Annotated in this window: 102 protein-coding genes (2 of these 102 running past the window's edge); 64 read left to right on the top strand and 38 right to left on the bottom strand. The window is 68.5% G+C overall.

Translation table 11 applies throughout. The features are described 5' to 3' along the window. Positions 1 to 39, top strand: the 3' portion of a protein-coding gene (locus OHA40_RS11295) for a WXG100 family type VII secretion target (protein WP_330233004.1). 249 nt of this gene lie to the left of the window's left edge; the window shows 39 of its 288 coding nt (coding positions 250–288); its start codon lies beyond the left edge, outside the window; the stop codon is at positions 37 to 39. Positions 40 to 122: 83 nt separating this feature from the next. On the opposite strand, the gene eccE (OHA40_RS11290) is transcribed toward OHA40_RS11295, so the two are convergent. Next, complete coding sequence (gene eccE / locus OHA40_RS11290; protein ID WP_330233003.1) at positions 123 to 1847, bottom strand: type VII secretion protein EccE; 1725 nt, start codon at positions 1845 to 1847, stop codon at positions 123 to 125. Between the two features lie 93 nt (positions 1848 to 1940). Between eccE (OHA40_RS11290) and eccB (OHA40_RS11285) the strand changes: the two genes are divergently transcribed. Then, a complete protein-coding gene (gene eccB / locus OHA40_RS11285) occupies positions 1941 to 3392 on the top strand; it encodes a type VII secretion protein EccB (protein WP_330233002.1) in 1452 nt (483 codons plus the stop codon). Between the two features lie 564 nt (positions 3393 to 3956). On the opposite strand, the gene eccA is transcribed toward eccB (OHA40_RS11285), so the two are convergent. Continuing rightward, positions 3957 to 5780 (bottom strand): type VII secretion AAA-ATPase EccA, encoded by a 1824-nt coding sequence (eccA, locus tag OHA40_RS11280; RefSeq protein ID WP_330233001.1) that lies wholly within the window; start codon positions 5778 to 5780, stop codon positions 3957 to 3959. 121 nt (positions 5781 to 5901) lie between these two features. Here eccA and eccD (OHA40_RS11275) point away from each other — a divergent pair, with 121 nt between their 5' ends. From eccD (OHA40_RS11275) to eccCa (OHA40_RS11265), 3 genes are read left to right on the top strand one after another with little or no spacing between them, the layout of a single operon-like run. Further along, positions 5902 to 7374 (top strand): type VII secretion integral membrane protein EccD, encoded by a 1473-nt coding sequence (eccD, locus tag OHA40_RS11275; RefSeq protein ID WP_330233000.1) that lies wholly within the window; start codon positions 5902 to 5904, stop codon positions 7372 to 7374. 19 nt (positions 7375 to 7393) lie between these two features. Further along, a complete protein-coding gene (gene mycP, locus OHA40_RS11270; RefSeq protein WP_330232999.1) occupies positions 7394 to 8797 on the top strand; it encodes a type VII secretion-associated serine protease mycosin in 1404 nt (467 codons plus the stop codon). A 3-nt stretch (positions 8798 to 8800) separates the two neighbouring features. Next, positions 8801 to 12892, top strand: coding sequence for a type VII secretion protein EccCa (gene eccCa / locus OHA40_RS11265; RefSeq protein ID WP_330232998.1), 4092 nt, complete (start codon positions 8801 to 8803; stop codon positions 12890 to 12892). 9 nt (positions 12893 to 12901) lie between these two features. Here eccCa (OHA40_RS11265) and OHA40_RS11260 read toward each other — a convergent pair whose 3' ends face one another. Both OHA40_RS11260 and OHA40_RS11255 read right to left on the bottom strand, forming a co-directional pair. Further along, positions 12902 to 13507, bottom strand: coding sequence for a GNAT family N-acetyltransferase (locus tag OHA40_RS11260; RefSeq protein ID WP_330232997.1), 606 nt, complete (start codon positions 13505 to 13507; stop codon positions 12902 to 12904). Continuing rightward, on the bottom strand, positions 13504 to 14313 hold the full coding sequence (locus OHA40_RS11255) for a GntR family transcriptional regulator (protein ID WP_330232996.1): 810 nt from the start codon (positions 14311 to 14313) through the stop codon (positions 13504 to 13506). Before OHA40_RS11255 ends, OHA40_RS11260 begins: the two co-directional genes overlap by 4 nt. 239 nt (positions 14314 to 14552) lie before the next feature. Here OHA40_RS11255 and OHA40_RS11250 point away from each other — a divergent pair, with 239 nt between their 5' ends. Next, entirely contained in the window at positions 14553 to 14984 is a 432-nt protein-coding gene (locus OHA40_RS11250; RefSeq protein ID WP_330232995.1) for a DUF4254 domain-containing protein, read from the top strand. Between the two features lie 40 nt (positions 14985 to 15024). Here the strand turns inward: OHA40_RS11250 and OHA40_RS11245 are convergent, their stop codons facing one another. Then, the gene (locus OHA40_RS11245) at positions 15025 to 18693 is read right to left on the bottom strand and encodes a MinD/ParA family ATP-binding protein (RefSeq protein WP_330232994.1); all 3669 of its coding nucleotides are present in this window, start codon (positions 18691 to 18693) and stop codon (positions 15025 to 15027) included. Between the two features lie 463 nt (positions 18694 to 19156). Here OHA40_RS11245 and infA point away from each other — a divergent pair, with 463 nt between their 5' ends. The 8 genes from infA to truA all read left to right on the top strand — a co-directional run bounded on the left by infA (position 19157) and on the right by truA (position 24124). After that, a complete protein-coding gene (gene infA / locus OHA40_RS11240) occupies positions 19157 to 19378 on the top strand; it encodes a translation initiation factor IF-1 (RefSeq protein WP_003418601.1) in 222 nt (73 codons plus the stop codon). A gap of 148 nt (positions 19379 to 19526) precedes the next feature. Then, positions 19527 to 19640, top strand: a complete 114-nt coding sequence (gene rpmJ / locus OHA40_RS11235; protein WP_011207363.1) for a 50S ribosomal protein L36 — start codon at positions 19527 to 19529, stop codon at positions 19638 to 19640. A 246-nt stretch (positions 19641 to 19886) separates the two neighbouring features. Then, on the top strand, positions 19887 to 20258 hold the full coding sequence (rpsM, locus tag OHA40_RS11230; RefSeq protein ID WP_330232993.1) for a 30S ribosomal protein S13: 372 nt from the start codon (positions 19887 to 19889) through the stop codon (positions 20256 to 20258). A 9-nt stretch (positions 20259 to 20267) separates the two neighbouring features. Then, the gene (rpsK, locus tag OHA40_RS11225) at positions 20268 to 20681 is read left to right on the top strand and encodes a 30S ribosomal protein S11 (RefSeq protein ID WP_040704448.1); all 414 of its coding nucleotides are present in this window, start codon (positions 20268 to 20270) and stop codon (positions 20679 to 20681) included. 20 nt (positions 20682 to 20701) lie between these two features. Beyond that, a complete protein-coding gene (rpsD, locus tag OHA40_RS11220; RefSeq protein WP_040864912.1) occupies positions 20702 to 21307 on the top strand; it encodes a 30S ribosomal protein S4 in 606 nt (201 codons plus the stop codon). Positions 21308 to 21441: 134 nt separating this feature from the next. Further along, complete coding sequence (locus tag OHA40_RS11215; RefSeq protein WP_039796155.1) at positions 21442 to 22500, top strand: DNA-directed RNA polymerase subunit alpha; 1059 nt, start codon at positions 21442 to 21444, stop codon at positions 22498 to 22500. Positions 22501 to 22549: 49 nt separating this feature from the next. After that, positions 22550 to 23071 carry a 50S ribosomal protein L17 gene (gene rplQ, locus OHA40_RS11210; RefSeq protein ID WP_330232992.1) on the top strand — a complete coding sequence of 174 codons (522 nt, stop codon included), beginning with the start codon at positions 22550 to 22552 and terminating at the stop codon, positions 23069 to 23071. Positions 23072 to 23266: 195 nt separating this feature from the next. Further along, positions 23267 to 24124, top strand: a complete 858-nt coding sequence (gene truA, locus OHA40_RS11205; protein ID WP_330232991.1) for a tRNA pseudouridine(38-40) synthase TruA — start codon at positions 23267 to 23269, stop codon at positions 24122 to 24124. Between the two features lie 45 nt (positions 24125 to 24169). Here truA and OHA40_RS11200 read toward each other — a convergent pair whose 3' ends face one another. Continuing rightward, on the bottom strand, positions 24170 to 24640 hold the full coding sequence (locus OHA40_RS11200; protein ID WP_330234131.1) for an Hsp20/alpha crystallin family protein: 471 nt from the start codon (positions 24638 to 24640) through the stop codon (positions 24170 to 24172). Positions 24641 to 24813: 173 nt separating this feature from the next. On the opposite strand from OHA40_RS11200, the gene OHA40_RS11195 reads away from it, so the two are divergent. The 6 genes from OHA40_RS11195 (at position 24814) to OHA40_RS11170 (ending at position 31160) form a co-directional block, all read left to right on the top strand. Continuing rightward, complete coding sequence (locus tag OHA40_RS11195; protein ID WP_330232990.1) at positions 24814 to 25647, top strand: LLM class F420-dependent oxidoreductase; 834 nt, start codon at positions 24814 to 24816, stop codon at positions 25645 to 25647. 273 nt (positions 25648 to 25920) lie between these two features. Beyond that, positions 25921 to 27342 carry an MFS transporter gene (locus OHA40_RS11190; RefSeq protein WP_330232989.1) on the top strand — a complete coding sequence of 474 codons (1422 nt, stop codon included), beginning with the start codon at positions 25921 to 25923 and terminating at the stop codon, positions 27340 to 27342. A 46-nt stretch (positions 27343 to 27388) separates the two neighbouring features. Continuing rightward, entirely contained in the window at positions 27389 to 28048 is a 660-nt protein-coding gene (locus OHA40_RS11185) for a response regulator transcription factor (RefSeq protein WP_330232988.1), read from the top strand. 37 nt (positions 28049 to 28085) lie between these two features. Beyond that, positions 28086 to 29507, top strand: a complete 1422-nt coding sequence (locus OHA40_RS11180; RefSeq protein ID WP_330232987.1) for a sensor histidine kinase — start codon at positions 28086 to 28088, stop codon at positions 29505 to 29507. Then, positions 29504 to 30439 (top strand): TAXI family TRAP transporter solute-binding subunit, encoded by a 936-nt coding sequence (locus OHA40_RS11175; protein ID WP_330232986.1) that lies wholly within the window; start codon positions 29504 to 29506, stop codon positions 30437 to 30439. The genes OHA40_RS11180 and OHA40_RS11175 overlap by 4 nt, the downstream gene beginning before the upstream one ends. A 121-nt stretch (positions 30440 to 30560) precedes the next feature. After that, on the top strand, positions 30561 to 31160 hold the full coding sequence (locus OHA40_RS11170) for a Uma2 family endonuclease (protein ID WP_330232985.1): 600 nt from the start codon (positions 30561 to 30563) through the stop codon (positions 31158 to 31160). A gap of 116 nt (positions 31161 to 31276) precedes the next feature. Here OHA40_RS11170 and OHA40_RS11165 read toward each other — a convergent pair whose 3' ends face one another. Further along, positions 31277 to 31600: a metal-sensitive transcriptional regulator gene (locus tag OHA40_RS11165; RefSeq protein ID WP_330232984.1), complete on the bottom strand. Its 324-nt coding sequence runs from the start codon at positions 31598 to 31600 to the stop codon at positions 31277 to 31279. 221 nt (positions 31601 to 31821) lie between these two features. Between OHA40_RS11165 and OHA40_RS11160 the strand changes: the two genes are divergently transcribed. Together OHA40_RS11160 and OHA40_RS11155 are read left to right on the top strand one after the other, a co-directional pair. Continuing rightward, the gene (locus OHA40_RS11160; protein ID WP_330232983.1) at positions 31822 to 32631 is read left to right on the top strand and encodes an S-methyl-5'-thioadenosine phosphorylase; all 810 of its coding nucleotides are present in this window, start codon (positions 31822 to 31824) and stop codon (positions 32629 to 32631) included. A 5-nt stretch (positions 32632 to 32636) separates the two neighbouring features. Continuing rightward, on the top strand, positions 32637 to 33635 hold the full coding sequence (locus OHA40_RS11155; RefSeq protein ID WP_330232982.1) for an NAD-dependent epimerase/dehydratase family protein: 999 nt from the start codon (positions 32637 to 32639) through the stop codon (positions 33633 to 33635). Between the two features lie 102 nt (positions 33636 to 33737). On the opposite strand, the gene OHA40_RS11150 is transcribed toward OHA40_RS11155, so the two are convergent. Beyond that, positions 33738 to 34766, bottom strand: a complete 1029-nt coding sequence (locus OHA40_RS11150; protein WP_330232981.1) for a GAF domain-containing protein — start codon at positions 34764 to 34766, stop codon at positions 33738 to 33740. Positions 34767 to 34965: 199 nt separating this feature from the next. Here OHA40_RS11150 and OHA40_RS11145 point away from each other — a divergent pair, with 199 nt between their 5' ends. Then, positions 34966 to 35526, top strand: coding sequence for an NADPH-dependent FMN reductase (locus tag OHA40_RS11145; RefSeq protein ID WP_330232980.1), 561 nt, complete (start codon positions 34966 to 34968; stop codon positions 35524 to 35526). 4 nt (positions 35527 to 35530) lie between these two features. Here the strand turns inward: OHA40_RS11145 and eccE (OHA40_RS11140) are convergent, their stop codons facing one another. Further along, the gene (eccE, locus tag OHA40_RS11140) at positions 35531 to 37177 is read right to left on the bottom strand and encodes a type VII secretion protein EccE (protein WP_330232979.1); all 1647 of its coding nucleotides are present in this window, start codon (positions 37175 to 37177) and stop codon (positions 35531 to 35533) included. 113 nt (positions 37178 to 37290) lie between these two features. Here eccE (OHA40_RS11140) and eccB (OHA40_RS11135) point away from each other — a divergent pair, with 113 nt between their 5' ends. Next, positions 37291 to 38781, top strand: coding sequence for a type VII secretion protein EccB (gene eccB / locus OHA40_RS11135; protein WP_330232978.1), 1491 nt, complete (start codon positions 37291 to 37293; stop codon positions 38779 to 38781). A gap of 83 nt (positions 38782 to 38864) precedes the next feature. Here the strand turns inward: eccB (OHA40_RS11135) and OHA40_RS11130 are convergent, their stop codons facing one another. Together OHA40_RS11130 and OHA40_RS11125 are read right to left on the bottom strand one after the other, a co-directional pair. Then, complete coding sequence (locus OHA40_RS11130) at positions 38865 to 39143, bottom strand: hypothetical protein (protein ID WP_330232977.1); 279 nt, start codon at positions 39141 to 39143, stop codon at positions 38865 to 38867. 23 nt (positions 39144 to 39166) lie between these two features. Further along, positions 39167 to 39529, bottom strand: coding sequence for a hypothetical protein (locus OHA40_RS11125; protein ID WP_330232976.1), 363 nt, complete (start codon positions 39527 to 39529; stop codon positions 39167 to 39169). 317 nt (positions 39530 to 39846) lie between these two features. Between OHA40_RS11125 and OHA40_RS11120 the strand changes: the two genes are divergently transcribed. After that, complete coding sequence (locus OHA40_RS11120) at positions 39847 to 41133, top strand: helix-turn-helix domain-containing protein (RefSeq protein WP_330232975.1); 1287 nt, start codon at positions 39847 to 39849, stop codon at positions 41131 to 41133. 329 nt (positions 41134 to 41462) lie between these two features. Here the strand turns inward: OHA40_RS11120 and OHA40_RS11115 are convergent, their stop codons facing one another. The 4 genes from OHA40_RS11115 to eccD (OHA40_RS11100) form a co-directional block, all read right to left on the bottom strand. After that, on the bottom strand, positions 41463 to 41741 hold the full coding sequence (locus tag OHA40_RS11115) for a hypothetical protein (RefSeq protein ID WP_330232974.1): 279 nt from the start codon (positions 41739 to 41741) through the stop codon (positions 41463 to 41465). Positions 41742 to 42123: 382 nt separating this feature from the next. Further along, positions 42124 to 42960: a potassium channel family protein gene (locus tag OHA40_RS11110; RefSeq protein ID WP_330232973.1), complete on the bottom strand. Its 837-nt coding sequence runs from the start codon at positions 42958 to 42960 to the stop codon at positions 42124 to 42126. A 138-nt stretch (positions 42961 to 43098) separates the two neighbouring features. After that, positions 43099 to 44508, bottom strand: coding sequence for a type VII secretion-associated serine protease mycosin (mycP, locus tag OHA40_RS11105; protein WP_330232972.1), 1410 nt, complete (start codon positions 44506 to 44508; stop codon positions 43099 to 43101). Continuing rightward, positions 44505 to 45971 (bottom strand): type VII secretion integral membrane protein EccD, encoded by a 1467-nt coding sequence (eccD, locus tag OHA40_RS11100; protein ID WP_330232971.1) that lies wholly within the window; start codon positions 45969 to 45971, stop codon positions 44505 to 44507. Before eccD (OHA40_RS11100) ends, mycP (OHA40_RS11105) begins: the two co-directional genes overlap by 4 nt. Before the next feature lie 170 nt (positions 45972 to 46141). On the opposite strand from eccD (OHA40_RS11100), the gene eccCa (OHA40_RS11095) reads away from it, so the two are divergent. Together eccCa (OHA40_RS11095) and OHA40_RS11090 are read left to right on the top strand one after the other, a co-directional pair. Next, positions 46142 to 50176 carry a type VII secretion protein EccCa gene (gene eccCa / locus OHA40_RS11095; protein ID WP_330232970.1) on the top strand — a complete coding sequence of 1345 codons (4035 nt, stop codon included), beginning with the start codon at positions 46142 to 46144 and terminating at the stop codon, positions 50174 to 50176. Next, a complete protein-coding gene (locus OHA40_RS11090; RefSeq protein WP_330232969.1) occupies positions 50176 to 51615 on the top strand; it encodes a type VII secretion-associated protein in 1440 nt (479 codons plus the stop codon). The genes eccCa (OHA40_RS11095) and OHA40_RS11090 overlap by 1 nt, the downstream gene beginning before the upstream one ends. Positions 51616 to 51690: 75 nt before the next feature. Here the strand turns inward: OHA40_RS11090 and OHA40_RS11085 are convergent, their stop codons facing one another. The 7 genes from OHA40_RS11085 to OHA40_RS11060 form a co-directional block, all read right to left on the bottom strand. Further along, positions 51691 to 51993, bottom strand: coding sequence for a WXG100 family type VII secretion target (locus OHA40_RS11085; protein WP_330232968.1), 303 nt, complete (start codon positions 51991 to 51993; stop codon positions 51691 to 51693). Between the two features lie 36 nt (positions 51994 to 52029). After that, a complete protein-coding gene (locus OHA40_RS11080; protein WP_330232967.1) occupies positions 52030 to 52347 on the bottom strand; it encodes a WXG100 family type VII secretion target in 318 nt (105 codons plus the stop codon). A gap of 384 nt (positions 52348 to 52731) precedes the next feature. Next, complete coding sequence (locus OHA40_RS34705) at positions 52732 to 52971, bottom strand: DUF7373 family lipoprotein (protein WP_442944037.1); 240 nt, start codon at positions 52969 to 52971, stop codon at positions 52732 to 52734. Between the two features lie 115 nt (positions 52972 to 53086). Continuing rightward, positions 53087 to 54619, bottom strand: a complete 1533-nt coding sequence (locus tag OHA40_RS11075) for a serine/threonine-protein kinase (RefSeq protein ID WP_442943982.1) — start codon at positions 54617 to 54619, stop codon at positions 53087 to 53089. A gap of 88 nt (positions 54620 to 54707) precedes the next feature. Next, the gene (locus OHA40_RS11070) at positions 54708 to 55937 is read right to left on the bottom strand and encodes a DUF7373 family lipoprotein (protein ID WP_330232965.1); all 1230 of its coding nucleotides are present in this window, start codon (positions 55935 to 55937) and stop codon (positions 54708 to 54710) included. Then, complete coding sequence (locus OHA40_RS11065) at positions 55934 to 57133, bottom strand: DUF7373 family lipoprotein (RefSeq protein ID WP_330232964.1); 1200 nt, start codon at positions 57131 to 57133, stop codon at positions 55934 to 55936. Before OHA40_RS11065 ends, OHA40_RS11070 begins: the two co-directional genes overlap by 4 nt. A gap of 114 nt (positions 57134 to 57247) precedes the next feature. Next, entirely contained in the window at positions 57248 to 58453 is a 1206-nt protein-coding gene (locus OHA40_RS11060) for a DUF7373 family lipoprotein (RefSeq protein ID WP_330232963.1), read from the bottom strand. A gap of 145 nt (positions 58454 to 58598) precedes the next feature. Between OHA40_RS11060 and OHA40_RS11055 the strand changes: the two genes are divergently transcribed. Beyond that, complete coding sequence (locus OHA40_RS11055; RefSeq protein WP_330234130.1) at positions 58599 to 59936, top strand: FHA domain-containing protein; 1338 nt, start codon at positions 58599 to 58601, stop codon at positions 59934 to 59936. A 90-nt stretch (positions 59937 to 60026) separates the two neighbouring features. On the opposite strand, the gene OHA40_RS11050 is transcribed toward OHA40_RS11055, so the two are convergent. Continuing rightward, complete coding sequence (locus tag OHA40_RS11050) at positions 60027 to 61472, bottom strand: metallopeptidase (RefSeq protein WP_330232962.1); 1446 nt, start codon at positions 61470 to 61472, stop codon at positions 60027 to 60029. A 106-nt stretch (positions 61473 to 61578) separates the two neighbouring features. On the opposite strand from OHA40_RS11050, the gene OHA40_RS11045 reads away from it, so the two are divergent. The 5 genes from OHA40_RS11045 to glmM all read left to right on the top strand — a co-directional run bounded on the left by OHA40_RS11045 (position 61579) and on the right by glmM (position 68830). Further along, positions 61579 to 64077, top strand: a complete 2499-nt coding sequence (locus OHA40_RS11045; RefSeq protein WP_330232961.1) for an FHA domain-containing protein — start codon at positions 61579 to 61581, stop codon at positions 64075 to 64077. A 106-nt stretch (positions 64078 to 64183) separates the two neighbouring features. Beyond that, the gene (locus OHA40_RS11040; protein WP_442943981.1) at positions 64184 to 65968 is read left to right on the top strand and encodes a hypothetical protein; all 1785 of its coding nucleotides are present in this window, start codon (positions 64184 to 64186) and stop codon (positions 65966 to 65968) included. Between the two features lie 178 nt (positions 65969 to 66146). Next, a complete protein-coding gene (gene rplM / locus OHA40_RS11035; protein ID WP_040864934.1) occupies positions 66147 to 66590 on the top strand; it encodes a 50S ribosomal protein L13 in 444 nt (147 codons plus the stop codon). Beyond that, on the top strand, positions 66587 to 67096 hold the full coding sequence (rpsI, locus tag OHA40_RS11030) for a 30S ribosomal protein S9 (protein WP_330232959.1): 510 nt from the start codon (positions 66587 to 66589) through the stop codon (positions 67094 to 67096). The genes rplM and rpsI overlap by 4 nt, the downstream gene beginning before the upstream one ends. 357 nt (positions 67097 to 67453) lie before the next feature. Then, positions 67454 to 68830 (top strand): phosphoglucosamine mutase, encoded by a 1377-nt coding sequence (gene glmM, locus OHA40_RS11025; protein WP_330232958.1) that lies wholly within the window; start codon positions 67454 to 67456, stop codon positions 68828 to 68830. A 103-nt stretch (positions 68831 to 68933) separates the two neighbouring features. Here the strand turns inward: glmM and OHA40_RS11020 are convergent, their stop codons facing one another. Beyond that, on the bottom strand, positions 68934 to 70589 hold the full coding sequence (locus OHA40_RS11020) for an ABC-F family ATP-binding cassette domain-containing protein (protein ID WP_330232957.1): 1656 nt from the start codon (positions 70587 to 70589) through the stop codon (positions 68934 to 68936). A gap of 147 nt (positions 70590 to 70736) precedes the next feature. On the opposite strand from OHA40_RS11020, the gene OHA40_RS11015 reads away from it, so the two are divergent. The 5 genes from OHA40_RS11015 (at position 70737) to OHA40_RS10995 (ending at position 74137) form a co-directional block, all read left to right on the top strand. Beyond that, positions 70737 to 70928 (top strand): PspC domain-containing protein, encoded by a 192-nt coding sequence (locus OHA40_RS11015; RefSeq protein WP_330232956.1) that lies wholly within the window; start codon positions 70737 to 70739, stop codon positions 70926 to 70928. Positions 70929 to 71025: 97 nt separating this feature from the next. Further along, complete coding sequence (locus tag OHA40_RS11010) at positions 71026 to 71331, top strand: DUF6802 family protein (protein ID WP_330232955.1); 306 nt, start codon at positions 71026 to 71028, stop codon at positions 71329 to 71331. Positions 71332 to 71725: 394 nt separating this feature from the next. Beyond that, complete coding sequence (locus OHA40_RS11005; protein WP_330232954.1) at positions 71726 to 72037, top strand: hypothetical protein; 312 nt, start codon at positions 71726 to 71728, stop codon at positions 72035 to 72037. Positions 72038 to 72096: 59 nt separating this feature from the next. Continuing rightward, positions 72097 to 73737: a hypothetical protein gene (locus OHA40_RS11000; protein ID WP_330232953.1), complete on the top strand. Its 1641-nt coding sequence runs from the start codon at positions 72097 to 72099 to the stop codon at positions 73735 to 73737. A 49-nt stretch (positions 73738 to 73786) separates the two neighbouring features. Then, positions 73787 to 74137 (top strand): hypothetical protein, encoded by a 351-nt coding sequence (locus OHA40_RS10995; RefSeq protein ID WP_330232952.1) that lies wholly within the window; start codon positions 73787 to 73789, stop codon positions 74135 to 74137. A gap of 27 nt (positions 74138 to 74164) precedes the next feature. On the opposite strand, the gene OHA40_RS10990 is transcribed toward OHA40_RS10995, so the two are convergent. Then, positions 74165 to 75022 (bottom strand): poly(ethylene terephthalate) hydrolase family protein, encoded by an 858-nt coding sequence (locus OHA40_RS10990; RefSeq protein WP_330232951.1) that lies wholly within the window; start codon positions 75020 to 75022, stop codon positions 74165 to 74167. Between the two features lie 36 nt (positions 75023 to 75058). On the opposite strand from OHA40_RS10990, the gene glmS reads away from it, so the two are divergent. Further along, positions 75059 to 76942 carry a glutamine--fructose-6-phosphate transaminase (isomerizing) gene (glmS, locus tag OHA40_RS10985; RefSeq protein ID WP_330232950.1) on the top strand — a complete coding sequence of 628 codons (1884 nt, stop codon included), beginning with the start codon at positions 75059 to 75061 and terminating at the stop codon, positions 76940 to 76942. Positions 76943 to 77145: 203 nt separating this feature from the next. Then, a complete protein-coding gene (locus OHA40_RS10980) occupies positions 77146 to 77628 on the top strand; it encodes a MarR family winged helix-turn-helix transcriptional regulator (RefSeq protein ID WP_330232949.1) in 483 nt (160 codons plus the stop codon). Between the two features lie 169 nt (positions 77629 to 77797). Here the strand turns inward: OHA40_RS10980 and OHA40_RS10975 are convergent, their stop codons facing one another. Beyond that, positions 77798 to 78226 (bottom strand): cupredoxin domain-containing protein, encoded by a 429-nt coding sequence (locus OHA40_RS10975; RefSeq protein ID WP_330232948.1) that lies wholly within the window; start codon positions 78224 to 78226, stop codon positions 77798 to 77800. Between the two features lie 42 nt (positions 78227 to 78268). On the opposite strand from OHA40_RS10975, the gene OHA40_RS10970 reads away from it, so the two are divergent. From OHA40_RS10970 to tsaD, 7 genes are all read left to right on the top strand, one after another. Beyond that, complete coding sequence (locus OHA40_RS10970) at positions 78269 to 79714, top strand: NAD(P)H-hydrate dehydratase (protein WP_330232947.1); 1446 nt, start codon at positions 78269 to 78271, stop codon at positions 79712 to 79714. Positions 79715 to 79975: 261 nt separating this feature from the next. Continuing rightward, a complete protein-coding gene (gene alr / locus OHA40_RS10965) occupies positions 79976 to 81121 on the top strand; it encodes an alanine racemase (protein ID WP_442944036.1) in 1146 nt (381 codons plus the stop codon). Beyond that, positions 81118 to 82206, top strand: coding sequence for an alpha/beta fold hydrolase (locus OHA40_RS10960; RefSeq protein WP_330232945.1), 1089 nt, complete (start codon positions 81118 to 81120; stop codon positions 82204 to 82206). The genes alr and OHA40_RS10960 overlap by 4 nt, the downstream gene beginning before the upstream one ends. Further along, entirely contained in the window at positions 82199 to 82651 is a 453-nt protein-coding gene (gene tsaE, locus OHA40_RS10955; protein WP_330232944.1) for a tRNA (adenosine(37)-N6)-threonylcarbamoyltransferase complex ATPase subunit type 1 TsaE, read from the top strand. Before OHA40_RS10960 ends, tsaE begins: the two co-directional genes overlap by 8 nt. A gap of 54 nt (positions 82652 to 82705) precedes the next feature. After that, positions 82706 to 83398, top strand: a complete 693-nt coding sequence (gene tsaB, locus OHA40_RS10950) for a tRNA (adenosine(37)-N6)-threonylcarbamoyltransferase complex dimerization subunit type 1 TsaB (RefSeq protein WP_330232943.1) — start codon at positions 82706 to 82708, stop codon at positions 83396 to 83398. A gap of 26 nt (positions 83399 to 83424) precedes the next feature. Beyond that, complete coding sequence (gene rimI / locus OHA40_RS10945; protein ID WP_330232942.1) at positions 83425 to 83910, top strand: ribosomal protein S18-alanine N-acetyltransferase; 486 nt, start codon at positions 83425 to 83427, stop codon at positions 83908 to 83910. Then, positions 83907 to 84968 (top strand): tRNA (adenosine(37)-N6)-threonylcarbamoyltransferase complex transferase subunit TsaD, encoded by a 1062-nt coding sequence (gene tsaD / locus OHA40_RS10940; RefSeq protein WP_330232941.1) that lies wholly within the window; start codon positions 83907 to 83909, stop codon positions 84966 to 84968. The genes rimI and tsaD overlap by 4 nt, the downstream gene beginning before the upstream one ends. Positions 84969 to 85139: 171 nt before the next feature. Here the strand turns inward: tsaD and OHA40_RS10935 are convergent, their stop codons facing one another. Next, entirely contained in the window at positions 85140 to 86660 is a 1521-nt protein-coding gene (locus OHA40_RS10935; protein WP_330232940.1) for an Hsp70 family protein, read from the bottom strand. A 593-nt stretch (positions 86661 to 87253) separates the two neighbouring features. On the opposite strand from OHA40_RS10935, the gene groES reads away from it, so the two are divergent. Next, entirely contained in the window at positions 87254 to 87553 is a 300-nt protein-coding gene (groES, locus tag OHA40_RS10930; protein WP_330232939.1) for a co-chaperone GroES, read from the top strand. Between the two features lie 141 nt (positions 87554 to 87694). Next, positions 87695 to 89305, top strand: a complete 1611-nt coding sequence (gene groL, locus OHA40_RS10925; protein WP_330232938.1) for a chaperonin GroEL — start codon at positions 87695 to 87697, stop codon at positions 89303 to 89305. 215 nt (positions 89306 to 89520) lie between these two features. Here the strand turns inward: groL and OHA40_RS10920 are convergent, their stop codons facing one another. From OHA40_RS10920 to OHA40_RS10910, 3 genes are all read right to left on the bottom strand, one after another. Continuing rightward, on the bottom strand, positions 89521 to 89772 hold the full coding sequence (locus OHA40_RS10920) for an RskA family anti-sigma factor (protein ID WP_330232937.1): 252 nt from the start codon (positions 89770 to 89772) through the stop codon (positions 89521 to 89523). A 1-nt stretch (position 89773) separates the two neighbouring features. Next, complete coding sequence (locus OHA40_RS10915) at positions 89774 to 90349, bottom strand: sigma-70 family RNA polymerase sigma factor (protein ID WP_330232936.1); 576 nt, start codon at positions 90347 to 90349, stop codon at positions 89774 to 89776. 511 nt (positions 90350 to 90860) lie between these two features. Continuing rightward, on the bottom strand, positions 90861 to 91154 hold the full coding sequence (locus OHA40_RS10910; protein ID WP_039796164.1) for a WhiB family transcriptional regulator: 294 nt from the start codon (positions 91152 to 91154) through the stop codon (positions 90861 to 90863). 625 nt (positions 91155 to 91779) lie between these two features. Between OHA40_RS10910 and OHA40_RS10905 the strand changes: the two genes are divergently transcribed. From OHA40_RS10905 to OHA40_RS10895, 3 genes are all read left to right on the top strand, one after another. Beyond that, positions 91780 to 92664, top strand: coding sequence for a hypothetical protein (locus tag OHA40_RS10905; protein ID WP_330232935.1), 885 nt, complete (start codon positions 91780 to 91782; stop codon positions 92662 to 92664). A gap of 134 nt (positions 92665 to 92798) precedes the next feature. After that, the gene (locus tag OHA40_RS10900; protein WP_330232934.1) at positions 92799 to 93377 is read left to right on the top strand and encodes a sigma-70 family RNA polymerase sigma factor; all 579 of its coding nucleotides are present in this window, start codon (positions 92799 to 92801) and stop codon (positions 93375 to 93377) included. After that, positions 93370 to 94503 carry an anti-sigma-D factor RsdA gene (locus OHA40_RS10895; protein WP_330232933.1) on the top strand — a complete coding sequence of 378 codons (1134 nt, stop codon included), beginning with the start codon at positions 93370 to 93372 and terminating at the stop codon, positions 94501 to 94503. The genes OHA40_RS10900 and OHA40_RS10895 overlap by 8 nt, the downstream gene beginning before the upstream one ends. Positions 94504 to 94688: 185 nt before the next feature. Here OHA40_RS10895 and OHA40_RS10890 read toward each other — a convergent pair whose 3' ends face one another. Continuing rightward, positions 94689 to 95102 (bottom strand): DUF5319 domain-containing protein, encoded by a 414-nt coding sequence (locus OHA40_RS10890; RefSeq protein ID WP_011207424.1) that lies wholly within the window; start codon positions 95100 to 95102, stop codon positions 94689 to 94691. Between the two features lie 227 nt (positions 95103 to 95329). Between OHA40_RS10890 and guaB the strand changes: the two genes are divergently transcribed. Together guaB and OHA40_RS10880 are read left to right on the top strand one after the other, a co-directional pair. Next, positions 95330 to 96874, top strand: coding sequence for an IMP dehydrogenase (gene guaB / locus OHA40_RS10885; RefSeq protein ID WP_330232932.1), 1545 nt, complete (start codon positions 95330 to 95332; stop codon positions 96872 to 96874). Between the two features lie 294 nt (positions 96875 to 97168). Beyond that, positions 97169 to 98332 carry a GuaB3 family IMP dehydrogenase-related protein gene (locus OHA40_RS10880; RefSeq protein WP_330232931.1) on the top strand — a complete coding sequence of 388 codons (1164 nt, stop codon included), beginning with the start codon at positions 97169 to 97171 and terminating at the stop codon, positions 98330 to 98332. 20 nt (positions 98333 to 98352) lie between these two features. Here the strand turns inward: OHA40_RS10880 and OHA40_RS10875 are convergent, their stop codons facing one another. Continuing rightward, complete coding sequence (locus OHA40_RS10875; RefSeq protein ID WP_330232930.1) at positions 98353 to 99171, bottom strand: alpha/beta fold hydrolase; 819 nt, start codon at positions 99169 to 99171, stop codon at positions 98353 to 98355. 118 nt (positions 99172 to 99289) lie between these two features. Between OHA40_RS10875 and guaA the strand changes: the two genes are divergently transcribed. After that, complete coding sequence (gene guaA, locus OHA40_RS10870) at positions 99290 to 100864, top strand: glutamine-hydrolyzing GMP synthase (RefSeq protein ID WP_330232929.1); 1575 nt, start codon at positions 99290 to 99292, stop codon at positions 100862 to 100864. Between the two features lie 49 nt (positions 100865 to 100913). Here guaA and OHA40_RS10865 read toward each other — a convergent pair whose 3' ends face one another. After that, positions 100914 to 101048 carry a hypothetical protein gene (locus OHA40_RS10865; RefSeq protein ID WP_330232928.1) on the bottom strand — a complete coding sequence of 45 codons (135 nt, stop codon included), beginning with the start codon at positions 101046 to 101048 and terminating at the stop codon, positions 100914 to 100916. A 25-nt stretch (positions 101049 to 101073) separates the two neighbouring features. Between OHA40_RS10865 and OHA40_RS10860 the strand changes: the two genes are divergently transcribed. Beyond that, on the top strand, positions 101074 to 101223 hold the full coding sequence (locus OHA40_RS10860; RefSeq protein WP_330232927.1) for a hypothetical protein: 150 nt from the start codon (positions 101074 to 101076) through the stop codon (positions 101221 to 101223). A 55-nt stretch (positions 101224 to 101278) separates the two neighbouring features. Here the strand turns inward: OHA40_RS10860 and OHA40_RS10855 are convergent, their stop codons facing one another. Together OHA40_RS10855 and OHA40_RS10850 are read right to left on the bottom strand one after the other, a co-directional pair. Continuing rightward, positions 101279 to 101497, bottom strand: coding sequence for a hypothetical protein (locus OHA40_RS10855; RefSeq protein WP_330232926.1), 219 nt, complete (start codon positions 101495 to 101497; stop codon positions 101279 to 101281). Next, positions 101490 to 103139: a PspC domain-containing protein gene (locus tag OHA40_RS10850; protein WP_330232925.1), complete on the bottom strand. Its 1650-nt coding sequence runs from the start codon at positions 103137 to 103139 to the stop codon at positions 101490 to 101492. The genes OHA40_RS10855 and OHA40_RS10850 overlap by 8 nt, the downstream gene beginning before the upstream one ends. Positions 103140 to 103496: 357 nt before the next feature. Here OHA40_RS10850 and OHA40_RS10845 point away from each other — a divergent pair, with 357 nt between their 5' ends. Both OHA40_RS10845 and OHA40_RS10840 read left to right on the top strand, forming a co-directional pair. Further along, positions 103497 to 104876, top strand: a complete 1380-nt coding sequence (locus OHA40_RS10845; RefSeq protein ID WP_442943980.1) for an ATP-binding protein — start codon at positions 103497 to 103499, stop codon at positions 104874 to 104876. A gap of 135 nt (positions 104877 to 105011) precedes the next feature. Further along, positions 105012 to 105647, top strand: coding sequence for a response regulator transcription factor (locus tag OHA40_RS10840; RefSeq protein WP_330234128.1), 636 nt, complete (start codon positions 105012 to 105014; stop codon positions 105645 to 105647). 55 nt (positions 105648 to 105702) lie between these two features. On the opposite strand, the gene OHA40_RS10835 is transcribed toward OHA40_RS10840, so the two are convergent. After that, positions 105703 to 106824: a serine/threonine-protein kinase gene (locus OHA40_RS10835; protein ID WP_330232924.1), complete on the bottom strand. Its 1122-nt coding sequence runs from the start codon at positions 106822 to 106824 to the stop codon at positions 105703 to 105705. A gap of 262 nt (positions 106825 to 107086) precedes the next feature. Between OHA40_RS10835 and OHA40_RS10830 the strand changes: the two genes are divergently transcribed. Both OHA40_RS10830 and OHA40_RS10825 read left to right on the top strand, forming a co-directional pair. Next, complete coding sequence (locus tag OHA40_RS10830; protein ID WP_330232923.1) at positions 107087 to 107878, top strand: hypothetical protein; 792 nt, start codon at positions 107087 to 107089, stop codon at positions 107876 to 107878. A 73-nt stretch (positions 107879 to 107951) separates the two neighbouring features. Beyond that, positions 107952 to 109562, top strand: a complete 1611-nt coding sequence (locus OHA40_RS10825) for a DNA polymerase Y family protein (protein ID WP_330232922.1) — start codon at positions 107952 to 107954, stop codon at positions 109560 to 109562. A 154-nt stretch (positions 109563 to 109716) separates the two neighbouring features. Here the strand turns inward: OHA40_RS10825 and OHA40_RS10820 are convergent, their stop codons facing one another. Further along, positions 109717 to 110415 carry a class I SAM-dependent DNA methyltransferase gene (locus OHA40_RS10820; RefSeq protein WP_330232921.1) on the bottom strand — a complete coding sequence of 233 codons (699 nt, stop codon included), beginning with the start codon at positions 110413 to 110415 and terminating at the stop codon, positions 109717 to 109719. A 127-nt stretch (positions 110416 to 110542) separates the two neighbouring features. On the opposite strand from OHA40_RS10820, the gene OHA40_RS10815 reads away from it, so the two are divergent. Next, positions 110543 to 111298: an alpha/beta fold hydrolase gene (locus OHA40_RS10815; RefSeq protein WP_330232920.1), complete on the top strand. Its 756-nt coding sequence runs from the start codon at positions 110543 to 110545 to the stop codon at positions 111296 to 111298. Between the two features lie 204 nt (positions 111299 to 111502). After that, the gene (locus OHA40_RS10810) at positions 111503 to 112405 is read left to right on the top strand and encodes a sucrase ferredoxin (protein ID WP_330232919.1); all 903 of its coding nucleotides are present in this window, start codon (positions 111503 to 111505) and stop codon (positions 112403 to 112405) included. A gap of 11 nt (positions 112406 to 112416) precedes the next feature. Here OHA40_RS10810 and OHA40_RS10805 read toward each other — a convergent pair whose 3' ends face one another. Then, positions 112417 to 113394, bottom strand: coding sequence for an SDR family NAD(P)-dependent oxidoreductase (locus tag OHA40_RS10805; RefSeq protein WP_330232918.1), 978 nt, complete (start codon positions 113392 to 113394; stop codon positions 112417 to 112419). 210 nt (positions 113395 to 113604) lie between these two features. Between OHA40_RS10805 and OHA40_RS10800 the strand changes: the two genes are divergently transcribed. Both OHA40_RS10800 and OHA40_RS10795 read left to right on the top strand, forming a co-directional pair. Next, on the top strand, positions 113605 to 114060 hold the full coding sequence (locus tag OHA40_RS10800; RefSeq protein WP_330232917.1) for a hypothetical protein: 456 nt from the start codon (positions 113605 to 113607) through the stop codon (positions 114058 to 114060). A gap of 54 nt (positions 114061 to 114114) precedes the next feature. Further along, positions 114115 to 115343: the beginning of an error-prone DNA polymerase gene (locus OHA40_RS10795; protein ID WP_330232916.1), read on the top strand. Its footprint extends 2131 nt past the window's final position; 1229 of the gene's 3360 nt are visible here — the first part of the coding sequence; it begins with the start codon at positions 114115 to 114117; its stop codon lies off the right edge, out of view.

Genomic DNA, 115343 nt, shown 5'->3' with positions numbered 1-115343 from the left:
CACGCCGACCAGAAGGTGTACAACAGCTTCTCCGGCTGAGCCGCACCCGCAGAGACCACGAACGGCCCGTTCTCGGTAAGGGCGGACGGGCCGTTCGACGGTTCGCGGTTCAGGAGAGGTAATCAGTACGACAGCGCGATCGGCGTGCCGAGGTAGTTCATCTCTGCCGGGGTGGCGACCATATAGACGGTGGCGGTTCCGGTCGCGGTTCGTACGGTGACGAGGTTCGCCGTCTCGGGATCCTCGATCAGGGTGACGTCGGCGTCGAATGGTTCGGCGCCGTCCGTCTCCGAACGCAGCGCGACGACCGTCGCGTCGGAATGGTGCGTGGACGGCGGAATGCCGTCGTAGACGAATACCGTTGCCGACCGATGTAGGCTCGCCTGCTGCGACCCGGCCGACCACGATGCGAGCGACAGCGAGTGCGGCGCGTCGACGTACGCCACCATCGAGCGCCACGCGTCGTGCCGATTGGTGTGCACGACCACGGTGGCGCCCAACGCGATCGCCCGCAGGATCACCTGTTTGGCGATGAGCAGCGCCCCGATGATCTCGACCCGGCGCACGTACTGCCCGACCAGCGGCAGCGCCACACCCTGGCCGGAGGAGTCGGCGCCGATCACCTGGCCGCATCCGGTGATCGGGGTGAACAGATCGGCCAGGGATTCCGGCGTGCCCAGGTAGCTGTCGATCGGCAGCTGCGGACCCTGGGTGTCGACCGGCAGGTATTGCAACAACGCCCGGCGGTGTTTGCCCGACATGGGCAGCAGCCCAGGGATATGCACGTCGAGTGGCCGGACACGCGAATCGAAGCGAACGGTCGCGGTCACCGCGATGGTGGCGGGCCCGGCGTCGTGCGGCCGCGTGGTCGTCCCGGTCGCCTGCCGCAAGCGCAAAGTCACGGTGGTCGCCAGACTCGGTGTCGCCCAGACCTCGGCGAGCCCGCGTGGACCGAGGGCCTCCGGCGCCATCCGATAGACGGCCGAGTGGATGCCGTCGTGCTCGACGCCGTGCTGGGTCTCGGTGAGCCGGTCGAGAGCAGCGCCACGGGTCAATTCGTGCACCGCGGAGGTGATTTCGGCGGCCGACAAAACCGACACGGTGAGGTCGCGGGCGGCCAGCCGGTTGGCCACCCGGCGGGTGGCCACGATCGCCGAGCGCAGGGTTCCGGTGGAGCCGCCGCCGCGCCGGTCCACCGCGGGAGCGTTGGCCAGCGGATCCAAGCGGAGCACGACCCACACCGTGCGGTGCGCGACCGCGGGCAGCGGCCCGAGGATCTGCTCGTAGAGCCGGGCCACCTGGCCCGCGTCGGAGGTGCGGGATCCGGTGCTGATCACGTCGATCGAGGCCAGCCCGATATCGAATTGGTGCAGGCAGCGGGCGATTTCGGGCAGCGGAACCATCTCGCCGGTGTTCAGCCCGCTCGGACTGAGCAGGGTGACGCCGCGCGGCTGCGCGTCGATCCGCAGTACGGTGATCAGCCGGGTGCCGTCCCAGCGCATGCCGTAGCTGCCGCCGTCGGGCAGCGGCACGTCGAACGGCGCGTGGTTGACCGCGGCCGAACGGTGGCGAAACGCGTGCCACCGGAAAGTGAATTCTTCGGCGAGAAACGCGGCCAGGCAGGTTCCGCGCCGGCGCACCAGCCCGAGCAGCACGATCAGCGCGCCGCCCGCGACCGCGGCATAGGTCGGCGCGTCGAACGCCACCGCGATCAGCGCAACGACGATGGCCAGCAGCAATACTGGGAGTACCAGGCGAAGCGGGAGAGTCCGGAACAACCAGAATTGTCGGGAGTGCAGCGGCGGAGCTGAAACCTGTGTGGCCCGGTCGGCCGTCGTTGACGCCATGGCTCATCATGGACCGAACTTCCGCGGCTTCGCTACTGTAGAGCCGCGCGACCATGTCGCCCCCGATCCACCCGCGTCCCGTTCGGAGGATTCGTGCCGGCCCAGTTGACCACGCGTGCTCAAGTCAACGGCTACCGATTCCTGCTACGCCGTTACGAGCACGCGCTCGTGCGCAGGGACGTGCGGATGCTGCACGACCCGATGCGCTCGCAGTCCCGGTCCCTCGTCGTCGGTGCGGTGCTCGGCCTGCTGGTGGTGGCGGGCGCCGCGATTCTGGCGTTCCTGCGACCGCAGGGCTCGGTCGACGACGCGAAGATCGTGATGGCCAAGGAGAGCGGCGCGCTCTATGCCGTCGTCGGCGACACCCTGCATCCGGTGCTGAATCTGGCCTCGGCGCGGCTGATCACCCAGAGCAGCGAATCACCCACCTCGGTCAAAGAATCCAAGCTCGCCGCGCTGTCCCGCGGTGCGCTGCTCGGCATCCCCGGCGCACCCGCCTCGCTGCCCGGCTCGTCGGCGGGGAAGCGGTCGATCTGGACCCTGTGCGACGCGGTGCAGTTGTCCTCCGCGGGGAGCGCGGCGCGGTCGCCCGGCGTGAACACCACGGTGATCGCGGGTGGTCTGGCGACCGACGCGGACGGCGGCGCCCTGCCGCTCGGCGCCGACGCGGCGCTGTTGGTGGTCCGGGAGGGCAAGACCTTCCTGCTGTTCGACGGCAAGCGCGCGGAGGTCGATCCGAAGGACTCCGTGATGGCCCAGTCGCTGAACCTGCGCACCTACCAGCCGCGGCCGATCAGCACCGGGTTGTTGAACGCCGCGACCCAGGTCGCCGCCTTGGCGCCGCCCCAGATCGAGCGGGTCGGCGAGCCAGGACCCGGCAAGCTGTCCGGCGTGCCGGTCGGCGGCGTGGTGCGGGTGCGCGGCGTGGTCGCCGACGACCTCTACGTGGTGCTCGCCGATGGTGTGCAGCGGGTGTCGCCGTTCGCCGCGCAGGTCATCCGGAACGCGAATTCCCAAGGTATGAGCGAGATCACCACGGTGCCCCCGGACCGCCTCACCGGCGTCCCGGTACTCGACCGGCTCCCGCTCGACCACTTCCCGCGGGAGACGCCGAAAATCATGGCCGCCGAGGACGCGCCGGTCGGCTGCACATCCTGGTCGAGGGAAGCGGACGATCCGGCGGCGACGGTGACCATCCTGGCCGGTCGCAAAGTGCCGCTGCCCTCCTCGTCCACGCCGGTCGAGCTGGCCACCGCCGACGGTACGGGCGAGCGTGTGGACAGGGCCTACATTCCGCCGGGCACCGGCGAATACGTTCAGGTCACCGGCATCGATCCGGACAGCGCTCGGCGCGGCACATTGTTCTACGTGGGCGACAACGGCATTCGCTACGGCATCCCCGACGCGGAGACCGCGGCGGTGCTAGGCCTGGAATCGAAGCCACGGCTGGCTCCGTGGCCGATCGTCGGCCAATTGGTGCCCGGCCCGACTCTCACGCCCCGCGACGCGCTCGTCAGCCACGACACACTGCCGTCCGGACGGTAGACCCAAACCAACACCGCGTTCGCCGCAGGCACGGTCTGACAACCACCTCGCCACCCAACCACACTGGCCCAGCTCCCGTTTTCGAGCGCAGCGAAACCGAGCATTGCCTGTTCGCGGCCGGGCTCGCGTCCGAGTGGCTGCCGTGTCCGCGACGAATTGCCAGCGGCGGTCGCTAGCCCACACGGGTGTCGGCGAACATAGGAGCTGTGGCTTCCGCACTACGTGACCACTGGGCCCGACTCCCGCTTTCGAGCGCAGCGAGGCCGAGCGTTGTCCGTTCGCGGCCGGGCTCGCGTCCGAGTGGCTGCCGCGAACCACGACGAGTTGCCAGCGGCGGGCCACTAGCCCACGCGGGTGTCGGCGATCATAGGTGCTGTGGTTTCCGCATTGCGTGACCACTGGGCCCGACTCCCGTTTTCGAGCGCAGCGAGACCGAGCATTCCCCGTTCGCGGCCCGGCTCGCGTCCGAGCGGCCGCCGCGTCCGCGACGAGGTCGCCAGCGGCGGTCGCTCGGACGCGAGCCATAAGGGGGCCGCGAACACGCAGCGCCGCAGGCGCTGCAAATCAAACACCGCTCAGCGTGGCGAGGACATTCGTGAGGGCATTGCGCATGTCGTCGGCCTCGATGCGCATGAGCACCGCCTCGTCCAGGTCGGCCAGGTCCAGGGTTTCGTCATTGGCCAGCCGGAATTCGCGTTCCTCCTCGGCGGCCTCGATCACGTTCCTGATGAAGCGGCCGTTGCCCGCGAGGTCGATGGCGCGGCGCGGCTGACCACTCTGGTCGGTGCTCTCCTTCTCGTACAGCCCGGTGCAGGCGGCGACGAGCAGCGCCAGCGCCTCGTCGGAGACCTCCGAATCCCGCTTCCCCGCGATGAACTGGCCGATCTCGCCGAGTTCCTGCGGGGTGTAGGAGTCGAATTTCACCCGCTTGGCGAAGCGGGAGGCCAGGCCGTCGTTGGCAGCGAGCAGGCGATCGATCTCGCCGTCGTAACCCGCGATGATCACCACGAGCCGGTCGCGATCGTCTTCCATCCTGGCCAGCAGCGTGTCCACCGCTTCGCGGCCGAACGCGTCGCCACCCTGCAGGCCGGTCTGGATGAGCGTGTACGCCTCATCGATGAACAGCACGCCGTCCATGGCGCTGTCGATCAGCTTGGAGGTCTTGATCGCGGTGCTGCCCAGGTGCTGTCCGACGAAATCCGCGCGCTTGGCCTCGACGAGACTGTCCGTCTTCAACAGTCCGAGCCCGCAATAGATCTTGGCGACCACCCTGGCGATGGTGGTCTTGCCGGTGCCGGGCGGCCCGGTGAAGGCCAGGTGCTGGCCGCGCGGCACGCTGGCCATGCCCTTCTTGGCCCGGATCTTGGCCAGTTGCGCGGTGGCTTGCAGCTTGGCTACCTGGGTCTTCACCGCGGCCAAGCCGATCTGCGCGTCGAGTTCGGCGCGCGCCGCCTCGAGGATCTGCTTGGCCTTGTCGTCGCGTTCCTCGCGTCCGATCTGTTCCGCCGAGGGCGCCGAGGCCGGATCCCAGCGGTTGGTGCGCGCGTCGATCTGTTCTTTCGTGGTCACGGTGATGCGGTATTTGCGGTCTCGCATCGCCTGGGTGTTGGCCTCGAAATCCGGCGCCTCGGAGAACACTTTCTCGAACAGTGCCTGCGCCTCGACCTCGTTGCCGGTTTCCCGCAGACACAGCCCGCGGCAGAAACGGGCGGTGGTCGCCGCCGCGGGTATCGGTCCCTGCTCGGCCTGTTCCATCCGGCGGATCGCTTCGCCGAAGAGCCCGAGCTGGGCGCACGCGGTGCCGACCATGACGTGCGCGGCGGCGGCCATGTACGGGTCTTCCCACTCCGCGGAACCGGCCAGTACGGTCATCACGTCGGGCCAGCGCTGGGTCTGGTAATGGAGCACCGCGCGCACATAGGCGCAGATGCGGTCGTCGATCTCCTTATCGGGCTGGGAAAGCTGGGTTTTGCGATGCGCGGCCAGCTCGTCGAGTACCCGTTCGGCCTCGTCGTGGTCGGCGTCGCCGATCAGCTGCGCGGCCTGGGCGAGCCAGATCTCGGTGTAGCTGGCCAGCGGGTAGTCGATGTACTGGGCGACGACGAATCGGCCCGCGAGTTCCCTCGGCCGGAGGCCGAGCCTGCGCTGTTCCCGAAAGAGCGTGGTCGAGCTGGTCTTATAGAGATTGAACAGAACTTCCCGGGTGACCTCGCCAGCGGCGGCGCGGCCGAGCCACGCGTCGCACATACCGGGATCCCATTCGGTCGCCCTGGTGAACGCAAGCTTCGCGTAATCCAGATCACGGGTGGATTCCTGCCCGTCGATACTGAGGCCCAATGACAAGACGCCGGCGTCGAAGGCGCGTTGTGCTTGGCGGTTGCCGGTCATGTGGGTAAGCCCCCAAAGCTTACGGTATTTGCGATTTCTCGCTCAGCATACCGGGAGACAGCGGTATAGATTGAGTGCGTTGCCAAGCAGGACAGAGTCAACGTAGGGAGTCTGCAAACCCGTGACCGAGTCGTCGACCAGCGGCTTGGGAGCCGCTGATCCGGAACTGTGCCGAGTCTCGGTGATCGGCGGCAACACCCAGCTGGATCTGGGGCTGCCCGCGACGATTCCGATCGCCGCGTTCATCACCGAGATCGTGGAACTGATCGAGTCCCGTACTCCCGACCTCACCGAGCACGACGACGGCGCTCCGCTGCGCACCGAGCACTGGACCCTGGCCAGGATCGGGCGCGACCCGATTCCGCCCAACCAGACGCTGACCGACGCCGAGGTGTTCGACGGCGAGCTGCTGGTCTTGCGGTCGGTGACGGCGAAGGAATCCCCCGCCCTGTTCGACGACGTGATCGACGCGGTGTCGAGGCTGGCGGGCGAGTCGTTCCACAGCTGGTCACCGGTCGCGGCCCGCTGGATGGGCTTGATCACGGCGCTGGTCGGCGTGCTCGCCGGGATGGGTTTGCTGGCCGTGGCCAAGGACGGCGGCGCGAGCCTCGCGATCGGCTTCCTGCCCGCGGGGGCCGGGCTCGCCGCGGTGACCGCCGCGGTGATCGGCGTGCGGAAGTACCAGGCCACGCCGGCCGCGACGCTGCTGTCGCTGTACGCGATCGTGCTGTTCTTCGCGGCCGCCGCGTTTTTCGTGCCCAACACGCTCGGCAGTCCGCATCTGCTGCTCGCCTCGGTCACGGCGCTGGTCGTGGCCGTGGTCGTCTACAGCGTCACGGGAGTCGGCGCGTTGCTGTGCGCGGCGGCCGTCACCACCGCCGTGTTCGCGGGCTTCGCCGCGCTGGTGCGCATGGTATGGGAGGTCGAAACGACCAAGATCGCGGCCGGCGTACTGGTCGCCGCGCTGATCATGGTCACGACGGCGCCGCGGCTCGCGGTCGCGGCCGCGCGCTTGCCCGTCCCGCCGGTGCCCACCGCGGGCGGCGCGATCGACCCGGCCGATCACGAACCGCGTCCTACCATCGAGGACATCGGCGCGATCGGCGCCACCGCGCTGCCCTCGGCGGCGGGTCTCGAACTGCGTGCGAAAGCCGCCAACCAGTACCAATCCGGCATCCTGCTGGGCAGCACGCTCGCAGGCACGATCGGCGCGGTGCTGGCCGCGGACCCGCTGGGCGCGGCGCGATGGCATGGCATCGCACTGGCCGTGGTCATCGGCCTGATCCTGTGCCTGCGCGGGCGGGCGTTCGCGGACCTGATCCAAGCGGGCACGCTGATCGCCGGTGGCGCGACCACGCTGGTCGCGGTCGGCGCCGCCGTCGCGGTCGGGCATCCGTCGTGGTTGGTGCCGATCGCGGGCATCCTGCTCGCGGTCGCGACGGCGATGGTCGGCTTCGGCGTCATCGCCCCGCACACCGAGACGTCGCCGGTGACAAAGCGAGCCGGTGAGATCTTCGAATATCTGCTGATCGTCACCGTCGTCCCGCTGGTGCTGTGGATCATGGAGTTGTACTCGGCGGCAAGAAACCTGTGATCGTGGAGTGGTTGTGGCGATGAGCGTTCCGCTGCGGCTCACCGGGGTCGCGCTGGTGCTCGGCCTCAGCTGTCTCGCACCGCCCGCTCCGGCTTCCGCCCTCGGGCCGCCCGGCATCGATGACGGCGCGCTCGGCGCCGCGATCGCGGTCAATGCCAGGGGCGGTCCGCCGGACGAGACCGAACAGCGCTCGGTGTGCGCCGAGCCGATGCTCGGCGGTGGCCCGCCGCGCGACGCGCCACTGCCGCAACGGATTCTGGACCTGCCCGCGGCCTGGGAGTTCAGCCGTGGCGGCGGACAGAAGGTCGCGGTGATCGACACCGGCGTGAACCGGCATCCGCGGCTGCCCGCGCTGCAACCCGGCGGCGACTTCGTGTCCAACTCCGACGGCACCAGCGACTGCGACGGCCACGGCACACTCGTCGCGGGCCTGATCGCCGCCCGGCCCAGCCCCGACGACGCGTTCTCCGGCGTCGCTCCCGATGCGGAGATCCTCGCCATTCGGCAGCTGAGCCTGGCGTACGAGCCGAAAGACCGGGCGCGTTCGGAGGTTCCGGGAAAGATCGCCAGCGCCGGGTACGGCAACGTGCTGACGCTGGCCGCGGCGGTCGTGCGCGCGGTGGACATGGGCGCGGGCGTGATCAATATCTCCGAGGTCGCCTGCACGCCGCTGGGCGGGGACCCGGCCGACGGCGCACTCGGCGCGGCCGTGAAATACGCCTACGATCGAAATGTGGTCGTGGTGGCCGCGGCCGGGAACATACAGCAGGGTGGGGCTTGTGATGGCCAGAACGAGGGAACAGGATGGGGCGCGGTGCGTACCGCGGTGAGCCCGGCCTGGTTCGCGCCGTATGTGCTCTCGGTCGCCTCGGTGGAGGCGGACGGGACGCCCTCGCCGTTCTCCATCCACGGTCCGTGGGTGGGGGTCGCGGCGCCGGGCCGCAATATCGTCTCGCTGGACAGCAAACCGGGCGCTACCGGTCTGGTCGATTCGGTGCAGACTGCCGAGGGCGTCGGAACGATTGATGGGACGAGCTTTTCCAGCGCCTACGTGTCCGGGCTGGCCGCGCTGGTGCGCGCCAGGTTCCCCCAGCTGTCGGCGCAGCAGGTCATCGACCGGATCACCCGCACTGCACAGCAACCTGGCTCCGGACGCGACGACCGGATCGGACACGGCCTGGTCGACCCGCTCGCCGCGCTGACCGCGCAACTACCCGAGCGTCCGGTGAACGCGGGAGCCGATGTGGCGCGGCCGATTCCACCGCCCCCACCGCCGCCCCATGTCGATCCGATGCCGCGTCGCGTCGCCACCATCGGCGCCATCGTGCTGCTGGCCTTGCTCGGCATCGGTTTCGCGCTATCGGTCCCGTTCCGGCGGGGCCGCGGCGTCGTCGACCCGGCGGAGACCGGAGAAGGACTGTAGGACATGGCTACCGAAGGATTCGTGCGCCGACCTCGCATCGCGCCGCCGCGGGCGCCCGGCGGCGAGGTGGCGCTGACCGCCCCGCCCGAGATTCCCCGTCCGGTACCGACCGGCCTGCTGATGAAGCTCATGCCGGTCGTGATGGTGGTCGCCGTGGTCGGCATGATCGCGATGATGGTCATGATGGGCCGCAGCCTGCTGGCCAATCCGTTCATGATGATGTTCCCGATGATGATGATCATGTCGATGGTGGGCATGATGGCGGGATTCCGGGGCGGCGGCGGACCGAAGAAGGCCGCCGAGCTCAACGAGGAACGCAAGGACTACTTCCGGTACCTGGACCAGGTGCGCAAGGACGTCCGCAAGACCGGTCGCGCGCAGCTCGACGCGTTGCTGTGGAGCCACCCGGACCCGGCCGATCTCCAGTCGATGGTCGGTACCCGGCGCATGTGGGAGCGCCGCCCCAACGACCCGGATTTCGGGCACGTGCGCGTCGGCGTCGGCAGCCACCGGTTGGCGACCAAGCTGGCCAGGCCCGAGACAGGTCCGCTGGAGGATCTGGAACCGGTGTCGACGGTGGCGCTGCGCCGTTTCGTGCGCACCCATTCGGTGGTGCACAGCCTGCCGACCGCGATCTCGTTGCGCGCGTTTCCGGCGATCAACCTCGAGGGCGACCAGGCACAGACCCGCATGCTCGCGCGGTCGGTGCTGATGGAGTTCACCGCGTTCCACGGACCCGACCACACCGCGGTCGCGATCATCTGCGCCGACCCCGATGACGAGGCGTGGTCGTGGGCCAAATGGCTCCCGCACCTGCAGCACCCGGTCGATCGCGACGGCATCGGATCGGCGCGCATGATGTACCGGTCGCTGGGCGAACTCGAAACCGCCATGGCCGCCGAGTTGCTCGAACGCGGTCGGTTCATGCGCAACGCGCAGCCGACCGCGGGCCGGATCCACTTGCTCGTCATCATCGACGACGGTTTCGTCAGCGGAACCGAGCGGATCGTCAGCGACGCGGGCCTCGACTCGGTCACCGTGCTCGATCTGACCGCGCCGCAGACCGGCCTCGCGGTGCGCCGCGGCCTGCAACTGGTCGTCTCGGACGGGTGGGTGGCCGCGAAATCCGCCGCAGGCACCGAGCGTTTCGCGACCGCCGACTCGGTGAGCCTGGCCGAAGCCACCGCGCTCGCGCGCGACTTGGCCCGATACCGGGTCGCGACCGCGGCGCAGATCGTCAGCCTCGGTGACGAGACCCGCGTCGTTCCCGGTCTGATGGCGCTGCTGAAGGTCCCCGACGCGGCCCAGATCGACCCGGCCGTGGTGTGGCGCCCACGCAGCGACCGCGAGCGACTACGCGTGCCGATCGGCGTCACCCCGGACGGCACGCCGGTGGAGATCGACATCAAGGAGTCCGCCGAGAACGGCATGGGCCCGCACGGGTTGTGCATCGGCGCAACGGGTTCGGGTAAATCGGAGTTCTTGCGCACGCTGGTGCTCTCGCTGGTCACCACCCATTCGCCGGACCTGCTCAATCTAGTGCTGGTCGACTTCAAGGGTGGCGCGACCTTCCTCGGCCTGGAATCGCTGCCGCACGTCGCCGCGGTGATCACCAACCTCGAGGAAGAACTCTCGATGGTCGACCGTATGAAGGACGCGCTGTCGGGCGAGATGAACCGGCGTCAGGAACTACTCCGCTCGGCGGGCAATTTCGCCAACGTCACCGAGTACGAGAAGGCGCGCGCGGCGGGCGCCCAGCTCGATCCGCTGCCCGCGCTGTTCGTCGTGGTCGACGAGTTCTCCGAATTGCTCTCGCAGAAACCGGATTTCGCCGACCTGTTCGTGATGATCGGCCGCCTCGGCCGCTCGCTACGGGTGCACCTGCTGCTGGCATCGCAGCGCTTGGAGGAGAACAAGCTGCGCGGCCTGGACAGCCACCTGTCTTATCGCATCGGTCTGCGCACCTTCTCCGCCAACGAATCCCGCGCGGTCCTCGGCATCACCGACGCCTACCACCTGCCCAGCGTGCCGGGTTCGGCCTACCTCAAGAGCGACGCGGACGACCCGCTCCGGTTCAACGCGGCTTATGTGTCCGGACCATATGTGTCGCCGCGGGGCAGCCAGCAGGTGGACGGCCGCGCGGTCGGCGGCCAGTCACTCGTGGTGTTCTCCGCGAGCACGGTGGCGGAGAGGGAGCCGGCTCGCGACGAAAGCCCGGCACCCTCTGGGCTTCCCGAACTGCCACCGTCGCCCAATGGGCTCGAACTGCCGCCTCCACCGGGTGCGGCCGACCTTGTGGAAGAGCCGGTCGTGCGGCTGGCCGAGGCGGTGCCGGCGACCTTGCTCCAAGTGGTGGTCGGACGCCTGACCGGTCACGGCAGGCCCGCGCACGAGGTCTGGCTGCCGCCGCTGGACGAATCGCCCTCGGTGGACATGCTGCTGCCCGACCCGGACTGGAAGTCACCGGTGAACCGGCACGGTCAGCTGTGGATGCCGATCGGCGTGATCGACAAGCCCTACGAGCAGCGCCGCGACGTGCTGGTCATCGATCTGTCCGGTGGACAGGGCAATCTGGCCGTGGTCGGCGGTCCGCAGTCGGGCAAGTCGACCACCCTGCGTACGGTGATCATGGCGGCTGCGGGCACGCACACCCCGGAGCAGGTGCAGTTCTTTTGCCTGGACTTCGGCGGCGGCACCTTGGCGGGCCTGGCCGACCTGCCCCACGTCGGTTCGGTCGCAGGTCGGCTCGAGGTCGACCGGGTGCGGCGCACCATCGCCGAGATGACCACGCTGCTGCATCAGCGCGAGGAACGGTTCCGCGAGCTGGGCATCGAGTCGATCCACGAGTTCCGCAGGCGCAAGGCGAAACTGGCCATGCTCACCGAGGCCGAGCGCGCCGCCGACCCGCTGTCGGAGGATTTGTTCGGCGATGTGTTCCTGGTCGTGGACGGCTGGCCGACCGTTCGCGCCGAATTCGACATGCTGGAACCGGCGTTCAACGCGCTGGCCGCACAGGGCCTGTCCTACGGCATCCATCTCATGGTCTCGGCCAATCGCTGGGCCGAGATCCGGCCCGCCGTCAAGGACCTGATCGGCACTCGGCTGGAACTGCGCCTGGGCGACCCGGCGGACTCCGAGATGGACCGGCGCACCGCGGTTCTCGTCCCGATGGGTCGTCCCGGCCGTGGCCTGACCCCCGATCGGCTGCACATGCTGATCGCGTTGCCGCGGCTGGATTCCGACTCCGATCCGCAGACCATGCCCGAGGGCGTCGGCGCCGCCAAACAGCAGCTCAACGATCTCTACGGCGGCAGGCGCGCGCCCGAGGTGCGCATGCTGCCCATGGAGATCCCGCGCGAGCAGGTCCTCGCGGCGGCGCGCGCCCGCGGTGTCGAACAAGGTCCGACTCGTGTGGTGGTGGGGCTCGGCGAGTCCGAATTGCAGCCGCTCGTCCTGGATTTCGGCACTCAGCCGCACTTCATGGCCTTCGCCGACGTGGAATGCGGCAAGACCACGCTGCTGCGCAATATCGTGCTCGGCATCGCGGAGAACTCGACCGCGGACCAGGCCAGGGTGATCCTCGTCGACTACCGGCGCACCATGCTCGGTGTGCTCGAAGGCGACCAGCTGGCCGGCTATTCGACGTCGTCGCAGACCTCGGCCGGCATGATCAAAGAGGTCGCCGGATATCTCGCCAAACGCATTCCGGGTTCGGACATCACGCCGCAGCAGTTGCGGGAGCGCAGCTGGTGGAGCGGGCCGGAGATCTACATCGTCGTCGACGACTACGATATGGTCGCGGTCGGCCAGAACCCGCTGGAGCCGTTGCTGGAATTCCTGCCCCAGGCGCGCGATATCGGCATGCACCTCATCGTCACCCGGCGCTCCGGCGGTGCGTCGCGGGCGCTGTACGACAAGGTGCTCGGCCGGATGAAGGAGATCTCGGTGGACGCGCTGCTGATGAGCGCGCCCAAGGACGAGGGCAAGTTCCTCGGCGACATCCGTTCGACCAAGCTTCCGCCGGGCCGGGGCACCCTCATCTCGCGCAGCAGAGAACCGGAGATGATCCAGATCGCCTATCTGCCTCCGCTGTAGCGGGCGGGATCAGTTGTTCGGTCGCGGCGGTCCCAGGATCACCGAACGGTCCAGTCGGCCGACGGTGGAAACCGGCACGGGCAGCTGACGGTCCCAGCTATCGGACCTGCGCTCGAACAGCGCGCACGAGGGACCCTGCGCCTTCGGCCCCGCGATGCGGACCAATCGGAATCCCGCCGAACGGTAATAGTCGTGCAGGCCGGTGTTGGTGGTCCACGCGTCCAGCCGGACCCACTCGCGTCGCAGTTGGCGGGCAAGCGTTCCCGCGTGGGCGAGCATATGGTGCCCCACGTGCTGACCCGCGAACCGCAGGTCGACGATCATGAAATGGACGATCACCGCGTCGTCGAGTTCCCACCGTGACCACAGACCGGTATCGGCGCGGTCGTTGACCGTGATGGTGCCCGCCGGTTCGCCCGCGACCTCGGCGATCCAGGTCTCGCCCGCGTCCAGCGACCGGCCGACCGCGCGGGCGAAGATCTCGATGGGCAGGCCGCGTCCAGCGGCAGTCCACTGATCGGACCCGCGCGCGGTCAGCCACGCCGTGCGCTGGACGCGCAGGCGGCAGATCATGCCGAGATCGCCGAGTGTTGCTTGGCGGAGCACGATGGTCATGTAAACGCGCGGCCGGTCCCGTGTGATCTCGCGAGCGTGGCCTGGATGACGGCCGTACCCTCGGCGTCGCCGAGCTCGTAGGCCAGGCGGTTGCCGGTGGCGAGCGAGCGATGACGGGTGGCGCGGGTGACTCTTTCGTGGGTGGCGCCGATGCGCAGGTGGTCGAGCAGGACGGTGCCCGCGGCTACGCCGAGCACCGACGCTTCCTCCGCGGTGGCGGGCCGTGCGACGAGAGTGTCGCGGTGCGCGGTCTCCGCGTGGCCCCGATCGGCGAGCCGGCGGGTGGTGCCTTCCGGAATGTCGTGCGGGGAGTCGATTCCGGTGGCCTCGGCCAGATCTCGGGGATAGAAGCTGACCTCCCAGGACCACGGCTCGTGGTCAAGATACTGCACCACCGTCCTGGCCAATACCCAGGAGTCCGGCGGCACGCCGAGCCAGGACGCGACTTCACGGCTGGCCGGCTCCATTTTCGCGCTGAACTGCTTCGACGGCTCTCGGTGCGCGGCCCGCGCGATCTCCTCGAAGATGTCGTGCTCGGTCGTCGGCCGATCCGGGCGGATATGGTCGGTGACAACGGATTCCAGCACTTCCTGGTTTCGGACGATGGTCCCGCGGGAAGTAGCTGTGTAGACGAGGTTTTCGGTCACCAGTACCTGGATGGCATTGCGGGCGGTGGTAATCGAGACCTGCATCTGATCGGCAAGTTCGGAATGACTGGGCAGTCGATCGCCCGGCTTCCACTTGGCTGCGCGGATCTCCTCACGGAGGAGGTCTGCGATCCGGTGATACGTCGGACCGTCCGCCATCTTGCTCCTCGGTTGGTCATGCAGGTAACGAAGTGTACTCTTCGTGACTTCCTACGGCCGGGTAACGCTTGACAGGCGACTTCAGAGGTTTATTGTAATGAACGTCCTGATCCGGTGTTGTGCGGCGACGACGGCGAGGCAACGTGGCAGGTTCGGATACAACGGTCGTAATGGCCCTCACCGGCACACCGAGGTGTGCTGACCCTTCGGTGCGTTCTTCGGCACCCGGACTAATTCCCATGTCCGACCTACTAGTTCGGGCGTGTCGCGGCCACCGGGTGGTCGGCGGTCCGCTGCTGTGGTTCGCCCGGGACCTGGCGGTGCTCCATGAACGCCGGCTGGTCGGACGGGGTGGTTCGGTGGACACCTCGGTGGCGGTGATCCGCGAAATCGAGCGTCGCAGAGTCGAGTTGGTGATGGCGATCGACGACTGGGTGATGCGCAGCGTGCCGCAGCACCGACTCGGCGCCACCTTGCACACCGAGACCGTAGGCGCGGTGATCGACCGCATCGCCGAGTCGTCGGTGCGGGCGCATCACGCGTTGATGACCCTGGATGCGCACGACGATTTGCTGCACAATGCGTGGCACCATCTCGCCGAACTCGCGGACGCCTACGACGATCTGGTGCGCGACGTGCTGGCGGGCAGGCGGCGTCTACCCGAGTGGTGAGCGGTCTCCTCGACACCGCCGGGGCACGCTCCGGCTGGTGTCAAGGATGGTAGCGGCGGTGATCGGTCGCGAAATCGTCTGCGACGGTAGCGGCCAGCTCGACATAGGCCCGCTTGGTCTGCTTGTGCAGTCGGTGCAGATCGATCTCGGCGCCCTCGGACAGGTGCTGGTCATACGGGATGATGTGCACAGCGCGGCAGCGCGACAGGAAGTATTCCCGCAGCTGCTGGATGCCGACATTCGGTGATCCCTCGCGCGGCAGGTTGATCACCACCACCGCGTTGCGGACCAGGTGATCGTGGCCGTGCAGCGACAACCAGTCCAGTGTCGCCGCGGCGCTGCGGGCGCCATCGATCGCCGCCGAGGAGATCAGCACCAGCGAATGCGCCAGGTCGAGCACCCCGGTCATGGCCGAATGCATCAGCCCGGTGCCGCAGTCGGTGAGGATGATGTTGTAGAACCGCTGCAGGATGCCGGCAACCGCGCGGTATTCCTCGTCGCTGAACGCCTCCGAAGCGGCCGGATCCCGTTCGCTGGCAAGCACTTCCAATCGGCTGGTGCCTTGCGAGGTGTGCCTGCGCACGTCCGAGTACCGCTGGATGGCGGTGTCGAGCAGCAGATCGCGCACGGTGGAGCGGGTCTGCAGCGGCACCCGCTGCGACAGCGTGCCGAAGTCGGGGTTGGCGTCCACCGCGATCACCCGGTCGCCACGGATGGATGCGAAGATCGATCCGAGTCCCATCGTGGTGGTGGTCTTTCCGACACCACCTTTCAGCGACAGCACCGCGATGCGGTAATCGCCGCGGACCGGCTGCCTGATGCGCGCGACAAGTTCCTGGAGTCTGCGCTCCTCGGCGGACATGCCGGGGTTGATCGCGCCGCCGGACACGTGGTGCACGGCCTTGCGCCACCCGGATCCCGGTGCCCGCTTGACCCGTCGCAACGGGACGTCGTCCAGCGAAGGCTGCTGGAATGGCGTCCCGGGCTGTGGGTTCGGGTGCTGGGCAGGGGGCTGCGCGTAGCCTGCCGGGTTGCCCCACTGCTGGCCACCCGCCTGCGTGGCGGCTTGTCCATAGTTCTGCGGTTCGGGACGCTGCTGCGGGGAAGGCGCGGAGTATGGCGCCGCCTGGTGGGATTCCTGAGCGGAATTCTGCTCGGCGACATGGCGCCACTGGCCGGGAGGCTGCTCGCCGACCGGAGCCTGTCCGCCCACGAACGAGGCAGGGCCTCCGGTGGAGTCGGCCGGTCCGGTGCTCGGGTGCTGGGGGGTATCGCGCCAGTGGTCGGTGGGGCCGGGTTGCCCCGCGACCGGTGCCCGACCACCCTCGAACTGCGGTGGGTAACCGGAATACTCGCCGGTGCGGTCGGCCGGAGCGTGCGGACCCGGCGCGAGGTTGCCCGCCTCACGGTAGGGCGGTGCGGTCTGCTGCTGGGCCACCGGCTGCTGGTCGAAGTTCGGCGCCTGCTCGACCGGCAGCTCGCTCGTCCCGGTGGGCAGCCGGTGTCGTCCGGCGATCGGCCGTGCCGAAGCGGCGCCGACTTCCGCCGCGCTCGTCCAGCCCGATGCCGCGGCGCCCAGATCCCGTTGTGTATGCGGCGGATTCGCCGCTGCTCCATGCCGTTCGGTCGCCTCATTCGGCGGCGGGGTGCCTTCGGGCGCGATGGTCGACGGGCTGCCGGTCGCGGAGGCGCTTTCGGGCGCGGGTGGCGCGGAACCGACGCCGCCGTGCGCGGTCTGCGGACCGGTCGCGGACGGTGTGGCAGCCGAAGCAGCTTCGGTCCCGGTGTCATCCGCGGGCGGCCGGGTCGAGGCAGGTCGGCGATCGGCGCGCACCTGGGGTTCCGATGCGGCGTCCGAATGCGTGCTGTCGGCGGACGTCCGGGCGCCGGTTACTCGATCAGCCTGTGCCGCAGTCTCATTCGGCGCGGGGGGAGGACCTGATCGGCTCGGCTGCTCGGCCTGGTCGGGCGCGATGTGACCGAGCCACGGCGGCGGGCCGTCGCCCTCGCGTGCAGGCAGCCGTCGCTCGTCGTGTGGTGGTGGGGCCGTCGGCACCCCGGGTGCACCGCTGTGTGGGCGCTCGTGCGGCGCGGGAGGGTCGGGCAGCAGTGGCAGCCGTCGCGGCGCGGCCGTCGTCGGCGTAGCCGCCTGCTGGGGCGGGGGCGCGGCGAGCCAGGGCGGTGGACCACCGGAACCCGCCGCGGTGGGACCACCGGTAGATACGGACGAAGACGGGGCGGCCTCAGCGTTCGGTGTCGCGGGACGCTCACCGACCGGCGGCACCGCGGACTGATCATCCTGCGGACGTGTCCGTTCATCGGCGGCGGGCCGATCACCCGGCGCTGCGGATGATCCGCTCGAATCGGTGTCCGATACCGCGGGCTGGTTCCCGGTCGCGACCGGCCGGACATCGGCAGTTGGCGCGACACGCTCCGAGCCCGTTGGCGGCGTCTGCCCGCCGACCGGAGGCATGGTTTCGTTCGTACGCGATCCGACCCGATCAGCGGCCTGCTCGGCACCCGCCGAAGCTCCGAGGTGCTCGCCCACATGCGACGCGCCGAGGCTCTCGGTAGTCGCCGGAGTCGAAGGGCGCTCGCCATACGACTGCGCGGCCGGACTTCCGCCGGTGGGCGGCACTGCCATGTTGGTGCCGGTGGATCCCGAGGGGCGTTCGCCGGTCGGCGTCGCCGGGTGAGTTCCGGCCTGGGGCGCGTGGTCGGCACCGGCCTGTGGTGTGCCGGGATATCTGCGGTGCGGCGGCACGGCCGACCGATCACCTGGAGGCGCTGCCGAGTGGTCGCTGGTCGGCCACGTCTGGTTCGGGCCGGTCGGCGGGATCGCCGGAGGCTCGTTATCCGGCCTGGTGCGGGGATCCGCGCCCGTCTGGCCCGCGCCGGTGGCCGGTGCGACTGGACGGCCATCGATCGGTGGCGGCGACATCTGGTTGGTCGGCCAGTGGCTCGGCCGCACGGCGGAAAGGGCGGCGTCGAGCCGGGGATTACCGGTGGACGGCCATTCGCCGGATTGCGGTCGGAGCGGAGGCCGATCCGGTCCGGTGGTCCGTCCGCCGACGTCCTCGCCGGTCGACGGCCCGGTGTACTCGCGGTTCGGCGCGGGGTCGGGCCGTTCGTCGTTCGGTTGCCGCGGTGGGTCCGGCAGCGGCGGTGGCGGCGGCAGATCCGGCCGGCCGGCCTGCTGCGCCGCCGACCGGTCATTCGACACCTGCATTTCGGCGGGCCTGCGGCCCAACGGTTGGAACCCGGGCGAGGGCTGTGCAGGATTGCGGGTGGGCAGAGCGTTCTGGGGAGCATCGGCGGGCTGGGGCCGAGCCCCCCACGAGTTGTCCGTCTGTGGCGGTGCCTGGTCGTAGGTGGGTTGTTGCCACGAGTCGTGTGGAATCGGACCCGGCGCGGGCCCGTCCGGCCCAGGTGCGGGCATGGGGCGCGACGCGCTCTGCTGCCCTCCCTCCTCGGAGGGTTCGTGCTTGTCGCGGCGCCAGCCCTTGCGGCGCTTGTCCGGGCGCGCGGCTTCGGGGCGTTCCGCTTCTGGAGCCCGGTTCTTGAACCGTCCGCGTCTGCGGCTGGGTGCTTCCTCGATGAGTTCGTCGTGCGGGAGATTCTGTACCGGTGCCTCGTAGCCGGACTGTGTGACGTCACTCTCGGACAGCCACGGCGGCAGCATGGGCAGGTCGTTGTTGTTCCGGCTCACGACTTCGCCTCGCTAGCGTTCGGCTCGGCCGGGATCGTGGGTGCGGTGTTACTGGCTCGCTCGCTACGCTCACTCACAGCCGCGCCTCGCCAGCGCTCGGCGGCCGAAGGACGCTGTGCTTATGGCTTGCTCGCCGCGCGCTGTGTCTGTTGTTCGCTCGGCGCGCTGGCTCATGCGTCCTCCTCGATCTGCTCGACCCAAATACCTGGACAGCGGCCAGTTTACGCGACAACACACCGCCGTCGCGGCGCAGGACCCAGCGCTCGCCATGGGTGGGAAGGTGGCTGCGAAACCCCTGGCGACGGAGGTATACAGGGAGGCATTTTTGCCCGATCCGGAACTGATCGGTAAGCTGGAGCGGCGGTGCACCTAGGCGCCGCCTGTTTGTGTGCGAGCGGTCGGTCCATACAATCAGAGGTCAGGCAGACAAACCAGGTTGAGCGTAACCGGGATCGCGGAGGATATGGCGAAGAAGGACGGGGCCATCGAGGTCGAGGGTCGAGTTGTCGAGCCGCTGCCCAATGCGATGTTCCGGATCGAGCTCGAGAACGGGCACAAGGTTCTCGCGCACATCAGCGGGAAGATGCGGCAGCACTACATTCGCATCCTCCCCGAGGACCGTGTGGTCGTCGAGCTCTCGCCCTACGACCTGTCACGTGGCCGGATCGTATACCGCTACAAGTGATCGCGCCCGGCGCGATCGGGTCGGCGCGAGCCGGCCGTCCCGGCGCAGGCCGGGGCCGAGTCGAATGACTCACCACAGAGCTTCCCCAGTCGCCGACTGGGGAAAAACTGTGTTCACACCAGTGTGAACCACAACAGATTGGACGGACGTGAAGGTTCAGCCGAGCGTCAAGAAGATCTGCGAGAAGTGCAAGGTGATCCGCCGTCACGGCCGGGTCATGGTGATCTGCGACAACCTGCGCCACAAGCAGCGCCAGGGCTGAGCGGAGGCGGGGGAGACCTCGCTCCACAGCGCCCGAGGCTCGCCGAAGGCGTCGCTCGACGCAGCACCAGCCAAGCACCGAACCGCAGTTCGGATTGGCAAAGAAGAACTCCCAGCTCCAGCCGCACGCTGCGGAAATCCGGGTTCGCCCGGGGCGTGCGCGCCTACCACCGGTCCGGAGGCCGGTGCCCCATAAGACGAGGGGATGGACAGGGAGCAGACCTCCGCAACATTAAGGAACTGCCACATGGCACGTCTCATGGGCGTTGATCTCCCGCGCGAAAAGCGCATGGAGATCGCGCTGACCTATATCTACGGCATCGGCCGTACCCGCTCCAAGGAGATCCTCGAGGCGACCGGCGTCAGCCCGGACCTGCGCTCGAAGGACCTCAGCGACGAGCAGGTCACGCAGCTGCGTGATTATATCGAGGGTTCGTCCCTCAAGGTCGAGGGTGACCTGCGCCGTGAGGTGCAGGCCGACATCCGTCGCAAGATCGAGATCGGCTGCTACCAGGGCCTGCGCCACCGTCGTGGCCTGCCCGTGCGTGGCCAGCGCACCAAGACCAACGCGCGCACCCGCAAGGGTCCGAAGCGCACCGTCGCCGGCAAGAAGAAGTAGGGATAACCGATGCCTCCGAAGAGTCGGGCCGCGGGCCCGAAGAAGACCCAGAAGTCGCGTCGCCGGGAAAAGAAGAACGTCCCGCACGGCCACGCGCACATCAAGAGCACGTTCAACAACACGATCGTGTCGATCACCGACCCGAACGGCAACGTCATCTCCTGGGCGTCGTCGGGTCACGTCGGCTTCAAGGGCTCGCGCAAGTCGACCCCGTTCGCCGCGCAGCTCGCCGCCGAGAACGCCGCCCGCAAGGCGCAGGAGAACGGCGTCAAGAAGGTCGACGTCTTCGTGAAGGGCCCGGGTTCGGGCCGCGAGACCGCGATCCGCTCGCTGCAGGCCGCCGGCCTCGAGGTGGGCACGATCTCCGATGTCACCCCGCAGCCGCACAACGGCTGCCGTCCGCCCAAGCGGCGTCGCGTCTAGCGGGAAAGGAATAGCGAACAATGGCTCGTTACACAGGCCCTATCACCCGCAAGTCGCGTCGTCTGCGCGTCGACCTCGTCGGAGGCGACCAGGCGTTCGAGCGTCGCCCCTACCCGCCGGGCCAGCACGGCCGCGCGCGGATCAAGGAGAGCGAGTACCTGCTCCAGCTGCAGGAGAAGCAGAAGGCCCGCTTCTCCTACGGCGTCATGGAGAAGCAGTTCCGCCGGTACTACGAGGAGGCCAACCGCCTCAAGGGCAAGACCGGTGACAACCTGCTGCGCCTGCTGGAGACCCGCCTGGACAACGTCGTGTACCGCGCCGGTCTGGCCCGGACCCGTCGGCAGGCGCGTCAGCTGGTCAGCCACGGCCACTTCCTGGTGAACAACAAGAAGGTCGACGTTCCCAGCTTCCAGGTGACCCAGTACGACATCATCGATGTCAAGGAGAAGTCGCTGGGCACGCTGCCGTTCCAGGTGGCGCGGGAGACGGTCGGCGACCGCCCGGTTCCGGGCTGGCTGCAGGTGATCCCGGGCCGGCTGCGGATTCTGGTCCACCAGGTGCCGGAGCGCGCCCAGATCGATGTGCCGCTGCAAGAACAGCTGATCGTCGAGTACTACTCGAAGTAGCACTCGGCGAGCCGTCCTGGGCATACCTTGGGCGGCACAGCGCATGGTGCGTGGTCGTCCGGAAGCGGACGATCACGCACAACCCCTGAGACGAGGCGTCAAATAGCGGGCGCCCAACAAGGAGGATGATCCAAATGCTGATTTCACAGCGTCCGACGCTGACCGAAGAGGTCGTCGCCGAGAACCGCTCGAAGTTCACCATCGAACCGCTCGAGCCCGGCTTCGGTTACACCCTCGGCAATTCGCTGCGGCGTACCCTGCTGTCCTCGATTCCGGGGGCCGCGGTCACGAGCATCCGCATCGACGGCGTCCTGCACGAGTTCACCACTGTTCCCGGGGTCAAGGAGGATGTCACCGACATCATCCTGAACCTCAAGGGCCTGGTCGTTTCCTCGGAGGAGGACGAGCCGGTCACGATGTACGTGCGCAAGCAGGGCCCCGGCACTGTCACCGCCGGCGACATCGTCCCGCCCAGCGGCGTCGTGGTGCACAACCCGGACATGCACATCGCGACCCTGAACGACAAGGGCAAGCTGGAGATCGAGCTCGTCGTCGAGCGCGGTCGCGGCTATGTCCCCGCCGTGCAGAACAAGGCGTCCGGCGCGGAAATCGGCCGGATCCCGGTGGATTCGATCTACTCGCCGGTGCTCAAGGTGACCTACAAGGTCGAGGCCACTCGTGTCGAGCAGCGCACCGACTTCGACCGGCTCATCCTGGACGTGGAGACCAAGAACTCCATCAGCGCACGGGACGCGCTCGCCTCGGCGGGCAAGACCCTGGTCGAGCTCTTCGGCCTGGCCCGCGAGCTGAACGTCGAAGCCGAGGGCATCGAGATCGGCCCCTCGCCGGCCGAGGCGGATCACATCGCCTCGTTCGGTCTGCCGATCGAGGACCTGGACCTCACCGTCCGGTCCTACAACTGCCTCAAGCGCGAGGGTGTGCACACGGTGGGCGAGCTGGTCGCCCGTACCGAGTCGGACCTGCTGGACATTCGCAACTTCGGCCAGAAGTCCATCGACGAGGTCAAGGTCAAGCTGCACGCGCTCGGCCTCTCGCTGAAGGACAGCCCGGCGTCGTTCGACCCGTCCAGCGTGGTCGGCTACGACGCGAGCACCGGCACGTGGAGCGACAGCGGCACGTTCAGTGACACCGATGGCGGCGAGCAGGACTACGCCGAAACCGAACAGCTCTAGGCCGTCGGGGTAGGCGCCCCGGACCGGCCTCTCATAAGGAGAACCAACAATGCCCAAGCCCAAGAAGGGTGCCCGCTTCGGCGGGTCGGCGACGCACCAGAAGGCGATCTTCGCCAACCTGGCCACGGCGCTCTTCGAGCACGGCCGGATCACCACCACCGAGGCCAAGGCCAAGGCTGTGCGCCCCTACGCGGAGAAGCTGATCACCAAGGCGAAGGGCGGCACGCTCGCCGACCGTCGCGAGGTGCTCAAGGTGATCCGCAACAAGGACATCGTGCACGAACTCTTCGAGCAGATCGGCCCGTCGTTCGAGGGGCGCGAGGGTGGCTACACCCGCATCACCAAGACGCTGCCGCGCAAGGGTGACAACGCGCCGATGGCGATCATCGAGCTGGTCCGGGAGAAGACCGTGACCAACGAGGCCGATCGCGCTCGCCGCGTTGCCGCGTCGAAGAAGGCCGAGGAGGCTCCGGCCGCCGAGGTCGTCGAGGAGCAGGCCGAAGAGGCCGCCGCCGAGACCGCCGAGGCTCCGGCTGCCGACGAGGCCGCTGAGGACAAGAAGGACGCCTGAGATCGTGCTCCCCGTACCTGCGGGGACGATCTCCGACGTCATGCCGGAGTTCACGAACGAGCCCGCCACCCGTTTCCGGGTCGGCGGGCTTGTTCGTGTCGACCAGGAGATCGTCGTGAGGGAGCGTCAGCGAGTGAACCGAAGGCGCAGCGCGCACACGCGCTCGACGGAGCCGAGCGCCAACGAGGCGCGGTCGTGAGGGACGGGTCGGCGCCGGACGCCGTGCGCCCGACGGCTCGGGTCCGGCTGGACATCTCCTACGACGGCACCGATTTCAGCGGGTGGGCGCGCCAGCCGGGTCTGCGCACCGTGCAGGGAGTGTTGGAGGACTCGCTGAGCAAGGTGTTCCGTGAGCCGATCCAGCTGACCGTCGCGGGGCGCACCGACGCGGGCGTGCACGCCGAGGGGCAGGTCGCGCATTTCGACACCTCCGGCGAACTTGATCCGGACAAACTCGTGCACCGGATGGCGCGATTCCTGCCCAGGGACGTGCGGCTCGAGCAGGCGCGGCTCGCCCCGTCCGAGTTCGATGCCCGGTTCTCCGCCGTCCGCCGCCACTACGTCTACCGATTGACCACCGCACCGTATGGCGCCGCGCCGTTGCAGGCCCGCAGCGTGGTCGCTTGCCGGTCCGGGGTCGACATCGAGGCCATGCGGGCGGCCTCGGGAAAGCTGTTGGGGCTGCACGATTTCGCCGCGTTCTGCCGACGCAAGGAGGGCGCGACGACGGTACGCGAGCTTCAGCGCTTCGAGTGGGTGCGCCACGGTGACCTGCTGGTCGCCTACGTCAGCGCCGACGCGTTCTGCTGGTCGATGGTCCGCAGCCTGGTCGGCGCGGTCCTCGCGGTCGGCGAAGGACGCCGCAGTCCGGAATGGGTGGGCGAGCTGCTGCGCGAGACGGAGCGGTCCAGCGCGGTCACCGTCGCCCCTGCCCACGGCCTGAGTCTGATCGGGGTCGACTATCCAGCGGACGACGAACTCGCCGCCCGCAACGCGCAGACGCGCGAGATGCGGTCCGTCCCGGTCCCGGACGGTGCTTGCTGCGGCGACTGACAAAGGGCTACCCGCACCCACGCGTGGGTGCGGGTAGCGGGACGGTCACTTCGAGGATTGCCTCCGCTGTTCGGGCTGCGGCGACGCTTCGATCGTCCTCGGTTCCTGGGACGCCCCGGAGATCGCGATACGGCGCGGCTTGGCGCGCTCGGCGATGGGGATCGTCACCGACAGCACACCGTTGTTGTAGGTCGCGCTGATCCGATCGGCATCGACGTTCTCACCGAGGGACAGTTGCCGCATGAAGGTGCCCGCGAAGCGCTCCGAGGCGATCCACTGGACGCCTTCCTCACTGGGAACGGTGCGTTGCGCGCGGAGGGTGAGCGTGCCGCTGTCGACACTGACGTCGATCGAGCCGGGGTCGACACCGGGCAGGTCCGCGTTCAGCACGTAGTGATCTCCCGCCTTGAACAGATCCATCGGCATGAATCGCGGTACGCGAGCGGTTCCGGCGGTTTCGCCGAGCAGTTGGCGGGCTACGGTGTCGATGTCATGGAATGGATCGAATCTGAGCACAGCGATCACCTCCATCTCCTAGTGGTGACGCCTGCCACGGCGGCGGGCGCCGATAGCTGTGCAATTTTCACAGTAGCTCGCTCGGGTCCTGATTGCTTCGACCTGACGGGACGAAGTAGCGCGTCGCCCGCCGACACGGAATAGCCGTCTGTGGACCTGTGTTGGCTCGGGACATGGCATTCGAGAGTCTCGGACGGTTCGGAGTGTGGCGGGCGTACACCGGGTTCAGCCCCGAGGATGCGCGGGAATTGGAGCAGCTGGGCTACGGCGCGCTGTGGTTGGGGGCCTCCCCGCCGGCGGATCTGGCGGTCGTCGAACCGCTGCTGGAGGCGACCGAAACGATCACCGTGGCGACCAGCATCGTGAATATCTGGGCGGCGCCTGCGAAGGAAGTGGCCGATTCGTTCCAGCGGATCGAGGCGCGCTTCCCCGGCCGGTTCCTGCTCGGCATCGGTGCGGGCCACCCGGAACATACCGGGGAGTACCGCAAGCCCTACGACGCGCTGGTGGAGTACCTCGACGAACTCGACGCGGCGGGCGTGCCCGCCGAGCGGCGTGCGGTGGCGGCACTCGGACCGCGGGTGCTGAAACTGGCCGCCGAGCGGTCCGCGGGCGCGCTGCCCTACTTCGTGCCGTCGGCGCACACCGCGAAGGCGCGTGAGATCACCGGCCCGGACGCATTGCTGGCGACCGAGCACATGGTGGTGCTGACCGACGACGCTCGAGCGGCGCACGCCGTCGCAGACGGGACCGCCGGGTTCTACCTCGGCCTGACCAACTACGTGTCGAACCTGCGCCGGTTCGGTTTCACCGACGCCGATCTCACCACCCCGCCCAGTGATCGGCTGTTCGACGCGATCATCGCGCACGGCACGCCGGAACACATCGTCGCTCGGTTGTCGGAACATCTGGATGCGGGCGCCGACCACGTCGCCGTGCAGATTCTCGGCGACAACTACCTCGCGGCGTTGCGCACCCTCGCGCCGCTGCTCACCGCGCGATCCTGAACATCTCGATTCGAGTCTCGTCCGGCCCTCGGCGTCCGCCGTCCACCGCGGCGCCGTCCGTCCACCGCGGCGCCGTCCGTCCACCGTGGCGCCGTCCGTCCACCGTGGCGCCGTCCGTCCACCGTGGCGCCGTCCGGGGCCGAACCTGTTTTCGCGCCCTGCGGCGATCGTCCTAAGGGACTGTTAGGAAGGGTCGAGAGCCGTTCCGCGAGCTTGTGACTGTCGACACACTGATCTGCGACGACGCGATGAGGCGTCGAAGAAGGAGATCTTGTGACTACGACACAGCCCGTGGGCGAGCGCCGGGTGGTCGCGAATGTTTTGCGCGGTTCCATCGGCAATCTCGTCGAATGGTACGACTGGTACGTCTACGCCGCGTTCAGCGTGTATTTCGCGAAGACGTTCTTCCCCAAAGACGATCCGACGGCGCAGCTGCTGTCCACCGCCGCCGTGTTCGCGGTCGGCTTCCTGATGCGCCCGATCGGCGGCTGGGCGCTGGGCCGGTACGCGGACCGGTTCGGTCGCCGCTCGGCGCTGACCCTCTCGGTGACCGTGATGGCGGCCGGTTCGCTGATGATCGCGGTGACGCCCGGCTACCAGACCATCGGCCTCGCCGCTCCGGCGCTGCTACTGGCGGCGCGGTTGCTGCAGGGGCTTTCGGTGGGCGGTGAGTACGCCACCAGCGCGACGTACCTGTCCGAGGTGGCTTCGGCGGGCAGGCGAGGGTTCTACTCGAGCTTCCAGTACGTGACGCTGGTTGCCGGCCAGCTCGTCGCGCTCGGCGTGCAGATCGTGCTGCAGCAGTTCCTCGACGCGGCCCAGATGAACGCGTGGGGCTGGCGGATTCCATTCGTGATCGGCGCTGCCGGTGCGCTGATCGTGATGTGGTTGCGGCGCGGCATGGACGAGTCCGAGCAGTTCCGCGCCGAATCCGAACGGACGCCGCTGGTGAACAGCGTGAGCGACGCGGCGACGGTCGTGTCCGCCGGTACGCGGAAGTCGCGCGGTTCGCTGCGGATCCTGTTGCAGTACCCCCGGGAATGCCTGCTGGTGATCGGGTTGACGCTGGGCGGAACCGTCGCGTTCTACACCTACACGACCTACATGCAGAAGTTCATGATCAACACTTCCGGCATCTCCAAGTCGACCGTCGCGTGGATCAACTTCATCGCGTTGCTGGTCTTCGTGGTGCTGCAACCGCTGGCAGGCGCGCTGTCGGACCGGGTGGGGCGACGCAAGCTGCTGATCTTCTTCGGCGTGTCGGGCACCGTGCTGACCGTGCCGATCATGACCGTGCTCGCGCAGACCACGAATCCGGTCGCCGCGTGGGGCCTGATGATGGTGGCTCTGCTGATCATCACGGGGTACACCTCGATCAACGCGATCGTGAAGGCCGAGTTGTTCCCGACCAAGATCCGCGCGCTCGGCGTCGGGCTGCCCTACGCGCTGACCGTCGCGATCTTCGGCGGCACCGCGGAGACGATCGCGCTGGCGCTGAAGAAGGCGGGCCACGAATCGCTGTACTTCTGGTACGTCGCGGGATGCATCGCCATCTCGTTGGTCACCTACTACTTCATGCGGGAGACCTCGGCCTCGTCGACGATCGACGCGGGCGAGCCCACCGCGGATGCCGGCACCGGGGCCGGCGCCGCGGTGGCCGAGCCGGGACGACCGTTGGTCACCGTGCGTGACTGACCGCCCGGCACACGCGCCGATTCGCCCGTTGTGGGAGGATCGGCGCGTGCGGCTTGCGGTGGTCGAGGACGACGACGGCGTGGGAGACGCGCTGGTCGAAGCGCTGGTCGCCCGCGGTTACCGCGCCGAACGCAAGCGCCGCGGCGCGGATCTGCTGATCGCGCATCGCGACTACGACGCGGTCATCCTCGATCTCGGACTGCCCGACGGCGACGGTCTGCAGGTGCTGCGCAGGCTGCGTGAGGTCAGCTCGGTGCCGGTGCTGATCCTGACCGCGCGCAGCGACGAACGCTCGATCGTCCGCGGCCTGCGTGGCGGCGCCGACGACTACCTGGTGAAGCCGCCGCGGATCGCCGAGCTGGTCGCGCGCCTGGAGACGGTGACCCGGCGGGCGGCGGGCGCGGCGCGGCAGGCGCAATCGGTGGTGGTCACCGGTGACGTGCGGGTCGATCTCGGCGCCCGCGTGGTCGAGGTGGCCGGTGCGCCGGTGCCGTTGACCCAGAAGGAATTCGAATTGGTCGAAGCGCTGGTGGAACGGCCGGGCGCCGCGGTGAGCCGCCAGCAGCTCATGGATCGCATCTGGGGTGACGCCTTCGTCGCGGTGTCGCGCTCGCTGGACGTGCACATGACCGGTTTGCGGGCGAAGTTGAATCGGCCGGGGCTGATCACCACGATCCGGGGCTACGGATATCGGTGGGGGCAGTGAGCGCGATGTCCGCGACCCGGCGGGCCGGAGGTAGGTCATGCGGCGTCGCCTGCTCGTCGCGCTGACGGTCTTTGCGGCCATCGCGGTGCTGGCGTTCGCGGTGCCGCTGTCGCTGACCATCGCGACCAGTCGCACCCAGCAGCTGCTGCTCGCCCGCTCCGGGGACGCCGACCGCTTCGCCACCCTCGCCGATGACGCCGTCACCGCCGGGGATACCCGCGCGCTGGCCGACGAAGTACTGCGCTATCACGAGCTGTACGGCGAGAACGTGCTCGTCGTCGACGCCAGGGGCGCCACGACGGTCAACGCCGGAGCGGACGTGACCCGTCCCGGCATCGTCGCGGCGGTCGCGGCCGCGCGCCGCAATCAGCGTCCGCACGCGGTGGACAAGCTGACGCCGTGGGGCGCGCCGACCATGCTCGTCGCGCGGCCGGTCGGCACCGGAGTGCAAGTGAACGGCGCCGTGGTGATCGAGGCGTCGACCGCGCGCGCTCGCGGCGACATCGCGTGGGCCTGGGCGGTCATCGTGCTGGGCGGCGTGGTCGCGATGACACTGTTCATGCTGCTCGCGGTGACGCTGAGCCGCTGGGTGCTGCGGCCGTTGTCGGCACTGTCGCGGGCGGTCGCGGAGTTGACCGCGACGCTGCCGAAACCGCGCGCGGACACCGTCGCCCCGGTATCGATCGCGGGTAGGTACGGCGGACCGCCGGAGATGCGGGCGGTCGCCGAATCCTTCGACTCCATGGCCCTGGCCGTCGCGGATTCGGCGGACGCGCAGCGTCAGCTCGTCGCCGACACCGCGCACGCGATGCGCAATCCGCTGGCCGCCTTGACCATCCGGCTCGATTCCTTGGCACCCGCGATTCCCGCGAGCGCCGCGGGCACCTTCCGCGGCGCCGGCGCCGAAGTCGATCGCCTGACCGCGCTGCTCGACGGCCTGCTCAGCCTCGCCGTCGCGGAAACGCCCGCGGCGTTCGACGTCACGCGGGCCGCCGAGGCCGACAACCAGTGCGACGCCGTGCAGGTGGTCGCCGACCGCTTCGACGCCTGGTGCTCGGCGTTCGACGCGGCCGGGCAGCAACTGCGTGTCGGGTCCGCGCCCGAGCATGCGGAGGTCGCGGTACCGGCCGACGTGCTCGCCCAGATCCTCGACGTGCCGCTGAGCAATGCGACGCGCTACGCGGGACCGGGCGGGCACACCGAGCTGATCGTCGTCGCGGAGCGTGGCTGGGTCACGGTGTGCGTCCGTGACGACGGCGCCGGTGTACGGCCTGACGAGCTCGACAAGCTCACCACCCGTTTCTTCCGCGGTTCGTCGGCCGGGGCCGGTGGCTCCGGGCTCGGCCTGCCGATCGCCGCGGCGCTCGCACAGGCGCGCGGCGGCACGCTCACCGTCGAGGCGGTGCATCCGCACGGTCTCGCGGTGGTGGTCCGATTACCCGCGGCGGAGGTGCGATGATCAGCCGAGAACCAAGTGCGCGGCGCGGCCTCGGCCGGCGCGGGTTTCTCGCGCTGGCCGTCGCGGCGGGCGTCGCGGGCTGCGGGCCGAGTGGTGGCGGCGCCACTGTTCGGCTGGCATCCGGTGAGGTCGGCGGCTTCTATTACGCCTTCGCGGGGTTGCTCGGCGCCGCAGCCGCGGAGGCCGGAGACGTGCGCATCGAGCGGGTCACCACATCGGGTTCGCAAGAGAATCTGGCGCTGCTCGCCCGGGGCGAGGTGGATGCCGCGCTCGCGCTCGCGGACTCGGCGCGCGACACCACCGATCGGCTCTCCGCTCTGGGGCGGGTGTACGAGAACTACCTGCAGCTGGTGGTGCGCTCCGACAGCGCGATCGGCTCGGTCGCGGATCTGCGTGGGACGCGGGTGAGTCTGGGCGCGGAAGGATCGGGCGCTGCGCTGACCGGCGAACGGATCCTGCGTGTCGCGGGCCTGGATCCCGCCGTCGACGTGGCGATCTCGCATCGCCCGCTGGCCGAGGCGGTGGCCGCTCTGGCGGGCGGTGCGGCGGACGCACTGCTCTGGGCGGGCGGGGTGCCGACCACGCTGCTCGCGGTGCCGAGCCGGATGCGGCTGGTGGACATGGGCGAACTCTCCGCGCCGATGCGGGAGCGGTTCGGTCCGGTCTACGACCGCGTCGCGATCCCCGCCGACGCCTATCCCGGTAGCGTCGCGGTGCACACCATCGGCGTGGCGAACCTGCTGCTTGCCGCCACCACCATGCCCGAGGAGGTGGCCGCATCGATCGTGGAACTGCTGGTGTGGCACGCGGACGCGCTGGTGCCCACGGTGGCGGCGGGCACCCAGTTCCTCGACGGACGATCGCTGATCAGCACCGGCTCGACCCCGCTGCATCCGGGCGCGGCCGCCGTCTACCGCCGCTGGCACGGGTGAACCGCGCCTTCCGGGTTTCGCCCTCGAGAACTCTGCTCATGCTGTCTTCGCACAGGACTCTGCCTGTGGCTTGGTCGCCGCTCGGTGGCTCGGTGCGGCCGTGCCTGCAATGATGTCCGGCATGAGCGCTCCCGACGGGCAACACGAACTGCGTCTGACCGCCGAGGAGTTCGCCGATGGGGCGGCGGCTCGGCTCGGTGACATCGAGATCGTCGAAGGGCGCGTTGTGCGGCTGATGGCCCAGAGCCCTTTGCACAGTCGGGTGGTGCGGCGTTTGGCTGGGTTGTTGGAGGCTGCGCGACGTGACGGTGGGCCGTGCATGGTCGTGGATTCCGACATTGCCGCACGATTCCCTGATACGGAGTCTTCTGCGGCCGATCGGCGGTTGAACATCCGCTATCCCGATGTCTGGATTCGGGACTGCGAGCCATACGACGTCAACACGGTGCGGGAGCACATTCTGCTCGTCGTCGAGGTGACGTCCGAATCAACCATCGACGTCGATATCACCGACAAGCGAATCCAGTACGCGACTGCGGGTATTCCTCGTTACTTGATCGTCCGCCTGGATCAGAAGGAGGAACGGATCGACGAAATCGAGGAATACCGTCTCGACTGGTCCGGTCGCCGGTACCTGGTGCACACCGTCCATCGGCGTGTGCTGTTGCTCGATGACCCGGTCGAGGCGACCATCCCGTTCGACGTACTGGAGCAGGCCTAGCCAGTGCGGTGACCACGGACGTTCACCGCGGCCGGGCGGGGTGACGATGGCCGCTGTCTACCAGCAGTCGGTACCGGCGGGTGCAAGGAGTGCGCGGTGCGCGCGATTACCGCTGGTCAGGAACGGACGAGCCGGGCGATGGCGTCGGTGGCTTCCTTGATCTTGGCTTCCGCCTCCGGGCCGCCCGCGACCGCGGCGTCCACCACGCAGTGGCTGATGTGATCCTCCAGCAGGCCCATCGCCACCGCCTGGAGGGCCTTGGTCATGGCGGACACCTGGGTGAGGATGTCGATGCAGTACTTTTCCTCCTCGACCATCCGCTGCAGACCGCGCGCCTGACCCTCGATGCGGCGCAGCCGCTTGAGGTAGTCGTCCTTGGCGGTGATGTAGCCGTGCGCCGCGGCTTCCGGCGCCGCGTGGTCGTGGGGGGTAGCTGCCACCGGTGTCTCCTCGCTGTCTGCCGGTCCGAGAACCGGATCAATACCCCCCTAGGGTACAGTTAACGGTTCGGCTTGTCAGGTCGGGGCGCGTGTGTGCGCCCTGTCGGGCCGGACCGCCGATCCCTGGTGCGGACCTCGGCGACCTGGCCGATGCTGCCATGTTCGGGGGCCAACGCCGATCCCCCTGGGCGGGAGCAGCGCCGAGACGAGACAATTGCGGTATGAGTTCGCACCCCCGGGCCGCGCTCGCCGTCATCGGCGGCAGCGGCTTCTACGATTTCTTCGACGCCGAGGCGAGCACCGTCGAGGTGGAGACGCCCTACGGCGCGCCGAGTGCGCCCATCTCGGTCGGAGAGGTGGAAGGCAGACCGCTGGCCTTCCTCCCGCGGCACGGCAAGAACCACGAATTCGCTCCGCACACCCTGCCGTACCGGGCGAACCTGTGGGCGCTGCGCTCGCTGGGCGTGCGCCGGATCCTCGCGCCCTGCGCGGTCGGCAGCCTGCGCGCGGACTGGGGGCCGGGCACGGTCGCGGTGCCGGACCAGTTGGTCGACCGGACCTCTGCTCGCCCGCAGACCTACTTCGATGGCGGCGGCATCCATGTGTCCTTCGCCGACCCGTACTGCGAGGAACTACGCGCCGCCGCCATCAAGGCCGAGTCCGACGCGCTGCACATGATGCACGCGGCCACCATGGTGGTGGTGGAGGGGCCGCGGTTCTCCACGCGCGCGGAGAGCCGGTGGTTCGCCGCGCAGGGCTGGGATCTGGTGAACATGACCGGCCACCCGGAGGCCGTGCTCGCCCGCGAACTCGAAATGTGCTACGCCGCCGTCGCGCTGGTGACCGATCTGGACGCGGGCCTGGAAGAGGGCGACGGCGTGCACGCGGTGGACGTGTTCGCCGAGTTCGAGCGCAATCTCGCGCCGTTCAAAGAGCTCATCCGCCGCGCGGTCGCCACGGTGGACGGCACCGACACCTGCGAGCGGTGCCGCGTCCACGCGGGCGTGTCGCTGCCCTTCGAACTGCCCTGAGCCGGATGCGGGTACTGGTCACCGGCGCGGCCGGTTTCCTCGGCGGGCACCTGCGCGGCGCCCTGATCGCCGCGGGCCACCAGGTGGTCGCGGCGGACCTGCTGCTCGACTCGGTGCACGGACCGAACGCGCAACCGCAGGAAGGTGTTTCGCGGGTGGACGTGCGCGACGCCGAGGCGCTCGCGCCGCTGCTGGACGGAGTGGAGGTCGTCTGTCATTTCGCGGCGGTGACCGCGGGCGGGCAGGCCGCCGAGTTCGCCTCGCACAACGACCTCGGTACCGCGGTGCTGCTCGGAGCGATGGAGCGGGCGCGCGTCGGTCGCCTGGTGCTCGCCTCGTCGATCAGCGTCTACGGCGAGGGCCGCTATCGCGGTGCGCAGAGCGGGCCGTTCTTCCCGAACCTGCGACGCAGGGCGGATCTCGATCGCGGCATGTTCGACCATCGCGCTCCACGCACCGGCGAGGTGCTGACCTGGGAGCCGGTCGGGGAGGACGCGCGGCTGCGTCCGCGCGGTGCTTATGGTGCCAGCAAGCTCGCCCAGGAGAATTACGCGCTGGCCTGGGGGCTGGCGACCGGTGGCGCCGTCACCGCGCTGCGGATGCACAACGTCTACGGCGCGGGAGCGCGGGCGGGATTGGTGGGGCGGTTGCGGGCCGAGCTGACGCAAGGACGCGCGCCGCAGGTCTTCGAAGATGGCGGGCAGGTCCGGGATTTCGTCCACGTGCGCGACGCGGTCGTGGCCACCGTGGCGGCGGTCGAGCGCGCGCTGCCGGGCTTCGTCGCGCTGAACATCGCGTCGGGACACCCGATCACGCTCTGGGAGGTGGCCTCGATCATGGCGCGCGCGCATGGCGGGCCCGGGCCGGTGGTGACCGGTCAGTACCACATCGGTGACGTCCGGCATTTTGTCGCCGCCCCGGAACGGGCCAGGCACGCATTGGATTTCACTGCCTCCGTGGTTCCCTCCCTCGGCCTTGCCGAGTTCGCGGCGACCCTCGACTGATCAATTTCTCACTCGGACGGGCGCATGGTCAGAGGGACTGTCGCTAGTGTCGGTCATCTGCTGTGGCGCCCCGCGTCGTTACTTGGAATCAGCCGCTCGGGGTCACCTGGATGGTTGCTCGGGCAGTGCGTGGTCACCTGGGCCGTTGCTCGGACGGTGCATCGTCACCTGGACCACAGCGAATTCCGGTGACAGCGCGCCGGGCACGCCGCTGGGCAGCGGCTCGGCTTCCAGGTCGGCGACGATCCAGCCGCCCTCCATCGTCGCCAGCCGAACTCCGGCCAACCCCACTCGTTGCATACCGGCGCGGAGATCGGCGCGTGCGGCCAGAATCCGCGGACGGTCCTGTGGATGCGGCACGGTACGTTCGTCCGCCGGTCCACCCCAGCGCAAGCCGGGCACGGGCTCGGTGACCCAGCGGATCAGCCGGACCTGTGCCAGATCGACGACGGCGAGGTAGCGATTCGATCGCGTGCCGCGCAACAGATCCAATGCCGCCGATTCCAGCGATTTCGCTTGCGGGGCAATGTCTGCTGTGACATCGGCGGCAACGCCCACCCAGTGGTGGCGGTCCGGGTCCGGATTGCGCGCGGCCAGCAGCAGGGTGCGCGGGCCGGCCGCGGAGCGCAGGGTGGCGGTGTCGAGCCAGCGGACGCCGGGTTCGGCGCGCGCGATGGTGGCGACGAATTCGAGTGCGCCGTCGAAGCGCTCCATCGCCTCGAAGACCTCGGCGCCGAACCACACCACCGGCCGGTGATCGCAATGCGGGCCGGATTCGTCCCGGACCGCCTCGATCCGCCTGGCGCGGCCGTCGATGCTGAAGGTCGTCACGCCGACCGGCGGTGGCGGGGCGCCGCTGCCGACCCATAACCGGACCGCGTGCACCCGCGCACCCGGGCCGAGCAGCGGCTGCGCCCGGACGCGCCGTCTCGACCAGACGTGGCGCGACGGCGGTAGCTGGTGCTCGACCGCGGCGCCGGAGTGGTGGGCCGCTGTGACGAACCGTTGCAGCCGCGCGGGAACCGCGCGCCGATACGACTTCCACGCTCGCGGCGCGGAACCGGCCGCCAGCAGCGACCAGGTGCCGACCGGTCCGAGCGTTTCGATCAGCAGCCAGCGTCCGATGATCACAGTTCCCCCCTCACCCCACGTCGACCCTACTGCCACGGCAAGCCGGATAGCCAGTGAAATGTCGCCGAAAACCGGGTTGCCCGAGGTGGAAGAGGTGAGCACCGCGACCTGGTCCGCGGGGCGCAGCGCCTGCGGGCCGGTCGGTCGATCGAGCGCGCCGGTGTCTGTGGGCGGACACTCCGGGGGTTAGGCTCGCGCGGTGGACACCCCGTTGCGGCTCGAGGTCATCGTGGCCAGCGTGCGTCCGGAGCGGTTCGCTCCGGTGGTCGCCGACTGGTTTCTGCGCACGCTACGCGCCCATGCCGAATTCGATACGGGTGTCATCGATCTCGCGCACACCCCGTTGCCGCTCGACCTCACCGAGACCGAGCAGACCACGGCCTACCGTGCTCGGCTGCGCGCCGCCGATGCCTTCGTCGTCGTAACGTCCGAATACAACCATGGCTACCCGGCGTCGCTGAAGACCGCGTTCGACACCGCCAAACATGAATGGCGCGCCAAGCCCATCGCTTTTGTCTCCTACGGCGGCCTTTCCGGCGGACTGCGCGCGGTGGAGCAGCTGCGTCAGGTCGTCGCCGAGATCCATATGGTCTCGGTCCGCGAGACGGTCAGTTTTCATCAGGCCAAGAAGCGGTTCGATGCGGCGGGTGACACCCGCGACGGCGCCGCGATCGACGCCGCCGAGCGAATGCTGCGCCAATTGGCCTGGTGGGCACGCACTTTGCGGGCTGCCCGCGCCGCCGACCCGTATCCCGGCTAGCCCGCTATCCAGCCGCCGCCACGGTACGGCGGCCACGCGGCTGACCGATGTAGGTGGCCTCGCGCGGGATCGACACCAGCGTCAGGTCGACCTGCGCGGTGCCGGTACGCAGGACCACATGGTTGCCGATCGCGCCGGGCTGGTGGAGGGCCAGGTCGGGACGGGTCGCGGGCCAGCCCATCGGATCACCCGTCACGTAGATGGTGGTGACGCCCGCGTGCGGGGCAGGGGCGAGCACACCATCCACCACCGTGGCGGTGAATCCCGCGTCGGACTGGTGGGTTTCGACCGCGATGGTCAGCCGCTCCGGATTGCCGATCGTCGTCACCAAGTTCTCCCACGCCTGCGCCCGGTCGGTGCGGATCAGGATCCGCTCGCCGACCGCGAGCGCGCGGAACACCAACTGCTGCGCCAGGTACAGCTCGCCCGCGACGTACACCGTCGAGATACCCGCGCCGACGATCCGGACGGCGACGCCGTTTCCTTCGTCGTCCGAGCCGATCAGCTGGCCGCAGCCCGAGGAAGGCAGGTGCAGCACGTCGATCACCTCGATGGGGTACTCGATCATCGGCACGGTGTCGTCCAGGTCCGGGATGGCGATCGGCAGGTGGGCGAGCAGCCCGTCGCGGTGGCGTCCGTTCATCGAGATCATGTCCGACAACTTGGTTCGCTCGGGCAGCTCCCGCGCGGTCAGCCGCCATGCGGCGCCGATGCTCACCGACTCGGCCGAACGGCCGGGGCGCAGCCGCACCGCCACCGTGGTGCCGCGCGACGGCGCCACCCACAGCTGGGCGAGCAGGTCGGAGCCGAGGCGTTTGGGGTCGACGGCGCTGCCGATGTTCACGCTGTTGCCGATTTCGGCGTAGCGCCACCGGTGTTCCAGGGACCGCGGGTCGTAGCCGCCCGTGATCTGCAGGACCGCCTTGCGGATCTCGGGCGCGGTCAGGATGCGGGCGTTGCAGTCGGCGTCCTCGAGCGTGCGCATGATGCGCTGGGTCGCGATGGTGACCGCCCGCGAGGCGCCCTCGGCCCCGCCGCCGCGCCGGGCCGCGGCCTCCGGGCAGGCCACCGCGTCGAAACTGATCGCCAGCCACACCGTGCGGTGTGCGGTGGCCGGCAGCGGACCGAGCAGCGATTCGTAGATCTGGCCCGCGGGTGTGCCGGAGCGGCTGCGGTGCCCGTGGCTGATGATGTCGATGCCGCTGAGCAGGATGTCGTGCTGGTTCAGGCATTTCGCCAGTTCCGGCAGCGGAAGCAGGTGCGAGGCGTGCACCGTGGTGCGGGCGATCCTGGTCAGGCCGCCGGGCGGGGGCAGCACCTCGACGACCGTCACCACGCGGCTGCCGTCCCAGAACAGGCCGAGTGAACGCCCGTCCGTGCCGCGATAGTCGACGGTGTTGCCGATCTCGTACTCCCGACGGGTGAGATAGCGCCACCACGTGACGATCCAGTCCAGCAGAGTGCGTTTGGCGACCGGGATGAGCGGGATCGACATCGCGACCACCGCCACGCCGAGCGCTGGGAGCCCGGGTAGACCGGCGAGCAGCGCGATCACTCCGGCGATCAACCCGATGATCTGCGCGATCAGCAGGTTCCGCATCGAGATGCGCCCGAGCAGCGGTCGTGGTCCCACGCCTGCCGGTTCCGCCATTATCGCCCCCCCATGTACCCGGTGTCGGCCGGTTTGTCATGGCCGAGCTGAACAAGAGTCCTCGGGAACTGTACTGTGTTCGGCGAACGCGAGCACTGTTCGGGGGAGGAATAATGCCTTCAAAACCCACTACACGCTGGCAGGTGAGCGGCTATCGCTTTCTGGTCCGGCGGATGGAGCACGCCTTGGTGCGCCGGGACGTGCGAATGCTGCACGACCCCATGCGTTCCCAGTCCCGCGCGTACGCCGCGGGCCTGATCTTGGCCTGCGTCGTACTGGCCGGCTGCGGCGTGCTCGCGTTGTTGCGCCCGCAGGACAAGATCGGCGACAACAAGATCCTGATCGGCAAGGATTCCGGCGCGGTCTACGTGGTACTCGACGACGTGGTGCATCCGGCGCTGAATCTGGCCTCGGCGCGGCTGGCCGCGGGCGAGGCGGCCAAGCCTGCCATCGTGAAGGAATCGGAGCTGGGCAAGAAGCCGCGCGGCCAATTGATCGGCATCCCAGGCGCTCCCGGCTCGCTGCACTTCGACAAGGAGGGCAAGGGGCGCGTCTGGACCGTGTGCGACTCGCTGAAGACCGACGGCAGCGACGACCGCAGCACCTCCGTGTTGATCGGCGACCTGGAACTGGGCGACAAGGCCGCGCCGATGGCCAAGGACAAGGCGCTGCTGGTGAAGGGCAGGGACGCGGCCTATCTGGTCTGGAACAACACGCGCGCCCGCGTCGACATGAACGACCCCACCGTCACCGATCCGCTGAACATCCGGGGCGTACCCCCGCGGCCGATCAGCGAGGGTCTGCTCAACGCGATTCCCGAGGTGAATCCGATTGTGCCGCCGAAGATCACCGATCCGGGCGGCCAGCCGTCCGGCTACTCGATCAACGGCCTGAAGATCGGCACCGTCGTCCAGCTCGATGGCAAGGCGAATCAGAACTACGTCCTGCTGCACAACGGTCTGCAGCCCATCAGCCCGTTTACCGCCGAAGTGATCCGCAGCTCGCAACGCAACCCCGACCACGGCACCGCCATCGAATCTTTCGACAAGACCAACGCGCCGGAGTCGAGGGCATTGAACGTCGACACCTACCCTGACACCGCACCGACGATCATCCAGCCCAAGGCGCGGCCGGTGAGCTGCTTGTCGTGGAAGCCCATCCCGGGCGTCGCGGGCAATACCGATGTCGCCGTGCGGGCGGAGCTGGCGGTCATCGACGGCAGCGATCTGCCGATGTCCGCCAACGCCAAGGCGGTTCCGCTCGCGCAGGCCGACGGCAAGGGCGACAACGTCGACTCCGTGTACTTCAAACCAGGTTCGGGCGCCTTCGTGCAGACCACCGGCATCGAACCGGACAGCCGACGCAAGGACAGCATGTTCTACGTCGCCGACACCGGAGTTCGCTTCGGTATCAAGGACAATGAGGCGGCGAAGGCGCTCGGCATGGACAAGGAGTCCGGCGTCACGCCGGAACCGGCGCCGTGGCCGATCGTCGGGCTGCTCGCCAGCGGTCCGACCATGGGCCGCGACGCCGCCATGGTGGCGCACGACGGCGTCGCACCGGACTCCGCACCCGCCAAGCAGCCGGTCGCCTCGGCGAAGTAGCCGATCGGTCAGCGCCTGAACCGGCGAGTTCGTGCCAGGGTTCCTGCGCACCAGCGGTCGAGGACATCGGCGAGCTGTCGGGTTCACCGGAAGTATCTCGCTGGTTTCATGTGCCCGGCTTCGATGAGCACGTCGATGGCTGCGGCCTTGGCAGCGCAGGTGCGGGCGTCGCAGTCGATGTGGTCCTGCGTTACCCAGTGGGCTTCGTCCACCGGGTACGGCCTGCGCGGTGCCGCGTGGGAGCTCGCGTATTCCCGGGTTTCGCCGGTGTGGTCGGGCAACTGGGATGCGCTGTCGATCAGCCAGGGCAGCACCCAGAACAGCAGGATGAGCAGCCCGGCGACGGCGGCTGTGACGGTCAATACGACTGCGAACTCCGCGGGCACTATTGCCCACTTCCGTCGGATGGTTTGTAGGCGAGTGCCCAGTCGTATTCCGGGGCGATGGTGATCAGGGAACAGACGCGGCAGACGCGGCCGGGGCCCCCGATGTGTTCCAGGGTCGGCGTGATCACCGCGGCGATATCGAGGCGGCGGACGATGATCAGCAGCCGGGACAGCGGGTCGTGGATCTCGGGGTTCATGCGCACGGTTTTCACCAGGTCGTAGCCGAGCCGGGTGGCCAGTGCCAGGATCGCCTGCTCGTCTTGCTGCCAGTTCGGCCCGCTCACGTCGGTGCGCAGGTAACCCAGCGCCTTGGGGAGGACTTGTGGGGCGGGCGGCTGCGGCGTCATGGGCGGCCGTGTCATGCTCTGTCCTTTCGCGTCGACAGGAAATCGAGCGTCCGGCGCCGGGGGCTCACGCCACCGACCGGCAACCCTTTGCGGCCGATGTGCCAAGGAGATGTCATCGGCCCGGCGCCGGACTCTCAGTAGCCTCGGCCGCGGCAAGCGCTGCGGCGACAGCGTCGGCCGACCGGCCCGATTGCGCGATTTCTGCTGTTTGCCGCCGTGATTTGTGTTGGCGGGCATAAAGTTCCGGGTATTGCGTATCGCTTCGGGGTAGGGGGCCGGATGTGACCGATTCACCGTTCACCGCTGTGTGGGATTCGCCGCGGTTCCGGCAGTTGCTCGCCTCGGGCAAGCCGGGCCCGGCGTTGGCGCTCGTGCGTAAGCAGATGGGCTTGTCCCAGGTCGACTTCGGGGAGCTACTGCACTGGGATCGAACCCATGCCGGGCGGGTCGAACGTGGTGAGGTCGGCACGATTTTCGATGTGCGCGAGTTGATCCGGGCTGCGGATGCGCTCGGCATCCCCCGCTGCGCGCTGTTGCCGCTCTTGCTCGGCGACACCAACACAGGGACCATCGAGGATAGGCCCGGTGAAGGAGTCGATGACGTGGATCGCAGGCAATTCGTTCAGACAGCAACGATCGCGGTGGCGGCTACGGGTGCGGCGGCTGACCTGCCGTGGTCGGATCCGATACGAGTCGGAACTGGCCACATCGCGTACCTGCGCAGGGTGACTCAGCAGCTGTGGGAGCACGATAACGTGTACGGCGGCGGCAGGATCGCTGACTTCGTAATACAGCAGTACGGTCTGGCTCGTCGCCTGGTCGATCATGGTGAATACGGTTCCCGCATAGGCGCGGACTTGATCGATGCGGCCTGTCGGCTCGCCGGTTTCGCAGGTTGGGTCGCCGAAGACATCGGGCGGTTTGAGAGGGCGAGGCGGTTCTACACGGAGGCAGTTCTTCTCGCAGAACAATGCGGAAAGGAAGAGTTGCTGGAGGACGCCGTCGCGAACATGTCCTTCCTCGCCACGAAACGTCCGACGAGCCGTGAGCCGGTACATCTGGCGCAGCGTGCAAGCGAACTTGCCCGCCGAATCCCTTCAGCGCGTTTGAACGCACTCCGCACTGCGCGAGTAGCAGTGGCGCACGCGGCGGTTGGCGAGGGACGCGAGTTCGAACAGGCCATGATCCGCGCCTGGCGGGAAGTGGACCGTGGCCTCGATGATTCGGATGACCCGATCTGGTTGCATTTCGTCACTCCGGCCGAGATCAAATCCATCGAGGCGAGAGGGCGCTCCTACTTGGGACAGCACAGTAGGGCGGCAACCGTTTATCGCGAGGCGATCGGCAGTGGAGGAACCATGCTTCCGCGAGACGAGGCGTCGTACCGTGCGTACTTCGCGGCGTCGCTCGCTGGTCTCGGCGATCTCAACACGGCAATCACCGAGGGGCACATGGCCTTATCGCTGCTGAAAGGCCCGGTCAGCTCTCCGCGCCTGGTACAAGAGCTCCGACCAGTGCGAGTCGGAGTCTCGCGGTTACGCGGAGACGAGGCCGAACACTTCCGCCACCGGTTCGATGCGTTGTGTGGTTCGGCAACGGGGCACGGTGGATCCTCCTGATCGACGTAGGCCCCTGCATGCGGCGCCTGATCGACACCACCGTCCGCGCATACCGCGAAGACAACGATCCCAACTACAGTTGCAACTAAAGATCTTCGGTCCAGGGCCAGTGCGGGGAGATGCAGCACGGGTTTCGCCGTGGCCAGGTCAGCCGTGCGGGGACAGCGATGATCTTGCGGCGGAGGGCGGCACCGCGGGCTTTGTCCAGACGGGAAGTGCCTTCTCGAACTGCACGATTGTTGCCGAGACAACAGCAATCATCCCAGCTTGAAGGACACTTTCCCGTTCCTGGCATACCGACGGCCGCAAGGACGCCGGTGGATCGAGGCTCAGTTACCGCAGTGCACGCCGAATTCCTCGAAGAGGTCGTCCTTGATGCGGCCGCCCCAGTCGATGCACTTGCCTTCCGCTTCGATCTTCGCATAAGCGAAGTGGGTGAAGACGCGGTCGTCGTTCACGACCACCTGGGAGTGGTCCTTCGACTGCCGCACACCGGCGCCCATCGATATCGCCTCGCCCGGCTTGTCCCGCACGGTGACCACGCAGTTTGTCCTACCGTCGTAGGTGAGAAAGACCGTGCCGCCCTTCAACTCGTGTGAGTCGATCACCTTGAAACCTTCACCGCACTGTCCGCCATATGTTGCCGCAGATGCCGTGGCCGGGAGGAATACCGCCGCCCCGGCAGTGATCCCGATTGCGGCCGCACACACGGCGATCGGCTTTTTGACGTTGATCAATGTAGAACCCTTTCCTCTTTCCTGTGACATCTAGCGTTCGGCTTCATACCCCCCAGGCTCGGCACCCAAACTTGCACACCATTTGCTGCCGCCATGGGCCGAACCTACGGCAGCAGTTGACGACCGCATATTCGCGGCCTTCCAGATCTGGGAACCGATGCCCGAGCAAATGCGGGAGCGAGTGCGGAAGTGCTGTACCAGATGGGCAAAGGGGCTGGCTGCGGCGCGGTGGCCTGGCCGACCGGCCGAATGGCTACGGACCATGCGTATCAGCTGGTGCCATCGGGGCCGCCGGGTTGTCGGCGGCCGAACTGGCGAGCGCGGCGACCTCGGCGCGCAGGGCACGGACCTCCTCGGCCAGGAGGCCGATCTCGATATCGGCACGCTCCGCGGACTGTTCGACGGACCTCAGCTGGTCCATCACCCAGCTGGTGGTGGTGCCGATGGCGAAGCTGATCAGGCCGATGCCGAAGGTCATCAGGATCAGCGAGACGAAGCGACCCTCGGTCGTCACCGGATAGACATCCCCGTAGCCGACGGTCGTCACCGACACCATCGACCACCACAGCGCGTCGCCGAAGCTATCGATCTTGCTGTCCTCGACCCCGTACTCGGCATCGAAGAATGCCAGGCTACACAGCAGGATCACGAGCGCCGAGCTGGTGCCGACGAACACCGCCATGCGGGCACGGGTCACTGCTCTCCGGTTCACCGTGTCGACCAGCAGCAGCGCCGCCCGGACCAGCCGCACCGGACGGAACGGCGGCAGCAATACGATCAGCAACTCCAGCGGATGGGTGCGCACGAAGCGCCAGCGATTCGTGGACAACCACAGCCGGATAGCGAAGTCCGCCGCGAAAACCGCCCAGATCGCCACGTCCGCACGCGTGAGCCAGGCATCCAGTTCCTGTGACGCACCGGTGTCGAGCACGTACCAGGCGTAGATGCCGACGAAGCACACCGCGAGCATGATCATCGGCGCATTCGTCGCACGTTCCCATGCCTGCCTGCGGGTGAGCACGGGCGGGCTCGCCGTTGTCGCCACGCCGGGCTTGCTCTGGGGATCGGAATCGGACATTACGGATGACATGGCAGCTACCTGTGTCGATCTGACGCGGTATTCAGCTACCGCATTGCAACACGTGCACGCTAGCTGCCGCCGTTCACTCGAGCACGTTGGCCGGTCGGAGTCGCACAGGTCGGCGCCAGATCGGGAACACGGAAGTTCTCACCCGTCCTCGTGGACGCCGAACCGGCGGCGGATCGGGAAAGAAGCGAGCATGCCCAGGATCAGTAGTCCCGCGACGCTGCCGCTGCCGATCAACGCGACGTTGCGAGCGCGGTGGTCCGGCGCCGGAGATGGCGCGGGAACCGCCAGTTGCACACTCAGCGGCGCCGCCGGTTTCTTCGGCGGGAGCGCTTTCGGTACTTCGGCTGTCAATGCGGCAATCGGGTCGATCGCGCCATAGCCGACGTACGGGTTCCAGCCTTCGGCCGGGGCGTGCGCCGTGGCCTGGATGCGTTTGATGACGTCGAGAGCGCTGAGTTCGGGGAAGCGCGCGCGGACCAAGGCGACCACACCGGACACATAGGGCGCCGCGAAACTCGTGCCCTTGAGCGGCACCAGGCTCTGGCCGTCGTATTTGCCGGTGATGGTGCCGGTCCCGCGCGGATCGAGCGAGACGATGTCCTCACCGGGTGCCGCGACGCCGACCCATGGCCCCGGCACGGTGAAATTCGACGGTGCGCCGTTCTGGTCGATCGATCCGACGGTCAGGACGTAGTCGTCGTAGCGGGCGGGCGTGACATTGGTGGTCACGTTGTTCCATTGATCGCCCTCCGGCTTCAGCGGGTCGATCCCGGGGTTGCTCGGCTTGCAGTTTCCGTCGGTATTGCCTGCCGCGACCACGACGACGGCGTCCATCTCCAACGTCGCGTAACGCACAGCGGCGCCGACCGGGCCGTCGTTGAAGCTCTGGCCATTCGGCACGCACGAGACCAGCGAGATGTTGATGACCGAAGCGCGCCGGTCGGCAGCCCGCCGGATCGCCGAGGCGAGCGCATCGAGCCTGCCGTATCCCTTCGGCGGATCTTCCGGCCGTTTGTCCTGCCTGCCGGGGATCTCGTACAGGGCGCTCGTCTGGCGGATCGAGAGAACTCGCGCCTCCGGGGCTACGCCGGAAAAACCCTGTCCCTCTACGGGTTTGGCGGCGACGATGCCTGCGACGACCGTGCCGTGGGCGTCACAGTCCTCGCTGGTGCCGTCGCCGGGTTCCGCCACATAGTCGCCGCCCGCTTCGAGATCGGGCAGGCGTGGGTGCGCGACGACGCCCGTGTCGATCACCGCGATGAGCTGGCCTTCGCCACGGGAGAACTCCCACGCGTGCGGCAGGTTGAGCGATCGCTGCGGAATGGGAACGGCGGGGCCGTCGCCGCCCTGCTGGGTGGAATAGCAGGAGGCATTGGCCGGGCGCTCGGTTTTGTCCAACGGCCGAGCCGGATCACCCGATGGCAGTTGGCCAGGATCGACCGGCGGCGGCCGATCGGCGTAAGCGATGCCCTGGCCCGTGCCCACTCCGAACGACACGCTCAGCGACAGCACCGCCGCGGCCGCGCCGGTGCGTAGTACGCGCTTCACAGCCCGCGGACGAGGGAGTAGAGGTCGGTGACCCAGAACACCAGGGGCAGCACGGCCGCCACGAACGCGTATTCGAGAAGTTCGACGCCGCGGCGCATCGGCGGCGTGGCCGACTGGTTCGGGACGATGATGCCGAGGATCAGTGCCGCGACCAGCGCGACCATGGCCGCGCCGAATACGGCGAGCGGCTGGTCCATCGCGAATCCGGCGCCGACCAACATGATCAGCACGATCGCCGAGCCGCCCGCGATGAGCACGACGGCCTGCTCCGCGCCGGCGTAGGTGCGGCTGCGGAACATCAGCACCGCCGCGCAGACCAGCGCGAGCGCGATGCCCTGCCAGTACGGGTCGTCGGTCGTCGGGTCGGTGGCCGCCAGCGCGCCACCGGCGGTGATCAGCGTGGTCGCGGCGACCAGGCCCGCGAGGTACATGCGGGCGCGTTCCGACTTCACCCGCAGTATGTCCATGGTCGGCAGCGCGCGGTGATCGTCCGGATCGTCCTCGGTCGGATCTATCGGGGTGCCCGGCGAAGGGACCGGCGGCAGCGGCAGTTTCGCGAGCAGCATGGATACCCGCGGCGCCAGCGAGAGGCCGCCGAGCCCGAGTGCCGCCGCGCCCGCGCCGATCGCGCGCTCGGGCTGATCGGTGAGCAGACCGACCAGCGCCGCGGGCACCGCGTACGCCGCGAGGGTGGCCGCGCCGATGAACAACGCGAGACCGACGCCGGTCACCCGCCAGGCCAGAATCGCCGTCGCGCCCGTCAAGACCGACCCGAGCAGAATGTGCGCCCAGTCATAGTGATCCGGCACAGAGAGCATGCCCGCGCTGAACGCGGCCGGGAGAGCGCAGCCGCCGAGCACCAACGCGGTGCGCGTGTCGCCGTACATTCTGCTCAGCACCGTCGCCGCCACTACGAGCAGGATCGCGACCAACAGCGCGACCGAGCCGCCCACCCCGATCGGCAGCGAGCCGGGGGACAGCAGCAGGCCGAGGCAGCCGACGACCATGGTGACCGCGGCGAGCACCGAGCCGGTGATCCGCGCGACTTTCGGTGTCCAGCTGCGGTAGTGGTCGGTGTCGGCGATCGCGACGTTGTACATGATGTCGTCGAACAGCGGCGTCGGCGCGGTGTGCGAGGCGCTCTCCAGCATCAGCAGCTCGCCGTCCCGGACGCCGTGCTCGCCGAGGCTCAGCGAATTGGAGAACGGCGGATGTCCGATCCGGGCGAGCACCCATTCCGCGGGCTCGAAACGCTCGCCCTCGTTGTCGAACTCATTGGTGCGGCTGTGCTGGGCGACCATGTCGACGACGCTCGGAATCACCAGTGCGACCGGCACGTCCACCGGGATGGCCATATCCACCTGGGTGTGCTTGGCCAGAATCGTCACCCGGGCGAGGTCGGGAGCGCGGACGATCCCGCGCGAGGATTCTTCGTCGATACGGTCAAGTCGCGCGTGCGTCAAGCTTCCCCCAACTCGGTCTTCTACCTCGTGATTCCGCGACACCGCCGACCGAGGGCGAGCTTGCGAACCCACGGTACGGGAAGCAGAATGCTGGTCGAACTGTACGACATGTCCGCTGTGACCTCTACACTGAGGCCGAATCACAGCGTGCCGAAGGGGGATTCTCGTCGATGAGCACTGTCCGCTTCCAGCGCCGTGCGCGCCGCGAGATGCCTCGCACGCCCGGCGGCGAGGTCACCCTGCAGCCGCCGCCCGAAATCCCCCGGGTGACACCGGGAAACCTGTTGATGAAGTTGATGCCGGTCGTGATGGTGATCGGCATGGTCGGCATGATGGCCCTGCTCTTCACCCAGGGCGGCGGCATCGCGTCCAATCCGATGACCATGATGTTCCCGATCATGATGCTGTTCTCCATGGTCGGCATGTTCGCCGGCCAGGGCGGTGGCAAGGGACAGAAGGCCGCGGAGGCCAACGAGGATCGCAAGGACTATCTGCGCTACCTCGACCAGGTCCGTAAGGACGTCAACGAGACCGCGGGCCAGCAGCGGGCTTCCGTCGAGTGGAGCCATCCGGAGCCGGGCTTGATCTGGATGCTCGCCGGCACCAGCCGGATGTGGGAACGCCGCGCGGGGGACAAGGACTTCTGCCACGCCCGCATCGGCATCGGCGGGCAGCGCCTGGCCACCCGATTGGTCGCACCGGAGACCGGCCCGGTCGAAGAACTCGAGCCGATCGCCGCCGTTTCGTTGCGCCGTTTCGTGCGGGCCCATTCGACCGTGCCGGACCTGCCGACCGCGATCGCGGTCAAGGGCTTCGCCACCATCGCGCTGGACGGCGACCGCGGTGAGGCGCGGGACATGACGCGCGCGATGTTGCTGCAGCTGTGCATGTTCCAGGCGCCGGACCAAGTGCTCGTCGGCGTCGTCTGCGGACCGGACACCGCGCGGGAGTGGGAGTGGACCAAATGGCTCCCGCACACCCAGCATCCGGACGCGCAGGACGGCATCGGCACCCAGCGTATGTTCTACGGCTCGATCCGGGAGGCCATGGCGGGACTGCAGCCGTTGCTCGGCAACCGGGTTCGGTACTCGCGCAACCAGCCTGCCAACGCGAACATGGTGCACATCGTCATCGTGGTGGACGGCGGCCTGCTCGAGGCCGAGGACGATCAGCTGCGGGAATCCGGCTACGAGGGTGTCACCATCATCGACCTGTGCGGCTACGCGCCGCGCCTGGCTGTGTCCCGCGGCATCAAGATGATCGTGGAGAACGGTGAGTGCGTCGGCCGCGGCGCCACCGGCAACCAGGAGCGTTTCGCGCTGATCGACCGGATCAGCCCGCAGCAGGCCCAGCAGGTGGCGCGCAGGCTCGCGCCCTACCGCGCGGCCACCCAGCGCAGCAGCGACGTGGAAACCGATGACTCCGAAGTGATTTCGACCTGGGCGCAACTGATGGGGCTCGGCGACATCGGCATGTTCAACCCCGAGCACGCCTGGCGGCCGCGGTACGGCCGGGAACGCCTGCGTGTTCCGTTCGGTGTCGGCGCGGACGGTCTCCCGGTGGAACTGGATATCAAGGAAGCCGCCGAGAACGGCATGGGCCCGCACGGTCTGTGCATCGGCGCCACCGGTTCCGGTAAGTCGGAATTCCTGCGCACCCTGGTGCTCAGCCTGCTCGCCACGCACTCGCCGGACCAGCTGAACCTGGTACTGGTCGACTTCAAGGGTGGCGCGACCTTCCTCGGCCTCGATGGTGTGCCGCATGTCGCCGCCGTCATCACCAACCTGGAGGAAGAGGCCGATCTCGTCGACCGCATGAAAGACGCCCTGGCCGGCGAGATGAACCGTCGCCAGGAGGTGCTGCGCGCGGCGGGCAACTTCGCCAACGTCTCCGAGTACGAGAAGGCCAGGGCCGCAGGCGCCGACCTGGACCCGCTGCCCGCCCTGTTCGTCGTGCTCGACGAGTTCTCCGAACTGCTCACCCAGCACCCGGATTTCGCGGAGCTGTTCGTCATGATCGGCCGCCTCGGTCGCTCGCTGCACGTCCATCTGCTGCTCGCCTCGCAGCGCCTGGAGGAGGGCAAGCTCAAGGGCCTGGAGAGTCACCTGTCCTACCGGATCGGTCTGAAGACGTTTTCCGCCAATGAATCCCGGCAGGTGCTCGGCGTCCCGGACGCCTACAACCTGCCGAACAACCCCGGCGGCGGCTACCTCAAGGCGGATTCCGGTGAGATCCAGCGCTTCCAGGCGTCCTACGTCTCCGGTCCCTACGTCGGCGGCGGCTCGCAGCGCGACATGACCGTCGCGACTCAATCCGGTGAAATCGACGTCAGAGCACGGGCGTTCACCGCGACACACGTCAGGTTCCGTGCCGCGGACCACGTTCCGCTCCCGCCCGAGCCGAGCGTGGAGCCCGAGCATCAGGACGAGGACGGCGAGCAGCTTTCCAACGTGAACATGCTGGTCTCGCGGATCCGCGACTACGGCCGCCCCGCGCACGAGATCTGGCTGCCGCCGCTGGACGAGGCCCCCACGCTCGATCAGCTCCTCCCGCGCTCCATCCTCACGGGCGAATACTCTCCGGTCGCTACGCTGCGCGCCCCGATCGGCATCGTGGACCGGCCCTACGATCAGCGCCGCGATCCGATGATCGTCGACCTGTCCGGTTCGCGCGGCAACGTCGCCATCGTCGGCGGCCCGCAGTCCGGCAAGTCGACCGCACTGCGCACCCTGATCATGGCGATGTCGTTGACCCACACTGCCGAACAGGTGCAGTTCTACTGCCTCGACTTCGGCGGCGGCACCCTGGCCAGCCTGCAGGGCCTGCCGCACGTCGGCTCGGTCGCGAGCCGCTTGGACGAGGACCAGGTCCGCCGCACGATCGCGGAGATGACCACCATCGTCCGCCAGCGCGAGCTGCGCTTCCGTCAGCTCGGCATCGAGTCGATGACCGAATTCCGCAGGCTGCGTGCGGTGGACCCGTCCAGCAGCCCGGCGGCCGCCGGTGTGCACGAGGATCCGTTCGGCGACGTGTTCCTGGTGATCGACGGCTTCGGCTCGATCCGCCAGGACTTCGAGATGCTCGAACAGACCATCATGAACCTCGCCGTGCAGGGTCTGTCCTACGGCGTGCACGTGGTCATCGCGATGAACCGCTGGGCGGATGCGCGTCCGGCGCTCAAGGACCAGATCGGCACCAGAATAGAGCTGCGCCTCGGCGATCCGATGGACTCCGACCTGGGCCGCAAGTTCGCCTCGCTGGTCCCGCAGGGCCGGCCGGGCCGCGGTATGACACCGGAGTGCCTGCACATGCTGACCGGCCTGCCCCGCATCGACGGCAGTGCCGACCCGAACAACCTGGGCCAGGCGGTCGGCGACGCGGTCGCCACCATTGCCAGGCTCACACCGGGCCGCCATGCCCCGCAGGTCCGCATGCTGCCCGAGCAGCTTTCGCGCGAGCAACTGCTGTACCTGGCGGGCGACTGGCCGTCGCAGGTCGACCCGAACGCCAAGTGCTTGCGCATACCGTTCGGCATCAACGAGTCCGAGCTGGCGCCGGTCTACATCGACTTCGTCGAAAGCCCGCACTTCATCATCATCGGCGACACCGAATCGGGGAAGACGACGCTGCTGCGCTCGCTGATCGAGGGCATCGCCGCGTCCAACACCCCCGACCAGGCTCGTTTCATTCTCGGCGACTACCGGCGCAGCATGCTCGGCCTGGTTCCGGAGGGCTATCTCGCCGGTTACGGCTCCACGGCGCCGCAGTTCACCCAGAACATGAACGATCTGGCCGGCTACGTCAGCCAGCGCACCCCCGGCGCGGACGTCACGCCCCAGCAGCTCCGCGATCGCTCGTGGTGGAGCGGGCCGGAACTGTACGTCATCATCGACGACTACGACTTGGTGGCCACCTCCGCGGGCAACCCGGTCCAAGCGTTGCTCGAACACCTGCCACACGCCCGCGACCTCGGTTTCCACGTGATCATCGCCCGCCGCTCCGGTGGCGCCAGCAGGGCTATGTTCGAGGCGACGTTGGCCAGGATGCGTGATCTGGGTTCGGCCGGACTGATTCTGAGCTGCAGCAAGGACGAGGGTGTGCTGATGGGCACCAAGCGTCCGAGCCCGATGCCCGCGGGCCGCGGCACCTATGTGACCCGGAATACCGAGGGGCTGGTCCAGACGGCGTGGATGCCGCCACTCTGATGTCCGATGTCGAGCTGGTCATCACGGAATCGCGCATCTGGGCGCGTGGCGCTGCCACGCACTGGGATCTGCCGCCCTCGATCGTGCTGGGCAGCAATGGTTTCGATCTCGTCGTGGGGCAGCCGCTGACTCCGCCCACCCAGGTCGGGTCGGTGGTTCAGTTCATCCCCGCCGATGCCATCGCCTTGCCTCCCCGCACCCCGTCGGTGGTGGATGCGATGGGCGCCGTCTTCGCAGGCGTGCTGGACAACCTCCGCGTCGCCACGCCATGCGAGCGGATCACGCTGATCTGCCCGACCGAGTGGGGTGCCGGCCGTCGCAGTGTGCTCGACGAGGCGGCGCGCCGCTGCGCAGCGGATGTCGTGTTCGAGGACATCGCGGTGCGTGCGGTCGCGGCGGACGAGGGCACCAGCCACAGCCAGCGCACGCTGGTGCTGGAGTTCGGCTCGCTGACCACCACCGCCTCCGCGGTCATTCGAAGCCATCGCGGAGTCCACATCGAGTCCTGCGAATACGAACCCACGCTCGCGCTCGCGGAAATCACCGCGGATTCATCGGGATTCGCCGCCCTCTGCGCCCTTATCGAACGGCTGCTCGACGGTCGACCAGTGGACCTGGCTCAGGTGGTCGGCATCGCTGATCCCGCGAAACTCGACCTCCTCGGTGCGGCCATCGAGCAGACCCTGGGGGCCGCCGTCGAGCTACGTCCGGTCGCGGGCGCCGGTCTCGTTCGCGGCCGCCAAACCCCACCGAGCCAGCAACACGAGGCACCGGTTACGCCGCCCAACGCCGAGTGGATGCAACCTCTCCGCGACCGTGCCGCCGCGCAACAACCGGGGCATCGCTCGACCGGCGTCGCGCTCGCGGCGGTCGCCGCCTTGGTAGTCGTCGCCCTCGCGGTAGTCACCGCGGTGATTCTGGTGAACCGCAAGGACGATGCTTCGACGGCCGCGCCGAGCACAGGCCCAGCGCCGACCAGCGCCGCGGCGTCGCCCGCTGGTACGCCATTGGCGGAGCCGGAAACCTTCGGCCGCATCCGATTTCGGGTGCCGACGGGTTGGCGTGTCGCCGCGACGCCGGAGAGTGGTCGGGCACGCGTCGATTTGGTACCGGAAGATGCTGTCCGGCAACGCATTACGGTGGTCCAGACGCCGCTGGTCGATGGCGCGGGTTATGAACAGGTCGCCGCGAAGTTGGAGGCGCAGATCGCGCAACGCCCGCCCGGGGTGTTGACCGATCTGAAGCGCGATGTCGTGTTCGGCGGCCGTTCCGGTCTGGCTTATTCGGAACGACCCGGTGACGGATCGACTGTTCGCTGGCATGTCCTGCTGGAGTACGGAATCCAGGTCAGTATCGGTTGTCAGTACGTCGGCGACGGTTGGGGTCAGTTGGAGACCCAGTGCGCGAACTTCGGCGACTCGGTGCGCGTCATTTCGTAATTGGAGACCGACTTGTTCATATGATTCGAGCCCCCGGCACGAGTACCGGGGGCTCGAATCGGCCGAGACGGGATCTCAGAAGAGGCCCGCCAGCGAGGTGTCGGTGGCCTGCAGGTCGGAGTTGCCGCTGCTGACCAGGCGGCCCGCGCTTTCCAGCGTGGTGTTCAGCTGGGTGATGTTGGTGTTCCACTGGGCCTGCAGCGACGCGAACGCGTCGTTCGCGTCACCCTTCCAGTAGTTCGTCACGAAGTCGGTGACCTGCTTGTGGAAGTCTTCGAGCATGGTCATGACGTTGCGGGCCTCGGACACGATGGCCTGGGCGCCCGCATCGACTTCGCCGAAGTTAGAGGCAATCCGCCCGGGATCGTTCGCTACCATAGGGAGCTCCTTGTTGTCTGTGGTTCAGCTGTGGAATCAGGGAAGGTCCAGGCTGGAGGCCTGCGAGGCCACCTGCTGGGCGAACGCCTGGTCCTGCTCCGTGAACTTCTTTCCAGCGGTGGCGAGCTTGTCCGAGGTCTGGTCCAGCTGGTCGCTCAGCTTGCGAGCCTGGGCGAAGTAGCTGTCCATGAAGGTGTCGAACGCCTGACGTGCCGCACCGCTCCAGGTCGCGGTGGTCTGGTCCGACTTCGTGTTCAGTGCGGTAATGGCAGCCTGCAGAGCAGTGTGCCGGTCCCGGCAGTTGTTCACGAACTTCGTGATCGCCTCGTCGCTCGCTTCGAGCTGTCCTGCCATTTCGGCTCCTTTCGGTTCCCGTCTCGGCCAACGGCTGAAGCCTCAGTTGGCCTGTACATCTGGTTGGACGCGGTGTGGGTCTGATCGGTTCCATCCGACTCGAAAAAGTTCGGAATCGCCCCACGAGATCAGTGCCCTGCGCCTTTGCCCGGCTCGTCCATGGTTTCGGTGGCCACATACAGGCCGCTCGGAACACCACGGTGCATACCGGGTCTGCATGACTTGGCAACGCCAGCGCTCGGCTCCCCTCCTTCCCCCTGCTCGCTGCTGAAATGATCGGCGAGTGGGCTGGCTGCGGTACACCTTACCGAACCCCAATGTCCGCCGCTACCAGCAGATTGCAGTTAGGCCACGACGAAAGCCGGTGATGCGGACGACAAGAGGCTATTGGGCGTTTGCCAGCAGCGCGTCCTGCGCGGCGACACGCTGTTGAGCAGCTTGTAGCTGAGTACCCCAGACATAGCCGACTGGCGCACCGCAGCACGCATACGAAGTTGTTGACGTTCTTGGTGGTTCGGAGTTCCGCGCATTTTGGCGCCGGGCACTCCCGGCGGCGCCATTGTGATTTCCGGAGCGTCGACAATCCTCGTCTAAAAGAGCCGAAGCGGAGTCGTTGTCGCGCACGCGAATAAGGATGGCGCCTTCCAGCAATCGCGAGACAGCCTTTTCAAAGGTTGGCGCATCGTCGGCAGCAACATGCACTCGCGGAGGAAGTGCCGGGCGGTGTAGGCGCGACCGGCTACTTCACTCGGTTGCGCAGCACCGGCAGCAGCCGATCGAGCAATGTCTGCTCGGAGGACTGATTCCAGTTCCGGACCGCGGCGACGGCAGCGGGATCGTCCAGGGGAATCACCGTGGCGCGGAGGCCTGCGATCTGATACGGCAGGCCGAGCAGGCCACCGCCGCCTGCCTTTTCGTCGCTGCGCACCGCCAGGACGTAACCCTCCGACGCGACTTCCAGCTTCGCGCTACCCGTCAGTTCCCTGGGCGAGGCTTCCTCGCCCTGCCTGGCGTAGTTCAAGTTGTAGACGAACCCGAGATCTTCCAGGAACTTGGTCTGCGGGGTGCCGCCGAGAAAGATCGAGACCTGCGTGCCGCGCGGTACGTCCACCATCGTGATGGTCTTGCCCCGGAACACCGGGTTGTTCGCTCGCGCCTGTTCGATCGGCGACAACGAACTCGGTGCGGCCGTGCTGCTCGTCGCGGCGACGGTGGGCGCGGATTCGTCCCGGTTCAGTGCCCAGATGCCGATTCCCGCCGCGAGGGCGACGACAACTACGCCGATGCCCGCCACGAGCACGGGCTTGCGGCGCGGCGCCGGCGCGGCCGCGCCGTGCAGCCTGGAGGCGGCGATGCGTGGGTCGGTCGCGGGCCGCGGGTCGAAGACCTGGACCGGGTAGGTGGGGGAAGTATTGGTGGCGGTCGGGTTGTAGCCGGGGGTGAAGGCGCTCGAGGCCGCGTCGGTGAATTCGCGGCAGCTGTTGAAGCGTTCGGCCGGGTTCTTCGCCATGGCGCGTGCGAAGACGTGGTCGATGGCCGGAGGCAGGCCCGGGTTGACCGCGGTGGCCAACGGCGGCGGCTCGTGCAGGTGCCCCATCATCACCAGCGCGGGTTGCGTTCCGGGGTAGGGGTTTCGGCTGGTGAGCAGTTTGAAGAACGAGCACGCCAGGCTGTAGACGTCGGCGCGGTGATCGAGCGGGCTGCCGGTGAGCTGCTCGGGCGGGGCGTAGGCGATGGTGGCGACGAAGCTGCCGGTCTGGGTGAGTTCGGTGGTGTCGTCGTTGGATTTGGCGACCCCGAAATCGGTGAGCAGGACGCGTTCTTCCTCGCCGTCCGCGGGCGAGGAGAGCAGGAAGTTGGCCGGTTTGACGTCGCGGTGCAGCAGGCCCTTGCGGTGCGCGTAGTCCAGACCCTTGCCGACCTCGGTCGTGATGCGCAGTGCGCGAAGCGGACTCATCGCGTGCGGGTCACGGGCCAGTTCGGCGGCGGCGTCGGTGCCGTCCACGTACTGCATGGCAATCCACAACTGGCCCTGTTCTTCACCGCGGTTGTACACCGACACGATGTTCGGATGATCGAGTCCGGCGGCGAGATTGGCCTCCCGCTCGAAGCGGGTCCGGAACTCGTAATCGCGGCTGAGCTCGCCGCCGAGCACCTTCAGTGCGTCGGTCCTGGGCAGGCTGGGATGTTTGGCCAGATACACCGTGCCCATCCCGCCCGCACCGAGCACCCGCAGGATGCGGTACCCGCCGACGATGGTCCCGGGGCTCATCGCCATCTTTCACGATCTCCTGACTCGACGCGGGCCGCTGCGTTCGCCACGCAGCATACTGGACTCGGTTCGTGACGAAACTGCGGCATTATCGGCTGTTCGCGAAAATGGAATACTGTGCTGCCGCGCGCTGCTGGGCGTCGAGCAGCTGATTTCCGGCGACGAATCCGACATATTCTTTGTACGCCACGATGCAGGTGAATCGTTTGTCGTCGAATAATCCGGACTTGTTCTCCACGCATGCCGAGTCGGGCAGGTGCGGGGGTGGCTCGGCCGGGCCCGCGGTGAACGTGGGCGTCATGCGTTCCGCGGCGACTCGGCGCGCCGCCTCCGGGCCGGATGCGCGAATCACCAGTGTGCCGTTGGACATTGCGAATTTCTCGGCGCCCATCGCCGTGAAACGTTCTCTCGCGTAGTTCCGGTCTTCGGCGTATTGCATGATCCCGCGCAGACCGAACAGGGCATGCGTCGCGTCGAAACTCGGGCTCTGCGTCTTATTCGGATTCAGTGTGCGGCTCAGCAGATGGTCCGGGTCCCAGGGCAGCCGCAGCATCTGTTCCTCGGTCAGCGGCGGTAGCTGGTCGAGCAGCGGGAGCTGGACTTCGTACGCTTTCTCCGCCAGCGCGACCACGGCGTTCCGGTCGGGAGCGTTGGCCGACACGAGGAAGGCCACCACGTAAGGCCCGTGCGCGAGCACCGCGCGCAGGAACGGAGACCCGGGCCGCCAATGTGCGCGTGCTTGGGGGTACTTGGGCAGCGCGACCGGCTCGTTCCGGTCGTGGTACGCGCCGAAGTCGGCGTCGTGGAACTCGGCCGCGGCTTCTCGCGCGCGATCCGGGTCGGGAAATTGCATGACGACCGTGCTGGTCGTTGTCGAATTGGCCCGCGGCTTGGTCGGCCATCCCGAGGCGAACATGCTGATGTTCTGATCGGAGCCGTTGGTCTGGAACCCGAACATCATTCGGTGCCGTTGCGCGATCGGCTTCATATCGTCCGGGCGCCCGAGTTCATCGGGCAGGACTCCGCTGCTGACACTCGATGACGACCAGCCGTATTTCATCCGCGGATCGATGTCGTAGGCGGAGGCGACGTGATCGGCCAGCCGCATCGCGGCGACCTTCTTCATGTCGATGAACAGCGGAAGGTAATCGTCGTCGTGCGCGTTCGGGGGCTCGGTGGGGTAATTGCCTGCGTCGAGAGCACGGATATCGATCTCACCCGGTCGCGCGGTTCCGGGCATCGTCGAACCACAGGCGGCGAGGATCGCGGCGGAGACAACGCAGACGAGTGCGGCCGTCGCGGAGCGGATCGATGTCATGCGGCGTTCACCAACAATGCGTATTGGGCTGAGATTCGTTGCTGCGCGTCGAGCAGCTGATGCGACCAGGCGAAGGCCGCATAGCGGTCGTAGGTCACCGAGCAGTAGAACCGGACGACGACGGTTTTGTTGCCGATGTACTCCTTGCACCGGGCGACGGGCAGACCTTTCGGTGATTCGGCCCCGCGGAACTTCTTGGTGAGGCCGCCACGATCTTCCCGCAGCCGCGCGGCTGCGGCCGCGTCGCGCGCTCGGTACAGATCGGTGCCGTCGGTCGCGAAGCGATCCACGCCCGCCGCTTCGATCTGCCTGCGGTCCTCCGCCGAATCGGTGGTGAAATGCAGGGCGCCGTGGCCGGTGTAGGCACCGGGCGGGTCGATCCAGGAGTCTTCTCGCGGTCGCGGAAGCGCGCGGTTGAGCATGCCGTCCATGTCGATCGGCAATGTCATCAGCTGGTCGACCGGCGTGGGGGTGAACCGGCCGATCGACGGAACCACACGATCCAGACTCTTCTCGACCAAGGTGTGCAGTTCGGCGAAGTCGACCTTCTCCAAGAAGATCTTCACGTAGTCGTAGATCCAGGTGTAGACGACGAATCTGCCGGTGGCGAACCAGGATCCGATCGATTGCTCCTGCGGCTGCCAATGCGCGTGCGCGGCGGGGTACTTCGGGAGCTGCACTCGCGTGTTCCGCTCGTTGGCCTCGAAGTCGACGCGCTCGAGCGCAGCCGCGGCCGCGGACGCTTTCTGTTCGTCGGGGAAGATCAGGACGGCGTTCACCAGGTCCGTGCCGCGGTTGTCCGGAGCGCTGCCCGCGCTGCTGAGAAATCCCGCGACGAAATCCGGTGCGGCCTCGGCGAACCGGGAGACGTCCATGATCCGCCCGAGCGCGGCTTTCGGCTCGATGAAGATCTTCGCAATGGACGGATTCGCGTGGACGAACGCCGGGTCGATGTCCGACGGCGCGGGAACGAAGTTCGCCAGCCGCTCCGCCTCGACCATGCGCGCCTGTTCGGGATTCTTCACCGGTCCCAGCTCGCGCGGCTGGGTCGCATAGCTCCCCACGTCCAGCTGGGCCAGGTCGACGGGACGCGCCGACTGCTCGGTTCCGGTATCCGAGTTGCCGCACGCGCCGGCGCCCGCGGCCACGATCGCGGCCATGATCAGGGCACCGGCGGTTCGGACCGGTCTCGACATCGCGCCGGGCTGCACTTACTTCCCTCCCCTAACTGCGGTGGTTGCGGCGGAATGCTACTTCACCCCGCCTTGCGATCAGGGATCGCAAGGGCGCCGACCATCCCCGCTACGAGCTCAGAAACTATTCGCCAGCAGGGCATACTCCGCGGCGACCTTTTGTCGCACGTCCGGTTCCTTATCACTGGTGACGACCCCGACGTAGCGCTTGTAGGCGACGTAACAGCGGTACTTGTACTCCCGTTCCGGATCGCCCTTGCCGTTGAGCTGGAGGCACTTGGCGCCCGGCACGTCCTTGGGTGCGCCCAGGGGGTCGTAGTGCCCGCCTTCGCTCTCCAGCAGGCCGGTGACCAGCTTCTGGGCGGCGGCAGCGTCGCGGGTGCGTGTGACGTAGCTGTCGTCGGCGACGGCGGTGTGGTCGACGCCCGCATCCTCGATCAGGCGCAGGTGCGCGGTCTCGTCGTCGGCGCGGTGGACGGTGTAGTAGCCCCCGTATACGGCGAAGGTGTCCGGGTCCGGCTTGCGGTTGGCGCGGTCGGCGACCGCGACGCGAGCCAACAGGTTGTCGGGGTCGACCTTCAGTGTGTCGAGCTGGGCGACGGGGGTCGGAGTGAACTTGTCCAGCTGCGGAACCTGGGCGGCGAGGGTCTTGTCGACCCACTTCACCAGGTCGTCGCCGTCGGCTGTCGGCCGTTGGATGAACAAGGAGATGACGAATTCCTTGTGGGCCATGAAGGTGCCGACGCTGGGAACGCCCGGGCGCCAGTGGATATGGGCGTCGGGATACTTGGTGGACGGCAGTTTGCGGTTGTCCGGTGACACGGCGATGTCGATGTCCTCGAGTTCGCGGGCGGCGAGCTTCGCGGTGGCCTCGTCGGGGAAGCGGAACAGCGCGTTGGTGATCGCCGTGGCGTCCGGGGCCGGATTGCGCTGCCCCGCGGGATCGGGACGGTCGGCGCCGCTGACGACGTACCCGACGATCAGCTTGCGGTTGTCGAAGACCGGTTTGGACACCTTGGCCACGAAGTCGAGCGCCTGCTCGGTGTCCGCGACGACGGTGCTGCCGCGCCCGACCTGCAGGGACGAATCGATGCGCACGGTCGGGACCACCGCGTCGGACATCCGCATGCCCTCCAGCAGCGCGCCCTTGCCGCCGGATACCTGGTCGTACTCGTGCCGGTCGACGGGATAGGTGCCGACTTCCAGCGTCCGCACGTCGATCTCCCCCGGGGTGGGTGTCCCCTGCACGCCCGCGCAGCCGGTCAGCAATCCTGCCAATGCGAGACTTGACGCGGCGAGCGCGATCCGTTGCGTCCGAACCATCTCAGGCCCCTCGTTCCTCCCGTAAGTGACACTGAAGTTACCCGACGGGCGCCGGGGAGGGGGACCGATGGTGTTCGTATTGCAATACCCTTGTCGGTGTGGCGACGACCCTGTACTGCACCCTCGGTGGAGGCCGATACCGGTGATGGATCGGCAGGTCGAGGTCGTCGTAGGCAGTCATGCCGTGGCCAGGGTAGCGGGCGCGGTCATCGTCGTCGCGCACCGTAGACCGGGCAGGCCGACCCACGATTCGCCCGCCGTCGTCGCACTCGAAGCACTGGCCGAACTGGTGCGCGAGGCCACCGATCGGGAGCCGCAGGGGCCCGGCGCGGCGGTAGCGCGGCAGGCGAGGCGCTGGCTGATGAAGCACGCCGAGCAGATAAGCCCCGGCGAACCGATCGATTTCGGCATCCTTTCCGCGGCCGAGAACGGCGGCGTGGCGATATTCCTGCACGGCGCGATCACCGCCGTGCTGGCCGATGACGGTTCGATCGAGCAGTATCGCGGCAGCGACGCGGCGTTCACCGTGGATCGGGTCGCGGGCGCTCCCGCGCGGGCGGTCGCCTTGTTCGTCGACGACGCGAAGGGCCGCATCCCGGATCTGCCGCCGGAGCGGGGCATCGGTTGGCTTGTCGAAGGCGTCGCGCAGGCGGGTGGTGCGATCGTCTGGTCCGCAGGCGCTCGCGTCAGGACGCCGAAGAACGACCGGGCAGCCCGCGCCGAGGGCGCGCATCGCCGCCCCGAGACGCCACCGCTGCCGACCGCGCGCATCGAACACGAGCCGCCCGCCGAGGCCGAAAGGCAGCAGCCCGCGCCCCAGCATGCGGTAGAACCGTCGCCGCCCCGGTCGGCGCCGTCCAGCGCGATGGTCGACGGCGAGCCCGAGCAGGCACCGACCGACCCGCACAACGCGCCGACCCAGTTGGGCGGCACCAATCCGGCGCCGCTGCCGGACCCGGACCAACAGCGTCGTCTGGAGGCGACCGCGCGGGCCGCCGCGCTGACCGTCAAGGTGATGGGATTCAAGTGCGCGCGTGCGCATCCCACCGATCCGCGCGCCGCGTTCTGCACCGTCTGCGGGATGCCGGTCGACCAGACGCAGCCGCTGATCGAAGTGGTGCGCCCGCCGCTGGGCATGCTGATCCTCGACGACGGCATGACCTACATGCTGGCCGCGGACGCGGTGATCGGCCGCGACCCGGAGCATTCCGAGGCAGCCGAGCGCGGCCTCGTTCCGCTGCGCGTCGACGACGCCTCGGGCGGTATGTCGCGGGCCCACGCCGAGATCCGCCTGGTGAATTGGGATGTCACCGTGGTGGATCGGGGCTCGACCAACGGCACCCGCACCCGCCTGCCCGGTTACCGCGACTGGATGCGTCTGGCGCCGAACCAGTCCATGGTGCTCGTCCCCGGCGCCGAGATCATGATCGGCAACCGGGTATTGCGCTTCGAACTCGCCGCGCCACCACCATTCGGCCGCTGATCTCGGGATACGCGTCAATCACGCCGGGTCGGCTACCGGTACGGCGAGCGCGGCAATTTCATCTGCGAACCGTGGCTCCGGAGATTTCGTTTACGAATAGCGCGCCATACACGTGCTCTCGCCGTTCAGGACTCCCGCGCGGAAAGCGTCGACGCGAGAGAAACCACTGGGCACGGTCTTGCCCTCGGCATCGCTCGCGGCCAGTCCGTCGGTGAGCAGACCGGAGACCGCCTCATCGAGATCACCTGCCGCGAGCTTGATATCGCCCTGGCTGACCGGTCGTCCGGATTCGGCGAGCTTGCCGGTGACCACTCCGGACAGGCAGGCCGCGCGAAGCGCGGTCTTGGCGCCGACCAGACTCTGGCCGCGGCCCTGCTGAACGGCCAGGGTATATCGCGAGATGAATACGACGTAGCCGTTGTAGTCACCGGTCACCTTGAGGGGCAGCGGGTCGTCCGCATCGGTGTCGGAAGTGCCCCGCTCGGCGAGGCCGGATACGTCCGTGGCGATCGTGTTCTCGGCCGGGCAATACGACACCGGTTCTGTGGCAACGCCGTCGCGGCAATCAATCGTCGCTCGGGAGTAGTTATAGGCCGGCTCGTCGTCGATCGGCAGGATGGCTTTGAGTGCCTTGGTGAGCTCGACCAGGGTTTCCTTTGTTATGGGGAACTCGCCGCGTCCTTCGTCGTCACCGAAACTCTGTGGCAGGTCGCCGCGACGCTGGTTGATCTCGTCGATATCGATGCCCTTGCAGGCGCGCGGCCCGTCGGTGAACCCGATCTGCACGGCGGTGACCCGCTCGAAGGCGGAGCCGTGCACGCTCTCCGGATCGTCGGGGTCGGAATCGCGAATGGCCACGGTCGCGGCGAGCACCGAGTTGAGGCCGTCGGAGGTGTTGATGGTGAAGTGCTCGGCCTTGCCCTCGGCGACGTGGCGCATGAACGCGCCCGCGAAGCAATCGGCCTGCTGCTCCTTGACGATCACCGGGTCCTTCGGTCCGACGATCTTGGCCATGGTCTGCACCGCGTGCCCGTACTCGTGCGCGAGCACCATCACCACGGCCATCTTCCCGAAGGTCTCCTCCATGGTGGGAAGTAGGACGGAGCGATCCCAGCCGATGGAATTGTCCAGTCGGCAGTAGGCGGCGTTCACCAAGCGGTAGGTGCTCTCCTTGCAGAACTCGATCGCCTCGGTGCGGCCGGACTTCGCGCTCCAGGAAACCAGCTTCTCGACCGGCTTGAACTCGCCTTGGAATTCCTTGCCGAACTCACCGCGCCAGTAGGTCTGGATGTCGTCGACGGCGTTGAGCGCCAGCGTATCCATCGGGCCGCGGTCGCCATTGGTCGCGGTGAGCGGGCTGTCCGGGACGCCGGAGCGCGGTCCGCTCGGTCCGCTCGTGGTGGGCAGGCCGGCGACCTTGAACGGGTTGTCATAGATGGAGACCGCGTGGCCGTCCACGAACCGTGTGCAACCCCCGACCAGCACCAGAACACTCAGCAGGGCGGTAATAAGCGCGGCGGTTTTTGCTGTCGGCATGGCTCCCCCTAGTCGGCCGGTATCACGTTCACATCGGTCGCCGGATCGGGGTAAAGGCGCGTCGGGGGCACCGCCGATGTCCGGGTGATGGAATAGTATCCGCTGCATGTCTTCACCGGGGGCGCAGACCATCACCGTGCGCCATGATGGAAACGAACGAGTATTCGATTCGAGCCAGCAGGTCACCATGGGCCGGGCGCCGGAGGTGATGCTGTTCGTCGACAGCCCGCTCGTTTCGCGTGTGCACGCGACGCTCGCCTGGCAGGGCAGTGCCTGGGTGTTGACCGACAACAGGAGCACCAACGGCGTCTTCGTCGACGCGCGCAGGGTGACCCAGCCGGTGTCCATCGATCGGCCCACTCAGGTTCGTCTCGGTGACGCGATCAGCGGCCCGTTGCTCCACCTGCTGCCCGCGAATCCGCAACCGCCGCTGCGCCCTTCGATGCGCCCGCCGCAACCGGTGCCGCACCCGCAGCCGGCTCCGCCGCCGCAGCCGGTTCGGCGGCCCGCGCAACAGTTCCAGCATCCGCAGTATCCGCCGCCGCAGGACGCGCCCGCACCCGCACCCGCCCTGAACGTCAACATGACGACCAGGGCCGACACCTCGAACGTGCCGCCGGTCCGGGCCAGGGCCGCCTCGTCACCGATCGCCCGCGCGGACCGGATTCCCCAGGCCGGTCTGGCCATCGGCCGCACCACCGACAACCAGATCGTCGTCAACGACCCGCTGGCCTCCCGCAAACACGCCCGCCTCGTCGCCTCCGCCGAGGGGCTGATCATCGAGGATCTGGGTTCGGCGAACGGCACGTTCGTCAACGGGCACCGGCAGCAGCGGGCGGTGCTGCGCGAGCGGGACATCATCACCATCGGCAACGTCGACTTCGTGGTCCAGCAGGGCACGCTGGTGCACCGGCAGAAGCCGGTCGCCGAGCAGGGGCTCGCGGTGCACGGTGTCGGGTTCACCGTCGAGGGCAACAAACAGCTGCTCGTCGACGTCAACATGTCGGCCAGCCGCGGGACGCTGACGGCGCTGATCGGCCCCTCCGGCGCGGGTAAATCGACGCTGTCGCGGCTGATCGCGGGCACCACCCGGCCCTCGGGCGGTGTGGTCACCTTCGAGGGCCGCAACTTGCACGCCGAGTACGAGGCGCTGCGCTCCCGCATCGGCATGGTGCCGCAGGACGACGTGCTGCACCGCCAGCTCACGGTGCGCCAGGCGCTCGGTTACGCGGCCGAGCTGCGGCTGCCCCCCGACAACAGTAAGGAAGACCGTCAGAAGGTGATCGACGGCGTGCTGCACGAGCTTTCGCTCACCGAGCACGCCGACACCAGGGTCGACCGGCTCTCCGGCGGTCAGCGCAAGCGCGCGTCGGTGGCGTTGGAGCTGCTGACCGGTCCGTCGCTACTCATCCTGGACGAACCGACCTCGGGCCTGGACCCGGCGCTGGACCGGCAGGTCATGGTGATGTTGCGCGAGCTCGCCGACGCGGGCCGCGTGGTGATCGTGGTGACGCACTCGGTGGCGCACCTGGACATGTGCGATCAGGTGCTGCTGCTCGCGCCCGGCGGCAAGACCGCCTTCTGCGGCAATCCGGCCGGTGTCGGCGCGGCCCTCGGCACCAGCGACTGGGCGGAGATCTTCGCCAACGTCGCGGCCAACCCGGATCAGGCGTTCGCGGCCTATCGCTCCCGGCAGGCGTTCGCGCCCCCGCCCCCGCCGCCGGCACAGCCGTACGGGCCTGCGGGCAGTCCACCGCAGTCCAGTCGCGGCAAACAGTTCTCGACCTTGGCGCGCAGGCAGATCCGGTTGATCTTGGCCGACCGCGGTTACCTGACGTTCCTGGTGATCCTGCCGTTCATCCTCGGCGCGCTGTCGCTGGTGGTGCCCGGCAAGAACGGTTTCCAGCGCGGCCCGTTGAAGGCGCTGCCCGACGGCACGTTCGTACCCGAAGGCGGCGGCGAGGCCCAGCAGTTGCTGGTGGTGCTGATTCTCGGTGCCTGCTTCATGGGCTCCACGCTCACAGTGCGCGACTTGGTCGGCGAACGGACCATCTTCCAGCGGGAACGCGCGGTCGGACTGCTGCCTTCGGCGTATCTGATCGCGAAGATCGCGGTGTTCAGCTGCACCGCGCTGCTGCAGTCGGCGGTGCTGGTCGGCATCGTGCTGGCGGGCAAGAAGCGGCCGGGCGAGGGCGCGGTGCTGGCGGCCGGCAGCGCGGAACTGTACATCGACATCGCGCTGACCGCGGTCTGCTGCGTGGTCGTCGGCCTGCTGCTCTCCTCGCTGGCGAAGTCGAACGAGCAGGTGATGCCGCTGCTGGTGGTGGCCGTCATGTGCCAGTTCGTGATGGCGGGCGGTCTGATCCCGGTCACCGGCCGACTGGTGCTCGAGCAGGTGTCCTGGTTGTTCCCGGCCCGCTGGGGTTATGCCGCCGGTGCGTCGACGGTGAACATCCGCGAGTTGTTCCTCAACGCACAGCCCGACACGCTCTGGCAGCACAAGCCGGAGATCTGGGCGCTGGACATCGGCGTCCTGCTGTTGATCACCCTGGTGCTCGCGATCTTCACGTGGCGCCGGTTGCGACTGAAGAAGTCGGCGGCGTGAGGCGTTCCGCACGGCTCGCGGACGCCACGGCGCGCGAAAACGGCGACGACCGGCGCCGGGGCACAACGGCGAGCATCTCCGCCGCGAACCGGGCAGACTAATGCCTGTGACGGTGCGAGTAGGGGCAGTACATCTCGGTTGGGATGTGGTGTCCGTGGCGGCGGGCGGCGGTGGCACGCCGATCCGCCCGGTGCAAGTGGAGGGCATGTGGACGCCGCCGGCGTACCTGCTTGCGGATTCGTCGGGCCGACTACACACGGCCGGTGTGGAACGCAACAGGCCCGATCTGGGGATGGCGATCGCCGACGTGCGCGACATTCTGGGGCATCCGCAGATCGTGGTGGCGGGCGCGACGTGGCCGGCCGAGCTGGTGTTCCGCGCCCGGCTGTACAACCCGCTCGCTGAGATCGGCAAACATCTGCGCGGCAAACCCGACCTTGTGGCGCTGCCCTTCCCGGATGGCTGGCCGGACGAGAAGGTCGAGATCTACGCCTCGATGGTGGAGCAGCTCGACGTCATCGTCGAGCCGCTCCCGGAGAGCGTGGCGCTGTCGGGTTACGTCCGAGCGCTCGGGCTGGTGCAGCCGCCGGACCGGGCCAGGCCACACGGCATCGGCGCGACGGGCGTGTACTCCGACGGACGCAGCATGCTGGTGGTCGCGGTGCACGGCGACGACGAGCAGCCCACCGAATCGGTCGAGGTTCCGGTCGACGCCGAGGCCATGCGCGATGCCCGGTCCGCGGACAACGTGGTGATCGAGGTGATGGCAGCCGCCCGCTCGATCGGCGCGGACACTTCGACGGTCCTGCTGTCGGGCAACGTGCGCTTCAACGACGCGCTGCGACTGGCCTTCCAGAACCATCTCGGACACCGGTTGCATGTGGCCGACCATCCCATGCACGCACTCGTGCTCGGCGCCGTGCACCTGCTGGTGAGCGATACCGAGGCGGCGGAGCCGGAGCCGCCGGGCAGGCATGCCGCCGAACCCGCGCCCGCCCCGCAGCATCCGGTGGACGCTGGGCAGCAGGCCGACTACCCGCAGCGGCAAACCGCGCCCTGGCCGGAGGACGCGGCCCCGCGTTCCGGCGAGCAGGCCACGCCGCGACCGGAGACTTCGCCGCGGCAACCCGACCCCGGCCTGCGTCGGTCGGAACAGCCGCCATCCGGGCCGGTGCCCGGCGTCCAATACGGGCCGGGATACCCCACCCAGCACGACGAGGCGCCGCGCGGCCTCCCGCCGAACCTCGCCGAACTCGGCAGCCGCTTCACCAGGCCACCGAGCGCGCCGGACGATCAGCGGTCCAGCGCGCTCGGGCGTTCGCAGGGCGATCCGGTGCCGCCGCCCGGTGGCCCGGTGCCGCCGCTCGGCCCGCGGCCGCCCTATCAAGGAGCACCCGAACAACAGCAGGGCGGGCCGGAACAGCATCAGCCGTACCACGGCGCGCACGAGCAACAGCGCCCCGGTTCGTGGCAGGAATCCGGCGCGGAGTCCGACGACGCCGAGGACCGGCGCCGCAAGGGCAAGCTCTGGAACAAGATGAAGGGCAATATTTTCGGGGCCAATACCGTCGTCGGCGCGGTGGCGCTGGCCGTGGTCGCGCTTCCGTCGGCTGCGGGTCAGGCCGAGCCGACCATGCGGTCGGCGGGTTTCGACGCGGGGTCGGTCACGGTGGACGAAGTGGCTGCGCCGAGCGAGGTCGAGCCGATCGCGTGCCCGCGGACGCCCTACGCCATCAACCAGCCGGAGCCGGGGATCGCCACCGCCAGAGGTGGTCAGCAGGAAGACCGAGGCGCCGTCCCCGACTGCGGGCGGCCAGGCATCGATACGCTGCGCTACCTGGTCCCGGGGCCGCCCGGCGCCATCGACCTCGGGCCGCCGTTCGAGATCTGACGCGATTTCTTCCAGGCGATACCCCGCTGGTATCGTGGCTCGTTGGCGTGTGGAACGTCCGGCCGATCTCCTGGTGAATCGTCCGGTCGTCCGCCGAGGCCCGGGTCTTCACCGGCCGCCGGGAAGCATCTCGACCACACGCTCGGCTGGCAACACCGACGACAGACAGGGAAGCACTGTGCCTACGTACAGCCCCAAGGCGGGTGACGTGACCCGTAAGTGGTACGTCATCGACGCCACTGACGTAGTGCTCGGCCGTCTCGCCGTCCAGGCAGCGAATCTGCTGCGTGGCAAGACGAAGCCGACCTACGCTCCGCACGTCGATGGTGGCGATTTCGTCATCATCATCAACGCCGACAAGGTTGCCATCAGCGGCAACAAGCGGCAGGACAAGCTGATCCACCACCACTCCGGGCACCCGGGCGGCCTCAAGTCGCGGACCGTCGGTCAGGTGTTGGAGACCCGCCCCGATCGGCTCGTCGAGAAGGCCGTCAAGGGCATGATCCCGAAGAACAAGCTCGGCAACGCGATCGCGGGCAAGCTGAAGGTCTACGCGGGCCCGACGCATCCGCACGCCGCTCAGCAGCCCATTCCGTTCGAGATCAAGCAGGTGGCCCAGTGACCGCTCCTGAGGAATTCAACGAGGACTACACCGAGGAACTCGACGCCGCCGAGGCCGTCGAGGACGGCGCGGGCTACGAGGAGTCCGAGGCTCCGGCGTCCGTTGCTCCGATTATGATCGACCGCCCGGTGCAGACCGTCGGACGACGCAAGGAGGCTGTCGTCCGCGTCCGCCTGCTGCCCGGCACCGGCAACTTCGTGCTCAACGACCGCACCATCGAGGACTACTTCCCGAACAAGGTGCACCAGCAGCTGGTCAAGTCGCCGCTGGTCACCGTCGAGCGCACCGAGTCCTTCGACGTGCACGCCCGCCTGGTCGGTGGCGGCCCGTCGGGCCAGGCAGGCGCCCTGCGGCTGGCCATCGCCCGCGCGCTGATCGAGGTCACTCCGGAGGACCGTCCCGCCCTGAAGCGGGCCGGCTTCCTGACCCGCGACCCGCGCGCCACCGAGCGCAAGAAGTACGGCCTGAAGAAGGCGCGCAAGGCGCCGCAGTACTCGAAGCGCTGATTTCGGCAGCGTCGACCACGGCATCCGGCGCCTCGGTGGCGTCGGATGCCTGGACGTGGCCAGGAAGCGAAGCTCGCGCAACCCTGTCAAGGGCCCCGCTTTCGCTGCATCCATACGGTACGGTCGACGCGGCAGCTGTACGAGAGCAGGCACCCAGCGAACAGCTGGTCGCCTGCTCTCGTGCTGTATGAACTCGCGGTGTTCGCGAGGTCCTGCGTGGTGGCACAGTGTGCCGCCTCCGGGCCGTCGCTCACATCGCGGGGATGAACGTGCGGCGTTCGCGGGCCTCCATGGTGACACGGGCTGCCCTCCGGGCCCGTCGTGAACACCGCAGACCGACCGATGTAAGGGCGAGGTATGGGACGTTTGTTCGGCACCGACGGAGTCCGCGGGCTTGCCAACGAGTCGCTGAGTCCGGAGCTCGCGCTGCGCGTTTCCGGTGCGGCCGCGCAGATCCTCAGCCGCGGCAAGCAGCGCGCGCTCGCGGTGGTCGGACGCGACCCACGGGCCAGCGGCGAGATGCTCGAGGCCGCCGTGACCGCGGGGCTGACCGCGGCGGGCGTAGATGTGCTCTCGGCAGGTGTGTTGCCGACGCCCGCCGTCGCCTACCTCACCGGTATTTACGACGCGTGCCTCGGCGTGATGATCTCCGCCTCACACAACCCCATGCCGGACAACGGGATCAAGATCTTCGCCGCGGGCGGGCACAAACTCGATGATGCGATCGAGGACCGGATCGAGGCGCTCGTCGCCGCGGACACGCCGTTCCGTCCGACCGGCGCTGGCATCGGCCGCGTGCGCAACGCGGCAGGCGCGCGCGATCACGGGCTGGTCATCCCGGACCAATACAGCCTCGCGGGCACCCATGAACGCTACGTGGAGCACCTGGTGGAAGCGACCGGACAGGACTTGTCCGGACTGACCGTCGTGGTCGACTGCGCGCACGGCGCCGCCTCCGAAGTGGGGCCCGCCGCCTATCGCGAGGCGGGCGCGACCGTCATCGCCATCAACGCCGAGCCCGACGGGCTGAACATCAACGACGGCTGCGGCTCCACCCATCTCGACCAGGTCCGGGCCGCGGTGCTGGAGCACGGCGCCGATCTGGGCCTCGCACACGACGGCGACGCCGACCGCTGCCTGGCCGTCGACGCCAACGGCGCCGTTGTCGACGGCGACGCGATTCTGGTGATCCTGGCCCTCGCCATGCACGAGGCGGGCGAACTGGCCGACGACACCTTGGTCGCCACGGTGATGAGCAACCTCGGCCTGCACATCGCCATGCGGGCGGCCGGAATCGCCGTGCGCACCACCGCAGTCGGCGACCGCTACGTGCTGGAGGAGCTGCGCCGCGGCGGCTTCACGCTGGGCGGCGAGCAGTCGGGACACGTGGTCTTCCCGCGTTACGGCACCACCGGCGACGGCATCCTGACCGGCCTGCGCCTGATGGCGCGGATGGCGGAGACCGAGCGCACCCTCGCCGATCTGGCGAGCGTGCTGCAGACTGTGCCGCAGGTCCTGGTGAACGTGCCGGTCAGCGACAAATCCCTGGTCGCACGTGCGCCCGAGGTGCGGGAAGCGGTGCTGGAGGCGGAACGGATTCTCGGCGAGTCCGGCCGAGTGCTGTTGCGCCCCAGCGGTACCGAGGAACTGGTGCGGGTCATGGTGGAGGCCACCGACCTCACGCAGGCGCGGCAACTCGCGGACGATCTGGCCAAGCGCGTCGCGGCGCTGTAATTTTTCGCGGCGCTGCGTGTTCGCGGCCCCCCTTATGGCGAGTCGGCGCCCATGCTCACTCCTGTTCGAACAATGTCCCCGCACTATAGGCAGAAGGCCGCGATCAGCGGGTCTCGGTGAGGACCCCCGCGGCCATGTGCCAGCGGCGTGTCGCGCGGACCGTGTCGAGCATGCGGCGGTCGTGCGTGACGAGCAGGAGTGTGCCGGTGAAGGATTCGACGGCCTGCTCCAGTTGTTCGATGGCGGGCAGGTCCAAATGGTTGGTCGGCTCGTCCAGCACGAGCAGGTTGACGCCGCGGGCTTGCAGCAACGCCAGGGCGGCGCGGGTGCGTTCGCCGGGGGAGAGGGTGTCGCAGGAGCGCAGCACGTGCGGGCCGCGCAGGCCGAACTTGGCCAGAAGCGTGCGTGCGTCCGCTTCCGGCCGGTCCGGCAGTTCGGCGCCGAAGGTGTCGGCCAGCGCCGCGGTGCCGCGAAACAGCTCGCGCGCCTGGTCGACCTCGCCGATCGCGACGCCGGAGCCGAGGCTCGCGGTCCCGCCGTCCGGCTGGATCTTTCCCAGCAGCACGGCCAGCAGAGTCGACTTTCCGGAGCCGTTCGCCCCGGTGAGCACGATGCGGTCGGCCCAATCGATCTGGGTGCTGATCGGGCCGAGGGTGAAATCGCCACGAGTGACGGTGGCTTCGGACAGTGTGGCGACCACCGAGCCGCTGCGTGGAGCGGCGGCGATGCTCATGCGCAACTCCCACTCTTTGCGGGGTTCCTCCACTACCTCGAGTCGCTCGATACGGCGCTGGGTCTGCCTGGCCTTGGCGGCTTGTTTCTCGGTGGCTTCGGCTCGCATCTTGCGGCCCGCCTTGTCGGAGTCCATCTTTCTGGGGTCCCGCGCCTTGCGGCGTGCGGTGCGGACGCCGTGTTCGAGCCAGTTGCGTTGCATCTGCGCGCGGTCTTCCAGGCCCGCTTTGGTGTCGGCGTACTCCTCGTAGGCCTCGCGCGCGTGCTGCCGTGCGATCTCCCGCTCCATCAAGTACGACTCGTAGCCGCCGTCGTACTGGCCGACCTGCTGCTGTGCGAGGTCCAGCTCCAGAATGCGATTCACGGTGCGTGCCAAGAACTCCCGATCGTGGCTGATCACCATCAGCGGAACGCGAACACCAGCGACGAACTGCTCCAAGCGCGCGAGGCCGTCCAGGTCCAGATCGTTGGTCGGTTCGTCCAGCAGCAGAATGTCGAAGCGCGACAACAGGACCGAGGCCAGGCCCGCGCGCGCTGCCTGCCCGCCGGACAGACCGGTCATCGGGGTGTCCAGGCCATTGGGGAGGCTGTCGGCGAGGCCGAGGTCGGCGGCAACTTCGTGGGCACGCTGGTCCAAGTCGGCGCCGCCGAGGGCGAGCCACTGTTCCAGCGCGGGCGAGTACTCGTCGGGACCGCCTTCGGCGAGGCGCTCGGCGGCCGCGTCCATTGCCCGCTGCGCCGCGGTGACCCCCGTCCGGCGGCCGAGGAATTCGAGCACGGTCTCGCCGGGCACACGCTGCGCCTCTTGGGCCAGATAGCCGACCGTCGCGTCCGGCGGACTCAGGGTGATGCTGCCGGTCGGGGTCCGCCGATCGGCGAGAATCCGCAGCAGCGTCGACTTACCCGCGCCGTTCACGCCGACCAGTCCGATCACGTCGCCGGGCGCCAGGGTCAGATCGAGGTCGGCGAACAGCGTGCGCTCGCCATGACCGGCCGACAGGCCGCGGGCATGCAAAGTGGTGCTCACCAGCACGATTCTGCCGTGCTCGGGGTTTCACCCTGAGGTCGGCCCCGGGAGAAATCAGGGTCGGTATCGGCAGCCTGACCGATGCCCGGGGTATGCGACAGCGGGCACAGTGGACGTCATAGCGATCACCGCCAGAAAGGGAAGACAATGACCGTCCCCACCCGCCGCTTTGCCCGCTCCACCACCGACAAGTGGATCGCAGGTGTCTGCGGTGGCATCGCCGAGTACCTCGGCTGGAATGCCAACGTCGTCCGGCTACTGTTCGTGGTTTCGTGCCTCCTGCCCGGGCCCCAATTCATCATCTACCTCGTGCTGTGGCTGCTGATGCCCAAGAAGTGAGCCAGGGGCTGCGTCGAGTCCACTCGGGATGAAAGGATGGAGCGATGTCGCCGGTGCGGCACCGCACCACCGCACGAGCCCCGCTGATGGAGGAGTCATGATCACCTCAGGCGAATTCCCGGGTCTGGATATACCCAACATCGACGCGTCCTCGCCCCTGAGTGGACTGGGTGCGGTCGAACTGCACCACCCCACCCAGGACATCGACGGCGACGGCACCCTCGACACCGTCACGACAACCGGCGACGAGGCGATGCAGGTCTGGACCGACTACGACCACGACGGCTTCGCCGACCACGTCACGGTGGTGGAAAAGGACGGCGACTACGCCGCGTGGGAATTCCACCGCCACCCTGACGGCACCTCCGAATGGGTCCGCACCGACCAGGGCAAGATCGGCTAGCCCGAACTCGCCACCCTTCCTGCCGACTGGATCTCCCTAGCGCCGTTGGGATGTCGGCGTCGGTCGCTCCGTTGTGGCGGGCGTGGCCAATCGGCGCGGTGGCGTGCCGATCGTCTCCCTCGGCGGGTGGCAGCTACTGGACGTTGACGGCAACCCTGTCATCGGGTCGAAGGTCGCCGGAAGCCGGAGGGAAGCGGTAAGTATCGCGTTGGCCGGTTGATCGCCGCTAACGCTTCTGTGCACGATACGAGCGGACAGTAGGTTCCTGTCGACATCGAGTCGAATTCGGGGGAACCGAGTGTCGGTGTGTTGCGTCGAAGGAAGTATGGCGGCAGTCGGCGAGAAGAGGATTCGGCGCCTGGCGAGTTGACACGACGAGGACGGAGGGGAGTTCGTGGGCGGTTCGGAGATGGTCGGGGTTCGGACGGGGGAGCTCGGTGCACTGGGCAGCGACTACCGGAGATCGGCGGACGCCGTTCGCGGCCAAGCCAAACGGGTGGGCGAGCATATGTTCGGCGAGGGCGGCGAGGCGGGGCGGAACGATGCGCAACAGGGCGTCGCGGTGCATCAGGGGTTGCAGCGAATCAGTGCGTGGCTGACGAACTGGAGCGACGCCACCACCGCGACCGCTGATGCGCTCGGCGCGGCGGTGGTGGTCTACTCGGATACCGACCGGCAGCGCGCGGCGGAGACGCCCAAGACGTGAGGCCGCCGAATGACGACACGTGTTTCCACTGAACGCCAGACATTCGAGGAGCCGGAATCATGACCGTTTCCTGGCAGGGTAAGGCGATCGACGCCATCCTGGACGAAGGCAGTTACGGACTGCAGTACTGGATAAGATTCATGCCGCTATATGAGGCAGCGTTCGGTAACAACGGCGGCCGGGGGGATCTCGGCAAGCTGTTGGCGATGTACGACGAGCAACGCGGCACGCGGGTGGAAAAGCTGGAGCAGGCGGGGGAAGCGCTGAAAGCCGCACTGGCCGAGGTGGATACCCAGTGGGACGCGCAGCGCAGCTACACGGGCCGCCTGCCCGGACTGTGGCAGGGATCGGCGGCTACCGCCGCGCTCGACCTGCTCACCGAACAATCCCTTCTGGCCGACGAGGATCGGGTGCACGCGCGGGACGCGTGGAAGACGATCGAGCCGATGGCGAACTCGCTGCGCGAGTCGGTCGGCGGGAAAGCCGATATCGTACTCGGGCTGCTGGAGGATTCGGGGAAAGACAGCAGGGTCGTGAAGATCGGCGGCAAGTCTCCCGAAGATGTGAAAGTCATTGTCGACGTGCATAAAGCGCGCGAGTGGATCAGCGGAAACCAGGTACGTGACCTCGGTCGGATCTTCCCCGCACTCGATGTGCCCGGCTACTCCACCAAGCTGCAGCTCGACACCCCGCTCGGCGAAAAGATTCGCGATACCGTCAACGATTGGCTGAAGGACCCGTTCAAACGGGACTTCGATGCCAAACTGACGCGCTACATCGACGCCTGTAAGCAGACCGACGATCACTTCAAGCAGCAGTACCAGAACCTGGCCACTGCGTTGGCGGCGGTGTCCGACCGGGCTTACCCGCGCCCGGAGGGACCGACGCAGCCGTCTCAGGACAAGCCGGAAAACCAGAACCAGCCCAATCCTTCCGCACCACCGGGCCCTCCCGGCACGCCATCGCCCTCCACGGTCCCGGCCGGCACCACGCCGAGCACAGTCCCGGCGAGCACTACTCCGACCACACCGAGCACGCCCGCACCCCTTGCCCCCAAGATGCCGTCGATCGACGGCCTTGCCGCGATCAATCAGGTGGCGAGGGAATTCTCGCCATTGGCAACAGGTCTCACCCAGACGATCAGCCAAGGCATCACGGCGCTGAGCGGAACCATCAAGAGCGGAATCGACGACGCGATCGAAAGGCTCAAAGCGAGTATCGATCCGAAGAACGCCGAGAAAGACGGTGAGGACAGGCCGAAGGCCGAGTTCGATATCGCCGGAAAGCATGTGAAGTTCGAGATGGGGCCGGACGGCCAGTTGAAGCTCATGCTGTCCGACGCGACGGGCAAGCAAGAGGAGTTCTCCGTCGAGTTGAACGAGCACGGAATACCGATCATCTCGATGACCGAGCCGAGAGACGAGAACGCGCAGCCCCCCGCGTCCGAAGATCCAGCGCCTGACGCCCCGGAGAAGAAGATGCCTGCCGATGCCACACCGGCGCCCGGGGACAACACTGGCCAGCCCGGTCTGCCGACCGGAACCCCACCGGCCGCGCCGCGCGAAGAAGACGGCGAGCACCGGCCGAAGCCCATGTCGGAACACCGCGATTCGGAACCGGACGCGCCGTTGGACAGTGGTGCGGAACTCGCCGAGGCGGGTCCGCTGGGCGCGGAATTGGCTGAGGCGGGCCCCCTGTGAGCCGGAACACCGAAGGCGCGGCGGTGCAGGACGAGCGAGGGGATACCGCATGGTGAACTACGCCGAGGAGGCGAGGCGACTCGCCGAGGAGAACCAGCGACGGATGGCGATCCTGATCGACGAAATCCAGGAGATCAACGAGCTGACCGCGGCGCGGGGCCGCGAATTCGCCGACCGCTTGGCCGCCGACATGGGCCAGTTCTGGGCGGAACACGCCGCCGAACTGGAGCAAGCCCGTGCCGAAGCCGAGGAGAAAGAACGACTGGAGGCCGAAGCGCGCGAGCAGCGCGAGGCGATCGCGCGATCGATAGCGGCCCGCAAAGCGAACCAGACCGTGGCGCCGGTCGACGACGAGGACGAAGAGGCGAAGTTCTATCAGCGCAAGACCTGGCTGATCTGATCGCCTCCCTGGACGCCGTTGCGTCGGCTACCGCCGCAGGAGCGCCGCCAACTGGCCCACCTTCAGCTTCGGCGGCTCCTCTTCGTCGGGTGCTTCGAGGTCGATGATCGTGGTGTGCGGGATGACTTCCTCGGGATCGGCGAAGGGGCGGTAGGTCTTGTCGCCCGCCAGCGTCGCGAGCAGGTAACCGGCCAGCAAGGCGCGGGTGATGCGGGCGGTCTTGGGTTCGTGCTTGCCCGCACCCACCGCTGCGAGGATGCGACGGCCCTCGATGATGCCGCTGTGCGAGGCCTTGTCGATGACGCGCAGGATCGCGGAGCCGTCCCATGCGGTGGCCAACGGGATGGCGTTGGAGCTGACCGAAGTGAGGTCCGTCGCCCCGCCCAGGATCAGCGCCGGAATGTCGAGCTTGGGTGCGAGGTCTTCGGCGGACGGAGCCGTCGGCGCCGGGAACAGGACAGCGACGGTGGCGACCCTGCGCTGACCGGCGGCGATGACGGCCGCACCCGCCCCCATGCCGTGCCCGGCCAAGGCGAGACGCTCGGGATGCACGCTGATCTCGCCGTCCCCGAGCCGCACGCCGGTGCAGATGTCGAGCGTGGTGAGCAAATCTGCGGCCAGTCCCAGATGTGACGGGATCGGCCCGCGCTCGGTGTCGGGGGCAGCGGCCACAATTCCCCAGGAAGCGAGATGCTCGAGCAGGCTGCGGTAGTGTCCGGCGCCGGTCAGCCAGCCGTGCCCGAAGGCGACGGCGGGGAGATTGCGCCCTGACTCGGGCGTGAACACCACCCCTGGCTGGCCCGCGATGGCCAGATTGCCGCGCAGCACACGGTGCGGGCCACGGCTGGTCAGGTTGCTCAATAGCGATTTCACAGACGCCGACACGACGTGAACGTTATCCGATAAGTAGTGTGGTGAGCCATGTGCGGAATCGTGGGGTACGTCGGGTACCGAGACGCGCTCGGCGTCGTCGTTGACGCATTGCGCCGCATGGAGTATCGCGGCTACGACTCCGCGGGTGTGGCGATCCTGGACGGCGCGGGCGCGCTGGCGGTGGAACGCAAGGCCGGTCGGCTGGCCAATTTGGAGGCCGAACTGTCCGAAACCGGAATCGACCGTTTCGCGGGCACCACCGGCATCGGGCACACCCGCTGGGCCACGCACGGCGCGCCGACCGACCGCAACGCGCACCCGCATCGCGACCACAGCGGCAAGGTCGCCGTGGTGCACAACGGCATCATCGAGAACTTCGCGCCGCTGCGCCGCGAGCTGGAGGACGCCGGGGTCGAGCTGACCAGCGACACCGACACCGAGGTGGCCGTGCATCTGGTCGCCAGGGCGTACGCCGACGGCCCGACCGCGGGCGACTTCGCGGCCAGCGCGCTGGCCGTGCTGCGCCGCCTGGAGGGTGCGTTCACCCTGGTCTTCACGCACGCCGACCATCCAGGCACGATCGTGGCCGCTCGCCGTTCGACACCGCTGGTGGTCGGCGTCGGCAAGGGCGAGATGTTCATCGCCTCGGACGTCACGGCGTTCATCGAGCACACCCGCGAGGCGGTGGAACTCGGCCAGGATCAAGCCGTGGTGATCACTTTGGACAGCTACCGGGTCACCGACTTCGCGGGCGAGGACGCCGGTTCGCGCACCCGCCCGTTCACGATCGACTGGGATCTGGCCGCCGCCGAGAAGGGCGGTCACGACTACTTCATGCTCAAGGAGATCGAGGAGCAGCCCGCGGCCGTCGCCGACACGCTGATGGGGCATTTCAGTACCGATCGGGATGGCGGGGGCCGGATCGTGCTGGATGAGCAGCGCCTCGCCGACCAGGAGCTGCGCGATTTCGACAAGGTGTTCGTCGTCGCGTGCGGCAGCGCTTATCACTCCGGTCTGCTGGCCAAGTACGCCATCGAGCACTGGACCCGGCTGCCCGTCGAGGTCGAGCTGGCCAGCGAATTCCGCTACCGCGATCCCGTTCTGGACCGCTCCACGCTGGTAGTGGCGATCTCCCAGTCCGGCGAGACCGCCGACACGCTGGAGGCGGTGCGCCATGCCAAGGAGCAGAAGGCGCGCGTCCTCGCGATCTGCAACACCAACGGCGCGCAGATCCCCCGCGAGTCCGACGCGGTGCTCTACACCAGGGCCGGGCCCGAGATCGGCGTGGCCTCCACCAAGGCGTTCCTGGCCCAGGTGACCGCGAATTACCTGGTCGGACTCGCTTTGGCGCAGGCGCGCGGCACCAAGTATCCGGACGAGGTCGCCCGCGAGTTCGCCGAACTCGAGGCGATGCCGCGGCTGGTGGAGCGGGTATTGGAGACGGCGCCGCAGGTGCGGACCATCGCGCGTGAACTCGCGCACGTGCCGACCGTGCTGTTCCTCGGACGTCATGTCGGATACCCGGTGGCGCTGGAGGGCGCGCTCAAGCTCAAAGAGCTGGCCTACATGCACGCCGAGGGTTTCGCGGCGGGTGAGCTCAAGCACGGTCCGATCGCGCTGATCGAGGACGGGCTTCCGGTGATCGTGGTGATGCCGTCCCCGAAGGGCCGCGCGGTGCTGCACTCGAAGCTGCTGAGCAATATCCGGGAGATCCAGGCCCGCGGCGCGCGCACGATCGTGATCGCGGAGGAAGGCGACGACACGGTCCGTCCGTTTGCCGACGATCTCATCGAGATCCCCAGCGCGCCAACGTTGTTCCAGCCGCTGCTGTCGACGGTCCCGCTGCAGATCTTCGCCGCCGAGGTGGCCCAGACCCGCGGCTACGACGTCGACAAGCCCCGCAACCTGGCGAAATCCGTCACCGTGGAATAGACCGGCAGCCGCGCACCTCGGCTGCGCGGCGGCTGTGTTCATCGGTGCGAACATGTGGGGCGGTCGCGGCCACCCTCCACATGAAATTGCGTCAGATCCTTACGGGCGCTGACAATAATTGCAGACGCCCAATAATTGCAAGCGCTGTCTATTGTGATGCCCGGCTATCCTGGAGGCAGGATCCCCGATGCCGAAGGAAAACCATGACCGCGGATGCCGCCCTGACCGGCCTGGCCGATGGTTGGTACGCACTCTCGCTGCTGCACGATCGGATCGAGGCACATATCGAAAGGGCCCTGCAATCCGGCCATGACCTGAGCGTTCGCGAGTATTCGCTGTTGCTCGTGCTGAGCCGTCAGCACGACGGGCCCGGCGGCCACCTGCGCATGAACCAGGTCGCCGACGCCGTGGTCCTGAGCCAGAGCGCCACCACCCGCCTGGTCTCCCGGCTCGAGGACCGCGGCCTGCTGCAGCGCTACCTGTGCCCCGACGACCGCCGCGGCATCTACACCGACGTGACCCCGGCTGGCCTCGACCTCCTCGAACAGGCCCGTCCCACCCACGACGACGCCCTCGCAAGCGCCCTCGGCCAAGCCGCCGCCGACCCGGAACTCGCTCCGCTCGTCGCCGCCGTCGAAGCCCTGAAGACCCGCGGCGCCCGCACCCGCGATTACCGCCCCGTCTGAGATGACCCGGCGCGGGACTGCCGTCGATCGGCGTGGGTGACCGGCGCGGGATCTCGCAGAGTGGGCGGTGATTCGCCTCCGGGCCGTGACGTTGTGCCATCGGCTCGCGCCGCTGGTCCGGTCCGGCGCGGCTCTCGCATAGCTTGGCCGCTGGTGCGTTCCGTCCGCACTACTCGACGGTGACCGACCCGCGCATCTCCGGGTGCAGTGAGCACAGGTAGCGGTACGTCCCCGGATTGGTGAAGGTATAGCTCCACTCACCCTTGTCGAGGATGGGGCTGTTGATGCCCATCGCCTTGTCGCCGATGCCCTGCACGGTGTGCGGGGCCTTGTCGTCGAACTTCCAGGTGACCGTGTCGCCGACCTTGACGGTGACCTCGGCGGGAGAGAATCTCATGTCGTCGACCGAGACGGTGGCGGCGGCGGGTTTGCGCTCGCCGGTCTGCTGCGCGATGGTCGTCGGGCGCGCCGGTTTCTTCGTAGTCGTGGCGGCCGGGCCGGATTCGTCGCCGCCGCATCCGGTCAGCAGCAGCGCGCCGGTCATGGCGACTCCCGTGACCACCTGGATGGTCCTTGTGCGGCGGCGGACGCTTGGCATGATGGCCAAGCGTAGTAGGCCACACCGACGGAGGGAGCGGCGATGTCCGCGCAGCGGGGCTATTTCACCGTCGACGAGGTGCGTGCGGCGGAGGCCGAGTTGTTCACCCGGGCGCCGGAGGGGGTGCCCATGCGTCGCGCGGCGCACGGGCTGGCCACCGTTGTGGCGGGCGAACTCCGGGAGCGCACCGGCGGTATCGCGGGACGCGCGGTGACCTTGTTGGTCGGGTCCGGCGACAACGGCGGCGACGCGCTCTGGGCCGGTGCGCAGCTGCGCCGCCGCGGCGTCGCGGTGACCGCGCTGCTGTTGAACCCGGAACGTGCGCACGCGAAAGGGCTTGCGGCGCTGCGCAAGGCGGGCGGCCGCAGCACCGATCAGGTCGGCGACCCGGACCTGGTGATCGACGGCATCGTCGGCATCTCCGGTCACGGACCGCTGCGGCCGCGCGCGGCGGAAATCGTTGCGGCGCTGGACGCTCCGATCGTCGCGGCCGACCTGCCCAGCGGCGTCGACCCCGACACCGGTGCGATCAAAGGCGCCGCCGTGCGCGCGGACGTCACGGTCGCCTTCGGCGCCTACAAACCGGTGCACGCCCTCGCCGCGGCGCAGTGCGGCCGAATCGAGCTCGTGCCCATTGGTTTACGTCTGCCCGAACCGAACCTCGCCGCGCTGGAGCCCGCGTCGATCGGCGCCGCGTGGCCGGTCCCCGGCCCGGCCGATGACAAGTACACGCAGGGCGTCACCGGCGTATGCGCGGGCAGCGCGACCTATCCGGGCGCCGCGGTGCTGTGCGCCGGTGCCGCCGTCGCCGCGACCTCGGGCATGGTGCGGTATGCGGGAACCGGAGCGGCCGAGGTCCTGAACCACTTCCCGGAAGTGATCGCCACACAGCAGGTCGCCGCCGCCGGGCGCGTCCAGTCCTGGGTCTTCGGCCCCGGCGCGGGCACTGACGCCGACGCCATGAAGCGCCTCGCCGAGATCCTCTCCACCGATCTTCCGGTCGTCATCGACGCCGACGGCCTGACCTTGCTCGCCTCCGAACCGTGGCTGGTGCGCGACCGCACCGCCCCGACCGTCCTGACCCCGCACGCAGGCGAGTTCGCCCGCCTCACCGGTCGCGAGGTCGGCGCGGACCGGGTGGCGGCCGTCCGCGACCTCGCCGACTCCTGGCAGGTCACCGTGCTGCTGAAGGGCCGAGCCACGCTGGTCGCCGCCCCGGACCGCCCCGTTCTGGTCAACGACGCGGGCGGTTCCTGGGCCGCGACCGCCGGTGCGGGCGACGTTCTCTCGGGCATCATCGGCGCTCTCCTCGCGGCCGGCCACGACTCCACCTGGTCCGCCGCCGCGGCCGCGCGCGTGCACGCGCTGGCCGCGAACCTCGCCGCCCGCGATGACACCCCTGCCGGAGCCCCCATCTCGGCCAGTCTCCTGTCGGCCCACGTCCGCCCCGCGATCAGCGTCCTCCGTCGCCTCGCACACCCGTTCTGATGCGAGTTCCCCGGACGACATAGCGGGCGCGAACCGGCGTGCCGGGTCCTGCATTATCGGAAGCAGCGCGCCGTAGTACCGGGTCGCGCAGGTCGCTTGGCGCATTACCGGCTACAACCGGAAGCCTGCGCGCAAATAGACTCGATCAACGGAACAACTGATTTCTCGAGCACATGGGTAACTTGTCGGGCACGCCCAGACCTCGAGTGGCACCAGGCGCAGGACCTGAACGCACATCCTGCGCCACCCGACTGGTAGGGCCTGAGTACTCGGAGAGGCGGAACATCAGCCGTGAATGCGCAAGTGGAGGCGGTGATCGATCTCGATGCCATCGCCCACAACGTGCGGATCCTGCGGGAACACGCAGCGGATGCCGCGGTGATGGCGGTGGTGAAGGCCGACGGCTACAACCATGGCGCGGTCGAGGTGGCCAAGGCGGCACTGGGGGCTGGGGCGGCCGAGCTGGGTGTCACGACGGTGGCCGAGGCGGTGCAGTTGCGCGCGGCCGGGATCACCGCGCCCATCCTGTGCTGGCTCAACAACACGAACGCGGACTTCACGGCCGCGGTGGCCGCCGACGTCGAGATCGCCGTCTCCTCGCCGGCTCATCTGCGGGCGGTCGAGGCGGCGGCCCGCCGGACAGGACGCACCGCGACGGTCAGCGTGAAGGTGGACACCGGCCTGAACCGCAACGGCGTTTTGCCGGTCGAATACCCGCAGGTCCTGACGCCGCTGCGCGCTCTGGTCGACGAGCAGGCGGTGCGGTTCCGGGCGATCTTCTCCCACCTCGCGCACGCCGACGAACCGGCACACCCCAACAACGACATCCAACGCGCCCGGTTTCTGGACGCGATCGCCGCGGCCAAGGAGCACGGCCTGGAACCCGAGCTGGTGCACATCGCCAACTCGGCCGCCACCTTGACCCGCCCCGACTTGGCTTTCGACCTGGTCCGCCCCGGCATCGCGATGTACGGTCTGTCCCCGATACCGGATGACGACTTCGGCCTACGTCCAGCGATGACGTTCCAGGCCAGGGTCGCGCTGGTCAAGCGGGTTGCGGCGGGCGAAGGCGTCTCCTACGGACACCAGTGGATCGCACCGCGCGACACCACCGTCGCGCTGATTCCGGCGGGCTATGCCGACGGCGTGTTCCGCCCGTTGAGCGGACGGTTCGACGTCTGGCTGGGTGGCGCCCGGCGCCGAAACGTCGGCCGGGTGTGCATGGACCAGTTCGTCGTCGATCTCGGTGACAACGCGGCGGGCGTTCAGGAAGGCGACACCGCCGTCCTCTTCGGAACGCAACCGCACGCCCAGGAGTGGGCGGACCTACTCGGCACCATTCACTATGAAGTGGTGTGTTCACCCCGCGGCCGGGTCACCCGGCGTTATATCGGCGGCGCCCGATGAGCCGCTTTCGGATCACCCCGCTGCGCGGCGGGCTGGCCACCATCGGCGTGGTCGGCGCACTGGCGGGCGCGCACGCTCTGCGTCGCGCCGGAGCGCGTGTGCTGTGGCCCGCACGGCGCGACGACTACCGTGACGAGGATTTCGGGCTGATCGAAGCAGACCGCGCGGGCACCGTGCTCGCCGACGACGGCGTTCCCCTGGCCACCCGCACCTGCGGGACCGACGACGCGCCGGTCACGGTGGTCTTCGTGCACGGCTTCTGCAACAGCATGGAGTCCTTCCACTTCCAGCGCCGCGACTTGGAAAAGCTTTGGGGCGCACAGGTTCGGATGGTGTTCTTCGATCTGCGCGGGCATGGCCGTTCCGGTATGCCGAGCACGGCGAGTTGCACTGTCGCACAGCTCGGGCGCGATCTCGCCGCCGTGCTGGCGGCCACCACGCCGGCCGGACCGGTGGCGCTGGTCGGGCATTCGCTGGGCGGTATGGCGATTCTCGCCGCGGCCGCACGTTTCCCGGAGTTGTTCGCGGCCAGGGTGATCGGGATCGCGCTGCTCTCGACGGCCGCCGCCGAGGTCACCGCGGCGGGCATCGGTCAGCTGCTGCGCAACCCTGCGATCGACGGCTTCCGGCTGGCCGTGCACACCGCACCCGCGCTGGTGCAGGCGGGCCGCGTCACCGCGAGCAACGTGATCACGCCGATTCTGCACGTCAGTTCGTTCCACGGCCCGGTGAGCCCGACCCTGTCGCGCTTCACGACGATGATGATCGATCGGACGCCGGTGGAAACCATCGTGAAGTTCCTCCAGGCCATCGAACTGCACGACGAGTCGGCGGCGTTGTCCGCTCTGGCCGACACGCCTGCCCTGGTGCTCGGCGGCGGGCACGATCTGGTGATCCCGTTTCGCAACTCCCGTGCGCTGGCCAAAGCGTTGCCGGGCAGCGAGTTGATCCGGTTGGATGGCGCCGCGCACATGCCGCATATGCAATATCCGGACCTCGTCAACGCCGCACTGGATCGGTTGCTGGTGCGCGCGGGCGCGATCGAACCGACGCTGGGCGACGCCCCGGAGGTGGCCGGTGGCTGATCCGGGGCACCGGGTGTTGCCCACCGTTGCCGACACCGAGGCACTCGGCCGTGAACTGGCCATGGACCTGCGCGCCGGTGACCTGGTGGTGCTGGACGGCCCGCTCGGCGCAGGCAAGACCGCACTCACCCGCGGCATCGCCGAAGGGCTCGGCGTGCAGGGTCGGGTCAGCTCGCCGACGTTCATCATCGCTCGTCAGCACCGGGCCGGGCACCGGGTAGGCGCGCCTGCGGTGTCCATGGTGCATGTGGACGCCTATCGGCTCGGCGGCGACTTGGACGAGCTCGACGCCCTGGACCTGGACACCGATCTGCACCAGGCGGTGGTCGTCGTGGAGTGGGGGCGCGGGGTGGTGGAGCATCTCACGGAGCGGCACCTGCGCGTGCTGTTATCCCGCGAGCCGGATTCGGATGTGCGCACCGCGATCTGGGAATGGGTGGATTAGCTGTCAGGTAGCTCGCATCGATGGCGGCGACCACCCGGTATCGTTAGGCCAATCATGCTTGTACTCGCCGTCGACACCGCGACACCCGCCGTCACAGCGGGACTGGTGGACCTGGATCAGGGCGCCGACGCGGCCGGCCCCGTCCAGGCGCGCACCATCGCCTCCCGGGTTCGGGTCGACCCCCGCGCCCATGCCGAGGTGCTCACCCCGCAGATTCTCGAATGCCTCACCGAGGCAGGCCGTTCCAGGACCGACATCGCCGCGATCGTGGTCGGCGTCGGTCCGGGTCCGTTCACCGGCCTGCGCGTCGGCATGGCGACCGCGGCCGCGTTCGGTGACGCGCTCGGCATCCCGGTATACGGCGTGTGCAGCCTCGACGCGATCGCCGCGGACGCCGCAGACGAGCTTCCGCCGTCCGGCGAGCTGCTCGTGGTGACCGACGCGCGTCGGCGCGAGGTGTACTGGGCGCGATATCGCGAGGGCGCGCGGGTCGCGGGACCCGAGGTGTGCAAGCCGACCGAGCTCGACGCGGGTTCTTCCACGGCCATTGCCGGATCCGCTTCGCACGTCGACTTCTTCGATCTTCCCGTGCTCCCGGCCGAGACGCCGTCGCCCACCGGATTGGTGCGCGTCGCTGCGGCCGAGCTGCTCGCCCGCACCGTGCCCGAGCCGCTGGTACCGCTGTATTTGCGCAGGCCGGACGCGGTCGAGAACGCCTATCGCAGGCTCGACCGGACGGGGGCGTGACACCGGTGGCCGTCCGAATCGAACCGATGGCGCCTGCCGACATCGCGCGCTGCGTCGAGCTCGAGCAATTGCTGTTTCCAGAAGACGACCCGTGGGCCGCGGTGGCGTTCCAGTCCGAGCTGGCCGGTTCGCACAACCGCTACATCACCGCGCGCGACGGCAACGGGCGAATGGTCGGCTACGCGGGCATCGCCCTGCTGGGTGATGCCGAACACCCCGAGGCCGAGGTGCACACCATCGGCGTCGACCCCGGCTGCCATCGCGCGGGCATCGGCACGCTGCTGCTGGAGGCGTTGCTCGCCGAAGCGGGCAGGCGCGGTGGCCCGGTCTTCCTGGAGGTCCGCACCGACAACGCGCCGGCGATCGCGCTCTACGCGAAGCACGGCTTCCACATCATCGGATTGCGCAAGAACTACTACCACCCCAGCGGCGCCGACGCGTACACGATGCGCCGCCCCGCGCTGACCAGCGCGGACCGGGAGTGGCGCGCACAGAACGAGGTGCTCTCGTGATCATCATGGGGATCGAAAGCTCCTGCGATGAAACCGGTGTCGGCATCGTCCGCAGAAACGCCGACGGCACTTGCGAACTGCTCGCAGACGAGGTCGCCTCCAGCGTCGACCAGCACGCGCGCTTCGGCGGCGTCGTGCCCGAAATCGCCTCGCGCGCACACCTCGAGGCGATCGTGCCCGCGATGCGCCGCGCGCTGTCCGCCGCGGGCATCGCGAAACCGGACGCGCTGGCCGTGACCATCGGACCAGGTCTGGCCGGTGCACTGCTGGTCGGCGTCGCCGCCGCGAAAGCGTATGCGGCCGCGTGGGATGTGCCGTTCTACGCACTCAACCATCTCGGCGGGCACGTCGCGGTGGACGTCCTGGAGCACGGGCCGATGCCGCCGTGCGTCGCGCTGCTGGTCTCCGGCGGGCACACCCACCTGCTGCACGTCACGGATCTGGCCGAGCCGATCGTCGAGCTGGGCAGCACCGTCGACGACGCGGCCGGGGAGGCGTTCGACAAGGTGGCGCGCCTGCTCGGACTGGGCTTTCCCGGTGGTCCCGCGCTCGACGCCGCCGCGGCGACCGGGGATCCGCGTGCCATCGCGTTCCCCCGGGGCATGACCGGGCCGCGTGACCCACGCTACGACTTCTCCTTCTCCGGCCTCAAGACGGCGGTGGCCCGCTACGTGGAGGCGGCGCATCGCGACGGCATCGCCGCCGACGATCTACCCATCCCCGATATCGCGGCGTCGTTCCAGGAGTCGGTCGCGGATGTGCTCACCATGAAGGCGGTGCGTGCGGCCCAGGACGTCGGTGTGGGCACGCTGGTGCTCGGCGGCGGTGCGACGGCGAACTCGCGGATCCGATCGATGGCCGAGGAGCGTTGCGCCGCGGCCGGTTTGACCCTGCGCGTACCCAAGCCCCGGTTGTGCACGGATAACGGGGTGATGATCGCGGCGCTCGGCGCACACTTGATCGCCGGTGGCGCGCCGCCGTCGCCGCTGACGGTCGCCACCGATCCGGGTCTGCCGGTATCGGTGAGCCTGGTCTGTTCCGCCTCTCCGGGTCTTTAGGCCGTACCAGTCGGGTAGCGCGGGATTTTCGTTCAGGTCCTGCGTTTGGTGCCGGTTCAGTTTTGGGCGTGCCCGACGAGTTACCCATGTGCTTGCGAAATCAGTCGTTGCGTTGGCTTCGTCGGTGTGGATCGGCTCGGCCGCAGATGCGTTCGGCTGTTGGTGCTCGAATCAGTTCGACAGGAGCAGTCCTGGGTTTGCCGCTGAGCCGGAGTTCACTAGTGGCGGGAGCGGTAGGCGCGATCGCGCGGGTGCCTGGGTCGGTGTGGGACCCGCGCCGAGCTCGGCGCTCAGTGTCCGGTCCTCGGTTCCGTTCGGCTCCGCATCGGACGAAGCGCCCAGTGGCGCAGTCCGGTTGCCGAGCATCGGGCCGAGCAGTTCGGGGAACGGGATCGGCGGGAGGTTCGGGTCCGGGCGCAATGTGGGCTGGGTCGGCGTAGTCGAGGGGGCACCGGTGCCGCCCGGCCCACGATCGGTGGTCGGCGCGACGCTGCCGCTGGTGGGCCGGGCGGTGCTGTGGCCATTGGTGGTGCTCGCCGTGGTCGGCGCCGGAACCGGGACCGAGGTCGGCGGCTGGGACGCGCTGCTCGTGGTACCCGCGGGGGAGACTTCGTCGTCCGAGGTCGGCGCGAACGTCTTCACGCCGTAGCCGACGATCAGGCCTACCACCACGATCGCGCCGGCCAGCGTGCCGAACACCTTGGTGAATGTCCCGGCGGGCGCGTCGCCGCCGAGTGTGCCCACCGGGAACACCGACGGCTGTACCGAATCCGCGACCAGCGCCGCGCCTTTCGCGGTCACGGCCTCCGGATCGGGCACGGTGAACACCGGCACGTCCAAGGCTGCGGTCAACCTGTCGAGCACTGCGGGAATGTTCGCGCCGCCACCGATCACCGCGACCGCCTCCGGTCGCCGGGGCGCTCGCGCGAAGGCGGCCGCGACGAACACCGCCAAGTCGCGCAGCAGGTCGGCGATCAACTCCTCGAAATCGGCCCTGGTCAGTTTCAGCGGACGACCGGCGACATGGTCGATGGTGACCGCGTGCGCGATGGACAGGTGCTCCTTGGCCGCGCGGCCCCGGTTGGTCAGCATGCCGCGGTTCGGGCGGGTGCCGCGCCGGGCGAAGTGCAGGTCCACCAGATGGTGGTAGATCAGATCGTCGATGGCCTTGCCGCTGACGGTCGCGGTGCGATCGCAGCGGAGCAGGGAGCCGTCGGTGAGGTCGGCGACGGTGACCGTGAGTCCGGACGCCCCGAGATCGACGATGGCGACTGTGTCGTAACGGTCGAGCAGACCCGTGTACCGCAGATACGTCAACGCGGCGGTGCCCTCCGGGATCAGCCGCAGATCACGCTGTTTTCCGGTGGCCGACCGAATGATCTGCGCCTGCTCCTTGGTGCGGTAGGCGACCGCGACGCTGGTGGGCGGGCGCCTGGTCACGGACTCGAAATCGCGTGGGACACCGGCGAAGCGCCCACCGACCGGCGGGACGATATCGCGTGGCGGCTGGGTGGTCGGCAGCTGGGTGGTCATCAGCTCGATCGACGACGCCACCAGGTCACCGAGGTCGGAATGGGCCGCGTCGGCGGAGACGACGCGGTAGTCGAAACTCTGTGCGCCATTGGACGCGGTGGCGACCAACGCCGAGCACACGACCTCGGTCCCGGCTGAGATGCCGAGGGATGTTCGCATGTTCACCTCCCTTCGAGCGGATGGTCATGGTGTGTCCGACCATCTCGAATGAACTGCCGGACCGCCGTGTGGATGACGTTCGACCCGGACCGGGAATCGAACCGGCCCTCGTCCGGGTGAGGTCGCGGGGACCGGCCATGGATCACGTGTGGTTTGCTCTCTGGTGAAGCTGGTGGTGCAACGAGGATGCTGCGGCGCTGCGTGTTTCGGCGACGCTGTGGTATTTCTGCATGGCTTCGACGTCGCCGGTTGGTGACGAACGGCAAGGCCGGACAGCGACCGTCGTCCATAGTGTCACAATCCGTTATCCGAACGTTACTGTTTTCCCGAACTAATCGCCAAGCCCCGAGCGTCGTGGGCGCGCCGGGCGAAGTTGGCACCGCCCGGCCTCGGCGCTGGCACTCTGGCACTCTCATGTATAGAGTGCTAGTCGGCACTACGTGTAGCGCTTGTGCCAGCAGCTTGACTACTGAGCAGGGGTCCCGGCACCCGCGACGACGGGGCTATGCCCAGGGTCAGCACCGTGACCGAAACGATGAGTCCGGGACAACAGTTCCGGGCGACCGACATCCCCTGAAAGTGGAGGGCTCAACGTGGCGAGCGTGAACATCAAGCCGCTCGAGGACAAGATCCTCGTCCAGGCCAACGAGGCCGAGACGACGACGGCCTCCGGCCTGGTCATCCCCGACACGGCGAAGGAGAAGCCGCAGGAGGGCACCGTCATCGCCGTCGGCGAGGGACGCGTCACCGACAAGGGCGACCGCATCCCGGTCGACGTCAAGGAGGGTGACACCGTCATCTACAGCAAGTACGGCGGCACCGAGATCAAGTACCAGGGCGAGGAGTACCTCATCCTGTCGGCGCGCGACGTGCTGGCCGTCGTCAACAAGTAGCCGATCAGGCACGCATGCGTTCCGCCCCGGTGTCGTTCGTGACCCGGGGCGGAGTGCGTTGACAGTGTCTTCGGCGTATTGCCTGGCGTGGTTTCGGTAACCACCCGCCAGCGCCGCGAACCCAATACAGGAGCGAAACCCATGGCAAAGCAGATCGAGTTCGACGAGAGAGCTCGTCGGGCTCTGGAACGCGGTGTCGACAAGCTCGCCGACGCGGTGAAGGTCACCCTCGGCCCGCGCGGACGGCACGTCGTACTCGCGAAGGCCTTCGGCGGCCCGACCGTGACCAACGACGGCGTCACCATCGCGCGCGACATCGAGCTGGAAGACCCGTTCGAGAACCTCGGCGCGCAGCTGGTCAAGAGCGTCGCCACCAAGACCAACGACGTCGCGGGCGACGGCACGACCACCGCGACCGTGCTGGCGCAGGCGCTGGTCCGCGCCGGCCTGAAGAACGTTGCGGCGGGCGCCAACCCGATCGCGCTCGGCTCCGGCATCGCCAAGGCCGCCGACGCGGTCTCCGAGGCGCTGCTCGCGCTGGCCACCCCGGTTTCCGGCGAGCAGGCCATCGCGCAGGTCGCGACGGTGTCCTCGCGCGACGAGGAGATCGGCGCGATGGTCGGCAAGGCGCTGACCACGGTCGGCAAGGACGGCGTGGTCACCGTCGAGGAGTCCTCCACGCTGCAGACCGAGCTTGTCGTCACCGAGGGCGTGCAGTTCGACAAGGGCTACCTCTCGCCGTACTTCGTCACCGATCCCGACAGTCAGGAGGCCGTCCTCGAGGAGGCGTTCATCCTGCTGCACCGCGAGAAGATCAGCTCGCTGCCGGACTTCCTGCCGCTGCTGGAGAAGATCGCCGAGAGCGGCAAGTCCGTGCTGATCATCGCCGAGGACGTCGAGGGCGAGGCGCTGTCCACCCTGGTGGTCAACTCGATCCGCAAGACGATCAAGGCGGTCGCGGTGAAGGCGCCGTTCTTCGGCGATCGCCGCAAGGCATTCCTCGACGACCTGGCCGTGGTCACCGGTGGCACGGTGGTGAACCCCGACATTGGCATCTCGCTGCGCGAGGCCGGTGTCGACGTGCTCGGCAAGGCGCGTCGCGTCGTCGTTACCAAGGACGACACCACCATCATCGAGGGCGCCGGTTCCGCGGCGGACATCGAGGCTCGCGTCGCGCAGCTGCGCCGCGAGATCGAGGCCACCGATTCCGACTGGGATCGCGAGAAGCTCGAGGAGCGGCTGGCCAAGCTCGCCGGTGGCGTCGCGGTGATCAAGGTCGGCGCGGCCACCGAGACCGCGCTCAAGGAGCGCAAGTACCGCGTCGAGGACGCGGTGAGCGCAGCCAAGGCCGCCGTCGAAGAGGGCATCGTGCCCGGTGGCGGCACCGCTCTGGTGCAGGCGAGCGGCAAGCTGGCCGAGTTGCGCGACGCATTGTCCGGTGACGAGGCCGTCGGCGTCGAGGTGGTGCGCACCGCACTGCGGGCGCCGCTGTACTGGATCGCCACCAACGCGGGTGTGGACGGCGCCGTGGTGGTCAGCAAGGTAGCGGAGGGTAAGGAGGGCTTCAACGCCGCCACCCTGAGCTACGGCGATCTGCTCACCGACGGTGTGGTCGATCCGGTGAAGGTGACCCGTTCGGCCGTCGTGAACGCGGCGTCGGTCGCGCGCATGGTGCTCACCACCGAGAGCGCCGTGGTCGACAAGCCCGCCGAGGAGCAGAACAACCACAGCCACCACGGCCACGCGCACTGAGCCGGGCACTGCTGGGGAGAACCAGATGACAAGGCCCTCGAACCGCCTGGTTCGGGGGCCTTGTCCGTGCACACGACACGCCGGCGTCGGGACCGCGACTACCGGGGTATTTCGAAGCTCGACACGCTGTCTGCCGCAGAACCCGAAGGCGACCCCGGAACGGTTCGACTGCTATGGGTCTGCACGCGCGGAGCGGAAAGCCGTGGGAAGCCGGATCAGCTCGCGACCGGTGGCTGTTCAGCGGCGATGGCCGCGAGTAATCGAAGACGCAGCGACGACGGCGGGGTGGCCGCCGCAGCTGCGGTAAAAGCGGAAAGAGCTTCTCTCGTCTCTCTGACGTGCATGGCGAACTCCGCGCGTAGCACGGGGTCCTCACTGTCGAGCAGTTCCTGTACTTCGTGATGGTCTTCGTCGTCGATCGATCCGAGCGCGACGGTGTGCGCGAGATCGATCTGGCGTTGGTTCATCTCACGTCACCCCCAAACTTCTTTTCAGTCGTGTCAATCCGTCCCGAATCCGGGACTTCACGGTCGGTAACCCTACATTGAGGTAGGTTGCTACCTCGGCATAGGTTCGCCCGCCGTAGTAGGCGAGCGAGATGGCTTCCCGCTGGGTCTCCGTCAGCGTGGCGAGACCGGCCAGGACGGCTCGTTGCTCGAACCTGCGCTCGACCTCTTCGGTGACCTCGTCGAACTCGTTGCCGAGAACCCGTATCCCATAGGCGACTTCGCGTTGGGTGTGGGCTTGCTCGGCGCGGACCCGGTCGACGGCGCGTCGATGCGCGAGCGTCATCAACCACGTGACTGCCGAGCCCTTCGCCGGGTCGAAACTCGCTGCCATCCGCCAGATCTGCAGATAGACCTCCTGTGTGGTCTCCTCCGCATATCCCGGATCATGCAGCACCCGCAACACCAGACCGAAGACGCGCGCACACGTCCGGTCGTACAACTCGGCGAATGCTTCTTGGTCGGCGTGGCCGCATCGATGCAAAAGGGCGGCGAGCTCGATACTTTCGGCTGCGCGTGCCGTAACCGCAGAATCCACCGTGGGTGGGAAGGCATCTCTTCGGAACGAGTCGCCCTCTGCGGCTGGCGGCCGCGTTGTCACAACGCTCCATTCTGTGTCATCGGTCACTACCGTAGCGTGTAGCTATGACCTCCCTTCCGGTGGGGTACCCGCAAACTGACGGTAGGCCAGCGGCTGCGCGAGAAACTGCGACACGCCGGACATCTCGGAAGGAAACACGCCGTGACCCGCTGTGTCCGATCGGCGGCACTCCCGAGGCCTGCATGGCTACCCGGGCTACCCACCTACCGGCGCGTCGTTCGCACCGTCGAGCGTGGCCGCAATACGTGGGACCGACAGCTGCGACGCCTTCGGCCGTCGCCACGGCGGCCGGCCGATCGATGGTGACCGATCGAAACCCACGCGCCGATCTCCTGCGCTGAACCGGGCACCGTGGTGCGTGCGCGGCTCGGCCGGAGCTTGGTTGCAGTGGCCCGTTGTTTGCTAGGCATTCGACGCCCGGCAACGTGCGGATGGGAGGGGATTCGCCTCAGACGGCCATGCGACGGCGGTTGCGCCGCGCGTGCATCTCGCGTTCGGTCTCCGACATGCCGCCCCAGATGCCGTAGGGCTCGCTGACTTTCAGCGCGTGCGCGCGGCACTGCATGAGCACCGGGCAGGTGCGGCAGATCTCCTTGGCGCGCATCTCGCGCGCCGTGCGCGCCCGGCCACGCTCCCCATCGGGATGGAAGAACACCGCGGAATCCTGCCCGCGGCAAGACCCTCGCATCTGCCAATCCCAGACATCGGCGTTGGGTCCAGGAAGGTGGGTCGGCATGGGCATGGTGAACTCCTCGTGGTGCGAGCTCGTCAGCATTGTCGAGCAGTTGTTCTGCAACAGTTGTGGGCCACGGCGCCGTGTCGGCGAGGGTGCCCGGGCTCGCCCTTCGCGGTCGCTGCAATTTCGCGCGGCGCCGTCCGTGGCGATGAGCTACGTTAGGTCCAGCCGCGAAATTCCGTCAATAGTTCGGCGCAGCAGTTTTCCAAATCTCGCGCTGCCACATTTAACCTCCGAACTGTTTACTTTTCGCATTGGTTCCGGCGATACTGATCGGTTGGCCGGAGGTCCGTGGCTCCATCATGCATCGGATCGAGCAGTGTTTATGCAGGTAGAGGCCATTTTTCCGGTTGGGTGGCGCCCCGAGGGCCGGTGCATGCCGTGTGGCGACGCACCCCCTGCCGTCCAGGGCCTCCGCGTCGTGCAGATCAGAGATGGCGGAAACGGGGCGGGCAGGTTAATTACACGAAACGCGCATGAATTCCCGGGGTGGGCGCTCGGCGATTGCCGGGCCTAGATTTACCTAATGGCAACATGGCCTCGGCGGCGGAATGCCGGGAGGTTGCTAGTGGACTGCTGTCCGTCCTTCCTCCGGACCGGGCCCGCGCCGGGCGCAGGATAGAGTGCGCCCGTGTTCGCGCCCGCTTCGCTCGGAGCTCCTCGTCTCGCCGTTCTTGCCGAGGCCGCCTTCGGAGCCGATCCCGGACGTGCCGCCACCGAGTTGCCGCCCGCTTCGGACGCGCTCGGCTGGTGGTATCGCGCCGTGGTCCTGGGTGGCCAGGGACGCTACGCCGCGGCACGCGCCGAATTGCGAAGAGTATGCAACCACAGTGCCGACTCCGTCCTCCTCTCACTGGCGGGAAGCACGGAAGGGTCTTTTCTGCGCCAGCTCGGCTGGCACGAGCGCGCCTCGGCGTTGGACGGACGGGCCGCCGCTCTGATCCTCCCGAGCGGCGCCGCGGACGAAGCCCTCATGACCGAGAGCGCCCCGGACGCGATCGCCCACTATCGTCCCAGCCGCGCCGACGCCATCTGTGACGCACTCACCGGACTAGCCGCCGACGCGCTCGGTACCGGAAGGCTCGCGCTGGCGGATCGGCTGCTGCGGCGCAGCGCCGCGGCGGCAGGACAGCTCCGGACCGGCTGGCGCCCTGCGGTCCGGCTGCACTGGGTGTCCGCGGAAACCGCTTTGGCGGCAGGTGATTCCGGGTCCGCGGCCGAGCATGCGGCGGCCGCGCTGGAACTGGCCGAACGCGCGCCCTCGGTGCGGCACCAGGTCAAGTCCCGCCTGTTGGTCGCCGCGGCCGCCGCGGCATGCGACGCGCGCGGGCGATCGGTCGCGTTGAGTGCGGAAGTGGCCGAGCAGTGTCGTGCGCACGGTCTGCTTCCGCTGCGGTGGGCCTGCGCCATGCTCCGCGCCGGACTCGGCGTCGAAGGCGCGGAGACGGAGGCGGTCGAGTGCGCCGCGATCGTTGCTCGTCGTGGCGGGGTACTGCGCCCCCTCGGTGGTCGGTAGATGATCACGGAGACCACCGTGTTGCCAAGTTCCCGCCAACGGGTCGCTATTGTTAGATCCGTTCCGCCCCTTCGGTGGAAGCACTGGTCGTCACCGGACCGTGCCACTTTGTAACGCCAGGAATATCTCTGACGATGACGCACACGGGCGAAGAGTTGGACCTCGCCGTCGCTGCCGCTGCGCAGGGCGACAGATCCGCTTTAGCTCAGGTACTGGAGATGATCCGCCCGCTGGTGGTGCGCTACTGCCGCGCGCGGATCGGAGTCGCGGAGCGTGGGCAGCTCTCCGCGGACGACGTTGCGCAGGAGGTTTGCCTGGCTGTGATGACCGCCTTGCCCAGGTATCAAGACCAGGGCAGGCCCTTCATGGCCTTTGTTTACGGAATCGCTTCGCACAAGGTCGCCGACGCTCACCGCAATGCCGCCCGTAACAAGGCGGAGGCGATGGCCGAAGTACCAGATGTCATATCCACCGACCAGGGACCGGAACAACGAGCTCTCGAGTCCGAGACGAGCAGACAGATGAACCGCCTGCTCGCGACGCTTCCTGAGAAGCATCGGGAGATCTTGATCCTGCGCTTGGTCATGGGTTTGTCAGCGGAAGAAACCGCAGTCGCCGTGGGCAGTACGGCGGGTGCGATACGGGTGGCCCAACACAGGGCACTCGCGAAACTCAAGTCACAAGTGGCGAGGGCAGGTGAAATGTATGGCTAGGGATGGCGAGCGCGGTCGGGGTGACTGGAAGGCGCGGCTTGGATCGCGGAACAGCGGTCCCTACGCCGAGGCGTCCGGTGACACCGACCCGGTCGACATCGCAGCGGTACGCCGCGACGATGCTCTGATCGACGCCATCGCCAGCGATGGTCCGGTGCACACCGACAGCGCCGAGGAGTATCAGCTCGCGACGTTGCTCGCGGATTGGCGGGCGGAGCTGATCGCCGCGCCGATGCCCGCGGAGCCGGACCTGGATGTGATCGTGGCCGCGGTCAACCAGGAGATCGGCGCGCGGCAGGCTCGCATCGGAGCCCAAAGCGGTGGGCGGCTACGGCTGCTACGCCCGATCATGGGCACCGCGGCGGCGCTCGCCCTGGTCATCGGAGGCATGACGGCCTTCTCGTACAACGCCGAGCCGGGCGATCCGCTGTGGCGGGTCAAGGAGGTCGTGTTCAGCGAACAGGCCCAGACGACCGTGGTGCAGCGGGCCGACACCGACCTGAACCAGGCGTCGGCACTGGTCACGCAGAACCCGACGCAGGCGAAGGCGCGTCTGGAGCGGGCCAAGGAGAACGCCGATCAGGTCAGCGATCCGGGGAAGCGCACCGAGCTGATGACGGAGTGGCAGCGTCTGCTCGTCGAGCTGCGCAAGGTGTCGCCGGAGCTGGCCGATCAGCTCGAGGCGACGGTGCCGCAGACCACCGACCCGCGTGCGACCCCGGGCAACGGCGCGACCACGCGGCCCAATCCGGCGACCGGCGGCAGCGGCACGACGATCCTGCAGCAACCGGCGGAGCAATCCGGCAAGCCGACGCAATCCGCGGATGCGACCGCGCCGAACGGCGGCACACCGACCACCGTGCCACCCGTGACCACCCCGCCGCCTGCGGCGACCACGCCGCCGCAGGCCACCGTGGAACCCACGACGCTGCCGCAGCAGCCGCCCACCCCACCGACCACGGACGTGCGGCCGCCCACTGCGGAACCGACAGCGGACACCGGCGGGCCGACGGCGCCGCAGCAGCCGCCGCCGACGCGTGTGCCGACCCAGGACAGCTACACGCCGCCGACTGTCATCGTGCCCGGCGTACCCAACACTCCGGGTACGTTCACTCCCAGCCGCTGAACAGAAAACCTCGAAAAAGACTGAACCGATCGCCATCCGGTGGTCGGCTTTCTGTCTGTGCCGTTATCGGCGTGTCGATCTGTCGCTGAAGTACTACCGCTGTGGTCGTGTGCGTCGAAAATCACAGCGGCGACGGTCGAGTACGCGAGCCTCGAGCGGGCCGCGTTCGTTTCAGGGGAGCCTTCTCAGCTGTCGAATCCGTCGAATCCGTCGCCGTGGAAGGCCTCGTTCATCGAAGCGTCCGCGTAGCCCCGGCAGTAGTCCCAGGTGACGTACGCTTCCGGTGTCGGGTCGTAGGCGGGCTCGTGCGGGCGGACCGTGCCGTCGACCAGCAACTGAAGCAGGTTGGCGCGCAACATGTCCCAGTCGTGGTAGTGGTCCTGCCTGCAGTCTTCGCAGCTGACCACGAGTCCGCGGATACCGCGGTGGGCCAGCAGTGCCTCGTACACCGCGAGGTCGGCGAGATCCTCCTCGACCGCAAGGCGCTCGTGGGGATCCAGCGGCTCGCCGGGCTCGATGGCATCGAGCGCGGCGGACGGGTCGGAGGGGTCTCCGGCGAACGGATCCGGCGGCAAGCCAGGTGGTAGATGGTCGCGCACATCCCCACGGTACGCAGAACAGTGCGGTCTGCGCCAGCGATGCGGCCCGCCAGTTTCGGTGGTGGGCTCACTTCGTCGGCGAGTTCACCGGACCGATACCATGGAGCACAGGCTACGGCGGGTCACGACAACACCGCCGCCGAACGCCACTGTCCATCCCATCAGCCGTCCCGACACCGGTTCGTCCGGCGCCGGTCGCTATCGACGTCCAGGAGGGGTCGATCCGAATGAGTAATCCCGTATCGGGCGAACGAATCGCAGTCCGCCCTCCTACGGGTGGCGACGATCCGAACAAGATCGCCATGCTCGGCCTCACGTTCGACGATGTGCTGTTGCTGCCTGCGGCCTCGGATCTCATCCCTAGTTCCGTGGAAACCTCCAGCCTGTTGACCAGGGAGATCCGCCTGCGCACCCCGCTGGTCAGCTCGGCCATGGACACGGTGACCGAGGCGCGGATGGCCATCGCCATGGCCCGCGCGGGCGGCATGGGCGTGCTGCACCGCAACCTTTCAGCAGCCGACCAGGCGTCCCAGGTGGAGACGGTCAAGCGGTCCGAGGCGGGCATGGTCACCGACCCGGTCACCTGCCGCCCGACCGACACCCTCGCCGAAGTCGACGCGATGTGCGCCAGGTTCCGCATCTCCGGGCTTCCCGTGGTGGACGAGACCGGCGCGCTTGTGGGCATCATCACCAATCGCGACATGCGTTTCGAGGTGGACCAGGACCGCCGGGTCGCCGACGTGATGACAAAGGCCCCGCTGATCACCGCGCAGGAGGGCGTCACCGCCGAGGCCGCGCTCGGTCTGCTGCGCAGGCACAAGGTGGAGAAGCTCCCGATCGTCGACGGCAACGGACGGCTGCGCGGACTCATCACCGTCAAGGACTTCGTCAAGACCGATCAGTACCCGAACGCCACCAAGGACCGCGACGGCCGCCTGCTGGTCGGCGCCGCGGTCGGCGTCGGCGAGGACGCGTGGTCGCGCGCCATGACGCTCGCCGACGCGGGCGTCGACGTGCTCGTGGTGGACACCGCGCACGGTCACCAGGCGCAGGTGCTGCAGATGGTGACCAAGGTCAAGTCCGAGGTCGGCGACCGGATTCAGGTGGTCGGCGGCAACGTCGCCACCCGCGCGGGCGCGGCGGCCCTGGTGGAGGCGGGCGCGGATGCGGTCAAGGTAGGTGTCGGCCCCGGCTCCATCTGCACCACCCGCGTCGTCGCCGGTGTCGGCGCGCCGCAGATCACCGCGATCCTGGAGGCCGTCGCCGCGTGCAAGCCCGCGGGCGTCCCGGTGATCGCCGACGGCGGCATCCAATTCTCCGGCGACATCGCCAAGGCCATCGCCGCGGGCGCGTCCACCGTGATGCTCGGCTCGCTGCTCGCGGGCACCGCCGAATCGCCGGGTGAGCTGATCCTGGTCGGCGGCAAGCAGTTCAAGAGCTACCGCGGCATGGGCTCGCTGGGCGCCATGCAGGGCCGCGGGCAGGCCAAGTCGTTCTCCAAGGACCGTTACTTCCAGGACGACGTGCTGGCCGAGGACAAGCTGGTGCCGGAGGGTATCGAGGGCCGGGTGCCGTTCCGCGGCCCGGTCAACCAGGTCATCCATCAGTTGGTCGGCGGCCTGCGCGCCGCGATGGGCTACACCGGTTCGCAGTCGATCGCGCATCTGCAGGAGGCACAGTTCGTGCAGATCACCGCGGCGGGCCTGAAGGAGAGCCACCCGCACGACATCACCATGACCGTCGAGGCCCCTAACTACACCGGACGCGGCTAGCCCGCTACGTTCATGACAGGACCAACCGGTCCGTGCATGATTGAGCTTGCTCAACGAGCTATGGGCGACGAGCAAGCCGTGCGGCAGTCGGGGCGGCGCGACCTGCGCTGTCTACCTGCCACTGGTTCAGACTGGAGGCGCGAGTCTTACGAGCGCCGTTCGCGGCCCGGCTTGCGTTCCAGCGGCCGAAGCGCATGCGCCGCAGGCGCGAGTCTCGGCCGCTGGAACGCAAGCCATAGAGGGGCCGTGAACACGCAGCGCCGCAGGCGCTGCAAAATGTTAAGGAGAATTCGCGTGCGCGACATGGTGGAGATCGGCATGGGCCGGACCGCCCGGCGTACCTACGAGCTGGACGATGTCGACATCGTCCCCTCGCGCCGGACCCGCTCGTCGAAACAGGTGTCGCTGTCCTGGCAGCTGGACGCCTACCGTTTCGAGATCCCGTGCCTGGCGCATCCGACCGACGCGCTGGTGTCGCCGGAGTTCGCCATCGAGCTCGGTCGGCTCGGCGGTCTCGGCGTGATCAACGGCGAGGGCCTGTGGGCGCGGCACGCGGATGTCTCCGCGAAGATCGACCAGTTGCTCGAAATCGTCGGCAAGGGCGGCTACGAGCGCGCCGTCGCGATGCTGCAGGAATTGCACGCCGCGCCGATGCAGCCGGATCTGCTCGCCGCCGCGGTCGCGCAGGTGCGAGCGGCCGGTGTCACCGTCGCGGTGCGAGTGAGCCCGCAGAACGCGCGCACCCTCACCCCGGCGCTCCTGCAGGCGGGCATCGACCTGCTGGTCGTGCACGGCACGATCATCTCCGCCGAGCATGTCGGCGACGGTGAACCGCTGAACCTCAAGACCTTCATCGCCGAGCTGGACGTACCCGTGGTCGCGGGTGGCGTGAGCGATCACCGCACCGCGCTGCACCTGATGCGCACCGGGGCGGCCGGCGTGATCGTGGGTTACGGCTCCTACCCCGGGGCGACCACCACCGGCGAGGTACTCGGCATCGGGGTGCCGATGGCGACCGCGATCGCGGATGCCGCCGCCGCGCGCCGCGACTACCTGGACGAGACGGGCGGCCGCTACGTACACGTCATCGCCGACGGTGACATCGCCACCTCCGGCCAATTGGCCAAGGCCATCGCGTGCGGGGCGGATGCCGCCATGCTCGGGGTGCCGCTCGCCGCTGCCGCGGAGGCGCCGGGCCGCGGCTGGTACTGGCCCTCGGCGGCCGCGCATCCGTCGGTGCCGCGCGGTTCGCTGCTGCACGTGGACGATCCGTGGGATCTCGGCGGCGAGCCGGAGGGCGGCACCGTGCGCCCGAGCCTGGAGCGCGTGCTCTACGGTCCGTCGGACGATCCGTTCGGGGCGCTGAACCTCGTCGGCGGTCTGCGACGTTCGATGGCCAAGGCCGGGTATTCGGATCTGAAGGAATTCCAGAAGGTGGGTCTCAGCGTTCGCGCCTGAGGTGTGTTTGTTTCGGCCCTTCACCGCACTCGGGTCGGTTTCGTTTTGCGGGTCGGTTTCGTCCTGGTGCGCAGGAACTGCTGGATCACGTGGTTCACCGGCTCTGGATGGGTCATCGTCACGGCCAGTCGCGCGTTCGCGATCTCGACGAAGGTGGCGCCGGACAGCCCGCGGGCCAGCTGCTGGGCGCGCTCGCGGTCCATGCCGCTGTCGGTGGGATGAATCACCAAGGCGGGGCAGGCGATTTCGCGGAGCCGATCCAGCACCGAATCGCGGCTGAGCAGGCAACCCGCGGCGGCCTCGATGCCGCGCCCGTCGCGCACCAGCCAACGCTGAGTCCAGATGGTGCGGTACCACTCGTCGTCGCCGATCAGCCAGGTGGCCAGTTGATGCGCGGCGCGTTCGCGGGAGCCGTCGTCGTACCACCGATCGAGGAACTTCTGGGTGGCGGTGGATTGCTCGGGCGTCGGGCCGTGCGCTTCGGTGCTGATCAGGATCAGCGCGGAGACCCGCTCCGGCGCGATCAGCGCCGTGCGCAACGCCGTGAAGCCGCCTTGCGCGGTGCCGCCGACCACGGCCTGTTCGGCGCCGAGATGATCGAGCACGGTCAGTGCGTCGCGCGCGGCGGTCCAGTAGGTGAACGGTAGGCCCTCGTCCCTGGTGCGGCCGTGGCCGCGGGCGTCCCAGGAGACGATCCGGAATTCCGGTGCGAGCGCGGCCATTTGGGAGGCGAACATGGTGCGGTCCATGAAGAACTCGTGCGCCAGCAGTACCACCGGGCCGTCCCCGCCGCTGTCCTCGTAGTGGATGTCGGCATCGATCGCGCGGGCGAAGGGCACGAGCAGAAGGATAACCAGCGGGGCGGGGGTAGCGGGACGATTCGGTCGGCCGACTCGCTCGTGCTCGAGGACGCTGTGCCGATGATTCGCTCGTTTCGCCGCTCACTAAACTGGGTGGGTGGCACAAATCCAGAGACCGGTCCTCGTCGTCGACTTCGGAGCCCAGTACGCACAGCTGATCGCACGGCGGGTTCGCGAATCGAGTGTGTTCTCCGAGGTGGTTCCGCACACCACGACCGTGGAGGAGATCGCCGACAAGCAACCGCTCGCTGTGATCCTCTCCGGCGGCCCGGCCAGCGTGTACACCGAGGGCGCACCGCAACTGGATTCGCGGCTGTTCGAGCTGGGTCTGCCGGTCTTCGGCATCTGCTACGGCTTCCAAGCGATGGCGCAGGCGCTGGGCGGCACGGTCGCGCACACCGGCACTCGGGAGTACGGCCGCACCGAACTCAATATCGATGGCGGTTTGCTGCACGGCGGCCTGCCCACCATTCAGCCGGTGTGGATGAGCCACGGCGACGCGGTCACCGACGCGCCGGAGGGCTTCGAGGTCACCGGCACCACCGCGGGCGCCCCGGTCGCCGCGTTCGAGCATCGCGCGCGTCGTCTGGCCGGTGTGCAGTACCACCCCGAGGTGCTGCACTCGCCGCACGGTCAGCAGGTGCTGAGCCGGTTCCTGCACGAGCTCGCGGGCATTCCGTCCACGTGGACTCCGGCGAACATCGCCGAGTCGCTGATCGTCTCGGTGCGTGAGCAGGTCGGTGACGGGCACGCGATCTGCGGGCTGTCCGGCGGTGTGGACAGCGCGGTCGCCGCCGCGTTGGTGCAGCGCGCCATCGGTGACCGGTTGACCTGTGTCTTCGTCGACCACGGCCTGCTTCGGGCGGGGGAGCGCGAGCAGGTGCAGCAGGATTTCGTCGCCGCCACCGGCGCCAAGCTGGTCACCGTCGACGCGGTGGACAAGTTCCTCGGCGAGCTGAAGGGCGTCACCGATCCCGAGGAGAAGCGCAAGATCATCGGGCGGGAGTTCATCCGATCCTTCGAGGATGCGGTGGGCGAGGTGGTCCTCGAGCACGGCGACGCGGAAGGCGTGACGCCGAAGGTCGAGTTCCTGGTGCAGGGCACGCTGTATCCGGACGTCGTGGAGTCCGGCGGTGGCAGCGGCACCGCGAATATCAAGAGCCATCACAATGTCGGCGGGCTGCCCGACGACCTGGAGTTCGAGCTCGTCGAGCCGCTGCGGTTGCTGTTCAAGGACGAGGTCCGCGCGGTGGGCCGCGAATTGGGGCTGCCGGAGGAAATCGTTGCCCGCCAACCGTTCCCCGGGCCCGGTCTCGCCATCCGGATTGTCGGCGAGGTCACCGCGGATCGCCTGGAGACGCTGCGCCGCGCCGACGCCATCGCCCGTGAGGAGCTGACCGCGGCCGGTCTGGACCGCCAGATCTGGCAATGCCCCGTCGTGCTGCTGGCGGAGGTCCGCAGCGTCGGCGTGCAGGGCGACGGCCGCACCTACGGCCACCCCATCGTGCTGCGCCCGGTTTCCAGCGAGGACGCGATGACCGCCGACTGGACCCGCTTGCCCTACGAGGTGCTCGAACGCATCTCCACCCGAATCACCAACGAGGTGCCGGAAGTCAACCGCGTGGTCCTCGACGTGACCAGCAAGCCGCCGGGCACCATCGAGTGGGAGTAATTCTCGGTCTTCGGGTTCTCGGCTGCCAGGTATGGGGTGTGTGAACGGGTCAGCGCGGCCGGTGCCAAGTGGCGCTGTGCAGGACCAGGTAGCCCAGGAGCGCTCCGTTGGTGGTGCAGAGGTGAGGTCTGGTGCGGGGATTCGGTGGTGCGGGCCGGGCGGGCTCGGTCTGATCGGGCTTCATTGGATTCTCCTGTCGTACAACGGCAATGGGAAGTACGGTCTGGCTGCCGCTCGTCATCGCTGGTGCGGCAGGAGGATTCGTGCTGCATCCCGTGATCCGGCGGCCTGTGATCGAATCCGGGCCGGGTGATCTCGAGATGACCGGCAGGGCCGCCGTCGGCGATCTGTCCCAGTAGCGAAATGGCCCGTCTTCGTGGACGGGCCATTCGTTTTCGGGTAGCGGCCGGATGGTCACGGACGTTTGCGCGGGGAGATCACCAGCACGATGCCGATGACGATCGCCGCGAGCACCACGCTCCAACCGATCGAGAGCATGCTGGCCGTGGCCAAGGACGAGGGACCGACAAAAGCCCACACGCTCACTGCAAGGGCCAGCAGTCCGACGATGAGCAGCGAGGCGGCGGGGCCGCGGCGGGACTCGGTCGGGTTGTTCTTCTCGGTGTCAGCCACGCCGCACCTCCACGTTTCCGAGCCGGATGTCGACGTTCAATTCGAGCACCGGTGTGCCAGGAGTGTTCGGGCCGCTGATGCCGTCGTCGCAGATGGCCTCGGCCATGGACGCCGTGCAGTCGGTGCGGACCGTCATGTCTGTCGGCAGCAGCACGCGGACTTCGGCCATGTGGGCGTCGATGTCCACCGTGCGGTTCTCGGTCAGTTTCAGCGAACGCAGGTCCAGCGTGCCGGTGCCCATGTTCACCTGATACTGCGGCTCCAGCTCGGCGACGGAGGTCGGCGTCCAGGTGAAGTCGCCCATCGCGCCGCGGTCGAAGTCGATCGGGCCGACGGCGGAGGCGAGCAGCACGAACCCGGCGAGCGGTGCAGTGAGTACAAGCAGGCCGTAGCCACGGCGCAGGAACGCGCCCAGTACCAGGCCGAGACCGATCACCGCCAGTGCCACCGCGCCGATCCGCCCCGGCGTCATCCACTCCACACCTGAGGCCGCCGCCGCGCCCGCGCCGGCCGCCGCCAGGATGGCCAGGCCGATCACCACCGGGGTCAGCCGCGAGCGAGGACGCTTCGGTGGTGGGGCCGCGAGGGTACGGGCGGGTACGGGTTCCGGGAGGTCCCAGGCGAGCGGGGCGGCGCCGAGCGGATCCCAGGACGGTGGAGTGGCGCTGCGGGCGATCGCAGGGCGCGCGGCCGCGGCGTGCGGCGTGCTGGGGCCTCCACCTGCATCGATCGTGAACGAACTCCGATCGGCGCCCGCGCTCGGTCCGGTGTTCTCGATGGACGTGCTCGATTCGGACCGGTCGCCGATGGACGCGGCCAGGTCGGCACGGCCGCTGAGAGGTGCCTCCGTTTCGTCACCGGTGGATGCGTTCGGTCCGGTTTGCGCGGTTGCCGATACGGTGTTCCCGGCCTGATCGGACGTCGGATTCGCGGCGGGTTTGTCGAGCACCACGGCCGCGGCGTCGCTGCCTTGCTGGTCGGCCACGTCCTTGTCCAGCAGTACCGTCTCGGCATCGCCGTCAGCGACTCGCGCCTGCGTCTCCGGCACGTACGAATCCGGCAGTTTGGTGTATGGCGTGTACATGGCGCTCGGCGGCACGTACATGTCTCCGACGGTGCGGGGCGTTCCCTGCGGGAAGACCGCGCCGGGATAGCCGGTGGCGGTGATCCCGCCGTCCGGGGCGAACCCGCCGAAAGCTTCGGTGGTGCCCGGCGGCGGCATGGGCGTGCGCAGGTGCAGCATCCACCAGCCCGCCAGCATCAGTCCGAGGCTGATCAGGCCGGACCCGCCGAGACCGACGCCGACCGGACCCATGGTGCTGACCGCGATGGCCAGCGCAACGATCAACACGATGCTCTTGGTCTGCGACTGCGAGCTGTGTCCTTTGCCGACCAGCGACTCGGCCGCCGACGCCTGGTCACCCGACGCGCTCAGCAGCAGCCAGGCCAGCAGGTAGAGCACGATGCCCGCGCCGCCGAAGATCGTCGAGACCACGAACGCGACGCGAACCAGCACCGGGTCGATGTCGTAGCGGCGCGCGAACCCCGCCGCGACGCCCGCGATCGGGCCCTGCCGCGGCAACCGCACAGGCCGCGTCTGCCACATCTGCTGGAGCTGATCGCCGAAGCTGGTTTTCGTCATGTTTCCCATGGTGGGCCCGACCCATGGGTCGGCACATCGGGGGGAACCCTGAAAAATATCTGGCGCACTTTGGACTGATCAACTGATTGAGCAACTGTTCGGTTACATGGAACATTCTGCATACTGTCGAGATTGTCGATCGTTATGATCCGCCTATCGGCGCACATGTCGATTCGAGCAACACGCCGGCATCTTCTACTGGCGGCCACTTCGGCGATTCTCCCTGGGGAATCCATCGATCGAACGGCGGTGGACCCGGCACGACCAGGCTTCGGTCCTGCTCGACGCGGTGCCATGGGTGAGATCAGGGTGATTCCCGATAGCTGGCCGTCCGGTACTCGTGCCAGTATCGAAGACATGTACCCGTCTGTTCCCGCGTTCGACACTCGGGGGTTCGACGCTGCTCGCGGGCCCGCGCCCGCGTTGGTGCCCGGGCCGCCGCAGGCGCGGATGGTGCGCCGATCGGGGGGCCGGGTCGTCGGCGGGGTGGCGGGTGGTCTGGCCGATCACCTCGGTATCGACGTGTTCAAGGTGCGGATGGCCTTTGTGATGCTGTCCGCCCTGGCGGGGGCCGGTATCGCGGCGTACGGGTTGCTGTGGATCTTCACGCCGGGTGGCTCGGATCAGGCGAAGCCCTCCGGTGCGGAGCGGCGGCAGGCGATCGGGCTCGCCCTGCTCGGGCTCGGGCTCGCGGTCGCCGTGTCGTGGGTGTTCAGCGGTACGGCGGCGAAGGTGATCGCGCCCATCGTCGTGGTGGCGGTTGGCGCTGCGCTGGTGTGGCGGGAGTACGACGTCGACGGTCCGCGCTCGTTGCTCGGGCTGCCCGCGCGGCCATCGGCGGTGACTTGGTCGCGCATCGTCGCCGGAGCCACGCTGATCGTGGTCGGGCTCGGTGTGGTGGTGCTGGCCAGGATCGATCTGAGTTCGCTCGGATCCGCGTTGCTCGCGGTGGCGGTCACGCTGATCGGCGCGGGGCTGTTGACGGTTCCGCTGTGGCTGCGCATGATGCGCACGTTGAACGCCGAGCGTTCCGCCCGCATCCGCAACGAGGAACGCGAGGAGATCGCCTCGCACCTGCACGATTCGGTGCTCCAGACGCTCGCCCTCATCCAGCGGCAGGCCGACGACCCGCAGGAGGTGGTGCGGCTGGCCCGCAGCCAGGAGCGGGAACTGCGCAAATGGCTGTTCGAGGATTCCGGTCCGGCCCAGTCCAGTCTTGCCGCGGCCCTGCGCACCATCGCGGGCGAGGTGGAGGACCAGCACGGGGTGAAGGTAGCGCCGGTGACCGTGGGGGACGTGTCGATGGACATCGACGGCTCCGGGGCCGGTTTGCCGAAGGAACATTTCACCGCGCTGCTCGGCGCGAGCCGGGAAGCGCTGGTCAACGCCGCGAAGCACGCGGGTGTCCCGGAGATCGACCTGTTCGCCGAGACCGAGTCGCACCAGGTGAGCGTCTTCGTCCGCGACCGCGGCGACGGATTCGACCTCGCGTCCGTACCTGAGGATCGCCGTGGCCTGGCCAAATCCATCCGCGGCCGGATCGAGCGCCGCGGCGGTCAGGTGGAGATCCTGTCCGGTCCCGGCCGCGGTACCGAGGTGCGGATCATCATGCCGCGCAGCGATTCCGGCGGACAGGATGGCGAAACGGACGCTACCACCACACCCCAGGATTCGCCGGTATCCGCCACGGTGATGTCCGAACCGGTACCAGAACAGCCGCTGCGGCCGGGAAGGTGACGAGTCCGGCGGATAGCTAAGGTGGCAGTGGTACTGAAGACATGGAGAGGCGGGGGAGTGGCATCCAACGCAGGACCTGAACGCAAATCCTCGTCCCACGAACTGCCCGGCCCGAAGGCCCGCAACGGCGGGGCAGTGCGGGTCTTTCTCGTCGATGATCACGCGGTTTTTCGCTCGGGCGTGCGCGCGGAGTTGAGCCGGGAGACCGATATGGAGGTGGTCGGCGAGGCGGGTGGCGTGGCCGAGGCGGTCGCCGGGATCAATGCGGCGGGCCCGGATGTCGTCCTGCTCGACGTGCACATGCCCGAGGGCGGCGGCGTCGCGGTGCTGTCCGGTATCGAGTCGGGGCCGGTGTGTCTGGCGCTGAGTGTGTCCGATGCGGCCGAGGACGTGATCGCGGTGATCCGGGCCGGGGCCAGAGGGTATGTGACCAAGACGATTTCGGGAGCCGAACTGGCCGACGGCATTCGCCGGGTGGCGGGCGGCGACGCGGTCTTCAGTCCGCGGTTGGCCGGCTTCGTCCTGGACTCGTTCACCGGAAAGTCCCCGGTCCCCGAGCCGCCGCTGGATCCCGAACTGGACTCGCTGACACCGCGCGAGCTGGAGGTCCTGCGCCTGCTCGCCCGCGGCTACACCTACCGGGAGATCGCCGAATCCCTGTTCATCTCCGTCAAGACCGTGGAAACCCACGCCTCCAACGTGCTGCGGAAGACCCAGCAATCCAACCGTAATGCCCTGACCCGCTGGGCCCATCGCCGCCGTATCGACTGACTCCCATTCGCATACTGTTGTGCCGCCGCGCCCGTCATGCGGCTACCTCGCGACCTCAGAGGACGGCGACGATGATCGCGATGATGATGATCAGGCCGATGAGCAGGCCCACCGCAATGGCCAGCGGGGCGTTGCTGGGCTGGGGAGTTCTGGCGCGCTGAGTCTGTGTGACGGCGGTCGCCCCCGCGTGGTTGCGGTGCGGGCGGGGAAGCGGTGTGGAGTGCGGGCTGCGGATGCCTGATGCCGAATTGCGCGCCGCCCAGGGCGGGATGGTTCCGTCCTCGGTGCGGACGGGCGCGCCGATGATGTACGGCCCGGTGCCGGGACCGAAAGCGGCCGTGAGGATTTCGTCCCGCGCCTCGGCCATGGTCGGGCGACGCTGCGGGGCGGGCTCCATCATGTGCAGTAGCGCCTGAGTCAGCATGCCGCTGCGGCTCGGCGGGATGATCTGCGCCATGGCGGCGCGCTGCACGATGACGTCGCTGTCCTCGTGGAACCCGAACGGCGGCTGGCCCTCGATCGCGGTGTAGAGCGTGGCGCCCAGTGAGAACACGTCACTGGCCTTGGTCGGCTGTGCGCCGCGCGCCACTTCGGGGGGCAGGTAGGACGGGGTGCCGGTGATCACGCCGTCCGGTTCGTCGGACAGATCGCCCGCACCGCGGGAGATGCCGAAGTCGCTGAGTTTGGCCATGCCGACGCCGGGACCGCGATCGGCGACAAGGATGTTGCCCGGCTTGATATCTCGGTGCACGATGCCTACCGCGTGTGCGGCGGCGAGCGCGTCGGCGACCTGTGCGCCGATCTGCGCGACCTCGATCGGCGGGAGCGTGTCGACCAGCGCGAGCGCTTTCGCGACGTTGCGCGAGGGTAGGTGCTCCATCACCAGCCAGGGTTCGCCGGCCTCGAGCACCACGTCGTACACGGCGATCGCATGATCGTGCGAGAGTTTCGCGGCGACCCGGCCCTCGTGCATGATCTGGTTGCGAACCGCGTTGGCCTCCGCCTCGTCGAGTCCAGCCGTGGTGAGGACCTGTTTGATCGCGACGTCCCGGTCGAGCAGCCGATCGTGTGCCAGCCAGACGGCGCCCATGCCGCCGCCACCCAGCTTCGACTGGAGACGGTAACGGCCTGCGACGAGGTATTGAGGGCCGACAGTGGGACGAGCGCGTTCGGTCACGGGTGCGAGGGTAGCGGAAAAGAGGGCTAGCTGGCCTGATCTCCCCCGCCTCTCCGGGCCGGTTCTCCTCGATCACGTCCGGCAACCGCTTGTGGAGAAACCGGCCGTGGATCCTTGACGAAACCTGGGGGTCGGTTTCTACTGAGGCGGTATCGAACGTATATTCGATACAGATCGATAGCTGGATCGGTGCTGCTGCTCAATCGCGAGGGCTGCTCCGCATGCTTCGCCTCGGGTCCATCGTCGGAAGTAGGTGGTTGTGATGGGTTCGGATGCGATATCGCAGGAGGGGGTGAATCGGGGCTCGCTGCCGCGCGGCGACGGGCGGGAGAACCCTCCCTCGTTGACTGAGCTGCGCAGACGCATAGCCGCGGTACCTGGGCGCGGTGAATCGGCCACGGCGAGGCGAGGCGGGCTCGGTGCCGGGCGGCGCACCGAGGCGTTGCCGGTGCCCGCAGCGCTCGCGCCACTGTTGCCCGATGGTGGCTTGGCCAAGGGATCTGTCGTGGCGTACACCGGGGCGAGTTCCCTGCTGGCCGGGTTGCTCGCAGCTGTGACCGAGGATGGCGGACATGCCGCGGTGGTCGGAATGCCCCGGCTCGGGCTGCTCGCCGCGGTGGAGATGGGGGCACAGCTGCGGCGGCTTGCCGTGATCGCCGACCCCGGCCCCGACCCGGTGGAGGTGGCCGCGGTGCTGCTCGACGGGCTCGACCTCGTCGTGCTCGGGCTCGGCGGCGGCGCCGTTCCGCCCGCCCGCGGCAGGGTGATCGCGGCCCGCGCCCGCGCCAAAGGCGCCACCCTCGTGGTCGCCGACGGCCGCTGGCCAGGAGCGTCCCTCCAGCTCGACGCCCGTATCGCGGGGTACGCCGGTCTCGGCCGCGGGCGCGGACGATTGCGTTCGCTCGGCGTGACGGTCGAGGTGCGGGGCAAGACAGGACCGCCACGACACGGGCGGCTGGACCTGTGCCCGAACGCGGGCCGCGTGGAGTGGGTGCTGCGCGAAAAGCCCGCTCGGACAGTCGAAGCCATCGATACGCAAGAGGCGGTGTCGTGAGCGACGGCAGGACGCTGGAGCGTGTAGGTCGCCTTTGCGCTGGGAAGACGCGGCATGAAGGCGGTGCGGCACCATGACTCGGCGGGGGTCGAAGCGGGTGCTTGCCTTGTGGTGTCCGGATTGGCCCGCGGTGGCCGCGGCGGCGACGGCGGGACTACCCGCGACACGGCCGGTGGCGGTGCTGTTCGCAAACCGGGTGGTGGCGTGTTCGGCGATCGCGCGAGCCGAGGGGGTGCGTCGCGGGCTGCGGCGCAGGGAGGCGCAGGCGCGGTGTCCCGAACTTTTTCTCGCGCAGGAGGATCCGGATCGGGACGCGCGACTGTTCGAGCCGGTGGTCGCCGCGGTCGCCGAGACGATGCCCGGCGTGGAAGTGCTGCGCCCCGGACTGCTCGTGCTCGGCGCACGCGGCGCGGCGCGGTTCTTCGGGTCCGAGGAGACCGCGGCCGTGCGTCTGATCGACGCGGTGGCCGCGGCCGGTGCGGAGGCGCAGGTCGGGATCGCCGACGAGCTGTCCACGGCGGTGATCGCCGCTCGCCGCGCCGCGATCGTGCCCGCGGGCGCGGGAGCGCGGTTCCTCGCGCCGCTGCCGGTGGGGGAACTCGCGATCGAACCGAGCCTGGCCGCCCCCGAGCGCGCCGACCTGGTCGACCTGTTGCACCGCTTGGGTTTACGACGCGTCGGTGATTTCGCCGCGCTCTCCTCGTCGGAGGTCGCCTCCCGGTTCGGCGCCGACGCCGTGCTCGCGCATCGCTGTGCCAGGGCCGAACCGGAGCGTCCACCGTCCGCGCGGCGGCCGCCGCCAGATCTCGTGGTGGAGTACCGCTGCGATCCGCCGATCGAACGGGTGGATGCCGCCGCCTTCGCGGGGCGCCTGCTCGCCACCCGGTTGCACACCGAGCTGGCGGGTGCCGGGCTGGCCTGCACCAGGCTCTCGGTACTCGCGGAAACCGCGGCGGGAGAGGAGCTTTCGCGAATCTGGCGGTGCGCCGAGCCGCTGACGCCGGAGGACACGGCGGACCGGGTGCGCTGGCAGTTGGACGGGTGGCTCACCCGGCGGGACGGCGCCCGGCCCACCGCACCGATCATCGTGCTGCGGCTGGAACCCGTCGAGGTGGTCGCGGCGGGCGCGCTGCAACTCGGGTTGTGGGGCGGGGTCGGCGAGGAGGACGAGCGCGCCCGCCGCGCGCTGGTCCGAGTACAGGGCCTGCTCGGCGGGGAAGCGGTGCGGGTGGGCGTGCTCAGCGGCGGACGCGGCCCCGCCGAACGCATCACCATGGTCGCGCTGGGTGACGAGCTCGTTCCCGCGACCGATCCCACACAGCCTTGGCCGGGCCGGCTACCCGAGCCCGCGCCCGCCGTGATCCTGCTGAACCGTCCGCTGGTGCGGCTGGAGGCCGCCGATGGTGCTCTCGTCAAGGTCACCGACCGCGCCATGTTCGACGCCGACCCCGCCCTGTTGCGCTGGGGAAGCAAACAGTGGCGGCTCACCGGCTGGGCGGGACCATGGCCGGTGGACGAACGGTGGTGGGCGCCGGATTCGGACGACGCCCCCGCCGAATTCACCGCCCGCGCCCAGGTACAGCTCGACGCCGCCCCCGATCGGCGGTCGGCGATCGCCGAAAGTCGAGTACTCCTGCTGGTTTACTACAACGAAACCTGGTGCGCCGAAGGACTTTACGACTGAATGCCAGGGTCTGTTGTCAGGGTTGTCGGTGCCCAAGGCCAGGGTTCGGGATGTGTTGACCGGCCGCCGTTATCGCTTGTGTCTCAACGAGACTCAAACCCGCTGGAAGTAATGAACCATGAACCGGTGTTCGGTCGGCGCGTGGTCGCATAGTTCACGCTGGGCGCGACCACACCGTCGCCAGGGTGAACGGATGTCCGTGCAGGTGAGCCCATTTCGGCTTGCGGGCCAGCCACGCGTCGTCGATCAGCGCTTCGGCGACCTCGGTCAGTACCCAACCGGCGGCGAGGCCCGCCGACAAGTGCTCGCTGACCAGGTGCAGGTGCGTCTCGATCGCCACCGGCTCGCCGGAGACGCCCGTGTAGTGCGTCGGCATTCCGGACACCATGATGAATTGCGGGTGGTAGCTGACCAATACGCATCGTGCACCAGGAGCGGCAAGGCGCCATGCCTCGGTGTAGAACGGCGCCAACTCCGGCAGGTGTTCGTCGATCAACGAGGCGATCACGAGGTCGTAGGCGCCCTCCGGCAGTTCGGTGGCTCGCACGTCCGCCCGGGTCAGCGTGGTGTGTGCCCCGCGTTCGGCGGCCAACGCCAGCATCCCGTGGCTCATGTCGACGCCGTCGATGTGCGCGATCCCGTGTTCCCGCAGCCAGGTTCCGGTTCGCCCGGTGCCGCAGCCCAGGTCGGCCGCGCGTCGAACGCCGCCGAGATCCAGCCGCAGTCGACCCAGCAGCGCGAGATCCATCTCGTCGAGCACCGTCTGCTCGTAGGTCGGCGCCCATCCGTCGTATCCGGTGGCCACGTCGACGGTGCGGTAGCCACGACGGTCGAAATCGGCGAAGGACGGCATGCGGCGAGTATTCTCCCGCGCCCGCCCGCCGCGCCAGGTATTTACTGGCACTGCACCGCAGCCCCTTCGGGTGATCCGCGCTACACCGGACGAGTCGAGTGCATGACGCCCAGTATTCTCGTTCGTCGTGGATCTGACGGTGGGCCAGGTGGCATTCGGCGACGTGCGGATCGCCTATCGGGATTCGGGCATCGGCGCGGTCAGTGACATCCCCGTGATGCTGGTGCACGGCATGGGCGGTGACGGATACACCTGGGATCGGTTCGCGCGCGTCCTGGTGCAATCCGGACGCCGAGTGATCATCCCCGATCTCCGTGGGCACGGCCGTAGCTCACACACGGATTCCTACCGCTTCGATGACTTCGGCGCCGATCTGCTGCGGCTCTGCGACGAGTTGGAGCTGCCCGCGGTGGATCTGGTCGGGCATTCGCTCGGCGGCTACGCGGTGTCGTGCGTCGCGCAAGAGCGGCCGGAGTTGGCGCGCAGGCTGGTCATCGAGGAATGCCCGCTTCCGCTGCAGTCCGGCACCGAGGAACTGCGCCTGACCCGTCGCTTTCCCACCGTGCCCGAGCTGTGGCACGCCACTTCCAGCCTGGCCCGGCACCCGCGCGCGGTGCTCGCCTTCGACCGCTCCATGACGAAGACCGCGCTGGAGCAGTTCCGCAAGCCGAACCCGGAGTGGTGGGACCGGCTCCGCGATATCACCGCGCCGACGCTGGTGCTTTGCGGCGGTCCCGGCGGCATGATCGATCCGGCGAAGCTGGACGTCCTGCAGGCCGCCATACCGGACTGCACGGTGACTACGTTCACCTGTGGTCACAGCATCCACCGCGACCGCTATCGGGAGTTCGCCGCGGCGGTTCGGCCGTTCCTGGCGGGCTGAGCGGGGGCGTGCGATGCCCGGATCCTAGAGTGAGGGCATGTCCGCGCACGACCGTCCGCTGTTCTCCGACGCACCGGCCCTCCGCGCACGTCCGAGGGACGACTGCCAGGTCAGCGGCGGATTCGCGACGAAAACGACGGGCGGCGCCTCGCTCGGGTTCGCGGGCGTGTCGTGCCGGAGGTCCGCAGTGTATGCCGGATGCCGATGAGCGGCTTCGAGGGAATGCCGTGCTCGGCGGCCGCGGCGGTCGATGTTCCGTTGCCTGGTACCGCGACCCACGTGAGCGGTTGGCTCTGTGTGGAGCACCCGGGCGCCTGGGGCAGGGACGTGCTCGGCGACGAAGTGCTCGGGCCGGAGATCACCGCCGAGCTGGCGGCGCGCACCGCGGCGGCGCACGTCCGGCCGACCCTGATCCGCCGCCCAGGTCGCACCGGATTCACCGGCACCCGAACGGTTCTGCTGGCGAGTTCACGCCGGGAGGAGCCGTGGTGCGAGCGGCTCGAGATCACCGACCTGACCCAGCTGCTCGATTTCGACCTACAGCTGCTGAACGGTCCGCCGCCGGGAATCGGTGTACCCGTACATGATCCGCTCGTCCTGGTCTGCGCCCACGGCAGGCGCGACCAATGCTGCGCGCTCCTCGGCCGCCCCATCGCCGCGGACCTCGCCGAGAAGTATCCCGGGCAGGTGTGGGAGTGCTCGCACACCGGCGGGCACCGGTTCGCGCCCGCGATGGTGCTCTTGCCTCATGGTCTGACCTACGGTCGCCTCGACGCCGAGGGGGCCGCCGAGGTGGTCGAGGCAGCCCGCCGTGGCGAGGTCGCGATGACCGGTCTGCGCGGCCGCAGCTGCTATCGGCCGATCGAGCAGGTCGCCGAAATAGCTGTGCGCGAACACATTTCGGCACTCGCCGACGACCTCACGGTCGAGTCCAGCTCCGCCGAAGCCACCATCGCGGGCGCCGCGATCGTCAGCCATCGCGACGGCCATCGCTGGCGCGTCACCGTCCGCCCACAGGCCCTTGCTCCCCGGCAGGCCAGCTGCAATGCCGCGCCGAAAGCGGTGACGGCCCTGATCGCGGACGACATCCAATCGCTCACTCCGTGAGACCAGCGGATTCACCAGTGCGTGCCGGGTACCCAGCGCGCCGCCCGGCGCAAGGCGGTGCCGGTGACGCGGCGAGCGGTCGACTGGGCGCGCGGCGTGTGAAGCGGGGCGGGTTCGGTCTGCTGATCGGCGGGTGTGCTCTCTTCGCCCTTGGCGGCTGGAGAATCGGGCAGGGCGCGGTAGTACCGGTGCAGGATGCGGTCGCGGATCTTCGGAGTGAGCAGGGCGCCGTATTCGGCGATGGTGCCCAGCGGCACGTCGATGCGCTTGGGCCGTTCGGTCAGCGCGCGCACGATGGTCGCGGCCGCCCACTCGGGGGATTCGGACGGACCCTGGTCGCCGCTCGGAGCGATCATCGGTGTGCGCACCAGCGGCATGTGGATGGTGGTGAACGTGACGCCGTCGGCCAGCGTTTCGATCGCGGCCACCTCGGTGAACTTGTCCAGCGCCGCCTTGCTGGCCAGATACGCCGAGAACCGCGGTGTGGCCACCTGCACGCCCGCGCTGCTGATGTTGACGATGTGCCCGAACTTCCGTTCCCGCATCTGCGGCAGTAGGGCCAGCGTCAGCCGCAGCGCGCCGAAGTAGTTGACCGCCATGGTGCGTTCGAAGTCGTGCAGCCGGTCGGTGGAGCGGTGGATGGCGCGGCGGATGGAACGTCCCGCGTTGTTGACCAGCATGTCGACGTGGCCGTGTTCGTCCAGGACGGCGTCGACCACCTTGTCGACGGAGTCGGAATCGGTCACGTCGCAGGCATATCCGTAGGCCGAGCCGCCCGCGGCCCTGATCTCGTCGACCACGGCGTCGAGTTCGTCGCCGCGGCGCGCGAGCAGGAACACCGTCGCGCCCTTGCCCGCGACGGCCAGCGCCGCCGCCCGTCCGATTCCGGAGGACGCTCCGGTGATGAGGACATGCCGTCCGGCCAGATCGCGGTTTCGGCGTCGGTGCCGGACCTGCCCGCGCAGGTCGGCAGTCTCTGCGTCGGTCATTCGCTGCTCCTTTGCAGGTCTGGTCGGGATTAACTTACTCTGAAGTAAGTTCACTGCCAAGTGGTCCTGGTCATGTCTGGGGCCGACGGCTCTCGTCGTCCGGCGGGTCCGTCGGCGTGTTCGAGAGCCCAATGCGCGCGAGGGTTTCGAGGGTGCGAAACGGTTCGAACAACCCTCGAAACGTTCGAACATATGTGCGATACTCAGCGCATGTCGGACGATCGGATGGCGGAGGTGTTTGCCGCGGTGCGGCTCGGTGGCGTCGACCCGGCGGCGGGGCGGCGGGCGTTGGAAAAGCTCTGGAACGAACTCGGCGAACGCGCGGAAGTGTTGCACCGCTGCGTGATCGCCCATCATCTCGCAGACCTCCATGAGGAGGCCGCCGAGGCGCTGCGCTGGGATCAACGCGCCTTGGCCGCGGTGTTCGGGCCCGGCGTGCCGCTCGACGAAGGTCTGCGCGGTTTCCTCCCGTCGCTGTATCTGAACCTGGCCGACAGCCATCGCCGCGTCGGCGAGTTCGAAGTGGCCAGAATGCAGTTGGCCATTGCCCGCGGGCATCTCGACGTCCTCGCCTCCGACGCCTACGGCGCGCTCATCAGGGAACGCCTCCGCCGGGTCGAGAACGCCATGGCCGCCGGGTCCATCGAACGTCTCCCAAGTCCCTGACCTGCCTGTACATCGCCATTCTTCGAATGTATGTTCGAGGGTAGGAGGTGTGTCTTGGGCTGGGGCAACGGTCCGCCGAGCTGGGCGGAGATGGAGCGGGTGCTGTCCGGACGGCCCGGCCGGACGAACCCCGACGCGATGTACCCGGGCGACGTCGGCGACGGCCCATGGTCGCGCAAGCGCGGGGAGTACCGGCCCGGACCGGTGGAACGCGCGGACGAACCGCCGGTGCCATATGCGGAATTGCACGCGCATTCGGCCTATAGCTTCCTGGACGGGGCGAGCCATCCGGAGGAGCTGGTGGAGGAGGCGGTGCGCCTCGGCTTGGCGGCGATCGCGCTCACCGACCACGACGGCTTCTACGGCACCGTCCGCTTCGCCGAGGCGGCCAAGGAATGGGGGATGCCCACGGTCTTCGGTGCCGAACTGTCGCTCGGTGTGCCAGCCGAACCGCGCGTTCCCGGCACGGAACACGGACACGCCGCCGCCCCCGATTCGGCGCCGCGCACCGGCGCGCCGGACCCGGCCGGGCCGCATCTGCTGGTGCTGGCCCGCGGCCAGGAGGGCTACCGCAGGCTCTCCCGGCAAGTCGCCGCCGCGCACCTGGCCGCGGGGGAGAAGGGCATCCTGCGCTACGACCTGGACACGCTCACCGCCGCGTCGGAGGGCCACTGGCACATCCTGACCGGCTGCCGAAAGGGACATCTCCGCCAGGCGCTCGAACTCGACGTGCGCACGGGCAACACCCGTCTGGAACACGCGGAGGCCGCGTTGCGCGAGCTCACCGACCGCTTCGGCGCCGACCGGGTGAGCGTGGAACTCACCCACCACGGCATCCCCGAGGACGACGAGCGCAACGCCCACCTCATCGCCCTGGCCGATCGTCTCGGCCTGCCCGTGCTCGCCACCACCGGAGCGCATTTCGCCGCGCCGAGCCAGCGCCGTCGCGCCATGGCGCTCGCGGCGATCCGGGCCAGGCAGAGCCTGGACGAGATCGCGGGCTGGCTGGGCCCCGTGGGCGGTGCGCACTTGCGGTCCGGGGCGGAGATGGCGCGACTGTTCGCCGACTGTCCGCAGGCGGTGGCGAACGCGGCGGCGCTGGCCCGCGAATGCGCCTTCGACTTGAAGCTGATCGCCCCGAAACTGCCGCCGTTCGATGTGCCCGCCGGACACGACGAGCAATCCTGGCTGCGCGAACTCACCCTCACCGGGGCCGCGCAGCGCTATGGGAATCCGACGCGAAACCCTCAGGCGTACCAGCAGATCGAGCACGAACTCGCGGT

This window comes from Nocardia sp. NBC_00508, assembly GCF_036346875.1.
GTDB lineage: Bacteria > Actinomycetota > Actinomycetes > Mycobacteriales > Mycobacteriaceae > Nocardia.
Note: the sequence above shows the minus strand (reverse complement) of the source record. Positions and strands in the feature narration are given on the sequence as shown.

Bases quoted from the DNA above. Each gene is read 5' to 3' on its own strand.
- eccE (WP_330233003.1), bottom strand. From the start codon at position 1,847: ATGGCGTCAACGACGGCCGACCGGGCCACACAGGTTTCAGCTCCGCCG.
- eccA (WP_330233001.1), bottom strand. From the start codon at position 5,780: ATGACCGGCAACCGCCAAGCACAACGCGCCTTCGACGCCGGCGTCTTG.
- mycP (WP_330232999.1), top strand. From the start codon at position 7,394: ATGAGCGTTCCGCTGCGGCTCACCGGGGTCGCGCTGGTGCTCGGCCTC.
- eccCa (WP_330232998.1), top strand. From the start codon at position 8,801: ATGGCTACCGAAGGATTCGTGCGCCGACCTCGCATCGCGCCGCCGCGG.
- OHA40_RS11260 (WP_330232997.1), bottom strand. From the start codon at position 13,507: ATGACCATCGTGCTCCGCCAAGCAACACTCGGCGATCTCGGCATGATC.
- OHA40_RS11255 (WP_330232996.1), bottom strand. From the start codon at position 14,313: ATGGCGGACGGTCCGACGTATCACCGGATCGCAGACCTCCTCCGTGAG.
- OHA40_RS11250 (WP_330232995.1), top strand. From the start codon at position 14,553: ATGTCCGACCTACTAGTTCGGGCGTGTCGCGGCCACCGGGTGGTCGGC.
- infA (WP_003418601.1), top strand. From the start codon at position 19,157: ATGGCGAAGAAGGACGGGGCCATCGAGGTCGAGGGTCGAGTTGTCGAG.
- rpsM (WP_330232993.1), top strand. From the start codon at position 19,887: ATGGCACGTCTCATGGGCGTTGATCTCCCGCGCGAAAAGCGCATGGAG.
- rpsK (WP_040704448.1), top strand. From the start codon at position 20,268: ATGCCTCCGAAGAGTCGGGCCGCGGGCCCGAAGAAGACCCAGAAGTCG.
- rpsD (WP_040864912.1), top strand. From the start codon at position 20,702: ATGGCTCGTTACACAGGCCCTATCACCCGCAAGTCGCGTCGTCTGCGC.
- OHA40_RS11215 (WP_039796155.1), top strand. From the start codon at position 21,442: ATGCTGATTTCACAGCGTCCGACGCTGACCGAAGAGGTCGTCGCCGAG.
- rplQ (WP_330232992.1), top strand. From the start codon at position 22,550: ATGCCCAAGCCCAAGAAGGGTGCCCGCTTCGGCGGGTCGGCGACGCAC.
- OHA40_RS11195 (WP_330232990.1), top strand. From the start codon at position 24,814: ATGGCATTCGAGAGTCTCGGACGGTTCGGAGTGTGGCGGGCGTACACC.
- OHA40_RS11180 (WP_330232987.1), top strand. From the start codon at position 28,086: ATGCGGCGTCGCCTGCTCGTCGCGCTGACGGTCTTTGCGGCCATCGCG.
- OHA40_RS11175 (WP_330232986.1), top strand. From the start codon at position 29,504: ATGATCAGCCGAGAACCAAGTGCGCGGCGCGGCCTCGGCCGGCGCGGG.
- OHA40_RS11170 (WP_330232985.1), top strand. From the start codon at position 30,561: ATGAGCGCTCCCGACGGGCAACACGAACTGCGTCTGACCGCCGAGGAG.
- OHA40_RS11160 (WP_330232983.1), top strand. From the start codon at position 31,822: ATGAGTTCGCACCCCCGGGCCGCGCTCGCCGTCATCGGCGGCAGCGGC.
- OHA40_RS11155 (WP_330232982.1), top strand. From the start codon at position 32,637: ATGCGGGTACTGGTCACCGGCGCGGCCGGTTTCCTCGGCGGGCACCTG.
- eccE (WP_330232979.1), bottom strand. From the start codon at position 37,177: ATGGCGGAACCGGCAGGCGTGGGACCACGACCGCTGCTCGGGCGCATC.
- eccB (WP_330232978.1), top strand. From the start codon at position 37,291: ATGCCTTCAAAACCCACTACACGCTGGCAGGTGAGCGGCTATCGCTTT.
- OHA40_RS11125 (WP_330232976.1), bottom strand. From the start codon at position 39,529: ATGACACGGCCGCCCATGACGCCGCAGCCGCCCGCCCCACAAGTCCTC.
- OHA40_RS11110 (WP_330232973.1), bottom strand. From the start codon at position 42,960: ATGTCATCCGTAATGTCCGATTCCGATCCCCAGAGCAAGCCCGGCGTG.
- eccCa (WP_330232970.1), top strand. From the start codon at position 46,142: ATGAGCACTGTCCGCTTCCAGCGCCGTGCGCGCCGCGAGATGCCTCGC.
- OHA40_RS11090 (WP_330232969.1), top strand. From the start codon at position 50,176: ATGTCCGATGTCGAGCTGGTCATCACGGAATCGCGCATCTGGGCGCGT.
- OHA40_RS11085 (WP_330232968.1), bottom strand. From the start codon at position 51,993: ATGGTAGCGAACGATCCCGGGCGGATTGCCTCTAACTTCGGCGAAGTC.
- OHA40_RS11080 (WP_330232967.1), bottom strand. From the start codon at position 52,347: ATGGCAGGACAGCTCGAAGCGAGCGACGAGGCGATCACGAAGTTCGTG.
- OHA40_RS11075 (WP_442943982.1), bottom strand. From the start codon at position 54,619: ATGAGCCCCGGGACCATCGTCGGCGGGTACCGCATCCTGCGGGTGCTC.
- OHA40_RS11070 (WP_330232965.1), bottom strand. From the start codon at position 55,937: ATGACATCGATCCGCTCCGCGACGGCCGCACTCGTCTGCGTTGTCTCC.
- OHA40_RS11065 (WP_330232964.1), bottom strand. From the start codon at position 57,133: ATGTCGAGACCGGTCCGAACCGCCGGTGCCCTGATCATGGCCGCGATC.
- OHA40_RS11060 (WP_330232963.1), bottom strand. From the start codon at position 58,453: ATGGTTCGGACGCAACGGATCGCGCTCGCCGCGTCAAGTCTCGCATTG.
- OHA40_RS11055 (WP_330234130.1), top strand. From the start codon at position 58,599: ATGGATCGGCAGGTCGAGGTCGTCGTAGGCAGTCATGCCGTGGCCAGG.
- OHA40_RS11050 (WP_330232962.1), bottom strand. From the start codon at position 61,472: ATGCCGACAGCAAAAACCGCCGCGCTTATTACCGCCCTGCTGAGTGTT.
- OHA40_RS11045 (WP_330232961.1), top strand. From the start codon at position 61,579: ATGTCTTCACCGGGGGCGCAGACCATCACCGTGCGCCATGATGGAAAC.
- glmM (WP_330232958.1), top strand. From the start codon at position 67,454: ATGGGACGTTTGTTCGGCACCGACGGAGTCCGCGGGCTTGCCAACGAG.
- OHA40_RS11015 (WP_330232956.1), top strand. From the start codon at position 70,737: ATGACCGTCCCCACCCGCCGCTTTGCCCGCTCCACCACCGACAAGTGG.
- OHA40_RS11010 (WP_330232955.1), top strand. From the start codon at position 71,026: ATGATCACCTCAGGCGAATTCCCGGGTCTGGATATACCCAACATCGAC.
- OHA40_RS11000 (WP_330232953.1), top strand. From the start codon at position 72,097: ATGACCGTTTCCTGGCAGGGTAAGGCGATCGACGCCATCCTGGACGAA.
- OHA40_RS10995 (WP_330232952.1), top strand. From the start codon at position 73,787: ATGGTGAACTACGCCGAGGAGGCGAGGCGACTCGCCGAGGAGAACCAG.
- glmS (WP_330232950.1), top strand. From the start codon at position 75,059: ATGTGCGGAATCGTGGGGTACGTCGGGTACCGAGACGCGCTCGGCGTC.
- OHA40_RS10980 (WP_330232949.1), top strand. From the start codon at position 77,146: ATGACCGCGGATGCCGCCCTGACCGGCCTGGCCGATGGTTGGTACGCA.
- OHA40_RS10975 (WP_330232948.1), bottom strand. From the start codon at position 78,226: ATGCCAAGCGTCCGCCGCCGCACAAGGACCATCCAGGTGGTCACGGGA.
- OHA40_RS10970 (WP_330232947.1), top strand. From the start codon at position 78,269: ATGTCCGCGCAGCGGGGCTATTTCACCGTCGACGAGGTGCGTGCGGCG.
- OHA40_RS10960 (WP_330232945.1), top strand. From the start codon at position 81,118: ATGAGCCGCTTTCGGATCACCCCGCTGCGCGGCGGGCTGGCCACCATC.
- tsaB (WP_330232943.1), top strand. From the start codon at position 82,706: ATGCTTGTACTCGCCGTCGACACCGCGACACCCGCCGTCACAGCGGGA.
- rimI (WP_330232942.1), top strand. From the start codon at position 83,425: ATGGCGCCTGCCGACATCGCGCGCTGCGTCGAGCTCGAGCAATTGCTG.
- OHA40_RS10935 (WP_330232940.1), bottom strand. From the start codon at position 86,660: ATGCGAACATCCCTCGGCATCTCAGCCGGGACCGAGGTCGTGTGCTCG.
- groL (WP_330232938.1), top strand. From the start codon at position 87,695: ATGGCAAAGCAGATCGAGTTCGACGAGAGAGCTCGTCGGGCTCTGGAA.
- OHA40_RS10920 (WP_330232937.1), bottom strand. From the start codon at position 89,772: ATGAACCAACGCCAGATCGATCTCGCGCACACCGTCGCGCTCGGATCG.
- OHA40_RS10910 (WP_039796164.1), bottom strand. From the start codon at position 91,154: ATGCCCATGCCGACCCACCTTCCTGGACCCAACGCCGATGTCTGGGAT.
- OHA40_RS10900 (WP_330232934.1), top strand. From the start codon at position 92,799: ATGACGCACACGGGCGAAGAGTTGGACCTCGCCGTCGCTGCCGCTGCG.
- OHA40_RS10895 (WP_330232933.1), top strand. From the start codon at position 93,370: ATGGCTAGGGATGGCGAGCGCGGTCGGGGTGACTGGAAGGCGCGGCTT.
- guaB (WP_330232932.1), top strand. From the start codon at position 95,330: ATGAGTAATCCCGTATCGGGCGAACGAATCGCAGTCCGCCCTCCTACG.
- OHA40_RS10865 (WP_330232928.1), bottom strand. From the start codon at position 101,048: ATGAAGCCCGATCAGACCGAGCCCGCCCGGCCCGCACCACCGAATCCC.
- OHA40_RS10860 (WP_330232927.1), top strand. From the start codon at position 101,074: ATGGGAAGTACGGTCTGGCTGCCGCTCGTCATCGCTGGTGCGGCAGGA.
- OHA40_RS10850 (WP_330232925.1), bottom strand. From the start codon at position 103,139: ATGACGAAAACCAGCTTCGGCGATCAGCTCCAGCAGATGTGGCAGACG.
- OHA40_RS10845 (WP_442943980.1), top strand. From the start codon at position 103,497: ATGTACCCGTCTGTTCCCGCGTTCGACACTCGGGGGTTCGACGCTGCT.
- OHA40_RS10830 (WP_330232923.1), top strand. From the start codon at position 107,087: ATGGGTTCGGATGCGATATCGCAGGAGGGGGTGAATCGGGGCTCGCTG.
- OHA40_RS10825 (WP_330232922.1), top strand. From the start codon at position 107,952: ATGACTCGGCGGGGGTCGAAGCGGGTGCTTGCCTTGTGGTGTCCGGAT.
- OHA40_RS10820 (WP_330232921.1), bottom strand. From the start codon at position 110,415: ATGCCGTCCTTCGCCGATTTCGACCGTCGTGGCTACCGCACCGTCGAC.
- OHA40_RS10810 (WP_330232919.1), top strand. From the start codon at position 111,503: ATGAGCGGCTTCGAGGGAATGCCGTGCTCGGCGGCCGCGGCGGTCGAT.
- OHA40_RS10805 (WP_330232918.1), bottom strand. From the start codon at position 113,394: ATGACCGACGCAGAGACTGCCGACCTGCGCGGGCAGGTCCGGCACCGA.
- OHA40_RS10800 (WP_330232917.1), top strand. From the start codon at position 113,605: ATGTCGGACGATCGGATGGCGGAGGTGTTTGCCGCGGTGCGGCTCGGT.